The organism is Streptomyces sp. bgisy159 (assembly GCF_057707805.1).
Genome location: NZ_JBYIQX010000007.1, coordinates 1 through 112628, shown reverse-complemented (window position 1 = coordinate 112628; position 112628 = coordinate 1). Strand labels below are relative to the sequence as shown.

Genomic DNA, 112628 nt, shown 5'->3' with positions numbered 1-112628 from the left:
ACGAGGACGACCGCGCCGAGCGCCCCCTCGAACAGGCCGTTCCACAGGAACCAGAAGCGCTCCTGTCCGGGGGTGCCGAACAGGTAGAGCACGATCTTGTCCGTGATGCGGATGCGCCCGAAGTCCATGGCCACGGTGGTGGCGGTCTTGGTGTCCGAACCGTAGTTGTCGTCGACGCCGAGGCCCGCCTGGGTCATGGTCTCCTCGGTGGTCAGCGGCTTGATCTCGCTGACCGAGCCGACCATGGTCGTCTTGCCGACGCCGAAGCCGCCCACGATGACGATCTTCGCCGCGGCCTCGGTGGTGTGCGGCAGGTGGTCCTCGACCCGTGGGCCGGGGAGCGTGTCAGAGCCTTTGAAGTCCATGCATCACCGCTTCGAGAAGGGACCGGTCGGGGAGCTGCTGCCGCACGATCGGCGCACGCGCCTGGACCAGCCCGGCCGCCAGCATGTCGGTGAGCAGCACGGTCACCACGCTGAACGGCAGGCTGAGGTAGGCCGAGATCTCGGCCACGGACAAGGGGGCGGCGCACAGCCGCAGCACCGCCGTCTGTTCCGGGGTCGCGGAGGAGGGCAGGTCGGCGCGGGCCACGATCAGCGTGACGAGGTCGACGGGAACGCGCTCCCCTTCACCCGAAATGACGAAAAGGCGCTCGGGGTTCTTGCCGTCACCCTCCTCCGGCGGTCGGCTCTCCTCGGTGGGGGGCGGCGGCGGGGGCGCAGGCGGTAGTAGGGGGGCTGGTGCCTGCTTGGCGGGGACTCGCCGTCGGCGTTGCGGAGGCGTCATACGGTCTGCCCGGTGTGGCGCGGCGGACTGGTCAGGTGTGAGCCGATGCGGACGACGAGGTCCCGCATCATGGCGCTCATGTGGCCGGGCTCGCAGCGCACGTCGGCGAGGACGGCGAGGTAGGCGTTGGCGCCGGCCGCCATGAGGTAGAAGTAGCCGCCGTTCATCTCGATGACGACGAGCTTCATGTCGCCGTCGGTGGTGGGGATCTCCTGGGCGACCGCCTGTGCGAGGCTCTGCAGTCCGGCACAGGCCGCGGCGACCCGGTCGGCGGCGTCCGGGTCACCGGCGTAGCGGGCGATGCGCAGTCCGTCGGCCGACAGCACCACGATCATCTCGATGCCCGGGACTCCGTCGTAGAGCTCCCTGAGCAGCCAGTCGAAGTTGGCGCGCTGCTGGATCACGTGAGGTCCCCCTCGTCGTCGGCCTCGGTGCGGGCCTTGTCCTTGTCTTCGATCAGGTGCAGGTACTTGGTGGGATTGCGGGTGAAGTCGGTCGGGTCCTCGGCGGGGTTGTCCTTCTTCAGGCCCTCCCAGAAGGCCTCGACCCACAGTCCGGGCGCCCGCTCCTCCTGCTCCGGCCGGGGCTCCGGCTCGGCACGCTGCTCCTGCCGCTTGGCGGCCTCGTCCCACATGTCCTCCTCGCCGCGCTTGGCGCGCTCCTGGGCGGCGTACGCCTCCCGGTAGCGGTCGGCGATCGAGACGGTGGCCTTGCTGCGTCGCTGCGGCAGCCCCTCCGGGGTCCACTCGGTGACCACGGGGACGTCGTCGTCCATGTTCACGTCGAGGGGGATCCTCGGGTTGGTGGGCCGGCGCTTCTTGGGCTTGCGCTGCGGGATGTCGGTGTCGGGCGGCAGCGTCTGGGTGGGCAGCGAGGCCGCCCCGATGCCGTGGGCGTAGATCGAGGTGGGACCGGCGGTGAGCATCTCGGTCGGGACGACCAGGACGGCGCGCACGCCGCCGTAGGCGGACTGGCGCAGCGCGACCTGCATGTTGAACGCCGTGCACAGCCGGCCGACGACGGCGAGGCCGAGGCGCGGGGTGTCGTTGATGTCCTGCATGTCGACGCCCTGCATGGCGTCCTCGATCATGCCCTCGACCTTGGCGCGGGTCTCCTCGCTGAGGCTGACGCCGGCGTCCTCGATCTCGATGGCGACGCCGGTCTGCACCTCGACGGCGTTGACGTGGACCTTGCTGGCCGGCGGCGAGTAGCGGGTGGCGTTGTCGAGGAGTTCGGCGCAGGCGTGGATCACCGGCTCGACGGAGATGCCGCGGATGTTGACCTTGGCGATGGAGTCCAGGTTGATCCGGCGGTACTCCAGGATGCGCGACATGGCGCCGCGCAGCACGCTGTACAGCGGCACCGGCGCGGGCCACTGGCGGCTGGGCCGGCCGCCGCCGAGGACGCCGATGGAGTCGGCGAGACGGCCGATCAGGGCGGTGCCGTGGTCGATGCGCAAGAGGTCGTCGAAGACCTCGGGGTTGCGCCCGTGGTCCTCCTCCATCTCCCGCAGCTCCTTGTTCTGCTGGTGGACGATGGCCTGGATACGGCGCGCCACGCTGACGAAGGAGCGCTGGGAGGAGTCACGCAGGTCCTGCTCGTGGTCGATGACCTTCATCAGGGCGCGCAACATGGCGACCTGGGAGTCGTCGAGTTCACGGAACTGGGCGTCGGTCCGCGCGATCTCCCGGATCACGTCCTCGGGGGACGCCCCGTTGCGCAGCGGGGGGACACACGCGGGCACGTAGACGTCCGCGATGCGCCGGTTGCGGGCGGTGTAGCCGGCGAGGCGGCCCTCCAGCTGGGCGAGACGCTGCTCCTTCTCGGCGCACTGCCGGCGCATCCGGCGTCCTCGGCGCACCGCTCCGGTCACCGTGGCCAGCACCACGGCGGTGGCCACGGCGCCGCAGACACCTACGGCGAGCCGGGTGGCCACCGGCACCAGGGCGGTGGCCGCCCCGGTCGCCGCGGCCATCAGTATCGCCGGCGGCAACAGCACGCGCGCGTAGGGAAGTTCACGGCGACCGCGTGGGGACTGAACACTCACCATGTGGGCCCTCTGTCGGGTTCGGTTCGCATCTTCTGTATGGGGGAACACTCAGGACATTGGATGGACTACGGGGAACAAACGCACGAATAACCTCAACTCGGTGCGCTGCGGGCGAGCTTAGTCCGACCGGATCATCGCTGTGTCATATTCAGCAACCGCCTGAAAGCCACCTCGCGCCTGCAGTACCCTCGGAAGCATTTGCACGCAGCGATCTCGTTCGAAGACAGAGAGTGATGACGTACGGGCGTACGAAAGGGGCGCGGGAAGAGTCCCGCGCCCCTGATCGTGCTCCTGTGCCTCAGCCCACCGACGAGTACGCCACCACGCCGCGCAGCAGCCCGTCGACGGCCTTGCGCGCGGCCCTGGGCACGGTGGAGCCCTCGGCGGGCGCCGCGGCCTGGATCTGCCCGAGGACGTCGATGACCTGCTTGCACCACCGGACGAAGTCACCCGCCGGCATCTCCGCCTCGCGCAGCACCTCGTCCAGCCCCTTGCCGGAGGCCCACATGTACGCCGCCCAGGCGAAGCCCAGATCGGGTTCGCGCTGGCCGACGCCCTCGGTCTGGCTGATGCGGAAGTCCTCCTCCAGAGCGTCCAGCCGGCCCCAGATCCGCACCATCTCGCCGAGCGCCGCCTTCGCCTTGCCGGACGGCAGCTTCGGGGCGAGCGCGTCGTCCGCGGCCCGCGCCTCGAAGACCAACGCCGAGACGCACGCGGCCAGTTCGGCAGGGGCGAGGTCCTCCCAGACTCCGGCCCGCAGGCACTCGCTGGCCAGCAGGTCCAGCTCGCCGTAGAGCCGGGCGAGCCGCTTGCCGTGCTCGGTGACCTCGTCGCCGCGCAGGTAGTCCAGTTCGGTCAGCAGCGCCACGATCCGGTCGAAGGTCCGCGCGATGGTGTTCGTCCGGCCTTCGATACGGCGCTCCAGCTGGGAGGTGTCCCGCAGCAGCCGGTAGTAGCGTTCGGCCCACCGGGCGTGGTCCTCGCGGTCGTTGCACCCGTGGCAGGGGTGGGCCCGCAGTGCCTTGCGCAGCCGGGCGATCTCCCGGTCGTCGGCCGCCTCGGCACGCCGCTTGCGGTGCCGCTCGGGCGCGATGTGCCCGGCCTTGGTGCGCAGCGCGGAGGCGAGGTCGCGGCGGGACTGCGGCGAGCGCGGGTTGAAGGACTTGGGGATCCGCATCCGCTCCAGCGGCTCCACGGGGACCGGGAAGTCGATCGACGCCAGCCGCTTGACCTGACGCTCGGCGGTGAGCACCAGCGGGCGCGGCCCGTCATGGTGCTCGAAGCCGCGGTGGCCGTTGACCCGCCCGGCGGGCAGGCCCGGGTCCAGGACCAGCGCCAGCCCCGCGTACTTGCCGGTCGGCACATGGATGACATCGCCCGGCTTGAGCCGCTCCAGGGCGACCGCGGCCTCCGCCCGGCGCTGCGCCGCGCCCTGCCGGGCCAGCTCGGTCTCCCGGTCCTTCAGCTCGCGCCGCAGCCGCGCGTACTCCTCGAAGTCGCCGAGGTGGCAGGTCATGGACTCCTTGTAGCCCTCCAGCCCCTCCTCGTTGCGCTGCACCTGCCGGGAGATCCCGACCACCGAGCGGTCGGCCTGGAACTGGGCGAAGGAGGTCTCCAGCAGCTCGCGCGAGCGGTGCCGCCCGAACTGCTCGACCAGATTGACCGCCATGTTGTACGACGGCTTGAAGCTGGACCGCAGCGGGTACGTGCGCGTGCCGGCGAGACCGGCCAGGTGGTCGGGGTTCATGCCGCGCTGCCACAGCACCACCGCATGGCCCTCCACGTCGATGCCCCGGCGGCCGGCCCGGCCCGTCAGCTGGGTGTACTCGCCCGGGGTGATGTCGGCGTGCTGCTCGCCGTTCCACTTGACGAGCTTCTCCAGGACCACCGAGCGGGCGGGCATGTTGATGCCCAGCGCCAGTGTCTCCGTGGCGAACACGGCCTTGACCAGGCCGCGGACGAACAGCTCCTCGACGACCTCCTTGAACGTCGGCAGCATGCCCGCGTGATGGGCGGCGATACCGCGCTCCAGGCCCTCCAGCCACTCGTAGTACCCGAGGACGTGCAGGTCCTCGGCGGGGATGGCGGCGGTGCGCTCCTCGACGAGCGCGCGGACCCGCTCCCGGGCCTCCTCGTCGTTGAGCCGCAGTCCGGCGTACAGACACTGCTGGACGGCGGCCTCGCAGGCGGCGCGGCTGAAGATGAAGGTGATGGCGGGCAGCAGACCCTCGGAGTCGAGCCGCTCGATGACCTCGGGGCGGCCCGGCGTCCACGCCCGCGAACGCTGCCGGCGCTCGCGCTCGCGGTCGGCCTCGCGCATGGACCGGCCGCGTCTGCGGTCCTGGTACGAGGGGCGGCTGGCCTCCATGCGGGCCAGCCGGGCCAGGTCGGGGTTGACCGCCCGTCGGTGGCCCTCCCCCTCCTCGAACAGGTCGTACATCCGCCGCCCGGCCAGGACGTGCTGGAACAACGGGACCGGGCGGTGCTCGGAGACGATCACCTCCGTGTCACCGCGCACGGTGTCCAGCCAGTCGCCGAACTCCTCGGCGTTGGACACGGTCGCCGACAGGGAGACGAGGGTGACCGACTCGGGGAGGTGGATGATCACCTCCTCCCACACGGCGCCGCGGAACCGGTCGGAGAGGTAGTGGACCTCGTCCATGACCACGTACCCCAGCCCGATCAGGGTCTGCGAACCGGCGTAGAGCATGTTGCGCAGCACCTCGGTGGTCATCACGACCACCGGGGCGTCGGAGTTGACGCTGTTGTCACCGGTGAGCAGGCCGACCTTCGCCGCTCCGTAACGGCGGCACAGGTCGGCGTACTTCTGGTTGGACAGCGCCTTGATCGGCGTGGTGTAGAAGCACTTCTTGCCCTGCAGCAGGGCGAGGTGGACGGCGAACTCGCCCACGATCGTCTTGCCCGAGCCGGTGGGCGCGGCCACCAGGACGCCCTTGCCCGCCTCGAGCGCCTGGCACGCCTCGATCTGGAAGGGGTCGAGGCCGAAGTCGTACATCTCGCGGAACGACGCGAGCGCGGTGGCCTGCTCGGCAGCGCGCCTGCGCGCAGCCGCGTACCGCTCGGCCGGTGAGAGGTCCTGTGTCATCGTGCTTTCGAGCGTACCGGGCCGCACTGACAACAGGACGATCATTATCCCGATCCATCCCGTACGAACCCGGGATCCACGCAGCTCAGCGACGTGCGGCAGCCAGGGCTCGGAGAACCGGGGGCACCTGCGTCCCGGAGCCGCGGTGCACGGTGCGGGACCCGCCCGGCCGAGTGCGGGCCCCGCACCTCACGGACCGATGACCCGAGCAGCGCCGGGCACGCAGCGGGCGGTCAGCGGAAGCGCGCCCAGCGGCTCCCCGTCGGCGTACCCCGTGATGCCGGGCGCCTCGATCTCCACCTGCGCGGCCCGGTACACGGTGACCTTGGGGTGTTCGACGTGGGTGCCGCGGTAGACGCGCGGGAAGACGCGCAGCAGTGTCGCGCGCGAGCAGTCTCCGACCACGGTGACGTCGAACAGCCCGTCGGTGGGATCGGCGCCGGGGCAGATGCGCATACCTCCGCCGTACGAGGAGCCGTTGCCGATCGCTACCAGTGTGGCCTCGATCTCGCGCACCTCGCCGCCGTCCAGCCGGATGCGGTACGCGAAGGGCCGGAACGCGGCCAGCTCGGCGAGCATCGCCAGGTCGTACTTGGTCCGCCCGGCGGGCCGACGCATGCGGTTGCCCCGGTCGTTGACGCGGGAGTCGAAGCCGGAGGCCAGGACGGTGCCGAACCAGCGGTCGCCGACCCGGCCGAGGTCGATGTCCCGGACGCGGGAGCCCTTGAGCGCGTCGGCGACCGCCCGGCCGGCGGCGGCCGGGTCGCGCACCGGGAGACCGAGGGCGCGGGCGAAGTCGTTGCCGGTGCCCACGGCGACCACTCCGAGCGGGGTGCGGGTGCCGGCCACGGCCTGCAGGGCGAGGTTGACCAGTCCGTCGCCGCCGACGGCGACCAGGGCGCCGGTGCCGTCGGCGACGGCGTCCCGCGCGCGGGCCAGGGCGTCGGGGGCGTCCACGCCGACCACCGTGCGCACGCGGTGGCCGGCGTCCCGGAGAGCGCAAGCGGCCGGCCGCGCCGCGTCGGCGCCCCGGCCGCGGCCCGCGGTGGGGTTGACGAAGAGGGTGATCTCGCTGGTCACGGGAGTGACCCTAAGAGTTCCCCGACGTCCCTCAGGTCACGTCGTCATAACCGTTGACCCGGTCCGTGCTCGACTGCTCGGGCAGGGAGCGGCTGGTGGTGACCGCCTCGACCTCGCCGATGTCCTCGGGGGTCAGGTCCAGCTCGGAGGCCTCGTCGTCGGCGGGTCCCAGGGCGTCGCGGCGGCGCCGGCGCCGGTCGTTCAGCAGCGAGAAGGCGACCGCGCCGAAGTACAGCACCCAGATCGGGCCGGCGAGCGCCAGCATCGAGATCGGGTCGGTGCTGGGCGTGGCGACGGCGGCGAAGACGGTGATGCCGATGATCATCGCGCGCCACCAGCCGAGCATCCGCTTGCCGGTGATGACGCCGGTGAGGTTGAGCATGACCAGCAGCAGGGGCAGCTCGAAGGAGAGGCCGAAGACGACGACCATGCGCGTCACGAGCTGGAGCAGGTCGTCGAGCGGCAGCAGGTTGTCGACGCCCGCGGGGGTGAACTCGATCAGCACGCTCGCGGTGGTCGGCAGGACGCGGTAGGCGAAGTAGGCGCCGCCGAGGAAGAGCGGCACACCGGTGCCGACGAACGCGTGGGCGTACTTCTTCTCGTGCTTGTGCAGACCGGGGGCGACGAACGCCCACAGCTGGTAGAGCCAGACCGGGGAGGCGAACACGACGCCGGCCATCAGCGACACCTGGAGGGCCAGCGTGAACGGCGTGAGAAGGCCGTTGATGGTGATCCGGGCGCACTGGTCCTCGCCCGAACTCTTCGCGAGCTCCTCGAAGCTCTTCGCACAGCCGACCGAGTCCAGGATCGGCTGGGTGAGGAAATTGATGATGTCCTTGTAGAAGAAGGCCGCGACGATCGTGACCAGGACGATGGCCAGCAGCGCCTTCGCGAGCCGGTTGCGGAGCTCACGGAGGTGTTCCGCGAGGGGCATCCGCCCCTCGGGATCCTTCTCCTTGTTGCGGGCAGGCTTCAGCAACCCACGTTCCCATCTCGTGCGGCGGGCCGGAGGTCACCGGCCCTGCGTCAGCGCTTGGTGGTGTCCGTCGGCTCGGTGACCGGCCGGGAGCTGGTCACGTCGCCGGGGGCGGCCTGGATGGTGCGCTGCGCGGGGGTGTCCTCGCCGGGGTTCGGGGGGCCGGCCGGGGCGGAGGAGGAGTTGCCGCCCTCGTCCTTCATCGCCTTGGCCTCGCTCTTCAGGATGCGCGCGGACTTGCCGAGGGAGCGGGCCATGTCCGGAAGCTTCTTCGCGCCGAACAGCAAGATGATGACGACGAGGATGAGAATGATCTCGGGAGCACCGAGCTTTCCGAACATAAGTCTTTACCTTCTCACCGAGGCGGCTGGGTGGGGGCGCTGTCCGAGCGGTCGGACATGCGTCCGAACGATCGTGTTGTCAGCGATCGTAACGCTCCGGGGTGAACGTGAGGCAATCCCCGTGCGTACTCCCGTCAGCGGCCCGGGCCTCGTTCTCCGGGCCGCGATCAGCAGCGTACCTGTCGCGCGCACCCGCCCGGGAGGGCGAAAGTCACCCAAATCGCTTTCCGGACAGGACTCACAGGGCTCTCTTACCGCGCGGCTCAGAGCGAGTCCGCCGCGCGCGCCGTGCTCACCGCCGCCCGCTCCAGATCGTCCGCCGCCCGGTTGATGCGCCGGGCGGACTCCGTGACCTGGAGGGCCAGCCGCCGCGCCTCCAGGAACACCCGCACGGCGAGCACCCCGAGGACGGCGAGTCCCACAAAACCCATGGCTACCGCGAACATCGCCCAGAACATGACGTCGAGCCTAGACCCTGCGCCGCAGGCCCTCGTGCCGGCCCGGCTCAGACGGTGGACCGCAGCCGCAGGGTCCGCACGCCGCCCCGCGTGAGCAGCTCCACGATCCGCTCCCCCGCCGGCTTGCGCACGGCCACGCCGCACTCCGGGCAGGTGAAGGAGTAGAAGGTGGTACGGCTCGTGGCACCGATGGCCAGCCGCAGCGCACTCGCCGCGAGCTCGAAGCGGCCCCGGCAGTCCGGGCAGCCGGCACGGAACACCACCGGGGCCACACTGCGCATCCCCGCGAACGCGGAGGCCACCGAGATACCCCGCCCACCGGACCTCGCCGACTCGCTCACAACCCCAGCTCCTGTCCCTCGAACCGTCCGACCGGCCCGGCCGGCGAAGCCGGCGCCGTACCGGGCCCCGTCCCCGCGTCCGCGGTCGTCCCGGTGCCGGCCGGGTCGAACGCGGGGCCGCCGCCGCTGCTGCCCAGCGACGGCCGCGCCGACGTGCCGTCGTAGGCGGCGAGCGCCTCGCGGGCCGCCCGGCGGGCGCTTTCGGCGAGCTCGCGCGGGGCGACGATCCGCCCGTCGCGGCCGAGCCGCAGCGCCAGCCGTCTGAGCGAGGCCGGGTCGGGTGTGCGCAGGCTGATCCGCAGCCCGCCGTCCGGCAGCTCCTCGGCGCTGTCGTGGGGGTAGTACTCGGCGACCCACCGGCCACCGGGCCCCACCTCCACGACGACCTCCGGGTCCTCGGCGGCCGGCTGCACCAGGCCCTCCGACAGGTCCCGCAGCTCCACCTCCGGCGGGGCGGACGGCTCGTCGAGGATCTTGATCTCGGCGACCCGGTCCAGCCGGAAGGTACGGCGCGCCTCGGAGCGGCGGCACCAGGCCTCCACATAGGTGTGCCCGACGCTGACCAGGCGGATGGGGTCGATCTCGCGCTCGGTGACCTCGTCCCGGGCGGGCGAGTAGTAGCGGATCCACAGGCGCCGCCGCTCGGAGATGGCGCGGTCGACATCGGCGAAGACGCCGCCCTCCGACTCGAAGGTCACCGACAGCCGGGAACTGGCGCCCGCCGCCTCGCCGGCCGCCGTCTCCACCTTCGCGGTGGCGCGCAGCAGGGCCTGCCGGTCGCTCTCGCGCAGCCCCGGCAGCGTGGCCACCGCCCGCGCCGCCACCAGCAACGCGGTCGCCTCGTCGGCGGCCAGCCTCAGCGGCTCGGCGGCCTCCGCCCCCAGCGCGGCCGGGTTGTGCCACCAGATGCGCTCACCGTCGGTGTCGATGTCGAGCAGATCACCGCCACGGAAACTGGTGCCGCACATGGGCAGCACGTCGAGGTCCGAGACCAGCTCGTCCTCGGTGATCCCGAAAGCGCGCGCGACATCCTCGATCCGTGCGCCGGGCCGCTCCCTGAGGTACGTCACCAGGGACAGCATCCGCCGCGTCTGGTCGATCGCGTTCGCCGGCCTGACCGGTTTGCCTGCCACTGTCTCGCTCCGCTCCCCCTCAGCCGTTGGCCACGGCACTCAGCCGGTCCACGACGTCCGCCCGCAACTCCGCGGGCTCCAGGACCACCACGTCCGGCCCGAACTCCACCAGCCAGGCATCCAGCCCGTGTCCGTACGGGATGTCCAACTCGTCCCAGCCGTCGCCGAGTTCCCGGACGACGGTGGCTTTCGCCCGAAGGGGGTAACCGGCACCGGCGCGCAGCCGGATCCGCGCGCTGCGGTCCGCGGTCTCGCCCGCCCAGCTCGCCACGGTCTCACGGACGGTGACGACATCGGGGACCGGCACGGTGAAGCGGCCGCCGCGCGAGCGGACCTTGCCGGTGATCCGGGACAGCCGGAACACCCGCTCGGCGCCACGGTCACGGTCGAAGCCCGCCAGATACCAGTGGCCCCGCCAGCACTCCAGGGCCCACGGCTCTACGTGCCGGGGCTCCGGGTGCGCGGCGTTGGCCTTGCGGTAGTCGAAGACGACCGGCCGACGGTCCCGGCAGGCGAGCATCAGCGGTTCGAACGCCACCTCGTGCACGGGAATCCGCGGCTCCAGCGCACCGTGCGCGCCGTACGGGTCGACGTCCTCGGGCAGACCGGCGGCGCGCAGCTTCTGCAGGGCACCGGAGGCGGCCCCGGCGAGCCGGGCCTGCTGCCACACCTTGGCGGCCAGGCCCAGGGCGGCGGCCTCCTCGGCGTCCAGGGTGATCGGCGGAAGGCGGTTGCTGTCCCGGCGGGCGAGATAGCCGACCTCACCGTCGATGCTCTCCACCGTCTCGATGACCAGGCCGAGCTCGCGCAGATCGTCCTTGTCCCGCTCGAACATGCGGTTGAAGGAGTCGTCCCCGGAAACCCCACGGTCGGACCCGGAGGCCGCACCCTTTCCGGGCCCGGAGGCGGCACCTCTGCCCGGCCCGAAGGCCGCGCCTCTCCCCGGCCCGAAGGCCGCGCCTCTCCCCGGCCCGAAGGCCGCGCCTCTCCCCGGCCCGAAGGCCTCGACGTATGCCTCGATGGATTCGCGCAGCTCCCGCTTGCTGAGAGGCCGGCGCGTCCCGAGCAGGCACAGCGCCAGGTTCATCAGCCGCTCGGCCTTGGCAATGGCCATCGACGCCCTTCGCCTTCCCTATGGTGCTTACGAACGATGACCGTACCGTCCCGAAGTCACGCGGCAAAAGCCGAGGGCCCATGCCCGGACAGGCATGGACCCCAGATGATCGACTCCGGTCGGCTACAGCTCAGACGCCGAGCAGGTCGACCACGAAGATCAGGGTCTCACCCGGCTTGATCGCCGGGGTGGGGCTCTGGTTGCCGTAGGCGAGGTGCGCCGGGATGGTCAGCTGGCGGCGGCCGCCGACCTTCATGCCCTGCACACCCTGGTCCCAGCCCTTGATGACGCGGCCGCCACCGAGCGGGAAGCGGAACGGAGTACCGCGGTTCCAGCTGGCGTCGAACTCCTCGCCCGTGCTGAAAGCGACACCCACGTAGTGGACGGTGACGGTCTGGCCCGCCTTCGCCACCTCGCCGTCGCCCTCCCAGATGTCCTTGATCTCGAGGTCCGCCGGAGGCTGGCCGCCGGGGAAGTCGATCTCGGGCTTGTCGATGCTCACGTGTCTAGCTCCTGCTTGTTGTCGGAAAGGCAACACGCACAGTCTTGCATCCCGGCCCCGTCACAGCTTCGCGAGGATGTCCACGGTGAACACCATCGTGGAGTCCTTCTCGATACCGCTGCCGCTCGGCGGGTTGTCTCCGTACCCGAGCTCCGGCGGGATCACGATGAGGACCCGGCTGCCGACCTTCTTGCCGGTCAGGCCCTGTGCCCATCCCTTGACGACCTCACCGAGCCCGAACGAGGCCAGCGTGTCGCGGGCGTAGCTGGAGTCGAACTCCTTGCCGGTGTCCCAGACCACGCCCTTGTACTGCACCAGGGCGCTGCTGTCGGCGGTCAGCTCCTCGCCGTCACCCTCCAGGACGTACGTCGCCACCAGCTTCTTCGGCGGGTCGGTCTTGGGGATCTCGATGGACGGCGCCTTGCCGTCGGTGTTGGTGCCGGCCTTGGGCAGCTGGGGGTCGTCCTGGGCCACCTTCTCGCCCTTGGCCGAGCTGTTGGTGGGGAACGTGTCCTTCACGTCGACCACGAACACCAGCGTGTCGGTGCCCTTGATGCCCGCCTGCTCGTTGCCGGTGGGGCCGTAGCCCCAGGTCGGCGGGACCGCCATCTCGACGCGGCTGCCCGCCTTCTTCCCCGCCAGCGCGTACCGCCAGCCGTCGATGATGCTGCCCTCGGCCAGCTGGATCGCCAGGCGGGCGTCGCGGTCGTAGGAGTTGTCGAAGACCTTGCCGCTGTCCCAGATCTGACCGAGGTAGTTCGCGACGACGAAGTCCTTCTCGGCGATCGTGCGGCCGCCGCCCGCGATCAGGGTCTTCACCGCGAGCTGATCGGACGGCTGCCCGCTGCCCTTGGCGACCGTCGGCTTCTCGTCGAACTTCGTGCCCGCCGTGACCGCCGGCAGCGGCCCGTCGACGATCTTCGGTGAGGGCGCCGCCGACGTCGCCGCAGCGGAGGGCGACGCGCTCTCGCTCCCCGTGCCGGAGTCGGACTTCTCGTCACCGCATCCGGCGAGCGTGGCCAGTCCTACGGGAACGGCAGCGAGGAGGAGGGAGCGTCGGCGCACGGTGGGGGCCTCGTAATCGGTCGATCTTGCAGATGGGAGTGCGCGCAACTCTACGGCGTGAGAAGGGCGCCGTACGGAGAACGTACGGCGCCCGTGTTGCGTTCCGGGACTCGGTGCCCGTTCCGCCGAACGGCTGGTCTCACATGCCCGCGATGAGCTTCTCCACCCGGTCGTCCACCGAACGGAACGGGTCCTTGCACAACACGGTCCGCTGTGCCTGGTCATTCAGTTTGAGGTGGACCCAGTCGACGGTGAAGTCGCGGCGCTGTTCCTGGGCCCTGCGGATGAAGTCGCCGCGCAGCCGGGCCCGAGTGGTCTGCGGCGGCACGGACTTGCCCTCGAAGATCTTCAAGTCGTCGCAGACCCGGGCCGCTTGCCCCTTCTTCTCCAGCAGGTAGTACAGGCCACGACGCCGGTGGATGTCGTGGTAGGCGAGGTCTATCTGCGCCACCCGCGGATGCGACATGGTCATGTTGTGCTTGGCGCGGTAGCGCTCGAGCAGCTTGTACTTGATCACCCAGTCGATCTCGGTGCCGACGCGGTCCAGGTCCTCCGTCTCGATCGCGTCCAGAGTGCGGCCCCACAGCTCCAGCACCCGCTCGACGGTGCCGGTGCGGATGCCGCGGCGCTCGCAGAAGTCCACGGCCTTCTCGTAGTACTCGCGCTGCACCTCCAGCGCGGAGGCCTCGCGGCCGCTCGCCAGCCGCACCTTGCGCCGCCCGGTGATGTCGTGGCTGACCTCGCGGATCGCGCGGATCGGGTTCTCCAGGGTGAGGTCGCGCATCACCGTGCCCGCCTCGATCATGCGCAGCACCAGGTCGGTCGCGCCGACCTTGAGCAGCATGGTCGTCTCGGACATGTTGGAGTCACCGACGATGACGTGCAGCCGCCGGTAGCGCTCGGCGTCCGCGTGCGGCTCGTCGCGGGTGTTGATGATGGGGCGCGAGCGGGTCGTCGCCGAGGAGACGCCCTCCCAGATGTGCTCGGCCCGCTGGCTGACGCAGTAGACGGCCCCGCGCGGCGTCTGCAGCACCTTGCCCGCACCGCACAGCAGCTGCCGTGTCACCAGGAACGGGATCAGGATGTCCGCGAGCCGTGAGAACTCCCCGTGCCGGGCCACCAGGTAGTTCTCGTGGCAGCCGTAGGAGTTGCCCGCCGAGTCGGTGTTGTTCTTGAAAAGGTAGACGTCGCCCGCGATCCCCTCCTCGTGCAGGCGGCGTTCCGCGTCGACCAGGAGCCCTTCGAGAATGCGCTCGCCGGCCTTGTCGTGGGTGACCAGTTCGATCACGTTGTCACATTCGGGTGTCGCGTATTCCGGGTGCGAGCCGACGTCCAGATAGAGACGGGCTCCGTTCCGCAGAAACACATTGCTGCTGCGGCCCCATGACACGACACGGCGGAAGAGGTACCGCGCCACCTCGTCAGGCGACAGACGGCGCTGTCCCCTGAACGTGCACGTGACGCCGTACTCGTTCTCCAGCCCGAAAATGCGGCGGTCCATGAGTGAACATTACGCCCGATCCCCGGAACTGAAACGGGGTTCGACGGCTCGGTTTGGATCATTTTCCGATGAAGACGCAACAACCGTGTGTGCGACGGGCGCTGCCATTACCCGCCCCGTGGCCAGCAGAACCAGCAGCGACACGCCGCCCGCGACACTCGGAACCGCGAAACCCCACTGCGCCCCGCCCGCCTCCACGACCGGCCCCGTCAGCCCCGTCCCCACCGACGCGCCGACCGTGAAGGTCGTCACCAGCCAGGAGAACGCCTCGGTGACCGTGCCGGCCGGCGCGTGCCGGTCCACGATGACGAACGCGCAGGCGATGGCCGGCGCGAGGAACACGCCGGCGAGCGCGGTCAGCGCCACCATGGCCGGCGCGCCCGGCATCAGCGTCAGCGGCACGTAACACACCGCCAGGAAGGCCACCAGGAACCGCAGTCGCCGCTCCGGCACCCCCGGCCAGGACCGCGCCCCGTACACCAGCCCGCCGGCCAGCGCGCCCAGGCCGAGGGCCGCCATCAGCCAGCCGTAGACCGCGTCCCCGCCGTGGTCGTCCGCGTACGGCACGGAGGCGACCGTGATCGAACCGAGCGCCATGCCCACGAACAGGAAGGCGCCGAGCAGCGCGAGCAGGCCCGGTGAGCGCAGCGCGCCGAGCCAGTGCGCCTCGCGCGGGGCGGAGCGCCACGCGCGCGACGGAGGCGACACCACCACGGTCAGCGCGCCGAGCACGCCGAGCGCGTTGAGCACCAGCAGCGCGGCCTGCGCCGACCACAGCGACACACACAGCGTCACCAGCAGCGGGCCGACGGTGAACATCACCTCCTGGGCCACCGCGTCCATGGCGTACGCCGTGTGCACCTGGTCCTCGCGGCGCAGCACGGACGGCCACAACGCCCGCAGACCGCCCTCCAGCGGGGGCGTGAACAGGCCGGCGGCCGCGACGGCCGCATGGGCGACGAGCAGCGGCTGCGGCCCCGTGAACGCGAAGACGGCCATCGCGAGCGCCGAGGCCAGCGCGGCGGGCAGTTGGACGCGCGGCTGGCCGCGCAGATCGACCAGTCGCCCGAGCAACGGCTGCCCGACGGCGTTGGCGACGCCGTACACCGCCGCGAGCGCTCCGGCGAGGCTGTAGCTGCCGCCCTCCGCGCGCACGAAGAGCACGATCGCGATGGCGGCCGTGGCGTTCGGCAGTCGGCCCACCAGAGTGCCGGTGAGCAGCCGTGCCGCGTGCGGCGCCTTGAGGATCTCCAGGTAGCCAGCGGCCATGGCCTTGCCTCCATCGGCTCGCCGGGGCTCTCGCCCACCCCGGAGTTTTACGTATAACGTCCACCGTCATACGTACCATGGCCGCTGTTCACCAGTCCAGACGCGCGCCGTCCGGTGCATCCCTTCTCCGCGCACCACCAGGACACCCGCGACCCACACGAAAGAGCAGGCCCCCGGTGCCACCAGGCAGCACCCGCCCCACCAGCCGTGATGTCGCACAGGCCGCCGGAGTCTCCCAGGCCGCCGTCTCCCTGGTCCTCGGCGACAAGTGGCGCGGCCGGGTCTCCCGGACCACCGCGGAACGCGTGCGCGAAGCCGCCCGGGAACTCGGCTACCGGCCGAACCTGGCCGCGCGCAACCTGCGCCTGGGCCGCACCCGCACCGTCCTGCTGGTGGTACCCGCGCTGACCACAGAGTTCTTCGCCGGCGTCTACACCGGCGCCGCCCGTGTCGCCGCCGACCACGGCTTCGGCGTCGTCCTCTACCCCTCACCCGAGGGCATCGGCCCCGCCCGCGACCCCTTCGCCTCCGCCCCGGCCGCCCTCGACGGCGTCATCGCCTCCTCCATGGCCGCCGACGCCCTCACCGCCATCCGCGGCGACCAGCTCCCCCTGGTCATGCTCGACAGCGATCCCGCCGGCAGCCTCGGCGCGGCCACCGTCAACCTCGACATCACCGACGGCGTCCGCCGGACCGCCGAACACCTGCTGGACCTCGGCCACCGCCGCTTCCTCCACGTGGCGGCCGACATCCCCTCCTGGACCTTCGAGGTGCGCGCGCGGGAACTCGCCGCCCGCCTCGCCGCGGTCCCGGGCACCACACTGCGCACCGCCCGCACCCCGATGAGCATCGACGGCGCCTTGTCCGCCGCGGAGGCCGCCCTCACCACCACCGGCCCCCTGCCCACCGCGGTCGTCTGCGACGACGACAAGCTGGCCGCGGGCGTCTACAAGGCCGTACGCCGACGCGGACTGCGCATCCCCGACGACATCTCCGTGACCGGGGTCGACGACATCGCTCTGGCCGCCGCCCTCGACCCCGAACTGACCACCGTCCGCCTGGACGCCGAGCTGTTCGGGGAACGCGGCATGCACGCCCTCCTGGCGGTCCTGGACGGCCGTACGCCGGACGCCGGGGACATCCCCGTCGACCTGGTCGTCCGAGGCTCCACCGGGGCGCCCAGAGCCTCCTGAGACGCTTCGTGCCCCAGCCGCAGAGACGGCCGGGGCACGACGGATGGAAGCGGACGGAAACGGTCGGGCGGCGGCGCCCCCTCCGGCCGGCCTCAGTCCTCCCCGGAGCCCTCCTCCTCGGAATCCTCCGCCTCGGACGCCGCGCCGCCGGACTCCAGCAGCCGCGACAGCCGCGCGCCGACGATCCGCTTGAACTTGCGCTTCTGCGGCCGCGTGCGGTCCAGCACCGCCACCTCCAGGCGCTCGGCGGGGATCTCCCGCTGCGTGCCGTTGGTGTCGCGCGAGAGTGCCTGCACCGCCAGCTTCAGGGCCTCGGCCAATGTCATGCCGTCCCGGTGCCGCTGGTCCAGATAGCCGCTGATCTGCTCGGCGTTGCCACCGACCGCCACCGAGCCGTGCTCGTCGACGATCGAACCGTCGTGCGGCAGCCGGTAGATCTGGTCGCCCTCCGGGGTCTCCCCCACCTCGGCCACCACCAGCTCCACCTCGTACGGCTTCTCCGCCGCCGAGGAGAAGATCGTGCCCAGCGTCTGGGCGTACACGTTGGCCAGGCCGCGAGCCGTGACATCGTCGCGGTCATAGGTGTAACCACGCAGGTCGGCGTAGCGGACACCGCCGATGCGGAGGTTCTCGTACTCGTTGTACTTGCCGGCGGCGGCGAAGCCGATCCGGTCGTAGATCTCGCTGAACTTGTGCAGCGCGCGGGACGGGTTCTCGCCGACGAACACGATGCCGTCGGCGTACTGCAGCACGACCAGGCTGCGGCCACGGGCGATGCCCTTGCGCGCGTACTCCGCGCGGTCGGCCATCGCCTGCTGGGGTGAGACATAGAACGGCGTCGACACCGGTTATCCGTCCCTTTCTGTGGAAGTCACTGGATCACCTTGCAACAGGGGCGGCCGGCTACAGCAGGGCGGCCCGCGGACCGTCCGGCTGCTCCAGCCGGCGCTCCAGCACCGAGCGGGCGATCTCGGAGGCCTCCTCTTCGGTGAGCCGGCGGAAACCGTCCTCGGTGATCACGGTGACGATCGGGTAGATCCGGCGCGCGACGTCGGGACCACCGGTCGCCGAGTCGTCGTCGGCCGCGTCGTACAGCGCCTGCACCACGAGCGTGGTGGCCTCGGACTCGCTCAGGTCGCCGCGGAACAGCTTCTTCATGGCGCCCCGGGCGAAGATCGAACCCGAGCCGGTGGCCGCGTAGCCATGCTCCTCCGACCGGCCGCCCGTCACGTCGTACGAGAAGATCCGCCCCTTGGCGCGGTCCACGTCGTACCCGGCGAACAGCGGCACGACGGCCAGGCCCTGCATCGCCATGCCCAGGTTGGACCGGATCATGGTCGACAGACGGTTCGCCTTGCCCTCCAGGGACAGCTGGGCGCCCTCGACCTTCTCGAAGTGCTCCAGCTCCAGCTGGAACAGCTTGACCATCTCGACGGCCAGGCCGGCGGTTCCGGCGATACCGACGGCGGAGTACTCATCGGCGGGGAACACCTTCTCGATGTCCCGCTGCGCGATCACGTTCCCCATGGTCGCCCGCCGGTCACCGGCCAGGACGACGCCCCCCGGGAAGGTCACCGCCACGATCGTCGTCCCGTGCGGCGCCTCGATCACCCCCTGCGTGGGCGGCAGCTGCCGGTTGCCGGGCAGCAGCTCCGGCTGGTGCTCCGACAGGAAGTCCATGAAGGACGAGGACCCAGGCGTCAGGAAGGCAGCTGGTAGACGCCCGGTGCTACGAGTGTTGGCTTCCACGCGATTCCTTCCAAGTATGCGGCGGCCCGGCGGGCGGCGTCGGGGTCGTCCCCCAACTTGCCGATGGCCGAATTGCAGTTGAAGCACATTACGCCACGGACCCTACCCGTCTCGTGGCAGTGATCCACATGAACGGCCGGGGCTCTCAGACAGATCACACAGAGCCCCTTCTGAGCGGCGACCATCTCGTCGCGCTGGGCTTCGGTGAGGCCGTACTGACGCTCCAAGTGGCCCGCTCGGCCCTCTGCGGCTCGGCAGGCCTTGCAGCGCGTCGACAGCCCGTCCGAGGCGGTCGCGTTGCGGTGCCACTCGCTCCACGGCCTGACCTCGCCGCACTTGAGAGTGACGCTTCCGGTGATAGTCCGACGCGCAATCCCGGCAGTGTTGCTGCAGACCATCCAGATTGGACCGCCTGCGGTGGAAGGCTGCGCGCGGCTTGTACTCACCACACCGCACACAGCACTTCAGGCCTTCTTCGCTTGCCAACTCAAGCGCCCCCGTTACCTTCCATTCGAAGGCTACTCGCCGCCTTTTTGAACGAAACTTCGAACGAAGTCCTCGGCGTTCTCCTCCAAGACGTCATCGATCTCGTCCAGGACGGAGTCCACGTCGTCGCTCAGCTTCTCCTGCCGCTCCTTGAGGTCCTCCGAAGCCTGCGCGTCCTGCGCCTGCTCCTCGACCTCCTCGGTGGAGCGCGTCGCCTTCTGCTGGCCGCCGCCGGTGTCCTTGGTCGCCATAACCCTCACCCCGCTCAGTTAGCCCGACATGGTCGACAGGTCGGCTTTCCTGCCGATCGGTGATGATCAGACCCTACAAGCCCGGTCTGACATCGGCCCCACGGTTGCTGCAACGCGTGGGGTTCCTCTCCATGATTCCCGGGCACGAGGGTTTCCACCCTGCGCGCCCGGACCGGCCGCGTACCCGTTCAGCCTCCCGACAGCACCCTGACCAGGTCTTCTGCCGTACGGCACCGGTCGAGGAGCGCTTTGACGTGATTTCGCGTTCCGCGAAGCGGTTCGAGGGTTGGAACGCGCTGGAGCGAGTCGCGGCCGGGGAGGTCGAAGATCACGGAGTCCCAGGAGGCCGCGGCCACGTCGTCGGCGTACTGCTCCAGGCAGCGGCCCCGGAAGTAGGCGCGGGTGTCCTCGGGCGGCGTGGTCTTGGCCCGCTCGACGTCCTCCTCGTCCAGCAGGCGCTTCATCCTGCCGCGTGCGGCGAGCCGGTTGTACAGGCCCTTCTCCGGCCGTACGTCGGCGTACTGGAGGTCTACGAGGTGCAGGCGCGCGGCGTCCCAGTCGAGTTCGTCGCGGCGCCGGTAGCCCTCCATGAGCTCTCGTTTGGCGACCCAGTCGAGTTCGCCGGCGAGGCTCATGGGGTCGTTCTCCAGGCGGGTCAGGGTGTCCTCCCAGCGCGCCAGGACGTCCTTGGTCTGGTCGTCGGCGTCGGCTCCGTAGCGCTCCTCCACGTACTTGCGGGAGAGCTCGAAGTACTCCATCTGCAGTTGCACCGCGGTGAGTGTGCGGCCGCTGCGGAGGGTGACCAGGCGCTTGAGGGAGGGGTCGTGGGAGACCTGGTGCAGGGTGCGCACGGGCTGTTCCACGGCCAGGTCGACGGCGATGAAGCCGTCCTCGATCATGGCCAGGACCAGGGAGGTCGTGCCCAGCTTGAGGTAGGTGGAGATCTCCGACAGGTTGGCGTCGCCGATGATCACGTGCAGGCGGCGGTACTTCTCCGCGTCGGCGTGGGGTTCGTCGCGGGTGTTGATGATCGGCCGTTTGAGGGTGGTCTCCAGGCCGACCTCGACCTCGAAGTAGTCGGCGCGCTGGCTGAGCTGGAAGCCGTGTTCGTGGCCGTCCTGCCCGATGCCGACGCGACCGGCGCCCGCGAAGACCTGGCGGGAGACGAAGAAGGGCGTCAGGTGGCGCACGATGTCCGAGAAGGCGGTCTCCCGCTTCATCAAATAGTTCTCGTGCGTGCCGTAGGAGGCGCCCTTGTTGTCGGTGTTGTTCTTGTAGAGGTGGATGGGCTGGGCGCCCGGGAGCGCGGCGGCCCGCTCGGCGGCCTCGGCCATGATCCGCTCGCCGGCCTTGTCCCAGAGGACGGCGTCGCGGGGGTTGGTGACCTCCGGGGCGCTGTACTCGGGGTGTGCGTGGTCGACGTAGAGGCGTGCCCCGTTGGTCAGGATGACGTTGGCGAGGCCGATGTCCTCGTCGGTGAGCTGACTGGCGTCGGCGGCCTCTCGGGCCAGGTCGAAGCCCCGGGCGTCCCGTAGCGGGTTCTCCTCCTCGAAGTCCCAGCGGGCCCGGCGGGCCCGGTGCATCGCCGCCGCGTAGGCGTTGACGATCTGGGACGAGGTGAGCATGGCATTGGCGTTGGGGTGGCCGGGGACGGAGATCCCGTACTCCGTCTCGATGCCCATTACTCGCCGTACGGTCATGCGGCCCTCCTTGCCCGGCGGCACCCTCGGTCGTGGGCGCCGCTCACGTACCGCTCGTGCTCGAGCGGCAGTGCGGTGCCCGTCCCCGCACTGCGCGACCCGGCGGTACGAAAGAGCCTAGAACGCCTTTGCGCTGGTGGGGAGATCATTTGCGTCATTGCGTCGGTCGCCCTTGGTCCGGTCGTGGCCGGAAAAACAGTCGGCTGCGGGTACCCGCTGAGGGCACCCGCAGCCGCCCGTGTCCTACAGGTACTGTCCGGTATTGGCCACCGTGTCGATGGAGCGTCCGGTGTCCGCGCCCTGCTTTCCGGTGATCAGGGTGCGGATGTAGACGATCCGCTCGCCCTTCTTTCCGGAGATCCGGGCCCAGTCGTCCGGGTTGGTGGTGTTGGGCAGGTCCTCGTTCTCCTTGAACTCGTCCACGCATGCCTGGAGGAGGTGGGAGACGCGGAGGCCCTTCTGGTTCTTCTCCAGGAAGTCCTTGATCGCCATTTTCTTGGCGCGGCCCACGATGTTCTCGATCATGGCGCCGGAATTGAAGTCCTTGAAGTAGAGGACTTCCTTGTCGCCGTTGGCGTAGGTGACCTCCAGGAAGCGGTTCTCCTCGGATTCGGCGTACATCTGTTCCACTGCGGTCTGGATCATGCCCTGGACCGTGGATCCCTTGTCGCCGGCGTGCTCGGCGACGTCGTCGGAGTGGAGCGGGAGGCGCTCGGTGAGGTACTTGCCGAAGATGTCCTTGGCGGCCTCGGCGTCCGGGCGCTCGATCTTGATCTTGACGTCGAGGCGGCCGGGGCGCAGGATCGCGGGGTCGATCATGTCCTCGCGGTTGGAGGCGCCGATCACGACCACGTTCTGCAGGCCCTCGACACCGTCGATCTCGGCGAGCAGCTGGGGGACGATGGTGTTCTCCACGTCCGAGCTGACGCCGGAGCCTCGGGTGCGGAAGAGGGACTCCATCTCGTCGAAGAAGACGATCACGGGGGTGCCCTCGCTGGCCTTCTCGCGGGCTCGCTGGAAGACCAGGCGGATCTGGCGCTCGGTTTCGCCGACGTACTTGTTGAGGAGCTCGGGCCCCTTGATGTTGAGGAAGAAGCTCTTGCCGGCGGCCTGGCCGGTGACCTCGGCGACCTTCTTGGCCAGCGAGTTGGCGACCGCCTTGGCGATGAGCGTCTTGCCGCATCCGGGGGGACCGTAGAGCAGGACGCCCTTGGGCGGGCGCAGTTCGTGCTCCTTGAACAGGTCGGGGTAGAGGTAGGGGAGCTCGACGGCGTCGCGGATCATCTCGATCTGGTTGCCCAGACCGCCGATCTGCTCGTAGCCGATGTCGGGCACCTCTTCGAGGACGAGTTCCTCGACCTCGCTCTTGGGGACGACCTCGTAGACGTAGCCGGAGCGGGGTTCGAGCAGCAGGGCGTCGCCGGCGCGGATGGTGACGTCGAGCAGGGGCTCGGCGAGCCGGACCACCCGTTCCTCGTCGGTGTGCCCGAGTACCAGGGCTCGCTCGCCGTCCTCGAGGATCTCCTTGAGGGTGACGATGTCCCCGACGCGCTCGAACTTCATGGCTTCGACCACGTTGAGCGCTTCGTTGAGCATGACTTCCTGGCCGCGGCGCAGGTCGTCGAGGTCGACGCTGGGGCTGACGTTCACCCGCAGTTTGCGGCCGCCGGTGAAGATGTCGGCGGTGCCGTCCTCGTTCGCCTGCAGGAAGACACCGAAGCCGGCCGGTGGCTGGGCGAGCCGGTCGACTTCCTCCTTGAGGGCCACGATCTGGTCGCGGGCCTCGCGGAGCGTGTTGGCGAGTCGCTCGTTCTGGGCGGACACGCCGGCCAGGTTGGTCTGCAGCTCGACGATCCGCTCTTCGAGAATCCTCGTGTGTCGCGGAGAGTCGGCGAGCTTGCGTCGCAGGACGGCGATCTCCTGCTCGAGATAGGCGATCTGCCCGGCCGGGTCGTCGGACCCGCGTCCCGGGCGGATGCCGCGGTTCATGTCGTCGTCGTGGGCTGCCACGGTCCTCACCTCCTCCAAGGGGAGCTGGACGCTTCCAGACCCTACCTGGGTGGGTGTCGATTGAAACCCCTAGATCACAAAGACTGTCGGGGTGTGTCCGATCTTCACCCTTGCGCTCTCCCTCACGCCAGGGGAATACCCACCGAACATGGTGGGGAAGCGGCCGAGGGTAGGGTCGAAGTGTTCAACACCCGTCAGAGCCTGCTTCGTTCCCGTGGGGCTCGACCGTAAACGGCAGGAGACATGAGCGTGCAGCAGGAGACCGGGGCCGGCGGTGAGGCGCTGGAGGTCTGGATCGATCAGGATCTCTGTACCGGTGACGGTATCTGCGCCCAGTACGCGCCGGAGGTGTTCGAGCTGGACATCGACGGTCTGGCGTACGTGAAGGGCGCCGACGACGAGCTTCTGCAGGACAGGGGGGCGACGACGCCGGTGCCGCTGCCGCTGCTGACGGACGTGGTGGACTCGGCGCGGGAGTGTCCGGGCGACTGCATCCATGTGCGGCGGGTTTCGGACAGGGTCGAGGTGTACGGCCCCGACGCCGGGTGACGGGACGGGCACGCTCGGTGACGCTTGTCTGATTTCTCACACCCTGTCTCGTTCGTCACATTCGCCGTTCACCGCATTCGCCGAGCTTCAGACGGCGTGGGTGCCCGCGGGGGTCGAGCGGACGAACGTGCCGTGCTGCCACCGCCACTGGACGGTGTCCTCGGTGTCCGGGCAGCAACTGGGCACGTCGGCCGACGAGTAGCCGAGGAGGGTGGCCCGGACGGCTCCGTCGGTGACGGAGAGTTCCGTGACGGTGGAGCGGTCCCCGGGGTCCACGAGGGTGGCGACCACGCGCGCGTGGACGGCGCCGTCCCCCCGGGTGAGCACGTACACGCCGTCGGGTGGGGTGCCCATGGGTGCGTCGCAGTGGACGACGGCGACCGTCTCGGGGCGGCCGTCGCCGTCGAGGTCGCCGGAGGCGGTGCGCATCACCAGGGCCTGGACCGGGCCGCACTCGACGGGGAAGTCGACTCCGGTGGTGGCGGGGGCGGCGGCGGGGGCGGGCGCCGACTTGGTGTGCGGGGCGTTCGACTGGGCGGCGCGGGCGGGGTCGGGCTGCAGGACCGAGGAGAGGGCCACCACGCCGGCGACCGCGGCCGCGGTCGCGACCCAGTGGATGGGCCGGGCGTGGGTGTGCGCCAGTTCCGGGACGACGGAGTGCTGCACTAGGCGTGTCTCCTGTGAGGGCGGTGCCGGTGGTGGGGGTGGCCAGCATGGTGCCACACGTCACAGGTCGTGGGAACGCCGGGGGTGCCAGGTCGGGCCGGGAACGCGGGGGTTCGGTCGGGTGCCCGGTGCGGCGTCGGGCGGTGTGCCGCGGCTGCGCGGGCGGGCGGTCAACGCTTCGACGCCGTGGCCGAGTTCCGCGGGGGTCCGGGAACTCGGCCACGGCGTCGTGTCGTTGCCGTGGTGTGCGGTGGGTGGGGGCGCGTCAGCGGCCCATGCCACCGTCGGCGTTGGGGCCGGAGTAGTCCTCGCCGTAGGCGCCCTTGGCGGGGCGGCGCCGGCGCATGGGCGGCTCGACTCCGTCGGCGAGGCGGCGGGCGGTGAGGAGGAAGCCGGTGTGGCCGATCATCCGGTGGTCGGGGCGGACGGCCAGGCCCTCGATGTGCCAGTTGCGGATCATGGTCTCCCAGGCGGTCGGCTCGTTGAAGCAGCCGATCTCGCGGATGGACTCCACGGTCCGGGCGAGCTGGGTGGTGGTGGCGACGTAGCAGCACACGATGCCGCCGGGGACGAGCGCCTTGGAGACGGCCTCCAGGCACTCCCAGGGGGCGAGCATGTCGAGGATGACGCGGTCGACGTCGGTGTCGGAGAGGTTGTCCTGGAGGTCGCCGACGGTGAGCTGCCAGGCGGGGTGGGGGCCGCCGAAGTAGCGCTCGACGTTCTGCCGGGCGATGTCGGCGAAGTCCTCGCGGCGCTCGTAGGAGTGCAGCATGCCCTGGTCGCCGATGGCGCGCAGCAGGAAGCTGCTGAGCGAGCCGGAGCCGACGCCGGCCTCGACGACGCGGGCGCCGGGGAAGATGTCGGCGAAGGCGAGGATCTGCCCCGCGTCCTTCGGGTAGACGACGGCTGCCCCGCGGGGCATGGACAGGACGTAGTCGGGGAGCAGGGGGCGCAGCGCGAGGTAGGCGACGTTCCCGGTGGTGCGGACAACGCTGCCCTCGGGAGCGCCGATCAGTTCGTCGTGCGGGAAGGAACCCTTGTGGGTGTGGAAGTTCTTCCCGGCCTCGAGCGTGAACGTGTAGTGGCGGCCCTTGGGGTCGGTCAGCTGTACCTGGTCCCCGACCTTGAAGGGCCCGCGCCTGCGGGCGGCACCGGTCGGTTCGGACATGTGACCAGAGTACCGGGGTTTGCGGGGGTGGCCGACCACGCGCGGGGTCAGCTGGGGCGGGCCATGGCCTTGACGAAGGCCCGCTCGACGTCGGCGGCGGACAGGACGCCGTAGATCTCGCCGGTCTCCTCGACGACCAGGTACTCGGTGGCGGGGGTGGCGCGCAGGGCGTCCAGGAGGTCTTCGCCCGCGAGTTCGGCGGAGACGCGCATGCCGTCGGTGAGGTCCGCCGCGAGACCGCTGACGGCGACCCAGGGCCGCCGGTGTTCCGGTACGCCGACGATGGCGGCCTCGCGGACGAGGGAGACGGGTTCGCCCTGGGCGTCGACGACGACCAGGGCGCGTGCGCCGGCGTCGTTGGCGCGGCGCAGGGCCTCGGAGAGGGGGGTGTGGGTCCCGACCGGTACGGCGCGGCGGGTGAGGTTGCGGGCGCGCAGTTCGGGGAGGTGTTCGCGCAGGCGGGCCATGCGCAGGCTGTTGCCGGCGCCGGTCCAGATGATCGCGGCGAGGATGGCGGCGAGCAGGGCGTCGGTGACGGTGTCCATGCCGACGCTGTCCTCGGCCGGGGAGCCGAGGGCGCCGGACTGGGTGAGCAGCGGCAGGCCGATCAGGACGGAGACGGCGAGCGCGCGGCCGACCCAGGCTGCGGCGACGGTGCCGCTCATGGGCCTGCCGGTGATCTTCCAGACGACGGCGCGGAGCATCCGGCCGCCGTCCAGGGGCAGGCCGGGGAGCAGGTTGAAGACCGCCACGATGAGATTGGAGATCATCAGGCCGGCGAGCAGTACGCCGGGGACGGTGCCGGGTTCCACGGGGCGCAGGGCGAGGTAGAAGAGGCCGGCCAGCAGGAGGGAGAACAGGGGGCCGACGAAGGCGAGCACGAACTCGCGTCCCGGGGTCTCGGCCTCCTTCTCGATCTCGGAGACGCCGCCGAAGAACTGCAGCTGGATGCGGCGGACGGGGAGCTTGAAGCGGAGGGCGGCGATCGTGTGCGCGAGTTCGTGGACGAGGACGGAGGCGTAGAACGCGACCGCGAAGAAGAGCGAGACCAGGTAGCGGGCGGCGCCGAGTTCCGGCAGCACCCGGTCGAGCTGGCCGCCGAAGACCCAGGTGATCAGCGCGGCGACGAGGAACCAGCTGGGGGCCACGTACACGGGGACGCCGAAGGGCCGTCCCATGAGCAGCCCGCCGCGCGGTTCGGGGGCCCGCTGCGGGGGCCGCGGTCTGGCCGCCGTCGCCTCGTCGCCGGCGCCGTGGGGGCGCGCGGGGGTGTGTGCGGGCGTGTGGGCGAGGGTCCGGTGGTGGTCGCCGGTGCGCTGGTGGTCGCCGGGGGCGGGGGCGGTGCCCGGGGCGGTGGGGCCGTCCGGTGACGGGTGGTCCGCGGGGGCCGGCGGCGGGTGAGGTGGGTCGGCGGGCCGCGGGGCGTCGGCGGCTGCGGTGTCGGGGTCGGAGGGGGAGTCGGCCGTGTCCGGATCGTGCTCACGGGGGGCGTCGGGGCCGGAGGCGTGGTCCTCGGTCGGCCGGGGTCCGGGCGTGGTGGGACCGGACCCGGTCGTCGTGTCCGCCGGCGGCTGCTGGGTGGGGCGCTCGTCCGCCGGGGGCTGGCCGGGTGTGCCGGTCGGCTGAGCCGCGGGCTCTGTGGGATGCCCGGTCGCCGGCTGTTCGTCGGCCCGGCGTGGCCGCCCGCTCCCGCCGCTTTCCACCACGGTGTCCCCTCGTTCGAAGCAACTCCCGCTCCTGCCGGGCGGAAGGGTCTTTGACCGATGGTATGCGGCGCTCGGGCGGTGTTCCGCCCGGCACCCCCCGTGTCTCACCGGCCGCCGCCCCGGTCGTGGCCCGTGGCCGGGTCACTGTCAGTGGCGACCCGTATGGTCTGTGGCATGGAGAGCAGCAGCGAGGAGATGACCGCGCCGGCCCCGGAGACGGTGCCGGGGTCCGGCGGGACGGCGGTGGACCCCGGCTCGGCGGGCGCCGTCGGCACCGCGACCGCGGCCGGTGCCGAGGCCGGCGCCGACGCGGTCAACGGGACCACCACCGACGCCGACGCCGACGCCGGCACCGGCACCGACGGCCTCCCCGTCTCCCCCGGGCCCTCCCCGTCGGGCGGTGCCCCGGCGATACGGCCCGCCTCGCTGTCCCCCTCCCGTGCCAGTGACTTCATGCAGTGCCCGCTGCTGTACCGGTTCCGGGTGATCGACCGGCTGCCGGAGAAGCCGAGCCCGGCGGCGACCAGGGGCACGCTGGTGCACGCGGTGCTGGAGCGGCTGTTCGACGCTCCGCCGGCCGAGCGGACCGTGCCGCGCGCCAGGTCGCTGGTTCCGGCGCAGTGGGACCGGCTGCGGGAGACCCGGCCGGAGGTGAGGGAGCTGTTCGCCGACGATCCGGACGGCGAGCGGCTGGCGACCTGGCTGAGCGAGGCGGAGCGGCTCGTGGAGCGCTGGTTCTCGCTGGAGGACCCGACGCGGCTGGAGCCGGCCGAGCGGGAGCTGTTCGTCGAGGCGGAGCTGGAGTCGGGGCTGACGCTGCGCGGCATCATCGACCGGGTGGACGTGGCGCCGACCGGCGAGGTCCGGATCGTCGACTACAAGACCGGAAAGGCGCCCCGGCCCGAGTACGCCGAGGGCGCCCTGTTCCAGATGAAGTTCTACGCGCTCGTCGTGTGGCGGCTGAAGCGGGTCGTCCCGCGCCGGCTGCAACTGGTCTACCTGGGCAGCGGTGACGTGCTGACGTACGACCCGGTGCCGGCGGACCTGCGGCAGGTGGAGCGCAAGTTGCTCGCGCTGTGGGACGCGATCCGGCTGGCGACGGAGACCGGGGACTGGCGGCCGCGCCCGACGAAGCTGTGCGGCTGGTGCGACCACCAGGCGCACTGCCCGGAGTTCGGCGGCACTCCCCCGCCGTATCCGCCGGCGTCGAGGGCGGCCGGGTCCGCGGAGGGTGCGCAGGGCAGAATGGGGCCGGACTAGCGAAGGAGACTTACGTGGCCATCCGTGTCCTACTGGTCGACGACCAGCCGCTGTTGCGCACCGGCTTCCGGATGATCCTGGAGGCCGAGCAGGACATCGCGGTCGTCGGCGAGGCCGGGGACGGCCTCCAGGCCCTGGACCAGGTGCGGGCCCTGCAGCCCGATGTGGTGCTGATGGACATCCGCATGCCGCGGATGGACGGGGTGGAGGCGACCCGGCAGATCACCGGCCCGGGCCGGGACGGCCCGGCGAAGGTGCTGGTGCTGACCACCTTCGACCTCGACGAGTACGTGGTGGAGGCGCTGCGCGCCGGTGCCAGCGGTTTCCTGCTGAAGGACGCGCCGGCCCATGAGCTGGTGCAGGCGATCCGGGTCGTGGCGGCCGGGGAGGCGTTGCTGGCGCCGAGCATCACGCGCCGGCTGCTGGACAAGTACGCCACGCATCTGCCGTCGGGTGAGGAGCCCGTGCCGGACACCCTGCACACGCTGACCGAGCGTGAGGTCGAGGTGCTGAAGCTGGTGGCCCGGGGCCTGTCGAACGCCGAGATCGCCGCGGACCTGTTCGTCAGTGAGACGACCGTGAAGACGCATGTGGGGCATGTGCTGACCAAGCTGGGTCTGCGTGACCGGGTGCAGGCGGCGGTGTACGCCTACGAGAGCGGGCTGGTGCGCCCCGGGGCGCAGTAGCGGCCGCCGGCCGGCCTCCGCACGGCGCGGGGCGCCCTCCCCTGAGGGTGGGCGCCCCGCGGACCGGCCGGGGGTGGCGTGGCTCAGATCTTCTTGAGCTCCCAGAAGCGGAACACCGTGGAGGCGTCCAGGCAGTACTCGAGGCCGCGGACGCCGTCCCGGACGACGGCGTACTGCTTGGCCTGCCAGATGGGCAGCACGGGCAGTTGCTCGGCCACGATGTTCTGCAGCTCGGCGAAGTCCTTGTCGGTGGAGGCGCGGTTGCTCTGGGCGGCGGTGCGCGGGATGAGCGTGTCGGTGATGGTGCGGTTGCTGTAGTTGTTGCTCAGCACGTTGCCCTCGCCGAAGAAGGGTGCGGTGAAGTTGTCCGCGTCCGGGTAGTCCGGGACCCAGCCCTTGACGTACACGCCGTACTTGCCGTCGGCGATGTCCTTCTCGTACTGGTCGTAGGCGACGGACTGCACGTCGGCGGCGAACAGTCCGCTGGCGTTGAGCTGGGCGGCGATCGCCTTCAGCGCCTGGTCGGTGGCGGGGCCGTAGCGGGACGGCGTGGACCACAGGGTGAGCTTCACCTTCTCGGTGATGCCCTCGTCCTCCAGTGCGGCGGCGGCCTTGGCCTTCGACGGGGTGTCGCCGTAGCGGTCGAAGAAGGCGGTGTTGTGGCCCGCGATGCCCGCCGGGATGATCGAGTAGAGGGGCTCGGCGGTGTCCTCGTAGACGTCCTTGATGAGGGCGCCGCGGTCGATGAGGTGGGCGACGGCCTTGCGGACGCCGAGCTTGCCGGCGACCGGGTCGTCCATGTTGAAGACGAGGTGCTGGACCTCGGCGCTGCTGCCCTCGACGACCTCGATGCCCGAAGCGCCGCCGTCCTTCTCCAGGTCGGCGATGTCCCCGGCCGTCAGGCCTCGGTAGGCGATGTCGACGTGGTTGTCCTGGACGGCGTCCTTCAGGGCGGTCTGGTCGCCGTGGAAGAACTTCAGGGTGACGCCGGAGTTCTCCACCTGGGCGCTGCCCTTGTAGTGGTCGTTGACGGTGAAGACGGCCTCGTCGTCGCCGAAGGAGTCGAGCTTGTAGGGGCCGGAGCCGACGGCCTTGCCGTCCTTGCGCAGGCCGTCGGCCTCGTACTCCCGGTGGTCGACGATGGCGCCGGCGCCGGAGGCGATCTTGCTGGGGAAGGTGGCGTCGGGCACCTTCAGGCGGAAGACGACGGTCTTGGCGTCCGGGGTCTCGACCTTGTCCAGCATCGGGAACATGATCGCGGGGCCGTTCTCGTCATTGATCTTCAGCATGCGATCGAAGGAGAACTTGACGTCCTCGGAGGTGAGGTCGTCGCCGTTGCTGAACTTGAGGCCGTCCTTGAGGGTGCACCGGTAGACGGTGGCGCCGGAGTCCGCGAAGGAGCACTCGCGAGCGGCGTCGGGCTCCGGTTCGGTGCCGCCCTTGGGGAAGCTGAGCAGCGACTGGAAGACGTTGTTGAACAACAGCCACGAGCCGGGGTCGTACCCGGAGGCGGGGTCGGTGGCGAGGACGTCGTCGGACATCCCCATCACCAGGGTGCCCGCGTTGCCGGAAGTCCCGGTCTCCGTGCCGCATCCGGTCAGCAGGCCGGAGGCCAGCCCCGCCACGATCGGCAGGACCGGCCACTGGTTGCGCATGTTCACGTGCTTGTGCCTTGTCGTCGGTTCTCGTGATCCCGGGGCCGTCTCCCGGGCGCCGGGGGCCGGGCCCGAGGGCCCGGAAGGTAGCGTCAGCCGCTCACACCGCGGCCGAGCTCCCAGAGCTGGAGCGTCGAGGAGGAATTCAACGCGTAGGCGGTGCCGGTGACGGTGTCCCGGGCGGCGACGTAGTCCTTGCCCTGCCACAGCGGGAGGACCGGGACGTCCTCGGCGACGATGTCCTGAATCTCCGTCAGGCTCTTCTCGGCGGCCAGCCGGTCGGCCTCGCGACGGGACTCGGGGATCAGCGTGTCGATGATCTCGCGGTTGGCGTACGGCGACTTCAGGAAGTTGTTCCTGCCGAGGAACGGTGCGAGGAAGTTGTCCGCGTCGGGGAAGTCGGGGAACCAGCCCATGCCGTAGGCGGCGTACTCGCCCTTGCGCTGGGCCGGGACGAACTTCGACCAGGGGGTGCCCTGGACGGTGACGTCGAACAGGCCGGTCCCGTTCAGCTGTCGGCGCAGTTCCTCGAACTCCTGCTTGGTGCCCGAACCGTAGTGGTCGGTGGTGTAGTGCAGGGTCAGCTTGACCGGGGTGTCGACGTCCGCCTTCTTCAGCAGCGACTTGGCCTTGCGGACGCTGGGGTCGCCGTACTTGTTGAAGAAGGAGTTGGAGTGTCCGGTGACCGAGGCGGGGACCAGCGAGTAGAGCGGTTCGGCCTGGGTGCCGTAGACCTTGGAGACCAGCTTGGTGCGGTCGATGACCTGGGCCATGGCCTGGCGGACGGCCTTGGTGCCGACGGTCGGCGCGTCGGTGTCGAAGGCGAGGTAGCGGATGCTGAGGCCGGGCACGTCGACCAGGTCGATGTCGTTGTCGGTGGACGCGCCGGTGACCATGGTGCGGATCTGGTCGGGCGTCATGGTGCGCGCCATCAGGTCGATGTCGCCCTGGTCGAGAGCCTCGCCCATGGCGCCGGCGTCCGCGAAGGAGACCAGCTCGACCTTGCTGTTGTTCACCTTCAGCGCACCCTGGTAGTGGGGGTTCTTGGTGAAGACCGCCTTGGTCATCTCCTCGCCGTCGACCTCGGCCCTGAGCATGTAGGGGCCGGAGCCGTCCACGGCGAACCCGTCGCGCAGCTTGTCCTTGGCGTAGTCGTCGGGGTTGACGATGCCCGCGACCGGGGTGGACAGCTTGTAGGGGAAGGTGGCGTCGGCGGTGTTGAGGTGGAAGATGACCTCGCGGTCGCCCTTGGTCTCGACGGTGTCGATGGTGTTCAGCAGTTCGGCGACCTCGGAGTCCGCCTTGATGGCGAGCGTGCGGTCGATGGAGAACTTCACGTCCTCGGCGGTGATGGGGTCGCCGTCGGAGAACTGCAGGCCCTTCCGCAGTGTGCAGGCGTAGCGCTCGTTGCCGGTGTCGGTGAAGGAGCAGCTTTCCGCGGCCTCGGGGACGGGCTGGCCGTCGCCCTTGGGCTGGATCATCAGGGTCTGCACGGTCTGGCGCAGGACGTTCCAGGTGTTGACGTCGTAGGCGTAGGCCGGGTCCAGCGGTGCGGGGACGTCGTCGGTAGCGGTGAACCGGTCGGTGGTGCCGACCACGATGGCGTCGCCGCCACCGCTGCCGCCGTCGGACCCGCCGCAGGCGGCGAGTACGGGCGCGAGCAGACCGAGGACGGCCGGCAGCACCAGGGTTTTGCGGTTCATGCTCGTGATTCTCCAGAGCGTCGGTCCGTGTATCCGGCACGCAGGGGTGGCGCGGCCGGTCACGGGGGCAGTGCGATGTTCTCGCGACGAGATTAGTGCGCGCCGGCAGGGGGTTTCGTACGCCCGAGAGTTGAGTGCCCATCACGCAGTGGAACCGGCTGCGGACGGTCCGAAAACCCGACAGCGGAAGGATTCGTGCAGGCATCCATGAATCGGGACACAAGGGTGCGCCGATCACCCCCGAACGGGGGTGGACAGGGCACTGACAGCCACTCCGGGCGTCTGCGGGGAGTGGTGAACGTCACATTCCGTGACGGGGGTGCGAGGGATGGAATTCGGCCGTGGGTGACGCGGGGAATTCCCCTGGCGGGACGGCGCCGAATTCCGCTCCTAAGGGGGATGCGGTCCCTCGCTAACGGGGGTGCACGCTGGGTGAACGCCTATCGCATTTCCGTCATCAGGTCGCGCAGAAATGTCACGTCGACCTGTTCCAGGGAGGTCACGACGGTGCGGCGGGTGGCCGGGGTGATGGGCGCCACGGAGGGTACGGCCACCACGTGGCAGCCGGCGGCCTCGGCGGCGGCGACGCCGGTCGCGGTGTCCTCGATGACGGCGCATCTGGCCGGATCCACTCCCAGCCCGGAGGCGGCCAGCAGGTAGGGGTCGGGGTGCGGCTTGGTGCGCGAGACCTCGTCGCCGGCGACGGTGAGGGTGAAGTGGTGGGCGCCGATCGAGGTGAGCACGCGGTCGATGATGCGCCGGTGCGAGGCGGACACCAGGGCCGTGGGCATCTGGTGCTCGGCGAGTTCGGCGAGCAGCCGGGCGGCGCCCGGCATCAGGGGCAGGGTGCGTCCGATGCGGTGCTCGAAGCCCTCGTTGAGCAGGACGCTGAGTTCGGCGAGGGTGACGTCGGCGCCGGTCGCCTCGATGAGGAAGCCCGCGCTGCGGCTCATGGGGCCGCCGACCACGACATGGCGCCAGGATTCGTCCAGGGTGTGGCCGAGTCCGGCGAAGACCTCGACTTCGACGTCCCACCAGAAGCCCTCGGTGTCCACCAGGGTGCCGTCCATGTCGAGGAAAACGGCCTGCAGGGCCGAGCCTTCGGCCGTGCGGGTTCCGAGTGCGGGGACCGTGCTGGTCATCCACGTACCTCCTTGGGGGACGAGCAGGCCGGTTGCACCATTCCACGAAGGGGGCAACCGGCCTGCGGTGGACCGACCAGTGTACGACTCGCGCGTCCGAAGCGCCTCGTTTGAAATCTCCGCCGGGGGGGGCACCCGGCGGATGGCGCCGGGGGCTCCTTCAGCGTGCGTTGAAGTACTTGGCCTCGGGGTGGTGGATCACGATGGCGTCCGTGGACTGCTCGGGGTGGAGCTGGAACTCCTCCGAGAGGTGGACGCCGATCCGTTCGGGCTGGAGGAGTTCGGCGATCTTGGCGCGGTCCTCCAGGTCGGGGCAGGCGCCGTAGCCCAGGGAGAAGCGGGCGCCGCGGTACTTCAGTTCGAACATGGCCTCGATCTCGGTGGGGTCCTCGCCAGCGAAGCCCAGCTCCGAACGCACCCGCGCGTGCCAGTACTCGGCCAGCGCCTCCGCCAGTTGCACGGACAGGCCGTGCAGTTCGAGGTAGTCCCGGTAGGCGTCGGACTCGAACAGCCGGGCGGTCTCCTCGCCGATCCGGGAGCCCACGGTGACGACCTGGAGGCCCACGACGTCCCTCTCCCCGGACTCCTCCGGGCGGAAGAAGTCGGCCAGGCACAGCCTGCGGCCTCGGCGCTGGCGCGGGAAGGTGAAGCGGGTGCGCTCGTTGCCGGCGTCGTCCAGGATGATCAGGTCGTCGTCCTTGGACACGCAGGGGAAGTAGCCGTAGACCACGGCCGCTTCGAGGAGGTTGTCGGTCTGCAGCCGGTCCAGCAGGCCGCGCAGGCGGGGGCGGCCCTCGGTCTCGACCAGTTCCTCGTACGTGGGCCCCTCACCGGTGCGGGCCTGCTTCAGGCCCCACTGGCCCTTGAACAGGGCGCCCTCGTCGAGCCAGCCGGCGTACTCCTTGAGCGGGATGCCCTTGTGGATCCGGGTGCCCCAGAACGGTGGGGCGGGCACCGGGTTGTCGGTGGCGACGTCGGAGCGGACGTGGCCCTCCTGAGGGCGCTCCTCGACCTGGACGGCGGCGGCGCTCCTGACCCGGCGCTGCCGCAGCTCGGGAAGCGCGGCGCCGGGCACGCCCCGCTTGACGCCGATGAGGGCGTCCATCAGGCGCAGGCCCTCGAAGGCGTCGCGGGCGTAGCGGACCTCGCCCTGGTAGATCTCGTGCAGGTCCTGCTCGACGTAGGCCCGGGTGAGGGCGGCGCCGCCGAGGATGACCGGGAAGCGGGCGGCGAGGCCGCGGGCGTTCAGCTCCTCCAGGTTCTCCTTCATGATCACTGTGGACTTCACCAGGAGCCCGGACATGCCGATCACGTCGGCCCGGTGCTCCTCGGCGGCGTCCAGGATCGCGGAGACCGGCTGCTTGATACCGAGGTTGACGACGTTGTAGCCGTTGTTGGACAGGATGATGTCGACGAGGTTCTTGCCGATGTCGTGGACGTCGCCGCGCACGGTCGCCAGGACGATCGTGCCCTTGCCCGCGTCCTCGCCGTCGTCGCTCTTCTCCATGTGGGGTTCGAGGTGGGCGACGGCCGCCTTCATGACCTCGGCGGACTGCAGGACGAACGGCAGCTGCATCTGGCCGGAGCCGAACAGCTCGCCGACGACCTTCATGCCGTCCAGCAGGGTCTCGTTGACGATGTCCAGGGCGGGCCGCTCCCGCAGGGCCTCGTCGAGGTCGGCCTCCAGGCCGTTGCGCTCGCCGTCGATGATGCGGCGCTTGAGGCGCTCCTCCAGGGGCAGCGCGGCCAGTTCCTCGGCCTTGCCGGCCTTGAGCGACTTCGCCGTGGCCCCCTCGAAGAGCTGCATGAGCTTCTGGAGCGGGTCGTAGCCCTCGGCGCGGCGGTCGTGGATCAGGTCCAGGGCGGTGCGGACCTGCTCCTCGTCGAACCGGGCGATGGGAAGGATCTTCGAGGCGTGGACGATGGCGGAGTCCAGGCCGGCCTTGACGCACTCGTCGAGGAAGACGGAGTTCAGCAGGATGCGCGCGGCCGGGTTGAGGCCGAAGGAGATGTTGGACAGTCCCAGGGTGGTCTGCACGTCGGGGTGGCGGCGCTTGAGTTCTCGGATCGCCTCGATGGTGGCGATGCCGTCCCCGCGGGACTCCTCCTGGCCTGTGCAGATGGTGAAGGTCAGGCAGTCGATGAGGATGTCCGACTCGTGGATGCCCCAGTTGCCGGTCAGGTCCGCGATCAGCCGTTCGGCGATCTCCACCTTCTTCTCGGCGGTGCGGGCCTGGCCCTCCTCGTCGATGGTCAGGGCGATCAGCGCGGCGCCGTGCTCCTGGGCGAGCCTGGTGACCTTGGCGAACCGGGACTCGGGGCCGTCGCCGTCCTCGTAGTTCACCGAGTTGATCACCGCGCGGCCGCCGAGCTTCTCCAGGCCGGCACGGATGACGTCGACCTCGGTGGAGTCCAGCACGATCGGCAGGGTGGAGGCGGTGGCCAGGCGCCCGGCCAGTTCCTCCATGTCGGCGACGCCGTCGCGGCCGACGTAGTCCACGCACAGGTCGAGCATGTGCGCGCCCTCGCGGATCTGCTCGCGGGCGATCTCCACGCAGTCGTCCCAGCGGCCCTCCAGCATGGCCTCGCGGAACTTCTTGGAGCCGTTGGCGTTGGTGCGCTCGCCGATCGCGAGGTAGGAGGTGTCCTGGCGGAACGGGACGGTCTGGTAGAGGGAGGCGGCGCCCGGCTCGGGCTGGGGGCTGCGCTCGGCCGGGGCCAGGCGGTGGGCCCGCTCGACGACCTGGCGCAGGTGCTCAGGGGTGGTGCCGCAGCAGCCGCCGATCAGGGAGAGGCCGTAGTCCTTGACGAAGTTCTCCTGGGCGTCCGCCAGACCCTCGGGGCCGAGCGGGAAGTGCGCGCCGTCCTTGGTGAGGACGGGCAGGCCGGCGTTCGGCATGCACAGCAGCGGGATCCTCGAGTGGCGGGCGAGGTAGCGCAGGTGCTCGCTCATCTCGGCGGGGCCGGTGGAACAGTTCAGGCCGATCATGTCGACGCCGAGCGGTTCCAGCGCGGTGAGCGCGGCACCGATCTCGGAGCCGAGCAGCATGGTGCCGGTGGTCTCGAACGCCATGGAGACCAGCAGCGGGACGTCGACGCCGGTGGCGTCCATGGCGCGGCGGGCACCGAGGATGGAGGCCTTGGTCTGCAGCAGGTCCTGGGTGGTCTCCACGATCAGGGCGTCGGCCCCGCCGGCGAGCAGGCCCTCGGCGTTCTGCTGGAAGCCGTCGCGGATCGTGGCGTACGGGACGTGGCCGAGCGTGGGCAGCTTGGTGCCGGGGCCGATGGAGCCCAGCACCCAGCGCTGCCGCCCGTCGCGCGCGGTGTAGGCGTCGGCGGTCTCGCGGGCGACGCGGGCGCCGGCCTCGGAGAGCTCGTGGACGCGGTCGGCGATGTCGTACTCGGCCATGGCCGCGTGGTTGGCGCCGAAGGTGTTGGTCTCGACGCAGTCCACACCGGCGTCGAAGTACGCCTCGTGGACGGAGCGCACGATGTCGGGCCGCGTGAGGTTGAGGATCTCGTTGCAGCCTTCGAGCTGCTCGAAGTCCTCGAGCGTGGGCTCCTGGGCCTGGAGCATCGTGCCCATGGCTCCGTCGGCCACGACCACACGGGTGGCAAGGGCCTCACGGAGCGCGGACACACGGGTCCGGCTGTCGGCGGAAGGGGTCAGCGGCACAGAGGCCATGAAAGGGCTCCCTCGGGTGCGACGGCTGTCGGCTTTGCGGTCCCCCGGAACGCGCGCGGACCGCGGCCCCGGGGAAGGGCACGCCGTCAGAGTAGCCGGGACCGAGGGCTTATGGTCAGGGCGTCCACGGGCCGGACGGGCGGCGCGGGGACCGCCGGGGCCGACCGGGTCGGCCGAAACGCATCGCCGGACCATTAGCGGGAGGTCGGCATGGACCGGTAGTGTTCGGCATTGCCGAACGATGACTCCACGGACTCACGTGGGACACGGACGGCCGGACGGGTCGAGGGGACGGAGGCAGGGGAGCGATGGCACGGAACATCCAGTCGCTCGAAAGGGCGGCCGCGATGCTGCGGCTGCTCGCGGGCGGCGAGCGACGGCTCGGCCTGTCGGACATCGCCTCGTCGCTGGGCCTGGCCAAGGGGACCGCGCACGGCATTCTGCGCACCCTGCAGCAGGAGGGCTTCGTCGAGCAAGACGAACCCTCCGGGCGCTACCAGCTGGGGGCGGAACTGCTGCGGCTGGGCACCACCTACCTCGACGTGCACGAACTCCGCGCGCGGGCCCTGGTGTGGACGGACGACCTGGCCCGGGCCAGCGGGGAGAGCGTCCACCTGGGGGTGCTGCACCAGCAGGGGGTGCTGGTGGTGCACCACGTCTTCCGCCCCGACGACAGCCGCCAGGTACTGGAGATCGGGGCCATGCAGCCGCTGCACTCCACGGCCCTGGGCAAGGTGCTGTCGGCCTACGACCCCGTGGCGCACAGCGAGGCCCTGGAGGCCGACCGCAAGGCCTTCACGGACCGGACGGTGTCCGACCTGGACGACTTCGAGCAGATCCTCGACCTCACCCGCGCGCGCGGGTGGGCCGCCGACGTGGAGGAGACCTGGGAGGGCGTGGCGTCCGTCGCCGCCCCCATCCACGACCGCCGGCGCATGCCGGTGGGGGCGGTCGGCATCACCGGCGCCGTGGAGCGGGTGTGCCGCGACGGTGAGCTGCGGCCGGAGCTGATAGCGGCGGTACGGGACTGCGCCCGCGCGGTGTCGCGGGACCTCGGTGCCGGGCGGTTCTAGACCCCCCTGCCCCTTTCTCCGGCCCGCTCCCCCGCCGCCCCGCCCTCCGCCACCCTCTCCCGTCCCTTCCGGCCTCCTCCGGCCTCCTCCGGCCCACACCGGGGCGCCCTACGGCGCCCCGGTTTTGCGTTGCCCGCTTGGTCATTTGGGGCGAATCTGTACACATCCCCAGCCGACCCACTGGCAGATCAATAACCCGCATCGATCAGTAACGATCAGGTTTTCGATAACAGAACTCTTGACGCACGTGTGACGCCGCGACAAGACTCCCGTCCATCGGTCGGCATTGTCGAACACCTACCGGCAATACGCGCTAGAGTGTGACAACGCCAAGGGCCGGCATCGCTCTCACCCCCGAGGGCGCCAGACCCCCGGAGGGACCCGGGGTTCGGTTACCCCTGGACGAAGGACAAAGGAGTCGCGGGTGTCCAGCTCCGACATCTTCATCGGCGAGACCATCGGTACCGCCATACTCATCCTGCTCGGCGGCGGCGTCGTCGCCGCTGTCGTACTCAAGGCCTCCAAGGCACGAAACGCCGGTTGGCTCGCCATCACCCTCGGGTGGGGCTTCGCGGTCATGACGGCCGTCTACATCTCGGCGCCCCTGTCCGGCGCCCACCTCAACCCGGCCGTGACGCTCGGCATCGCGATCAAGGACGGCGAGTGGAGCAACGTCCCCACCTACCTGGGCGGACAGCTGCTCGGCGCCATGATCGGCGCGACCCTCGTCTGGCTCGCCTACTACGGCCAGTTCCACGCACACCTGACCGACAAGGAGATCGTCGGCGGTCCGGGTGCGCAGGACACCAGGGCCAAGGCCGTCGAGGCCCAGGAGGAGGGCGCCGGCCCGGTCCTGGGTGTCTTCTCCACCGGCCCCGAGATCCGCAACGTGGCACAGAACCTGGCCACCGAGATCATCGGTACCTTCGTGCTCGTGCTCGCGGTCCTCACCCAGGGCCTGAACGACCAGGGCAACGGCCTGGGCACCCTGGGCGCCCTGATCACCGCTTTCGTGGTCGTCGGCATCGGCCTCTCGCTCGGCGGTCCGACCGGCTACGCCATCAACCCGGCGCGTGACCTCGGCCCGCGCATCGTCCACGCCCTCCTGCCCCTGCCCAACAAGGGCGGCTCCGACTGGGCCTACGCATGGATCCCGGTGGTCGGTCCGCTGATCGGCGGCGCCATCGCGGCAGGCATCTACAACGTCGCTTTCGCCTGAAGCAGCCGCTTTTAGCCCTGAGCACCAGTAGAAACAGTCCCCCCGACCACGGAACCCAGGAGCACACAGTGACCGACGCCCACGCCGGTATCTCCTCCCACGGGCACGGCCCGTTCATCGCAGCCATCGACCAGGGCACCACCTCCAGCCGCTGCATCGTCTTCGACCGGGACGGCCGCATCGTCTCCGTCGACCAGAAGGAGCACGAGCAGATCTTCCCGAAGCCGGGCTGGGTCGAGCACGACGCCAACGAGATCTGGGCCAACGTCCAGGAGGTCGTCGCCGGAGCCGTCGCCAAGGCCGGCATCACCCGCGACGACATCAAGGCCATCGGCATCACCAACCAGCGCGAGACCACGCTGCTGTGGGACAAGAACACCGGTGAGCCCGTCCACAACGCCCTCGTCTGGCAGGACACCCGCACCGACGCCCTCTGCAAGGAGCTCGGCCGCAACGTCGGCCAGGACCGCTTCCGCCGCGAGACCGGCCTGCCGCTGGCCTCCTACTTCGCCGGCCCCAAGGCGCGCTGGCTGCTGGACAACGTCGAGGGCCTGCGCGAGCGCGCCGAGGCCGGCGACATCCTCTTCGGCACCATGGACACCTGGGTCATCTGGAACCTGACCGGCGGTGTCAACGGCGGCAAGCACTACACCGACGTCACCAACGCCTCCCGCACCCTGATGATGAACCTCCACACGCTGGAGTGGGACGACAAGATCTGCGAGTCCATCGGCGTGCCGATGGCGATGCTGCCCGAGATCCGTTCCTCCGCCGAGGTCTACGGCGAGATCACCGGCGGCAAGCTGGGCGACCTGCTCGGCGGCATCCCGGTCGCCTCCGCGCTCGGCGACCAGCAGGCCGCGCTGTTCGGCCAGACCTGCTTCGCCGAGGGTGAGGCCAAGTCGACGTACGGCACCGGCACGTTCATGCTGATGAACACCGGTGAGAAGATCATCAACTCGTACAGCGGCCTGCTGACCACGGTCGGGTACCGCATCGGGGACCAGGCGCCGGTCTACGCCCTGGAGGGCTCGATCGCCGTCACCGGTTCGCTGGTGCAGTGGATGCGCGACCAGATGGGCCTGATCTCCACCGCCGCCGAGATCGAGACGCTCGCGCTCTCCGTCGAGGACAACGGCGGCGCCTACTTCGTGCCGGCCTTCTCCGGCCTGTTCGCGCCGTACTGGCGTCCGGACGCGCGCGGTGTGATCGCCGGCCTGACCCGGTACGTCACCAAGGCGCACCTCGCGCGCGCCGTACTGGAGGCCACCGCCTGGCAGACCCGGGAGATCTCCGACGCCATGACGAAGGACTCCGGCGTCGAGCTCGCCGCACTGAAGGTCGACGGCGGCATGACCTCCAACAACCTGCTGATGCAGACGCTCTCCGACGTCCTGGACGCGCCCGTGGTGCGCCCGATGGTCGCCGAGACCACCTGCCTCGGCGCCGCCTACGCCGCCGGTCTCGCCGTCGGCTTCTGGACCAGCACCGACGACCTGCGCGCCAACTGGCGGCGGGCCGCCGAGTGGACCCCCCGCATGGACGCGGACACCCGCGACCGTGAGTACAAGAGTTGGCTCAAGGCCGTCGAGCGGACCATGGGCTGGCTCGAGGACGACGAGAGCTGACGACAGCCTACGAACGCTCTTCTAGGCGAGCTCTGATGAGGAGTACAAACCCGACATGACCAGTCAGTCCACCCTGCAGTCCATACCTGCCCTGGGCACGCGCCCGGCCTCCGGCTCCCTGCCGAGCCGCGCCGAGACCCGGGAGCGGCTCTCCAAGGCGTCGTACGACCTTCTCGTCATCGGCGGCGGCATCCTGGGCATCTCCACCGCCTGGCACGCCGCGCAGTCCGGTCTCAGGGTGGCACTGGTCGACGCCGGCGACTTCGCCGGCGCCACCTCCTCCGCCTCCTCGAAGCTGCTCCACGGCGGTCTGCGCTACCTGCAGACCGGCGCGGTGAAGCTGGTGGCGGAGAACCACTTCGAGCGCCGTGCGGTCTCCCGCCAGGTGGCCCCCCACCTGGCGAACCCGCTCACCTTCTACCTCCCGGTGTACAAGGGCGGGCCGCACGGCGCGGCGAAGCTCGGGGCGGGCGTCTTCGCCTACTCCGCGCTCTCCGCCTTCGGTGACGGGGTGGGCCACCTGCTCTCCCCCGCGAAGGCGGCGCAGGACGTGCCCGAGCTGCGCACCGACAACCTCAAGGCCGTCGCCGTCTACGGCGACGACCAGATGAACGACGCGCGCATGGCGCTGATGACGGTCCGTGCGGCCGTCGACGCCGGTGCCGCCGTCCTCAACCACGCCGAGGTCACCGGGCTGCGCTTCACCCGCGGCCGGGTGACGGGCGCCGAGCTCCGGGACCGCCTGTCCGGCGACGAGTTCGGCGTCGACGCGCGGCTGGTGCTCAACGCCACCGGCCCCTGGGTCGACCACCTGCGGCGCATGGAGGACCCGAACGCCGCGCCGTCGATCCGGCTGTCGAAGGGCGCCCACCTGGTCCTGAAGCGGACCGCCCCGTGGCGGGCCGCGCTGGCCACGCCGATCGACAAGTACCGCATCACCTTCGCCCTCCCCTGGGAGGACATGCTGCTGCTCGGCACCACGGACGAGGAGTACGAGGGCGACCCGGCCGAGGTCGCGGTCAACGACAAGGACATCGCCCAGATCCTGGACGAGGCCGCCTTCTCCATCCGCGACCAGCAACTGGACCGCGACCTGATCACCTACGCGTTCGCCGGTCTGCGGGTGCTGCCGGGCGGCCCCGGCGACACGGCGAAGGCCAAGCGCGAGACGGTGGTCACCGAGGGGCGGGGCGGCATGCTGTCCGTCGCGGGCGGCAAGTGGACCACCTTCCGGCACATCGGCCGTACGGTGATGCAGAAGCTGGAGTCGCTGCCGGGCCACCCGCTCGGCGACGACTTCGAGCCGATCTCCTCGCTGCCGAAGAAGCTGCCGCTGCCCGGTGTCGCCAACCCGCGCGCGGTCGCCCACCGGCTGCTGGTCGACAACCCGGCGCCGGGCCCGCGGATGGCGGCCGACACCGCGAAGCACCTGGCGACCCACTACGGCTCGCTGGCCTTCGACATCGCGCGCCTGGCGAACGAGCACCCCGAGCTGAGCGAGCGCGTCCACCCCGACGCGCCCGAGATCTGGGCGCAGGTCGTCTACGCCCGCGACCACGAGTGGGCCGAGACGGCGGACGACGTGCTGCGCCGCCGTACGACGCTGACGATCCGGGGTCTGGCCACGGACGAGGTCCGTGCGAAGGTCCAGGACCTGCTCGACAAGAAGTGACGGCGCCTGCCGGCCCACCTCCCTGACCGGGGCCGGCATCGCGAAGGGGGCGGCTCCCCGCCGGCGGAGCCGCCCCCTTGGCACGCCCGGGGCCGTGCCCGCGGCCTGGAACGGCGACGTGGTCGCCGCACGGCCCGTCCCTGCAGCCTCCATAATGACCTGATACATCCGATGTCTGAGTCAGCGGGAGGCCCGTCATGGCAGTCACCGACGAGGCGATCGAGAAGATCAAGGGCATGATCGTCTCCGGCGCGCTGCGCCCCGGCGACCGGCTCCCCAAGGAGAGCGAGCTCGCCGCCGACCTGGGCCTGTCCCGCAACTCCCTGCGTGAGGCCGTACGGGCTCTGTCGCTCATCCGCATCCTGGACGTGCGCCAGGGCGACGGGACGTACGTGACCAGCCTGGACCCCCAGCTGCTGCTGGAGGCGCTGAGCTTCGTCGTGGACTTCCACCGCGACGACACCGTGCTGGAGTTCCTGGCGGTGCGCCGCATCCTGGAGCCGGCCGCCACCGCCATGGCGGCCCTGCGGGTCAGCGAGCGGCAGCTGGACGCCCTGGACGCCCGGCTGGACCGGCTCGGCGAGCGGCCGTCCGTGGAGGAACTGGTCTCCGCCGACCTGGAGTTCCACCGGGACATCGTGCGCGGCGCCGGCAACTCGGTGCTCTGTTCGCTGCTCGACGGTCTGTCCGGCCCCACCACGCGGGCCCGGATCTGGCGGGGTCTCACCCAGCGGGACGCGGTCGCCCGCACTCTGAGCGAGCACCGCGCGATCCTGGCCGCCCTGCGTGACCGGGACGCGGAGGCGGCGCGCTCCTGGGCGACCGTGCACATCGCGAGCGTGGAGCGGTGGCTGCGCGGCTCGCTGGGAGCGGCACCGTGATCGTCGGGGTGTCCGGGGGTGGCGAGCGGGGCAGTGATCCGTTCACTCCCCCGCGCAAGGGGGATGCGGGCGCCCCCGCGCCACGCCGTAAGGTTGGGTGGTCAAGCGAGGGCACGTCGGAAGGAGGCGCTGGGTGATCGAGCTGGAGGGGGTTCCCGAGCTGATCGACCCAGTCATGGTGGCCGCGTTCGAGGGCTGGAACGATGCCGGCGACGCCGCCTCCACCGCGGTCGCGCACCTGGAGCGGGAGTGGAAGGGCGAGGTGTTCGCCGCGCTCGACGCCGAGGACTACTACGACTTCCAGGTCAACCGGCCCACGGTGTGGATGGACGCCGGAGTACGCAAGATCACCTGGCCGACGACGCGGTTGTCGGTGGTGCGGGTCGGCGGCGACAAGCCGCGCGACCTGGTGCTCGTCCGCGGGATCGAACCGTCGATGCGCTGGCGTTCGTTCTGCAACGAGCTGCTGGGCTTCGCGCACGAGCTGGGCGTGGAGCTGGTGGTGGTCCTGGGCGCCCTGCTCGGCGACACCCCGCACACACGTCCGGTGCCGATCAGCGGCACCACGTCCGACGCGGACCTGGCCCGCCGCATGGACCTGGAGGAGACCAAGTACGAGGGCCCCACGGGCATCGTCGGCGTCCTCCAGGAGGCCTGCACCCATGCCGGCGTGCCGGCCGTCAGTCTCTGGGCGGCCGTGCCGCACTACGTCTCGCAGCCGCCCAACCCCAAGGCCACGCTGGCGCTGCTCAACCGGCTGGAGGACCTGATCGACGTGCGCATCCCCCTGGGCGAGCTGCCCGAGGACGCGCGCGCCTGGCAGGTCGGCGTGGACCAGCTGGCCGCGGAGGACAGCGAGGTCGCCGAGTACGTGCAGACGCTGGAGGAGGCCCGGGACACCGCGGAGCTGCCGGAGGCCTCGGGCGAGGCCATCGCCCGGGAGTTCGAGCGGTACCTGCGGCGCCGGGACGGCGGCGGCCCGCCCGGCGGCCACGCCACGGCCGACGGCGAGGGCACCTCGTACCTGCGGGACACCCCCGGCGAGCGGAGCCGGCCGCCGAAACCGCCCAAGCCGAGCGGCGAGGACGAGGATTCGTCGGAGGACTGAGCAGGAGGGGCGCGCTTCCCGGGTCGGGAGGCGCGCCCCTCGCTGTGGGTCCGGCGTCGCTACAGCGCCACGCCCAGGAGAGCGTCGACGGCGCGTGAGACCACGCCGGGCGCGCTGATGTCGGTACCGCCCCGCTCCTCCTGGAGGGCGACCCAGCGGTCCACGGCGGCGAGGGCGGCCGGGGCGTCGAGGTCGTCGGCCAGGGCCTCGCGGATCTCCTCCACGAGGGCGTCGGCGGACGGGCCGTCGGGCCGCGACACGGCGGCGCGCCAGCGCCCGAGTCGGGCGACCGCGTCGGCCAGCACCTGGTCGGTCCACTCCCAGTCGGCCCGGTAGTGGTGGGCGAGCAGGGTCAGCCGGACGGCGGCGGGGTCGACGCCGTCGCGGCGCAGCGTGGAGACGAAGACGAGGTTGCCCTTGGACTTGGACATCTTCGCGCCGTGCAGGGCGACCATCCCGGCGTGCACGTAGGCCTTGGCCATGGGGAACGCGCCGGTGAGGACCTGGGCGTGCGAGGCGCCCATCTCGTGGTGCGGGAAGGCGAGGTCGGAGCCGCCGCCCTGGACGTCGAAGCCCATGCCGAGGTGGTCCAGCGCGATGGCGACGCACTCGATGTGCCAGCCGGGCCGGCCGGGGCCGAGAGAGGCGCCGTCCCAGCTGGGCTCGCCGGGCCGGGCGGCCATCCACAGCATCGGGTCCACCGGGTTCTTCTTGCCGGGCCGGTCGGGGTCGCCGCCGCGCTCGGCGGACAGCAGGCGCATGGCGGCGGCGTCGAGTCCGGAGACCCTGCCGAAGTTCGGGTCGGACTCGACGGAGAAGTAGATGTCCCCTTCGAGTTCGTAGGCGGCACCGAGATCGCGCAGTCGTTCGACGAGCGGCACGATGCCGGGTATCGCCTCGACGGCGCCGACGTAGTGCTGGGGCGGGAGCATCCGCAGAGCGGTCATGTCCTCGCGGAAGAGGGCGGTCTCCTTCTCGGCGAGGGCCACCCAGTCGAGGTCGTCGCGCCGGGCGCGTTCCAGCAGCGGGTCGTCGACGTCGGTGACGTTCTGGACGTAGTGAACCTGCCGCTTGGTGTCGAGCCACACGCGCTGCACGAGGTCGAACGCGTTGTACGTCGCCGCGTGCCCCATGTGGGTGGCGTCGTACGGGGTGATGCCGCACACGTAGATGCGGGCGACCGGACCGGGGTCGAGAGTGACCAGGCCGCCGGTCGCGGTGTCGTGGATCCTCAGGTCGCGGCCCTGACCGGGCAGGGCGGGGACCTCGGAAGCGGGCCAGGCATGCATGTCATGAGCCTAACCGGACCGGAGTTCGGTATACGAACCGGAGTGGGCCGAGTTGGCCGGGAAGGCCCTCTTGCGGGTTTCCGGGTGGTGTGCGGTCCACTCGCCGGCCGGACGGGCGGTGGGCCCCTCAGACCGGCGGCCAGGGGATGGCGGGCCACTCACCGCTCGGCTCCGGATGGGTCCCGGTGGTGAGCAGCGCGTCGACACGCGCGCGTGTGGCGTCGGTCTCGGCGGCGGTGATCAGGGGGGCCAGGGCCGCCGTCAGCTCCCCGCCGGGCTCCAGGGCCTCCCTGAGGCCCCTGAGGACCGTCAGGGCCTCCGCGGTCAGGGGCTCCCCCGCCCAGCCCCACAGCAGGGTGCGCAGCTTGTTCTCGACGTTGAAGGTGACGCCGTGGTCGATGCCGTAGAGCCGCCCGTCACCGGCGGGCAGCAGATGGCCGCCCTTGCGGTCGGCGTTGTTGATCACCGCGTCGAGGACGGCGAGCCGCCGCAGCCGTTCGTCGTCGGCGTGCACCAGCAGCGCGGTGCGGCCCTCCCCGACCTCGGCGAACCCGACCGCCTTCCAGCCCGGCGCGGGCTCCTCGCCGTCGACGAGGGCCAGCAGCTCGCCGCCGGGCTCGGCGTCGATCCACAGCTGGCACATGCCCTCGCCGTACGGGCCGTCGCGCAGCACGGTGGGCGGCACCAGGCCCCAGCCGGTCGCCTCGGAGACCGCGTGGGCGGCGGCCTCACGGCCGGCCAGCGTGCCGTCGGGAAAGTCCCACAGCGGCCGCTCGCCGGCGACCGGCTTGTAGACGCAGGCGGCCTCGCGGCCCTCGTACGCCACCGTGCAGTACAGGGCCGCGTTGGAGGCTTCCCGGATGCGCCCGCGCACGGTGAGCACGCCCTCGGCGAGCAGTCGCGCGGCGCTCACGCGCCGCGGCGGTATCCGTTCTGGCGCGGACATACGTGTCCTTCCGGGTCGAGCGGCAGACTGCACAGCGGGCACGGCGGCCGGCCGGCGTTGACGACGTCGAGGGCGCGTTTGGCGAAGGCCCTGGCCTGGGCGCCGGTGAGGCGGACCCGCAGCATCGGCGGGCCGTTCTCCTCGTCCTGCAGCAGCCGCTCCTCGGCCGCGGCGAGGTCCTCCTCGGTCTCGACGTCGAGCTCCACGAGGGCCTGCGCCTCGACGATCATGCGCTGTTCCTCGCCGTCCCAGGCGAGGGCCATGGTGCCGACCCGGAACTCCTCCTCGATCGGGGTGTCGAGGGGAGCGGTGTCGGTGATCTCCGAGGGGGCCACGGCGGGCACGGAGGCACTGCCCCCGCTGCGCCGCACGACCTCGTCCAAAAGCTCTTCCATGCGCTCCGCGAGCGCGGCGACCTGGGTCTTCTCCAACGCCACGCTGGTCACTCGGGGACCGGCCGTGGCCTGGAGGAAGAAGGTACGGCGCCCGGGCAGTCCGACCGTACCGGCCACGAAGCGGTCCGGGGGGTCGTAGAGGAACACCTGACGGGACACGTCCTGTCTCCATGGGATTCGTGGGTGCGTGCGGGGTTGGTGCGGCCGTCCATGCGGGCACGCGCGGGTGCGGACCGCTTCACCCTACTGCGGGACGATCACGGTGCGCCCGCGCCGCCCCCGACCGTGGCGTCCTCGGCGGGCGGCTCCTCGCGCGGCGCGAGGGAGGCGAAGTCGCCGGTGTCGCCCAGCCGCAGCAGAAAGGGGCGGGTCCGGGTGTAACGGATCGCTGTGATGGAACACGGTTCCACTGACACCCGCTGGAAGAGGTCGAGATGCAGTCCGAGCGCGTCCGCCACGAGCGACTTGATGATGTCGCCGTGCGAACACATCAGATAGACGGCGTCGGGGCCGTGGTCACGCTCCACGCGCGCGTTCCACTCACGCACCGCCTCGGCGGCGCGGGTCTGCATGGCCCGCATGGACTCGCCGCCGGGGAACGCGGCAGCGGACGGGTGCGCCTGGACGACCTGCATGAGCGGTTCGTCGTTCAGCTCGGCGAGTTTGCGGCCGCTCCAGTCGCCGTAGTCGCACTCGGTGATCCCCTCCTCGGTGTGCGGGCGCAGTGCCGGACGGGCGTCGAGGAGGGGCCCGATGGTCTCCCGGCAGCGCTGCAGGGGGCTGGTGACGACCTCGGCCAGAGGCAGGGCGGCGAGCCGTCCGGGCAGCGCGGCGGCCTGGGCGGCGCCGCGTTCGTCGAGGGCGACGCCGGGCGTACGGCCGGCGAGCACGCCCGAGGTGTTGGCGGTGGACCGGCCGTGCCGGACCAGGATCAGCGTGGGCATGCCGCCCAGGGTAGGCACACTCCCGGGTGCGGAGGCGGCCGGTCGGCGGGACAATTCGCTCCGTGATCGTCGACTGTGCCCTCTACCGCGAAGGACACCGCGCCGAGGCGGCCGGGGACCTCTCGGCCGCGCTGGCGGCGGCCCGGGCCACCGGCGGCTTCGTGTGGATCGGCCTGCACGAGCCGACGGAGCCGGAGTTCGACCGGGTCACCGAGGAGTTCGCGCTGCACCCGCTGGCCGTCGAGGACGCCCTCAAGGCGCACCAGCGGCCGAAGCTGGAGGTCTACGAGGACTCGCTGTTCCTGGTGCTCAAGCCGGTCGTGTACGAGCCGCACAGCGACACCGTGTCCTCCGGCGAGGTCATGGTGTTCCTCGGTGACTCCTTCGTGGTCACCGTCCGGCACGGAGAGGGGGCGCCGCTGGCCGCCGTGCGGCGCCGGCTGGAGGCCGACCCCGACATGCTCGCCGAGGGGCCCACGGCCGTGCTGTACGCGATCAGCGACGCCGTGGTCGACCACTACCTGGAGGTGGCGCGCGAGCTGCAGACCGACCTGGAGGAGCTGGAGGCGGAGGTGTTCTCCCCGGAGGTGGGCGGGTCGCGGAACACCGCCTCGCGGATCTACGGCTTCAAGCGGCAGGTCCTGGAGTTCCGCCGGGCGACCGGCCCGCTGGGGATGCCGCTGACGCGGCTGGCGGGCGGCGGGGGCCTCGGCGGTGCGGTGCCGTACGTGCGGGACACGGCGCGACCCTTCTTCCGGGACGTGCACGACCACCTGAACCGGGTCAACGACTCGGTGGAGGGCCTGGACCGGCTGGTCTCCGACGTGCTCTCGGCGCATCTGGCGCAGACCGGCGTACGGCAGAACGACGACATGCGGAAGATCTCCGCGTGGGCGGCCATGGCCGCGGTGCCCACGATGCTGGCCGGCGTCTACGGCATGAACTTCGAGCACATGCCGGAGCTGCGCTGGCCCTGGTCGTACCCGGCGCTGATCGCGCTGATGGCCGCCCTGGAGGTGCTGCTGTACCGGACCTTCAAGAGCCGGGGCTGGCTGTAGAGCCGGGGCCGGCCGTAGGTCAGACGAACTTGGCGGCCGGTGCCACAGGGCGGCCGAGCGGGTCGCGGCGCTCGGGCATCTCCAGGGACACCATGCGCCGCCAGCCCGCGAAGCGCTCCCACGCGTACACGGCGCGGACGCCGGCCGCGAGCACCGCCGACTTGGCCCGGGGCCAGCCGAGGAGGCGGCCCATGTGAGCGGTGACGGCGAGGCTGACGTCCCGGTAGACGCGGATCTCGGCGAGCGCGCACGCGCGCAGGGCGCCCTGGACGGCGCGGCCGTGCCCGGCGTGCGCGAGGCGCAGCAGTTCCTCGTGGCAGTAGGCGAGGTGGTTGTCCTCGTCGGCGGAGATCATGCGCACCGCGCGGCCGATGTCGGGGTGGTCGGCGAAGTGCTTGCGCAGCAGTTCCATCTGCTCCGAGGCGCGCTGTTCGGTGACCCTGCTGTGAGCGAGGTAGGTGACGATGTCCTGGACGGTGAGCGGGTGGTCGGCCCTGAGCCTCTCGTGCGCGAGGCCGATGCCCGCCCGTTCCAGGAGCATGGTGTAGTCGGTGTCGGGCGGGACCGGGACGGGTTCGAGACCGCGCTTCTTCAGCAGTGCGTTGAAGATGCGCCCGTGCTTTTCCTCGTCGGCGCCGTGGCGGGCGATCCTGGGGGCGAGGTCGCGCTCGTCCGGCGGGACGAGGGCGGCGATCCGGGCGTTCTCCCAGCCGCCCTGGGCCTCACCGCCGGCGGCGATCGAGCAGAACAGCGCGAAGGACTCGTCGTGGTCGAGGATCTCCTGGAACAGGCTCTTGGCCGACAGCATGGTGGGCACCTCTCTGCGTTCCGCAGGCTTCCGCGAAGACCGAGTCAAATGCGGCGGGGCGGGCCCTGCAACAGCAGGGTGCCGGCGGCTGGGCCGAAAGAAGGACGTGCCGGGTGCCGTCGGGGCGTAACCGGGCTCGCCCGGGCGCGTTGTTCCCGGTGACGGCCGTGGCGGGGAAGACCCCCGAGCCCCCACCACGGCCGCAGTGACCTTCCTCCCCGCTACGCCAGTCCGGCGCGCTCCAGCGCCGTCACGCCCGCGCGCAGGGAGGCGAGCCGCTCGTCGAGCGTGAAGCCGGCGGGGGCGAGGGTGAGGGTGGTGACGCCGGCCGCGGCGTAGGCGGCCATCCGGTCGGCGATCCGGTCGACCGAGCCCAGCAGCGTGGTGGCGTCGATCAGGTCGTGCGGTACGGCGGCGGCGGCGCCCTCCTTGTCGCCGGACAGGTACTTCTCCTGGATGTCGGCGGCGGCCTTCTCGTAGCCCATGCGACGGGCGAGCTGGTTGTAGAAGTTCTGCTTGAAACTGCCCATGCCGCCGACGTAGAGGGCGGTGTAGGGCCGGAAGGTGTCGGCGAGCCGCGCCACGTCCTGGTCGTCGCCGACGGCGAGCGGGAGCGTCGGGCAGACGTCGAAGCCTTCCATCGTCAGGCCCGCCTTCTCCCGGCCGGCCCGCAGGTGCTTCAGGGCGGTGTCCTCCAGGTGCTCGGCAGACGGGAAGATCAGCAGGGCTCCGTCGGCGATCTCGCCGGTCTGCTCCAGGTTCTTCGGGCCGATCGCGGCGATGTACAGCGGAATGTGCTCGCGCTGCGGGTGCACGGTGAGCTTGATCGGCTTGCCCGGCCCGCCCGGCAGGGGCAGCGTCCAGTGCTCGCCCTCGTGGGACAGGCGCTCGCGGGCCATGGCCTTGCGGACGATCTCGACGTACTCGCGGGTGCGGGACAGCGGCTTGTCGAACTTGACGCCGTACCACCCCTCGGAGACCTGCGGCCCGGAGACGCCGAGGCCGAGGCGGAAGCGGCCGCCGGAGAGGGAGTCGAGGGTCGCCGCCGTCATCGCGGTCATGGCGGGCTGGCGGGCGGGGATCTGGAAGATGGCCGAGCCGACGTCGATCCGCTCGGTCTGGGCGGCGACCCAGCTGAGCACGGTGGCCGCGTCCGAGCCGTAGGCCTCGGCGGCCCAGCAGACGGCGTACCCGAGGCGGTCGGCCTCCTGGGCGACGGCGAGGTTGTCCGCGTCCATCCCGGCACCCCAGTAGCCGAGGTTGATCCCTAGCTGCATGGCCGATTCCCCTTACTGATCAGTAACGACGCTGTCGTTCCGCACCCTAGCGCGGGCGGCTCCCGGGGACCGGCCCGGTGCGCCGCAGCGGGGCCCACCGGGCGGGAATTCCGTTGTCCACAGGCAACCCACGGCGCATATCTGGCCAGTAATCTCGGCGTTCATGGAGCAGAGGCATCTCGGCCGGACCGGCCTGCGCGTGTCCCGCATCGGGCTCGGCACCCTCACCTGGGGCCGGGACACCGACGAGCATGACGCCGCGGACCTGTTGAAGACCTTCTGGGAGGCCGGCGGCACCCTCGTCGACACGGCGGACGTGTACGGCGACGGGGAGGCCGAGTATCTGCTCGGGCGGCTGATCGACGGGCTGGTTCCGCGCCGGGAGGTGGTCATCGCCACCAAGGCGGGCAGCGTGCCCGACCCGGACCGCCGCGTCGACGGCTCCCGCGGGCATCTCCTCGCGGCCCTGGACGCCTCGCTGGACCGGCTGGGCACGGACCACGTCGACGTGTGGCACGTGCATGCCTTCGATCCGCACACCCCGTTGGAGGAGACCCTCCAGGCGCTGGACATAGCGGTCGCGAGCGGCCGCGCGCGCTACGCCGGCGTGTCCGGCTTCTGCGGCTGGCAGCTCGCCAAGGCGGGCACCTGGCAGCTGGCCGCGCCGGGGGCGCGGACCCGGCTGGCCAGTACGCAGATGGAGTACTCGCTGCTGCAGCGCGGCGTGGAGCGCGAGGTGCTGCCGGCCGCGCGGGACCTCGGGATCGGGCTGCTGCCGTCCTCCCCGCTGGGCCGGGGCGTGCTCACCGGGAAGTACCGGGGCGACGCCCTGCCGCCCGACTCGCGGGGCGCCTCGGAGCACTTCGCGCCGTTCGTGGAGCCGTATCTGGACGACACCGCGAGCCGGATCGTGGACGCGGTGACGACCGCGGCGGACGGGCTCGCGGTCACCCCGCTGCAGGTCGCGCTCGCCTGGGTGCGGGACCGGCCCGGAGTGACCGCCCCGGTCGTCGGCGCGCGCAACGCGCAGCAGCTCACGGCGGCTTTGTCAGTGGAGGCGCTTAGTCTTCCTGACGAGATCTGCCGGGCGCTCGACGATGTGTCGGCGCCCGTGCACCGCTATCCCGATCACGACTGGAGCACGCTGTGAGCACGGAACCGGAGACCACGCGGGACACGGAGCCGGAGGCCCCGGGGCTGCCGGAACCCGCGACCGGCGGCGGCGACAGGGCTCCGAGGGACACGTCCGACGCGTCGGACTCGGCGGACTCGCCGGACGCAGCGGACCCGCCGGAGGAGCCCGGCGCGGCGGGGACAGCCGGCGCGGCGGGCGCCGGGTCGGCCGCGGGGGACGGCGGCGCGGCGCAGCTCTCCGAGGCGGAGGCCGAACTCGCCGCCCAGCGGCTGGAGCGGGAACGCATCGAGCGGCGCAAGGCCGAGAAGGCGGGGCCCATCGCGAGCGGGACCGCACTGAGCGGGACGGCCGCCGATCTGCTCGCGGCCGTGCGGGCCGTGGAGAGCGGGGCGAAACCGCCGAGCACCGTGTTCGCCGAGCCACAGCCCGCGCCGCGCCGCCCCGCCCCCGCGCCGGAGCCGGCACGGCGCCCGCAGCCGGTGGCCGCCGGAGCCGCGGCCGCCCCCGCGCCCGCCGCGCAGACCGTCGCCGCGGTACGGGCGGTGCTGGCGTCCGGCGGAGCACCCGAGGCACTGGCCCCGCAGGTCGCCGCCGCGCTCGGTGATGGCGCCGACGACGCGCTGCGGTCGGACCCCTGGCAGTTGCTGCGGGTCGCCGGTGTGCGGCCCGAACAGGCCGACGGGTTCGCGCGGGCCCTGCTCGGCGCGGAGTGCCGCCCGGACGACGAGCGCAGGGGCCGCGCGGTGACGGTGTGGCTGCTGGAGCAGGCGGCCCTCGCCGGGCACACCGCGCTGGAGCTGCCCGCGCTGACCGCCGCGCTGGGCCGGCAGGGCGTTCCGGACGCCGACGCGGCCGTACAGAGCACCCTTGCGGAGGGCGAGGCGCTGGTCTTCCAGGACGCGCTGGACGAACCCGGTACGCCGACCGCACCCGCCCCGCGGCCGTCCGAGGGCTCCGAGCGGCCCGGGGACCGCGAACGGACCCCCGTCGGCGGAGGAGACGGAGGCGACGCGGGCTACGAGGGCGACACGGACCACGAGGACGGCGAGGACGGCGAGGCCCGCCCGGTCCGGGTGCTGGTCGGTCTGGAGCGGTACGCGCTCGCGGAGGAGAGCCTCGCCGACGGCCTGACCCGGATCGCCAACTCGCTCAGCGAGGAGGACACCGCCCGGTGGGAGCGGGCGGCGTCCGACGCGTCCGGCAGCGCGGCGGAGCTGATCCGGGCCGTCGCCGGACACGGCCTCGTGCTGCACACCGGCGGCGAGGCGGCGCGTGCCGAACCGGCCGCGCTGGTCGCCGCGGCCCGTTCCCTGGGCCTGCGCGCGGTCGCGGCCTGCCACACCCCGGACGGCGCGCGGCGGCTCACGGATCTGCTCGACGGGGCCGAGGACGGCACCGTCGTCACCGTGCACGACCTGCTCTCCGGAGCCGAGGGACCCGGCCGGGACGCCGACGGGGCGCTGGCCGTGGACCTCCTGGTGGTGCTGGACGCGCCCCAGCTGGACGTGGAGGGCGCGGCCGTGATCGCGGAGTCGCTGCCGGACGGGGCCCGGCTGGTGTTCAGCGGGGACCCGGCGCTGCTGTGGTCGGCCGGTCCGGGCCGGGTGTTCGCCGATCTGCTCACCGCGCGCGCGTGCCCGCAGATCGCCTCCCGCACCCCCGACCCGGGGCCGGTCGGTGAACTGGTCTCCGGGATCGGCGTCGGTGAGCTGAACCAGGTGGCGGCTCCCGGCAAGGAGATCGTGATCGTGCCGGTGCGGGACGCCGGTGAGGCCGTGCACCGGACGGTGCAGCTCGTTGCCGACTCGGTGCCCCGGGCCCTCGGGGTGCCACCGGAGCAGACGGTGGTGATCACGCCGGGCCACGGAGGCGCGGCGGGCACCCGGGCGCTCAACGCCGCGCTGAAAGAACGGCTGAATCCCGGCCCCGGCCGGTTCGCCGGCTTCGACCCCGGCGACCGGATCGCCTACTCCCCCGCGCCGGGCCGTACGGTCCCGGGTCAGGTCGTGGGGGCCGACGCGGAGGGACTGCGCCTGACGTGCGCGGGGACCTCCGTCGTCGTACCGAAGGAGCGGGTGGAGCAGTCCGTGCGGCACGGGTGGGCGCTGACCGCGCACCAGGCGGTCGGCGGCCGCTGGCCGGCGGCCGTTGTGGTGCTGCCCGGCGATGCGGCCCCGTTGCTGTCCCGCCCCTGGGTGTACACGGCCTTCGGCCGCGCCGAACGCCATCTGTCCGTCGTGCACGGTGTCGAGCAGGCCCTTGCCGCGGCGGTCGCCGGAGTTGCGGCCAAGCCCCGCACCACCCGCCTGCCGGCCCTTCTGCGCACCCAGCCCTGAGAGAAAGACCGGGAGCGCCCCTTCCGGGGCGCCCCTCGCGCCTACGGCTCCTCGACGTCCGCCACGTCCTCGCCGTCCACGGCGTCCTCGTCGTCCAGGGCGTCGCCGTCGTCCTCGGTGTCCGCCTCGTCCCCGTCCTCGTCGTCGAGGGCCCGCTCCAGCCCGTCGTCCGCGTCGTCGAACACCGCGCTGACGTCGAACCGGCAGATCACGCGCTGCGGATCGAGCTGTTCGAAGGGCGTCTCCAGCCACTCGCCGGGCTCGGCGGCCTCCTCCGCGGCGAGCACCCAGAGAGTGGAGTCGCCCTCCTCCAGGCCGAACTCCTTGTGCCGGGAGGCGATCTCGTCCGGCTCGTACTCGCCGAAGAGCACCCCCAGCGCCCCGGGCACGGTGTCCGTGTCCGCGCCGTCCTCGTCGTCCGCCGCCTCCACGCGCTGCGCCTGGGCCAGCAGGCGCTGCGGTTCGCCCACGGTGTAGTCGCGGCGGATCAGGACGCTCAGCGCACTCGGTTCCTCGGGCCCCGCGTAGGGCGGCAGCGCGTCCTCCGCCGCGGGGATCTCGAAGGGCGTGACCTCGTCGTACCGGTCGTAGAGGAGCTCGTCGTACACCTCGGCGGCCGCGGCCAGCTCGTTGAACGCCTCGTAGACGGCCGGGTCGTCCTCGCCCGACCGGCGTTCGACCGCGGCCAGGTGGCGGTCGAGCGCGGTCTTGACCGCCTCGGCGGCGGCGCGTACCTCGGCAGCGGTGGGCTGCGCAGCATCAGACATAGTGCAGACGCTATCCGTACCGGGGGCCGGCCCGCACAATAGATGCGATGCCGGAATACGAATTTGTCGACGTGTTCGTACCGCGCGGGGTCTCCCGCAAGGAGGCGACACGTCTGCTGACGGACCATGCGGAGTACGGACACTGGGAGTTGCACCGTCTGAGCCTGCTGCGCGACGGCAGCCGCAAGGTGCGGTTGCGCCGGCGGATCATCCGCCAGGTGCGCGCCACGTGGTGAGCCGAGACGGGAGCGGGGCCCGGCCGAAGTGGCCGGACCCCGCTTCGTCGTGTGCCGTGCTACACGGACTGGCGGGCCCGGCGGTAGAGGATCGTGCCCGCGAGCAGTGCGCCCGCGCCGGCGGGCAGGACGAGCCCCAGCGGGACGTCGCCGCCGGTGTGCGCGAGCTGCTCCGGACCGGTCTCCCGAGCCGCGGAGGAGGCACCGGTGGGCGTCAGATGCCGGGGGGCGGGGGCGTCGGCCTGGACCGGCTCGCCCTGGCTGCCGACTCCGCCGGGGGCGTCGTGACCGCCCGGGGTGCCGGGCTGGTGCTTCGAGCCGCCCGGCGGCGTGCCGTGGTGGACGCCCGGGCCGCTCTCGCAGTCGTTGCCGAACGCCCCGTTGCCGACGCCGACCACGTTCACGCTGTTGCCGCACACGTTCACCGGCACGTCGATCGGGGCCTGGACGTGGTTTCCGGAGCCGATGCCGGGGGAACCGCCGGTGTGTCCGCCCGCCTGCGCGCCCCCGGAGCCGCCGTGCGCCCCGGAGCCGCCGTGCGTGCCTGAGCCGCCGTGCGTGCCTGAGCCGCCGTGCGTGCCTGAGCCGCCCTGCTCACTCTGGCTGCCGGAGCCGCTGCCGGAGCTGCCGGATCCGCTGCCGCCGGTGCCGGTGTGCGCCGAGCCGGTGTTGGCGCACGAGTTGCCGACCGCCGGGTTGAGGATGCCGACGACGTCCACGGTGTTCCCGCAGACGTTGACCGGGGCGTTCACCGGCGCCTGCACGGTGTTGCCGGAGAGCACGCCGGGGGAATCCGAGGTGGCCCCCATGGCACCGGAATCGGCCTGGGCGTATCCGCCTGCGGCGGCGATCACCCCCGTGGCCGCCGCCATCGTCATAAGGCCTTTCCGGGTGACCTGTCGCATATGCTGAATCCCTGCTTCCGTCCGTCCTCGACACTCACGGAAATGTTCGTGACATCAGTTTCTGAAAAACCGGCGGCCCCGGAGCGCATGGCGCACGCCCCGGGGCCGCCGATGTGGACGACCCCCTCAGCGGGCGTACGTCACTGGTTGACGCAGGTGTTGCCGAAGGCGGGGTTCAGCAGCCCGATCACGGAGACCGTGTTGCCGCAGACGTTCACCGGGATGTGCACGGGCACCTGAACGACGTTGCCGGAGGCGACGCCCGGGGAGTGCACGGCGGCACCCTGAGCACCCGCGTCGGCAACGGCCAGGCCCGCGCCCGCGAGAACCAGCCCACCAGTGGCAGCCGCAGCAGCGACGACCTTCTTGATCATTATTCCTCCTTGTTGGCAATGCGATCCCAAGCAGCGGACCACGTCACCAGTAACGAGGAGGGGATATTGGGGCTACGAGCCCATGGTCGCATTCACTCTCCCCAGTCATTTTCCGTACACGCGACCGAATAACTGAAGTCCCTTTCCCGAGGGAGAATTCAGACCGGCGGGCGGTTCAGGAGGCGTCGATGAAGCGGTCGAGCACCCGTACGCCGAACCGGAGTCCGTCCACCGGCACCCGCTCGTCGACACCGTGGAACATGCCGGCGAAGTCCAGCTCCGGCGGCAGCTTCAGCGGGGCGAAGCCGAACCCGCGGATGCCGAGGTCGTCGAAGGACTTGGCGTCGGTGCCGCCCGAGAGCATGTACGGGACGGCCTTCGCGGTGGGGTCCTCGGCGAGCAGCGCGGACTGCATGGCGTCGACCAGCGCGCCGTCGAAGGAGGTCTCCAGCGCCTTGTCGGAGTGCACGTCCTCGCGGCTGACCCGGGGGCCGAGGAGGCGGTCCAGGTCGGCGAGGAACTCCTCCTCGTGGCCGGGCAGGAACCGCCCGTCGAGGTGGGCCGTGGCCTCGCCGGGGATGACGTTGACCTTGTAACCGGCGCCGAGCTGGGTGGGGTTGGCGGTGTTGCTGAGGGTCGCGCCGATGAGCTTGGCGATGCCGCCCAGCCGGGCGAGGGTGGACTCCATGTCCTCCGGGTCCAGTTCGGTGCCGAGGGCGTCGCCGAGCTCGTCCAGGAAGGCCCGGGTGGTCTTGGTGACGCGCACCGGGAAGGTGTGCCGGCCGACCCGGGCGACCGCCTCCGACAGCTCGGTGATGGCGTTGTCCCGGTGGATCATCGAGCCGTGCCCGGCGGTGCCGGCGACGGTCAGCTTCATCCAGTGCATGCCCTTCTCGGCCGTCTGGATGAGGTAGAGCCGTCGCTGCTCGCTCACCGTGAAGGAGAAGCCGCCGACCTCGCTGATGGCCTCGGTGACGCCCTCGAAGAGGTCCGGGTGGTGGTCGACGAGGTGCCGGGCGCCGTAGGTGCCGCCCGCCTCCTCGTCGGCGAGGAAGGCGAGCACGATGTCGCGCGGGGGCCGGCGGCCGCTGCGCAGCCGGTCGCGTACGACGGCGAGGGTCATGGCGTCCATGTCCTTCATGTCGACGGCGCCGCGTCCCCACACGCAGCCGTCGGCGACCTCGCCGGAGAAGGGGTGGTGGGTCCAGTCGACGGCGTTCGCCGGTACGACGTCGAGGTGGCCGTGGATGAGCAGCGCGGGCCGGGACGGGTCCTCGCCCTCGATGCGGGCCACCGTGGAGGCCCGGCCCGGATGGGATTCGAAGATCTCCGGTTCCAGGCCGACCTCGGCGAGCTTCCCGGCGACGTACTCGGCCGCCGCGCGCTCGCCGGGCCCCGAGTGGTCGCCGTAGTTGCTGGTGTCGAACTGGATCAGCTCGCGGCACAGGTCCACGACCTCGTCCTCGCCGGTGACGCCCCTGGCCGAGTCGGTCTCGCTCACGCTGCTTCCTCCCGCTGTCGCTGCTGGTGGTTCCCTTCATCCTCCCTCCCCCGCCCCCGGCCGGGCACGCCCCCGGGGGCAGCCCGTGATCGGGCACCTCCGAAAGCCTGGTAATGTTTACCTCGTCGCCGCGGGTGAGACCCCGACGACAGACACCTTGTCCGGGTGGCGGAATGGCAGACGCGCTAGCTTGAGGTGCTAGTGCCCTTTATCGGGCGTGGGGGTTCAAGTCCCCCCTCGGACACTTGAACGGCGAGGGCCGCGACGCGAGTCGCGGCCCTCGCTCGTTGTCGTCCCCGGCGAGGTGGGGCAGCGCGGGGCGGCACAATGGTGGCCATGGCCCGTCGCACCGCTCGTCCCGCCCGTCCTCCGCGTTCCGCTCCCCCCGCGAGTCCGGCCGCGTGCCCGTGCGGATCGGCCGAGCCGTACGACGCGTGCTGCGGCCGGCTCCACCGCGGGGAGGCCGCCGCGCCGACGGCGGAGCGGCTGATGCGGTCGCGGTACAGCGCGTTCGTGTGCGGCGATGCGGACTACCTGCTGCGGACCTGGCACCCGCGGACCCGGCCGGCGCGGCTGGAGCTGGATCCGGGGACCCGCTGGACGGGGCTGGAGATCCTGGCGACCGCGGACGGCACGGCGTTCCACACCACCGGGACCGTGGAGTTCCGGGCGTCACACCGGGGCGGTGCGCTGCGCGAGCGCAGCCGGTTCGAGCGGGTGGACGGGGCCTGGGTGTACGTCGACGGGGAGTTCCCCGAGGCCGGGGACGTCCCCGGCAGGTGAAACCCGCGGTGAGATCCGCGCCGCAGCCGGCGCCGGGCGTGCGGGTGCCGCAGGGCGCGCTACGGGGCCAGGATGTCCAGTTCCTGGAGTGCGCCCACCGTGATCTCCCGGGTCAGCTGTTCGGCGCGGGCCGCGTCGCCCTCACGGACGGCGGCGGCGACCTGCACGTGCAGGGTGACGGCGGCCGGATCGGGGTCCTCGAACATCACCTCGTGCTGTGTACGGCCGGTCAGCACCTCCGCGACGACATCGCCGAGCCGGGCGAACATCTCGTTGCCGGAGGCGGCGAGGACGACCCGGTGGAACGCCACGTCGTGGAGCAGATAGCCCTCCAGGCGGTGGCCGCGCGAGTGGGCCACCATGCCGAGCGCCGCCGCGGTCAGCTCGGCACACTGCTCGGCCGTGGCGTGCCGGGCGGCCAGACCTGCCGCCACCGGTTCGACGGCCGAGCGCAGCACGGTGAGCGAACGCAGCTGCCGGGGGCGGTCGGCGCCGGCCAGCCGCCAGCGGATGACCTGCGGGTCGTACACGTTCCACTCGTTCTGCGGGAGCACCGTCACGCCCACCCGGCGCCGCGACTCGACGAGGTGCATGGACTCCAGTACCCGGACCGCCTCGCGCATCACCGAGCGTGAGACGTCGAAACGCTGGGCGAGTTCATCGGTGCGCAGAACGCTGCCCGGCGGGTACTCGCCCGCGGTGATCGCGGGGCCGAGGGTGTCGAGTACATGGCCGTGCAGACCTCGGCCCGGTGTGGTCATGCACACAGAGTACGGGGTACGTCACGGGCTCAAAAAGTCAGACTTATTTGAAGCTGACTCTTGAATTCGTCGTACCTATGGGTTTCAGTACAGGGCGACGCCGGACGGCCCGGCGTCGATGGCGAGGAAGACAGCGAGGCAGCATGCTTACCCCTCACGTCGTCGTGGTGATGGGCGTCTCCGGCACGGGCAAGACCACGATCGGTCCGCTGGTCGCCGCCCGGCTCGGTGTTCCCTACGCCGAGGGAGACGCGTTCCATCCGCCGGCCAACATCGCCAAGATGTCGGACGGTGTCCCCCTCGGCGACGAGGACCGGTGGCCCTGGCTGGACGCCATCGGGGCCTGGGCACACAGCCGCTCGGGGCTGGGCGGCGTGGTCAGCTGCTCCGCGCTGAAGCGGTCGTACCGCGACCGGCTGCGGGCCGCCGCCCCCGACGTGCTGTTCCTGCACCTCACGGGCGACCGGGAGCTGATCGCGGGCCGGATGGGGCAGCGGCGGGGGCACTTCATGCCGACCGCGCTGCTGGACTCCCAGTTCGCCACGCTCCAGCCGCTCGCGGCGGACGAGGCGGGCGTGTCCGTCGACGTCGGCGGCAGCCCCGAGGAGATCGCCGACCGGGCCGTCCGGGCCCTGGACCGGCTCCCCGACACCGCCGTGTAGTACCCGCGGGCGCCCCACCACCGAGAAGTACCTGCCGGCACCTCCACCGCCGCGCAGTGGACCTCCCCTGCCCGCATCCCCGTAAACCCGTAGCCCTGTACTCCGTACCTGCAAGGGAACCCCGTGACCAGACTCAGAGTCGAGATGCTGGCAGCGGACACCGTCGAGCCGATCACCTCGGCCGGCCATGCCCGGCTGGGCGTCGCCGTGCTGGCCGGCATCGCCGTCATCGTCCTGCTCATCACCAAGTTCAAGCTCCACGCCTTCCTGTCGCTCACCATCGGCTCGCTCGCGCTGGGCGCGTTCGCCGGTGCGCCACTGGACAAGGCGATATCCAGCTTCACCGCCGGGCTCGGCGCCACGGTGGCCGGCGTGGGCGTGCTGATCGCCCTGGGCGCGATCCTCGGCAAGCTGCTCGCGGACTCGGGCGGCGCCGACCAGATCGTCGACACGATCCTGGCCAAGGCGGGTGGCCGGGCCATGCCGTGGGCGATGGTGCTGATCGCCTCGGTGATCGGGCTGCCGCTGTTCTTCGAGGTCGGCGTGGTACTGCTGATCCCCGTCGTGCTGATGGTCGCCCGGCGCGGCAACTACTCGCTCATGCGGATCGGGATTCCGGCCCTGGCCGGTCTGTCCGTGATGCACGGCCTGGTGCCGCCGCACCCCGGCCCCCTGGTCGCCATCGACGCGGTCGGGGCCGACCTGGGGGTGACCCTGGCGCTGGGTGTCCTGGTCGCCGTCCCGACGGTCGTCGTCGCCGGTCCGCTGTTCTCCCGCTACGCGGCCCGTTGGGTGGACGTGCCGGCGCCGGACGGGCTGGTCCCGCAGCGCGCGTCGGAGGATCTGGCGCGGCGCCCCGGCTTCGGCGCCACGCTGGCGACGATCCTGCTGCCGGTCGTGCTGATGCTGTCCAAGGCACTGGTCGACATCGTCGTGGACGACCCGGAGCACACCGTGCAGCGCGTCTTCGACGTGGTCGGCTCACCGCTGATCGCCCTGCTCGCGGCCGTGATCGTCGGCATCTTCACGCTCGGCAGGCCGGCCGGGTTCTCCAGGGAGCGGATCTCCGGCCTGGTCGACAAGGGGCTCGCGCCGATCGCGGGCATCCTGCTGATCGTCGGCGCGGGCGGCGGCTTCAAGCAGACCCTGATCGACTGCGGGGTGGGCCGGATGGTCCTGGACATCTCCGAGGACTGGTCGATCCCGGCGCTGCTGCTGGCCTGGCTGATCGCCGTGGTCATCCGGCTGGCCACCGGCTCCGCGACCGTGGCGACCGTGTCGGCGGCCGGTCTGGTGGCGCCGCTTGCCGCCGACATGTCGACCACCCACGCGGCCCTGCTGGTCCTCGCCATCGGCGCCGGCTCGCTCTTCTTCAGCCATGTCAACGACGCCGGGTTCTGGCTGGTCAAGGAGTACTTCGGGGTCAGTGTCGGGCAGAACCTGAAGACCTGGTCCGCGATGGAGACGATCATCTCGGTGGTCGCGGGCGGCCTCGTCCTGCTGCTCTCGCTGATCATCTAGCCGGAGGTCCGGGGACACGACGAGGAGGGCCCGCCCGCGCCGGGAAGCGCGGGCGGGCCCTGGTCCGTCCCGGGTTCACCGGCGCCAGAGGGGGTGCTCCCGCTCGGCCCAGGCCGGGCTGACCGAGCCGGTGCGCATACCGCGGCGGGCCTCGGGGTCGCCGAGGGCCATGCCGACGTGGCCGGCGAGGACGATGCCGATGGTCAGGGCCAGCCAGTCGTGGACGAAGGTCGCGCTGGTGCGCCACTGCACCGGGGTGAGGTGGGTGAACCACATCAGCAGCCCGGTGCCGAGCATCACGAGCGTGGCCCCGGCGATCCAGGAGGCGTAGATCTTCTGACCGGCGTTGAACTTGTCCGCCGGGCGGGACTCGCGTCGCCGGTCCCGGCGCAGCGCCGCCCGCAGCCAGAGCCGGTCGTGCGCGCCGAAGCGGTTCAGCCGGCCGAGGTCGGCGCGGAAGGCCCGGGAGGCGAGGCCGGCCAGGACGGGCACGGGCAGGGCGAGCCCGGCCCACTCGTGGACGCGCACCACCAGGGCACGGCGGCCGACGAGTTCGGCGAGCTGCGGAAGGTAGAGGCAGGCGGCGCTGGCCACGCACACGCCCATCAGCAGGGCGGTGGCACGGTGGATCCAGCGTTCGGCGCGGCTGAAGCGCCGCACGCGGGTGGTGGCCGCCGGGGCCGGATCAAGTCGTAGGGTCATCGTCCCGTCCGTTCGACCGGCCGACCCAGGCGTCGACGTCGTAGCCGCGCTTCTCCCAGTAGCCGGGGCGCACGTCCTCTGTGACGGTGATGCCGGAGAGCCACTTGGCGGACTTGTAGAAGTACATCGGGGCCACGTAGAGGCGGACCGGGCCGCCGTGGTTGTGGCCGAGGTCCTCGTCCTGCATGCGCAGGGCGACGAGGACGTCGGCGCGGCGGGCCTGGTCGAGGGTGAGGCTCTCGGAGTAGGCGCCGTCGAAGCAGGTGAAGCGGACCGCGCCGGCGTCGGCGCGCACGCCGGCCGCGTCCAGCAGCGCCGACAGCCGCACCCCCTCGAAGGGGGTCTGGGGGACCCGCCAGCCGGTGACGCACTGGACGTCCTTGACCAGGCGGGTCTGCGGGAGCGCCTTGAGGTCGGCGAGGGTGTAGGAGCGGGGGTGGTCGACCAGGCCGTCGACGGTGAGGCGGTAGTCGGTGGCGCTCCTGTGCGGGACCGAGGAGGTCACCGAGTAGTAGCGGAAGCCACCGCCGTTGGGGAGCAGGCCGGTCAGGCCGGTGGGGTCCTTCTGGGCGGCGTTGCCGAGCAGGGTCTCCATGCCGCGCTGCAGCGGGGGCGCGGCGGCGACGCCGAGCGCGCCCAGGGCGAGGGTGCCGAGGAAGACGCGTCGGCCGACCGGCGCGCCGCGGCCCTGCGGTGGTGGTTCCTGGTTCACCCGTCCATTCGAGCACCCGGCCGCCGGGCCGGGCCAGGGGCGGGGGCCGGCCGTCAGAATTCCGTCATCACTCGGGAGGGGCTCCGGTCAGCAACGGCCGGGGCCCCGCCGTCACTCGGGTGACGGCCTCGGCCGCCGGCCGCGGCCGGCCTCGGTCCGGCCCGGCTCCGGGGGACTCGTGCTGTCCCGCCGCTCCGGTGAACGTGTCACGACCGGCCCACGGCCACCCGGAGTCCGCTTCTGCCGAGTGCCGCCGCCCGCGCGGTCCGGAACGCGGCGCGCGGATCGCGGTCCGGGTAGGCCCACGGTACGGCGGTGGCGTGGTCGCCGATCCGGTGGAAGAGCGCGGCGGCCTCGGCCCCCTGGCCCTCGCAGACCTTGGCGTGGGCGAGGAAGTTCAGGTCGAGCAGCCGGCGCGGATGGTCGTCGCGCTCCCACTCCAGCCACCAGTCGAAGGCGGCCTTCAGCACGTCCCGGGCCCGGTCGTCCGACCAGTGTCCGGAGGCGAACGGGTCGTCGGGCGCGAAGCCGTGGACGGCCAGGACTCGGTAGCGCTCGGCGTGCGCCACCACCGGCAGGAGGGCGAGCGGCGAGTCGGCGGGTGCGCGCTCGGCGGCCCAGGCGGCGAACTCGTGGACCTCGTGCAGCGGGTCCGGGCCGGCGGCGGCGCGGCGCTCGGCGAGCCGGGCGACCAGCAGGTGGTGGGCCTGGTGGTGGTCGGGACAGCGGTCCCGGACCTCCTCGAACAGCCGGATCGCCGCCGGGCCGCCCTCGCTCTCCAGCATCAGCAGGCCGAGCCAGGGGGTGGGGTCGGCGGGTGCGCGACTCGCGGCGTCCCGGCAGGCGGCGCGGGCCCGGTCGGGGTGCTCCCGGCCGCGCAGCGCCCGGTGGACCAGGGCGAGGGCGAGCAGGGCGAGGGCGTCGGGGGAGCCGGGGTCGGCGAGCAGCCAGTCGCGGGCCCACGGGGCGGCGTAGGGGTCGGCCGCGAGGACGGTGAGCCGGTGGCCGCGGCGGTCCCAGTCGTCGCCGGTGCGGGCGAGCAGGGAGCGGGCGGCGCGGCGGCGGCCCTGGGTGAGCGCGGCCCGGGCGGCGCGCAGTTCCGCGTCGTCCAGGGCGGGGTCGAGCAGGGGCGGGGGTGAAGGCACCGCAAGGTTCCTCGTCAACGGTACGGTTTCGGCGTGCGATCGGCCGATGACGCACAGCAAAGCCCTAGCCGACGTTCAGCGTCAAGTGCCACTGGACCATGACAACCGTCAACTGGACTTTTGACGGCTGAAGTTGACCGGCCCGGCCGTGCCGGGTGCCGCGCGGGGGGTACGCGTGCGGCGCCGGTGTGGCGCACGCCATGGCGAGGGCGGGCCGGGCCGCCCACGATGGCGCGAGACGTTCCCTCCCGGGGGCGCACCCGGAGCGGCGGGGGCGCGGGGCGGCTACAGTCGGCCCCTACGCACCCGCCGTCCGGTCGGATGATCGAGGTATCCAGCGTGTCGGTTCTGGTTCTTGTTCTCGCCGTGAGCGCCGCGTGCTGCCTGGGGTTCGGATTCGTGCTCCAGCAGAGCGCCGCGCAGGAGGCGCCCCTGGGGGACTTCCTCTCGCCCCGGCTGCTGCTCGACCTGATGCGGGTGCCGCGCTGGCTGGGCGGCATCGCCCTGATGGCGGCCGGCATGGCGCTGGGCGCGCTCGCGCTCGGCCTCGGTGAGGTCTCCCTGGTGGAACCGCTCCTGGCGACGAACCTGCTGTTCGCGCTGGTGCTGTCGCGGCGCCGCACCGGACAGCCGCTGGGCCGGCAGGGCTGGGTGGGTCTGGCGCTGCTGGCCGGCGGGGTCGGCGCGTTCATCGTGGCGGGCGAGCCGCGCGGCGGCAGCGCGAGCGCCGGTGGGCTCCGGCAGTGGCTGATCATCGGGGTGATGCTGGGGCTGGCGCTGCTGCTGACGACCTGCGCCAAGCGCTCGCGGCTCGCCGCCGGGCCGGTGCTGCTGGCGCTGGCGGCCGGGCTGGTGTACGGCGTGCAGGACGCGCTGACCCGGGTGAGCGGGGAGCGTTTCGGTCACGGCGGCATGCTGGAGCTGCTGGCAGGCTGGCAGCCGTACGCGGTGCTGGCGCTGGGGGTGACCGGGCTGGTCCTGGTGCAGAGCGCGTTCGAGACGGCCCCGCTGCGGATGTCCCTGCCCGCGCTGACCGCCGCCCAGCCGCTGGCCGGGATCGTCTGCGGGGTGGGCTTCCTCGGCGACCGGCTGCGCACCGGCGCGGGCGCGCTGGCCTGGGAGGCGGCGGGGCTGGCGGGGGTCGTCGTGGGCATCGTGCTGCTCGGGCTGCACCCGGCGATGCCGTGCGGACCGGTGCCGCGGGGCGAGATGGCCGCCGTACGGGTGCGCTGACACCGACGAGGACCCCTCCCGGACGGCTTCCCGGTACGGCCGGCGCTGCGATGGGCGGGCGGACGGGGCGACGGTCACGAGGGCCGGCGCAGTGACGGGCGGGCGGCGCGCGAACGGGCGGGGTGGCGGTGCCGCATACGGGCAGGGCGGCGGGCACGGCGGCGGACGGGCCGGCCCATGACGCCGAGGCGTCCCCCGCGGGCTGGTTGGATGGGCGGTATGAGCGCCGCTGAGGAGATCCTGGACATCGTCGACGAGCAGGACCGGGTCGTGGACCGGGTGCCGCGCGGGCGGGCGTACGCCGAAGGCCTGCGTCACCGCTGTGTGTTCATCGAGGCGCGGGACGCCGAGGGGCGGATCTTCGTCCACCGCCGCACGCCGACGAAGCTGGTGTTCCCCTCGCTGTACGACATGTTCGTCGGCGGGGTCGTCGGCGCCGGCGAGTCCTACGACGACGCGGCGCTGCGCGAGGCCGAGGAGGAACTCGGCGTCACCGGTCTGCCGCGGCCGGCCTTCCTGTTCAAGTTCCTCTACGACGACGGGGCCGGCCGGAGCTGGTGGTCGGCCGTCTACGAGGTGCGCTGCGAGCTGCCGGTCCGGCCGCAGGCGGAGGAGGTCGCCTGGCACGACTTCCTGCCGGAGGCGGAGGTCGAGCGGCTGTTGCCGCGGTGGGAGTGGGTGCCGGACGGGCTGGCCGCCCACGACCGGCTCAGGGAGTTCCGGTCCGCCCGGTAGTGTCCTGGGCGTGATCGAGTTCGTACGGAACGTCCGGCTGTGGTTCGCTCCGGATCGGGTGCGGCAGGAGGGCAGCACTCCCGACTACCGGTTCTCGCTGGCGAACGAGCGCACCTTCCTGGCGTGGCTGCGCACCGCGATGGCCCTGGTCGGCGGGGGGTTCGCGGTGGACCAGTTCCTGCCCGACCTGCGCTGGGGCTGGCGGGTCGGACTGGCGCTCGCGCTGCTCGGGGCCGGAGTGCTGTGCGCGTTGCGCGCGGTGAACCACTGGATGCGCTGCGAGCGGGCGATGCGCCGGGGCGAGGACCTGCCCGTGTCGAGGTTCCCGGCCCTGCTGGGCACGGTGGTGGCGGTGGTGGCCGTCGCCATGGTGATCGTGGTGCTCGTCGGGTGGGAGGGGTGAGCGGCGCGCGCGATCCGGGGCTGCAACCGGAGCGGACGCGCCTGGCGTGGCGGCGTACGACGCTGGCCGGCACCGTCGTCACGGTGCTGGCGGTGCGGACGGCGCTGCACGGGGGGCTGTCGCCGGCCGCTCTCGCCGTGTGCGCGGTGTGCTGCGCGCTGTGGCTGGGGTTCCTGGTGGTCGCGCAGCGCCGCATCCGGGTGCTGGACACCGCGGCGCGGCCCGCCGCGCTGTCGGCCGGACAGGCCCGCGCCGCCGTCCTGTGCACGGTGGCGATGGCCCTCTGCGCCACCGCGCTGCTCTTCTAGGGCTGCCGGTGCGCGCCTTCCGGGTTCTCTGTGCGGGCCCTCCAGGTTCTCTGTGCGCGTCTTCCGGGTTCCGGTGCGCGTGTTCCAGGGTGCCGGTGCGCGTGTTCCACGGTTTCCGGTGGGCGGGTCCTCAGCCGGTGGGCTGCTCCGTCTCCGCGGGGACGGTGACGACGATCTTGCCCCGGGTGCGGCCCTCCTGGTTGAGCCGGTGGGCGTCGGCCGCGCGCTCCAGCGGGAAGGTCTGCGCGACGTGCACGGAGACGACGCCCGCTTCGGCTAGTTCCACCAGCCGGGCGAGGTCGTCGGCGTCGGGGCGCACCCAGCAGTAGCTGCCGCCGTAGCCGACGACGTCGCCGTCCGCGATGGAGGCGAGGCGGCCCTCCGAGGTGAGGAGCTGCGCCGAGACGCGCAGGGCCTCGCCGCCGACGGTGTCGAAGGCCGCGTCGACCCCTTCGGGGGCGAGCCCGCGCACCCGGTCGGCGAGTCCGTCGCCGTAGGTCACCGGCTCACCGCCCAGGGACCGGACGAAGTCGTGGTTGGGCTCGCTCGCCGTGCCGATGACCCGGCAGCCGAAGTGCCGGGCGAGCTGGACGGCGAGGGAGCCGACGCCGCCGGCCGCCGCGTGCACCAGGACGGTCTCGCCCCGCTTGACCCGCAGGGCCCCGGTGAGCACCTGGTAGGCGGTGAGGCCGACCAGCGGCAGTCCGGCGGCCTCCTCGAAGGAGAGGTTGCGCGGCTTGCGCGCCAGGGTGCGCACCGGCGCGGCGACGTACTCGGCGAAGGTGCCCCGGCAGAGGAAGTCCTCCCGGACGTAGCCGACGACCTCGTCGCCGGCCTCGAACTCCGTGACGGAGACGCCGGGCCGCACCACGACCCCGGAGACGTCCCAGCCGGGGACGACGGGGAAGACCGCCTCCAGCATGCCGTCCAGGTAGCCCTCGCGGGCCTTCCAGTCGACGGGATTGACCGCCGCGGCCCGGACCTTCACCAGGACGCCGTCGGGGCCGACCTTGGGGTCCCGCACCTCGCCGTACTCCAGTACCTCGGGGCCGCCGTACCGGCTGTAGCTGATCGCCTTCATGCCCTCGACCCTCCGGGGTACTCAGGCATCACGCAAGACGGAACGCGGGGATGTGCTCCGTTCGACCCAGCGCCCCCGCGGGCTTCACGGAAGGTGAACGCCCATGACCACGACGCACCTGGAACACTCCGCGCACACGCACACCCACGGCCCCGGCTGCGGGCACCCGGCCGTGCCGCACGGCGACCACGTCGACTACGCGCACGACGGCCACCTGCACCGGGAGCACGCCGGTCACTGGGACGAGTGCGAGCCGGGCGGGCACACCGCCCACGCGGAGCACGCGCACCGGCACGGCGAGGACTGCGGACACCCGCACGTGCCGCACGGCGACCACGTGGACTACCTGCACGACGGCCACCGGCACGCCGCGCACGAAGGCCACTGGGACGACCACTAGACCGCCCGGCGAACCCGGCCGACGGCTCCCCGTTCCCCCGCGGGGAGCCGTCGGCCTATCGTGGCCCACGTCACGTTGCTCCTGGAGGCTGGACTACATACCGACCGGTCGGCATCATGAGTCGGGTCATTCACGCGCCCGTACCACGCGCCCGTAGGAGGAGCGACGCATGAGCCCCGCCGACCACCCGCCCGGACTCGACCCCGACCGGCTGCGCGCCCTGCTCGACCGCGAGCGGCCCGGCCTGGTCCGCGGTCCCCTCACCGGCCGGCTGATCGAGGGCGGGCGGTCCAACCTCACCTACGCGGTCACCGACGGCACCTCCCGCTGGGTGGTGCGGCGGCCCCCGCTCGGCCACGTGCTGGCCACCGCGCACGACATGCGGCGCGAGCACCGGGTGATCAGCGCCCTGCACCGCACCGACGTACCGGTCCCGGCCCCGGTCCTGCTGTGCGAGGACGAGGAGGTGCTGGGCGCGCCCTTCTACGTCATGGAGTTCGTCGAGGGCACCCCGTACCGCACCGCCGGCCAGCTGGCCCCGCTCGGCCCCGAGCGCACCCGCAGCGCCGTGCTGTCCCTCGTCGACACCCTCGTGGAGCTGCACGCGGTGGACCCGGAGGCGGTCGGTCTCGGCGACTTCGGCCGGCCCGAGGGGTTCCTGGACCGCCAGCTGCGCCGCTGGGGCAAGCAGCTCGACGCCTCCCGCAGCCGCGACCTGGCCGGCATCGACGAACTCCACGCGGCCCTGGGCCGGGACCTGCCGGGCTCCCCCGCGCCCACGGTGGTCCACGGCGACTACCGGCTGGACAACGTGCTCATCGGCGCCGACGACCGCATCACGGCGATCCTCGACTGGGAGATGTCCACGCTCGGCGACCCGCTGACCGACCTCGGGCTGCTGGTGATGTACAGCATGCCGCTGGAGCTGCCGGACTCCCCCATCTCCACGACCGCCTCGGCCGCCGGGCATCCGGCGCCGGCCGAGCTGATCGAACGGTACGCCGCACGCTCGGGGCGCGACGTGTCCGCCGTCTCCTGGTACACGGCGTTCGCCTGGTTCAAGCTCGCCGTGATCCTGGAGGGCATCCACTACCGGTACACGCTGGGACAGACGGTCGGCCGCGGCTTCGACCGCATCGGCGAACTCGTCCCGGTCTTCATCGAGCACGGACTGACCACTCTTCAGGAAGGCTGACCGGCCATGGATTTCGCGTTCGACGCCCGCACCGAGGAACTGCGGGGCAAGCTGCTCGCCTTCATGGACGAGTACGTTCACCCGGCGGAGGCGGTGGCGCGGGAGCAGCGCGCGGCGCTGGCCTCGCCGTGGGACACGCCGGCCGTGGTGGAGGAGCTGAAGGCCGAGGCGCGCCGCCAGGGCCTGTGGAACCTCTTCCTGCCCGACGAGGAGTACGGCGCCGGGCTGACCAACCTCCAGTACGCGCCGCTGGCCGAGATCACCGGCCGCTCCCCGCAGCTGGCGCCGACGGCGCTGAACTGCTCGGCGCCGGACACCGGCAACATGGAGGTACTGGCGCAGTTCGGCGACGAGGCGCAGAAAAAGCAGTGGCTCCAGCCGCTGCTCGCCGGTGAGATCCGCTCGGCGTTCGCGATGACCGAGCCGGAGGTGGCCTCCTCGGACGCCACCAACATCACCACGCTCATCGAGCGGGACGGCGACGAGTACGTCATCACCGGACGCAAGTGGTACATCTCCGGTGCCATGGACCCGAACTGCGCGGTCTTCATCGTGATGGGCAAGACGGACCCCGACGGCCCCGACATCCGCCGCCAGCAGTCCATGGTCCTGGTCCCCCGCGACACGCCCGGCGTGACCGTGGAGCGCGCCATGCAGGTGTTCGGCTACGAGGACCACTACCACGGCGGTCACGCCGAGGTCGTCTTCGACCACGCGCGCGTGCCGGTCACCCACCTCGTCGGCGAGGAGGGCGGCGGGTTCGCCATCGCCCAGGCGCGGCTGGGCCCCGGCCGGATCCACCACTGCATGCGGCTGATCGGCATGGCGGAGCGGGCGATCGAGGAGATGTGCCGGCGGGCCGTCTCGCGCGTCGCGTTCGGCAAGGCGCTGGCCCAGCAGGGCGTGGTCCACAACTGGATCGCGGACGCCCGGGTCACCGTGGAGCAGCTGCGGCTGCTGGTGCTGAAGACCGCCTGGATGATGGACACCGTCGGCAACCGGGGCGCGCACACGGAGATCCAGGCCATCAAGATCGCCACACCGCGCGCGGTCGTCGACATCATCGACCGGGCGATCCAGTTGCACGGTGCGGGCGGTCTCAGCCAGGACTTCCCGCTGGCCGAGCTGTACGCGGCGGCCCGCACCCTGATGATCGCCGACGGCCCCGACGAGGTGCACCAGCGCTCGCTGGCCCGGCGGGAGCTGAAGAAGTACCGGTGAGGCCCGGGGCGGCACCGGGCGGTCGGCCGCCCGGTGCCGCCCGGTGTTGCCCCAAGCGTCCGCCCGGGCCGGCGCGGTGGTGCCGTAAACCCGTGCGGCAGGGGCGCGGGCGGGCTACCGCGCTGGTTGCAGGCGCATCTCCACCCCGGGTCAACCGCACGGTTGACGTCCACGACCGCCCCCGGGCCCTAGGTTCCAAGGCGTGGCCCGGTCCACGGGCCGCACCGGAATCCGGCCGCGGTGTGCCGGCAGGACCCGACGGGGGAACTCGCGCCGCGGCCCAGGGGAGGAATCGTCATGCAGGCAGCCACGCAGACCCACCGCACGACCCGCACACCGGTGATCCGCACGCCGCGGGCCCGGACCCGGCTGGCGGCGCTGGCCCTGGTCACGGCGGCCGTCGGCACGGCGGGGGCCGTCGCCGCGCCGGGCGCCTCCGCGGCGGACGCCCCGTCCGCCACGTCGTCGGCCGCCTCGGTGAGCGCCGCGGCAGCCGCCGCTTCGGGGCGCGCCGACCGCACCCTGTGGACCAGCAACGGCGCGGGCAGCATCGCCGTCCACTGGGACTGGAAGCGCAGCGCGGACGGCCGGACGTACTACGGCAGCTTCTGGGGGACGTTCTACGACCACAAGAAGGACGGCAAGTACGTGCTGCTGCAGGCCAAGTGGAAGGGGCGGGGCTGGACCACCATCCGCTCGGCCGCGTACGGCGGCACCTTCAAGGGCGACTACAGCAAGCTCTCCGGCCTGAACTTCCGGGCGTGCCTCCAGGGCGGCCACTGCGGCGCCGCGGCCTGGTGACCGGGGCCGCCGCCTCCTGAGGACGCCGGGTGCGCTGAGGGCGCTACGGGCGCAGCGCCCTCAGCAGCAGGTCGGCGAGGTGGTCGGCGACCTGCTGCGGGCTGAGCGGGCCGTCGGGGCGGTACCAGGTGGACAGGTGGTGGACCGAGCCGAAGTGGTAGTCCACGACGAGGTCGGCGGGCGTGGCCGTGGAGAACACGCCGGCCTGCTGGCCCTCCTCGATCAGCGCGCGGAAGCGTTCGTGGTAGCGCCGCCGCTCCGCGCGCACCTGCTTGTTCTTCTCCGGGCTGAGGTGGTGCATGGACCGGAAGAAGATCGACGCGTCGTCGAGGTTGTCGATGGTGGTCACCACGACGTCCGCCGCCGCGTCACGCAGCCGCTTCTCCACCGGCTCGTCCGCGCCGGCGAACGCGTCCAGGCGCTCCTGCTGGACGCGCAGCACGCGCGCGTACACCTCGTGCAGCAGGTCGTCCTTGGAGCCGAAGTAGTGGTACAGCGCCCCCTTGGTGACGCCGGCCGCCTCGACGATCTCCTGCACCGAGGTGCGGTCGTAGCCCTGCTCGGCGAAGAGCCGGGTGGCGGCGGCCAGCAGCCGCTGCGGTACGGGCGTCCCGCCGCCGTCCGTCGTCCTTGGCACTGCCGCCACCTGCCTTCCGAGATCTCACTGGCTGTCGTGCGCGCGGGAACGCAGTTCCCGTCGGAGGATCTTGCCACTCGCCGTCTTGGGCAAGTCGGGCAGGATCTCCACCTGCCGCGGATATTTGTAGGCGGCCAGTCTCTCCTTGCAGTGGGCGGCGAGCGCGTCGGGGTCCGCCTCGGCGCCCGGACGCAGGCTGACGTAGGCCTTGACCGTCTCCCCGCGGTACCCGTCGGGCACGCCGACCACGGCCGCCTCGCGGACCGCCGGGTGCGTGTGGAGGACGTCCTCCACCTCGCGGGGCCACACCTTGAAGCCGGAGGCGTTGATCATGTCCTTCTTGCGGTCGACGACGTAGAGCCAGCCCTGCTCGTCCATGAAGCCGATGTCACCGGTGCGCAGCTCGCCGCCGGGGAACGTCTCGGCGGTGGCGTCGGGCCGCCGCCAGTACCCGGGGACGACCTGCGGCCCGCGCACGACGATCTCGCCCTGCTCACCGAACGGGACCTCCTCGCCGCGGTCGTCGACGATCCGTACGACCGTGTCGGCACCCGGCACACCCACGGCGAGGGTGCCGGAGGCGGGGTCGACGGGCGCCTCCAGCTGGGGCGGCACGGACGCGCAGGGGGCCGTGCACTCGGTGAGGCCGTAGCCGTTGCGGAGGTAGGGCCCGAAGCCCGCCCGGAACTTCTCCACCAGGGCGGGCGGCAGCGGGGCGCCGCCCGAGGAGATGTTCACGAAGGAGGCGAAGTGGTCCGGGGTGGCGGCGGGGTGAGCGGCAAGGGCCATGAAGGCGGTGGACGGGCCGACGGTGTAGTGCGGCCGGTGCTCGGCGAACGCGTCGAGGACGACGCCGGGCTCGAAGCGGTAGGTCAGGACCAGGGTGCCCGCGCCGTTCAGGCAGGCACCGAACTGGCAGACCATGCCGGTGATGTGGAACAGGGGCGCGAGGGCGTGGTAGACGGGCGCCTCGGGCAGCGGCAGTCCGGTGCACTGCCGCTCGGCGTTGACCATGATGTTGCCGTGCGTGTTGGTGGCTCCCTTGGGGGTGCCGCTGGTGCCGGAGGTGTAGCTGATCAGCGCGATGTCGCCGGGGGCAGGCTCGCGCCCCGGCGGCGGCTCGTGCCCGGCCCGGGCGACGGCGGTGAGGTCGTCGGCGTCGTCGGCCGCGGGCAGCCGCTCGAAGGTGAGCACCCGGGCGTCGCCCCGGGTCTGGAAGTCCAGCTCGCAGCCGGTGAGCACGATCCGCACGGGCGAGTCGGCGGCCGTCTCGCGCAGGTACCCGGCCCAGGCCCGGTCGGAGCAGATCAGCGCGGCCACGTCGCCGTCGCGCAGGACGTGGGCGACCTCACCGGACTTGTACATCGGGTTCACGGGCACGACGATCGCGCCCGCCTTCCAGGCGCCGAGCACCGCCAGCACGAACAGCGGGGAGTTCTGCAGCAGGACGGCCACCCGGTCGCCGCGCCGCAGCCCACGCGCGGCCAGGTACCCGGCCACGGAGTCACTGAGTTCGTCGACCTCGCGGTAGCCGAGCCGGCCGTCGAAGTAGGCGAGGAAGGTGCGCTCGGGGCTCTCGGCGACGGCCCGGCGCAGCGCGTGCACCAGGGAGTCGGCGGGGTCGACGGGGGCGCGCTGGGCGTCGTCGAGCAGCGCCAGCCAGGGCCGGTCCGCGTAGCGGAGCGTGGTCACCGCTCGGCCTCCCACTTCTGCTGGATGTGGTTCATGCCGGTCAGCCAGCGGTCGGGTTCGGCGGCCCGGGCGCGGTAGTACCCGGCGACCTCCGGGTGCGGCAGGATCAGGAAGCGGTCCTCTTCGATGCCCTCGAACAGCGCGTCGGCCACGGCCTGCGGAGCGATCGCGGTCGGCTTGAGCACCAGGTCGCCGGCGGTACCGGTGGCGTCCAGCATGTCGGTGCGCACGCCCTGCGGGCAGATGGCGTGCACCTTGACCCCGCGGTGCCGGTAGGTGAGGGACAGCCACTCGGCGAAGGCGTACGCGCCGTGCTTGGTGACGCTGTACGGGGCGGCGCCGATCATCGTCAGCAGGCCGGCGGCGGACACGGTGGACACGAACCGGCCGCCGCCGCGCTCCAGCCAGTCCGGCAGCAGCGCCTGGGCGGCCCGGACGTGCGCCATGACGTTGACGTCCCAGGCGAGCGCCCACACCGCGGGGTCGGCGGCCTCGGTGCCGCCGGAGGCGACGCCCGCGTTGGCGCAGTAGACGTCGACGCGGCCGCCGAGGGCGTCGCGGGCGGCGTCGACCACGGCGGAGGCGTCGCCGGGCAGGGCGATGCCTCCGATCTCGCCGGCGACGGCCTCGGCGCGCCCGGCATCCAGGTCGTTGACGACCACCCGGGCCCCTTCGGCGGCGAAACGGCGGGCCAGCGCGGCCCCTATCCCCCCTCCCGCCCCGGTGACGACGACATGGGCACCCCGCACGGCTTCCACCATCGGTCTCCTTCGACACGACGCGACACGGCTCCGTCCAGCGGACAGACTAACCAGTCGGTATGTAATGAGGGAAGAGTTCGCCCTACGGGAGCTCTGGCCATCTCCGACCGCCCGCAGGACCATGCGCGACATGGTGGACCCGCCGATGAGTGTGACCCCGTACTGGGAGCTGACGTTCGACGCGGACGGCGACGTGGACCGGCGGCAGCGGGACCGGCTGTCGGCCGAGGCGGTGCGGCGCCGGGTCGAGGACGTGATCGTCTTCTGCCACGGCTGGAACAACGACCGCTCCCTCGCCACCCGGCTCTACGACCGTTTCTTCGCCCTGGTGCCGCCGCTGGCCCCGGCGGCGCGGATCGGCTACGTGGGGGTGATCTGGCCGTCGATGCGCTTCCCCGACGAGCCGGTCCCCGACTTCCCGAGGTCGTCGGCGGAGAAGGACACGGCCCGGGCCCTGATCGCGGCCTTCCCGGACCGGGCCGCCGTGGTGGAGCAGCTGCTGCGCACACTGGAGCAGCGACCGCCGGACGTGGACCTGAGCGGGTTCGGGCGGCTGGTCCGGCTGCTGGTGGACGCCGTACCGCCGGACCCGCGGGCGCCGTACGCCGCGGACACCGTTCCCGGCGAGGAGCCCGGGATGTTCTCGGACCCGGTGGCGGCCTGCTCCTGGTTCGCGCGGGCGTCGGCCGAGGGGTTCTCCGTCCCCAACCCGTGGGACGGCGCGAAGGAGTTGCTGCGGCAGGCGGCGTACCACGCGATGAAGCGCCGCGCCGGCACGGTCGGGGAGCGCGGGCTCGGCCCGGTGATCGGACGGTTGGCGCGCGCGGCGCCAGGGGTGCGGGTGCACCTCGTCGGGCACAGCTTCGGCGCCCGGCTGGTGTCGTTCGCGCTACGCGGACCGGCCACGGACGTCCGGGCGGTGAAGTCGGTGACCCTGCTGCAAGGAGCCTTCTCGCACTACGCGTTCGCCCCGCGGCTGCCGCACGACAACCGCGGGGCGGGGGTGCTGCGGGATGTGCAGCGGCGGGTGGACGGCCCGGTGGTGTGCTGCCACTCCCGGCACGACACGGCGCTGGGGACCTTCTACCCGCTGGCCTCGCGGATGGCGGGCGACGACCGGAGCGCGACCGCCGGACCCGGGATCGAGGGGCCCGGCATCGGCGGACCCGCGATCGCCGGACCCGGCTTCGACGGACCCGGCATCGGCGGGGTGCTCGGTGCCCGGTGGGGTGCGCTCGGGTACGGGGGTGTCCGGGCGGTGCCGGGCACCCCCGGCCTGACGCTCGCCGAGGCGCTGCGCGGTCCGCTGCCCGCGGCGGGGTGCGTGAACGTGGATGCCGCGTCGGTGGTGCGGCGCGGCGGGCCGCCGTCCGGGGCGCACAGCGACATCGTGCACCCCGAACTGGCGCGGCTGGTGCTGGCGGCGGGCCGGATCGGCTGAGGCCCGCCGCGGGGGCGGTCACCGGTGCGAGGTGAACTCCACCACCTGCTGGTAGGTGGGCCGGTTCTGCCAGCTGATGCCGTGGTGCTTGATGCCGCCCAGGGTGCGCTGGACGATCGAGTCGGCGCACCACTGGTCGCCGGCCGCGCACTGGGCGTCGCCCGGGTAGACCTGGGCGGCGGTCCGGCCGGCGGCCTCCTTCAGGGTGGTGATCAGGGTGTCCCGGCAGGCGGTGAGGGAGCCGTTGCCGCAGTAGGTCCGCGCCAGCGGCCCCTGGACCCGCTCGCCGAGCACGGCCCGGATGTCCTTGTCGACATAGCTCCACCAGCCGTACTGGAAGGAGCTGCCCGCGTGCGAGCCGGTGGGTCCGTGGCCGGCCGACGGGGACTCGTCGATCGGCAGGTTGCGGGTGAAGGCGGTGTACAGGTCGCTGCCGAGGCCGGGTTCGAACTCGGCCTTCACCAGGAGCGGCCACCAGGCGTCCAGAAGCCGGATCGCGTCGGCGTGGGCGTACTTCTTCGAGCCGGCCGAGGTCTCGGTGCGCAGTGCGCCCGCGGTGAGCCAGGTCCTCAGCGCGCTCACGGCGTTCGCCGCTGCGGGGTCGGTGACCGGGGCGCTGTCGATCACCTTGAGCAGATCCGGCAGGACGTCCTCGGCGCGCAGGTCGGCCAGGGCCGCCTCCGCCATCGCCTTGGTCAGGGAGGCGCGGGTCACTCCGCCGGCCCGCACCAGCCGCTGCACCCGGTCCTCCAGCAGATTCCCGCGGTGCACCGAGCCGTTGCCCCAGGGCGCGGCGGTGTAGTCCTCGGCCTGCTTGTTGTTCCAGGAGATGTAGTACGCCTGGTCGACGGAGTGGGGGTGCTGCGAAGGCGGGGTGTACGCGGCCGTGTTGGTGGCCGGGTCCCAGTCGCGCCATTCGTGGGCGGGCGTGGCCCACACCGGGAACTCGGCGTCGACGCCGCTCGCGCGCACCGGGTTGTCGCCGCTGTTGTAGTACGCGGTGTGCTCAGCGTCGGCGTAGAACCAGTTGAAGGTGTAGTTGATGTGCTGCGTCGCGCGCTGGAAGCTCTCCGGGCCGGTGACGTAGTCGGGGTCGTTCAGCATCTGGAAGCCGATGATCGAGTCGGCCTCGTGCAGGTAGGAGGAGCGCAGGGTGGTGTAGGCGACCTTCTTGCCACCGACGGTGGCGCGGTGGGTGACGGGGCCGTAGGCGGTGCGCCAGGCCCGCATGGTGTAGGAGCCGGCCGCCGTGCCGTCGGCCACGGTGGGCTTCCAGGCGTTCTTCCGTTCGACGAGCTCCATGGCGGTGCAGGTGCCGCGGTACAGGTAGTGGTGGTCGTCCTGGCAGAGCTCGACGGCGTACGTGTCGATGATGTCCTGGCCGGAGGTGGTGGCGCTCCACGCGTAGTCCTGGCCGCGGCCGAGCTCGACGTACATGCTCAGACCGGCGAAGGAGGCGCCGCGGGCGCTGATGCCGGGGCCCTGGAGCTCCTGCAGGAGGAGCAGCTGCGGGGCGAAGTAGCCGGTCTGCGGCCCGAAGACGGCGACGGGGTGGCCGCTCGCGGTGTGTGCGCCGGAGACGACCAGGGCGTTGGACATGCCGCGCCGGGCGGAACCGAGGACGCTCGCGGTGGCCTTGGCGGAGGCGGTGGCCGCGCCGGCGGCCGCCGCGCCGCCGGTGCGGTCGTACACCAGCGGCTCCTCGACCACGGACCCGGCGTCGGGGAGCGCGATGCCCTGCGGGTTCTCGGGCCGGGTGGCGTAGGGGAAGCTGCCGTCGTGGACGGTGAGGACCGCCTCGGGGTCGTTGCGCTCGCGGAAGGACTCCCAGAGCCGGGTGCCCTCCACGACGCCGTACCGCTGCTGCGCGGCGAGCAGGGAGAGGGCGTTGTTCACCTCTCCGCCGCCTCCGGAGCCGAAGAGCGCGCCGATGACCGAGCCGAGCGCCACCATGTCGGTGATCTTGAAGTGTTCGATGGTGCCGGCGTTGGTGATCGAGTCCTTGTGCCCGGTGAGGACGTACTCGCCGGGGAAGTAGCGGCCCTTGTCGGAGGCGTCGATGTAGGCGTTGATGCCGTCGAGGTAGGCGCGCGCGTCGGCGAGGGCGAGCTGCCCGCGGGCGCCGTTGCGGGCGACCGCGTTGTCGATCTGGGCCTGCAGTTCGGCCTCGGTGTAGGGGGCGTTGCGCCAGAACTGCTGTTCAAGGCCCTGGTTGGCGGGGTCGCCGCCGGCGAAGGAGGTGAGCTGTCCGCGGCCCACGTGCCGGAAGACGTCCATCAGCCAGAGCCGGTCCTGCGCGGCGGCGTACCCGGCGCCGAACTCGGTGCCGTAGCGGGTGGTTCCGGTGATGTGCGGCACACCGGTCTTCTTGTCGCGCACGATCGTGACGTCGGTGCGGCCGGCCGGCTTCACGGTGGAGGCGACCTGGTCGGCGGGGACGCCGAACGAGGCGTCGTTGAAGAAGGTGTCGAGGGTGGCGTCGGTGAGCGCCGGATAGCCCTTGGCCAGGCCGGCGTAGGGGCCGAGCTGGTCCTCGGCGTGCTCGGGCTGGGTACCGAAGACCTGGTTGAGCAGGATCTGGGCGAGGGTGGCGTTGCCGTTCTGACCGGGCGGCAGGATGTCGGAGCAACGGCCGCCGCAGTGGTCGGCGACCGCCGCGGGGCCGGTGGCCGCGGGCTCGGCGGCCGACGCCGAGGGGGCGAGCGGCGACAGCAGCCCGGCGACGAGGACGCATAGCGAGGCGGTCTTCAGGAACCCGGGGAATCCGCCGGGAGTTCTCAGTCTGTCGAGCGCGGTGCGGGGAGTTCGCCGAGGCATGGGCAGCTCCTAGCGAGGTGGGGGTGGCCGGAAGGTTACCGCCGGTATCCCCGGGATTGAAGATGAGCATGCGTCACTTTTTTCAAGTCGGCGTCGGCACAGGGAGATCGGATGGAGCCGAATCGGCTGTCGATACGTCTATTCGGCGACGCCGCGCGACGACCTGTGCGGTGACGCCGAAGTGACCGAAGTGCAGGTGCAGATGTGACGGAGGTGCAAGGCGATGGCCGGTTTCCGGAGTCTGGCGAGACAGGTGCGCGACCCTCGGTGCGATCTCGCACTGCGGCGGTACTCCCTGCGCAAGTGCCTTGAGCGGTTCGCCCCCTACGGGCACCGGGCGACCTGGGACCACCTGTGCTCCCGGGCCGGTTTCGGCCCCGAGGACCGCTCCCCCGACCCAGCGCGGCTCGTGGCCGCGTTGGACGAACTGGAGGAGGCCCGCGCGGTGTGGCTGGCCTATGAGGCGGAGTTCGCCGAGCGGCGCAGGAAGGAGAAGCACGACGGGCTGCGCAGGCCGGGCAGTATCGACGACTGGCACCGGCTGACCTGGGGCGGTTTCGGCGTGGCGTGGTGCGACGACCCGCGGCTGCACCCTCGCGAGCCGCTGGCCGAGGTGCTGCGCCGGCTGATCGCCGCGCTGGAGCGCGCGCCGGGCGCGGCCTGCCCGGTGTGCGGCGGCGCGCGGCTGCGGTGGACCTACGGGCTGGACCACGAGCCGTCGTCGGGGCCGGTCTGCACGGACTGCGGGATCCTGGTCCCGCGACCCGTCCTCACCCCCGAGGCGCTGGAGTCCGCCCGGCGCGCGCGGCTGCTGGTGTCGGCCTGACGGGCCGGCGGTCCGGTGGCCCGGGCAAGGCCACGGCCCGGCCGCGCGTCCGACGGGGTGCGCCGGGGGTGCGCCGGGGATGTCGCGCCCCCGCACACCCGACGGCCGGCGCCCGCAGCGGGACCGGCCGCCGACCCTAACAGCCGGAAATCCGCTCGCTCCACCCTTTTGCCGTCCGCAGAGTGGGAGGCGATGAGACCCGTCGAACGGCCTTGAGCCGTCACCGAGTTGAGCTGGAGAACCGCATGTCGACGCTGCGCGTCACCGCCGAGGTGCTGACCGTGCACGAGCATCCGAACGCCGATGCCCTGGAACTGGCCCAGGTGGGCCTGTACCGGGCGGTCGTGGCGAAGGGTGCCTACCGCACCGGCGATGTGGCCGTGTACATCCCCGAGCAGTCCGTGCTCCCGGCGGACCTGATCGAGGAGCTGGGGCTGACCGGACGACTGGCGGGCGGCAACGCGGACCGGGTGAAGGCGGTGCGCCTGCGGGGCGAGCTGTCGCAGGGCATCGTCTGCCGGCCCGAGGCGCTGGCGGACGTCGATCTGACGCGCGCGGCGGCGCAGGGCACGGACTTCGCGGAGAGGCTGGGCATCACCAAGTGGGTGCCGCCGATCCCGCCGACCATGAACGGCGACGTGGAGTCCGCGCCGGATCTGCTGCCCTGGGTCGACATCGAGAACATCCAGCGGTACCCGGACATCTTCGCGCCCGGCGAGCCGGTGGTGCTCACGGAGAAGCTGCACGGCTCGGCCTGCCTGCTGACCTATGTGACCGACGAGGACCGCGTGTACGTCTCCTCCAAGGGCTTCGGGTCCAAGTCCCTGGCGCTGCGGGAGGATCCGCGCAACCTGTACTGGCGGGCCGTACGCGGCCACCGGGTCGCCGAGGCCGCGGCCCGGCTGGCCCGCCGGCTGGGCGCCCGGCGGGTCGGCGTCTTCGGGGAGGTCTACGGGGCGGGTGTCCAGGACCTGACGTACGGGGCGGACGGGCGGCGGGACACGCTCGGGTACGCGGTGTTCGACGTGTCCGCGGAGATCGGCGGACAGGTGCGGTGGCTCGATCCGGCGCAGGTGCTGGAGGGCGAGCTGCCGCTGGTGCCACGGCTTTTCGAGGGGCCCTACGACAGTGAGCTGACCCTGGCGTACGCGAGCGGGCGGGAGACCGTGTCCGGGCGGGAGCTGCATCTGCGGGAGGGCGTGGTGATCCGGCCCGCGGTGGAGCGCCGCAGCGCGGTGACCGGGGGCCGGGCCATCGCCAAGGCGGTGAGCCCCGCCTATCTGACACGGAAGGGCGGCACGGAGTTCGAGTGACCGGCGGCCGGGGGGGACGGGGGCTACCCGCGCCCCTCCGGCATCAGCCGGGAGCCCACCCGGCGGGCGCCGGACTCGTCGTCCGGGTTGGACAGCACACAGCTGCTCAGCGACAGACATCCGCAGCCGATGCAGTCGGTGAGGTGGTCCCGGAGCCGGTTGAGCCGGTTGATCCGGTCGTCCAGTTCGGACCGCCAGCGCTCGGACAGGCGGGCCCAGTCCTCGCGCGTCGGGGTGCGCTCCTCGGGGAGTTCGGCCAGGGCCTCGCGGATCGTGGCGAGCGGGATGCCGACGCGCTGGGCGGCCCGGACGAAGGCGACCCGGCGCAGGGTGTCGCGGGTGTAGCGCCGTTGGTTGCCCGGGGTGCGGCGGCTGCTGATCAGTCCCTTGGACTCGTAGAAGTGCAGGGCGGAGACGGCGGCCCCGCTGCGCGCGGACAGCTGGCCGACCGTGAGCTCGTGGATCTTCTCGGGTATCTGGGGCACCCCTCGAAGCCTACCCATCCGGTCCCGGAGCCGCCGTTGACACCGCCCCTCCGCACCACCATGCTAAGCAGTCGCTTAGAGTTGTGGGCGGAGCAGTCCGCGTGACGCGAGAGGCCGGGACAACATGGCAGAGCCGAGGATCTTCACCTCCGTCGACGACCTGCGGTCGGCGGTGGGCGAGCAGCTGGGGTACACCGACTGGGTGGAGGTCGACCAGAAGCGCATCGACCTGTTCGCGGAGGCCACCGGCGACCACCAGTGGATCCACGTGGACCCGGAGAAGGCCGCCGCCGGACCGTTCGGGACCACGATCGCGCACGGCTATCTGACCCTGTCGCTGCTGCCGCTCTTCGGCCCCCAGCTGATCTCGGTGGAGGGCGTCAAGATGGGCGTCAACTACGGCACCAACAAGGTGCGGTTCCCCGCCCCGGTGCCGGTCGGCTCCCGGCTGCGCGCCACGGCGACCGTCACCGGTGTCGAGGACGTGACGGGCGGTGTCCAGGTCACGGTGGCCTTCACCGTCGAGCGGGAGGGCGGCGACAAGCCGGTCTGCGTGGCGGAGTCGGTGTCGCGGTACTACCTGTAGGTCCGCACCGCCCGCGGGTGGCACGGACCACGCGTCCGGTACCCGCGGGCCCGGGCCGGCCGGCGCTCGCGGGCCGGCCCGGCCGACGGCTACTTCCCGGCACCGACCATACGCAGGACGAGGTCGGCGTAGAGCGCGCCGACCTCCTCCGGGGTGCGCGGGCCGTCCACGTTGAACCAGCGGGCCACGTCGATGCAGAGCGACAGCACGGCGAGCGTGGTGCCCCGCACGTCCGGCACGTCGAACTCGCCGCTCGCGACGCCGTCCTCGATGATCCCCCGGATCTCCGCGTTCACCTGGCGGCGCAGACCGACGATCTCGGCGCGGGCGTCGGGTCCGAGGGAGTCCAGCTCGTACTGCACGACCCGCGCGGTGGTGCGGCCACCGGCGTGCCAGCGGACGAAGGAGCTGACCGCGTCGGCGAGCCGCTCGGTCGGGCTGCCCTCGCGCCGGGCGGCGGTCCGCAGGATCTCCAGCGCCTTCTCGTGGCCGATCCGGCTGATGCGGTGAAGGAGCTCTTCCTTGGTCTTGTAGTGGATGTAGAGGGCGGCCGGGCTCATCCCGGCACGGCCGGCGATGTCCCGGGTCGTGGTGGCGTGGTACCCGCGCTCGGCGAAGGCCTCCACGGCGGCGACCAGCAGCCGCCGGGCCGCGTCCGGCGTGACCTCGCCCCAGCCCTGCGACTCGCCGCCGCCGGTCTCCTCCGCCGCACTCATCGCTTCCTCGCCCCGTTCCTCGTCGCCGACACAGGGGCACCACCATACCGCCGAAGGTGAGCGGGCGCTTAGCGAGCTGCCGCCCGGGCGTCGTCCGGGTGCCGCCTCACAGTTTCTCGAACGGGTCGTGCTCGGCCAGCAGCTTCTCCAGCCGCGCCTGGTCGACCCGGCTGACGATCTGCCCGGCCTCCTGCCGGTCCCGCACCACCTTCGCCAGGGTGAACGCGGAGGTCACCAGGTACAGGACGGCGATCGCCAGGAAGGCGCGCACCCAGGCGTCGGCGCTCAGCCGGTAGATGCCGATGGCGGTGGCCGCCATGGCGACCGAGAAGGAGGCCACCGCCTGACCGTAGAACGCGACCGTGCTCTGCTGCTTGACCGGTGTGTCACTCATGCGCCCCAGCATCGGCGGGCGTGGCCGACGCCACATCCGCCGGGATACTCAGGAGGGTACTCAGAACGCCGAGACCCCGGTCAGCGCCCGCCCGATGACCAGCTTCTGGATCTGGCTGGTGCCCTCGTAGAGGGTCATCACGCGGGCGTCGCGCAGCAGTTTGCCCGCCGGGTACTCGTCGATGTAGCCGTAGCCGCCGAACACCTGGAGCGCGTTGTTGGCGGCACGCACGGCCGCCTCCGAGGCGAACAGCTTGGCCTTGGAGGACTCCACCGCGAAGGGCTGCCCGCGGTCGATCAGGTCGGCGACGCGCCAGGTCAGCAGGCGGGCCGCGTCCACGTCGACGGCGATGTCGCTGAGCAGCTCCTGGACGAGCTGGTGGCGGGCGATCGCCTTGCCGAACTGCTCCCGTTCGCCCGCGTAGCGCACGGCGGCGTCCAGGGCGGCCTGCGCTATGCCCACGCAGCCCGCGGCCACCGACATCCGGCCCTTGGCCAGCGCCGACATGGCGACGGCGAAGCCCCGGCCCTCCTCGCCGAGGACCGCCGAGGCCGGCACGCGGACGTCCTGGAGCACCAGCTCGGCCGTCGCCTGGCCACGCAGGCCGAGCTTGCCGTGCACGGTGCGGCGGGTCAGGCCGGGGGTGTCGGCGGGGACGAGGAACGCGGTGACGCCCTGGTGGCCGGGGGCGTCGGTGGAGCGGGCGAACAGCAGCACGACGTCGGCCCAGGTGCCGTTGGTGATGAACATCTTGCTGCCGTTGACGACGTACTCGTCGCCGTCGCGCACCGCCCGGGTGGCCAGGTTCCCGGCGTCGGAGCCGGTGCCGGGCTCGGTGAGGCCGAAGCAGCCGACCAGGTCGCCCGCGGTGAGCCCCGGCAGCCAGCGCCGCTTCTGCGCCTCGCTCCCCCAGGCGGCGATCGTCTTGGCGACCAGCCCGAGGGAGACCGACACGATCCCGCGCACCGACGAGTCCCCCCGGCCCAGCTCCTCGGTGACCAGGCAGTACGCGAGGTGGTCGCCGCCGGAGCCGCCGTACTCCTCGTCGATCGTCAGCCCGAGGAAGCCGACCCCGCCGAGCTTCTTCACGATCGAGCGGTCGACCTCCTCGGCCCGGTCCCAGTCGACCACGTGGGGAGTGATCTCACCCTCGACGAAGTCCCGGGCGAGCTGCCGCACGGCGGTCTGCTCCTCGCTGAGCTCCAGGTTCACCAGGGATCACCCCACAGATCGCGGCCCTTGAAAGCCGTACCTTTAAATTAGCACTGCTAGTTTCCAGTCGCAGCCCTACTATGTGCGCCATGGCCCGACCGCGCAAGCCCCTCCTGAGCACCGACCTGATCGTCGGGGCGGCACGTGAACTCGTGGACGCGGAGGGCCTGGCGGCGGTCTCCACCCGCCGGCTCGCCGCCGAGCTGGGGGTGAGCGGGCCGTCCCTGTACAACCACTTCCGCACCAAGGACGAGATCCTGGAGGCGGTCGCCGACTCGGTCAGCGCCCAGGTCGACCTGTCGATGTTCGACCACGCCGGCCGGGACTGGCGGACCGCGCTGCACGACTGGGCCGTCTCCTACCGGGCCGCGCTGCGCGACCACCCGAACATCGTGCCGGTCCTCGCCCGCGGCCCCGGCCGCCGGCCCGCCGCGCTGCGGCTCGCCGACGCGGTCTACGGCGCGATGGTCCGGGCCGGCTGGCCGCCCGCGCAGGCCACCTCGATCGGCGCGCTGATGCGGTACTTCGTCATGGGCTCCGCGCTGGGCTCCTTCGCCGGGGGCTTCGTCGACGACGCCGGCGCCTACGACCCGGCCGACTACCCGCACCTCGGGCAGGCCCACCTCCTCGCCGAACAGCAGGAGAAGATCGACGAGCGTGCCTTCGAGGCCGGGCTGACCGCCCTGCTGGACGGCCTGGCGCAGCAGTACGAACAGCTCGCCCGGTCCGGATGACCGGCCGGCGACGGCGCGGACGCTCACGTCGGGGAGAGCCGGCGGCACCCGCACCGGCAGGACCGGGGACCGTTCGGCGAACACCGAAGCGTCCCTGACGGATGCTGGACGCCATGACCACCAGGGACCCCCGGGCCGGCCGGCTGGCCGCCCTCGCCGGGCTCGTCGCCGACGAGACCCGGGCCGTGTGCCTGCTCGCGCTGCTCGACGGGCGGGCCTGGACCGCCGGTGAGCTGGCCCGCCACGCGGGCGTCGCCGCCTCCACGCTCAGCGAGCACCTGGGCCGGCTGGTCGCCGGCGGGCTGCTCACCGAGGAGCGGCAGGGACGCCACCGGTACGTCCGGCTGGCCGACGCCCGCGCGGCCCATCTCGTGGAGGACCTGGCGGCCCTCGTGGCCCCCGATCCCGCCCTGCGGCCCCGCACCCTGCGGGCGGCGAGCACCGACGCGGCGCTGGTCCGCGGCCGCACCTGCTACGACCACCTCGCCGGACGCCTCGGCATCACGCTCACCGACGCCCTGACCGCGCGCGAACTGCTCAGCCAGGACACCGGGTTCGCGCTGACGGACGCCGGGGTGCGGTGGTTCGGCGCGGCCGGCATCCCGATCCACCGTTCGACCCGCCGGCCGCTCGCCCGGGCCTGCCTGGACTGGACCGAACGCCGGCCCCATCTGGCAGGCGTCGCGGGCGCCGCCCTGTGCCGGCACGCGCTGGACTCCGGCTGGTGCGAACGGGTCGGCTCCGGGCGGGCCGTGCGGGTCACGGCGAGCGGCGAGCGCGCCCTGTCCGCCCTGCTGGGCATCGAGCCGTCGGCGCTGCGCTGACCCGCACGTCGACGTCCGGTTCCCGCGAGCCCTCGAGCCGTCTCCCTCCCATCCTCTGGAGCATGATGAGCACTGCGCCTGGTACGGACCGCAACACGGACCGACGCACGGACCGCCGCGGGGGCCTGGCCGCGGCCGGTGCGGCCGGCGTCACCGTCGTCCTGTGGGCTTCCGCCTTCGTCTCGATCCGCAGCGCCGGCGAGGTGTACTCGCCGGGCGCGCTGGCCCTCGGCCGTCTGCTCGCCGGGGTCCTGGTGCTCGGCGTCCTCTGCCTCGTCCGGCGGGAGGGGTGGCCGCCGAGGTCGGCATGGCGCGGCATCGGGCTGTCCGGGCTGCTGTGGTTCGGGGGCTACATGGTCGTGCTGAACTGGGGCGAGCGGCAGGTGGACGCCGGGACGGCGGCCCTGGTGGTGAACGTGGGCCCGCTGCTGGTGGCCCTGCTCGCCGCACGGCTGCTCGGGGACGCGATGCCGCCCCGGCTGATGGCGGGCATGGCGGTGTCGTTCGCGGGCGCGGTGACCGTCGGGCTGTCCATGTCGGGCGGAAGCGGCTCGTCCGGCCTAGGGGTCGCACTGTGCCTGCTCGCCGCCGTCTGCTACGCGGCCGGGGTGGTCGCGCAGAAGCCCGCCCTCGGTACGGCGAGCGTGCTGCAGGTGACGACGTTCGGGTGCCTGGTCGGAACGGTCGCCTGCCTGCCGTTCGCGGGACAACTGGTGCGGGAGGCGGCCGACGCGCCGCTGTCCGCGACGCTCAACATGGTGTACCTCGGGGTGTTCCCGACCGCGCTGGCCTTCACGACCTGGGCGTACGCGCTGGCCCGGACGACGGCCGGCCGGATGGGGGCGACCACGTACGCGGTGCCCGCGCTGGTCGTGCTGATGTCGTGGCTGGCGCTCGGCGAGGTGCCGGCACCGCCGGCGCTGCTGGGCGGGGCGCTCTGCCTCGCCGGAGTCGCGGTCTCGCGCTCCCGGCCCAGTCCGGCCGCCCCCGTCACCCCCACCCCGTCGGACGACACGCGGCCGGAGCGGGTGGGGTGAGACGGCGGCGGCGCCGGGGGAACGCCCCCGGCCGACGGGCGCCGGCGTACGGCGGCCCGGGTCACGTGCCGGGCGACGCGTGGCAGCGCCCGGGCAGGCACGTGGGGCCGTAAGTACGGGAGGATGCCGGGGGTGCGGGTACGCCCCGGGGGGCGAGGGGTGCCGGGCAGAGGGTGTCCGGGGGTCAGAACACGACCAGCGCTCGGCCGCCCTTGCCGGCCAGCATGTTCCCGAAGGCCGCCGGTATGCCGTCGAGACCGATCCGCTCGGTGACCAGGGCGCCCAGGTCGAGCCGGCCCGCGCGGACGTGCTCGGCCAGTACCGGCAGGTCGGCGGCCGGGTCGGCGTTGCCGTAGACACAGCCGGACAGGGTACGGCCCCAGTGGAAGATCTCCAGCGCGTTGAAGGTGACCTGCTGGTCCTTGCCGCCGATGCCGACGACCGTCGTGCGGCCGCCCCGGCGGGTGGACTCCCAGGCCGTGCGGATGGTGACCGCGCGGCCCACGCACTCCACGGCGACGTCGACGCCCTGCTTCCCGGTGAGGCCGCGTATCTCGCGGGCGGTGTTCGCGGAGGCGACGAGGTAGTCGGTGGCGCCCGCGCGCCGGGCCAGCTCCTCCTTCGCCGGGGAGACGTCGACCGCGACGATCCGTGAGGCGCCCGCGATCCGGGCCGCCTGGAGGGCGGCGAGGCCCACACCGCCGACCCCGAAGACGGCGACCGTCTCGTCCGCGCGGACCCGGGCGGAGTGGTGGACCGCGCCGTACCCGGTGAGGACAGCGCAGCCGAGCAGGGCGGCGTCGGTGAGCGGGATGCCCGGCGGGAGGGGCAGCAGGCACGACACCGGTACGACGGTCTCCTCGGCGAACGCGGCCACGTTCAGGCCGGGATGGAGGTCGGTCCCGTTGACCGTACGGGCGTACACCGCGGCGGAGCCGCTCAGGGCGTCGGCGCACAGCCAGATCTCGCCGAGCCCGCAGGCGTGGCAACGGCCGCAGGCGGGAGCCCAGTTGAGCACGACCTCGGCGCCGGGCGCGACCTCGGTGACCCCGTCGCCCACGGCCACGACCGTGCCCGCGCCCTCGTGACCGAGGACCGCCGGGAGGGGCACCCGCATGGTGCCGTCGGCCAGGGACAGGTCGGAGTGGCAGACTCCCGCGGCGGCGAGGCGGACGCGCACCTGGCCGGGGCCCGGGTCGGGCAGGTCGACGGCGGTGATCTCCAGGGGCGCCCCGATGGCGGGCACGACGGCGGCACGTACGGCCATGAGTGAGGAACTCCTCTAGAACTGGAGGGACTTGGTCTGCAGGTACTCGGTCAGCCCGTGGGCGCCGAGTTCCCGGCCGACGCCCGACTGCTTGTATCCGCCGAAGGGCGCGAGGGGGTTGAAGCGGCCCCCGTTGATGTCGACCTGTCCGGTGTCCATGCGGCGGGCGAAGGCGACCGCCTCGGCCTCGTCGCCCGCCCAGACGGCGCCCGCGAGGCCGTAGACGGTGCCGTTGGCGATGCGCAGGGCGTCCTCCTCGTCGTCGTAGCGCAGGACGGACAGGACCGGGCCGAAGATCTCCTCCTGGGCGACCGTCATCTCGGGGGTCACGTCGGCGAGGATGGTGGGGCTGACGAAGTAGCCCCGCTCACGCGGGGGTTCGGTGGAGCCGGCCACCAGGCGGGCGCCCTCAGCGACGCCCTTCTCGATGTAGCCGAGCACGCGGGCCTGCTGCTTCGCGTTGACGAGGGGGCCGATGCGGTCGCCGTACTTGGCGGCGGCGGTGCGCGCCAGCTCGACGGCCTCGTCGTACCGGTCGCGGTGGACCAGCATGCGGGTCCAGGCGCTGCAGGTCTGGCCGGAGTTGGACATCACGTTGGCCACGCCGACGTTGACGGCGCGCGCGAGATCGGCGCTCGGGAGGATGACGTTGGCTGACTTGCCGCCGAGTTCGAGGGCCACCTTCTTGACGGCCGCGCCCGCGGTCGCGCCGATCACACGGCCCACGGCGGTGGAGCCGGTGAAGGAGACCAGGTCGACGCCCGGGTGCTCGGCGAGTGCCTGGCCGGCGACCGGCCCGCGGCCGGTGACGAGGTTGAGCACACCGGCCGGGAGCCCGGCCTCGTGCGCCGCCTCGGCGAAGAGCTGGGCGACCAGCGGGGTGTCCTCGGCGGGCTTGACGACGATCGTGCAGCCGGCGGCGAGAGCCGGGGCGGCCTTGGCGACGATCTGGTGGAGCGGGTAGTTCCACGGGGTGATGGCGGCGACCACGCCGATCGGCTCGTGGAGGACGGTGGAGTTGCCGACCGTCTCCTCAAAGCCGTGGCTCGCCGCGAGTTCGGCGTAGGAGCCGGCGACCGCGATCGGCACGGCCGCGTGGACCGCACGGGAGAAGCCGATCGGGGAACCGAGTTCGGCGGTGACGGTCTCGGCGATCTCCTCCTGGCGGGCCGCCAGGGCGTCCCGCAGCGCCGTCAGCCGGGCGGCCCGCTCGGCGGGCGCGGTCGCCGCCCAGCCCGGCAGGGCGGTCCGGGCCGCGCGTACGGCCGCGTCCACGTCGTCCGGCCCGGCCGCCGGGACCCGGGCGACGACCTGCTCGTCCACCGGGTCGACGACGTCGATCAGGTCCCGGCTCAGGGCCGGGCGCCATGCGCCGTCGAGATAGATGCCGTCGTGTGCCTTCATCGCGTGCCTGCGTCCCTTCGCACGACCTCGTCCGTCCGCCACCCAAACTAGCGCTGTTAGTTTTCTGGCACCAGAGGTGATCCGCCACAGCCGCGGGGGCGTGGCGGCGCGGGGAGGGCGGGCCGTGCGGGGGGCCTGGGGACGGTCACGGCGGGCGGACCGCCGTGAGGTGGGCGTAGACGACGATGTTGCCGAGGTAGCCCTTGCGGCGGTCGTAGTCGCCGCCGCAGGTGATGAGGCGGAGTTCGGGGCGGCCCCGGTCGCCGTAGACCTCCTCGTTGGGGAAGTGCGCCTTCTCGTAGGACTTGACCGCGTCGACGGTGTAGACGGCGGTCCGCCGGTCGGCGCGCCGCACCTCGACGACGCGACCGCGCTTCAGCTCGGTCAGCCCGGCGAAGACCGCCGGCCCCCGGTCGGTGTCGAGATGGCCGACGGCGACGGCGGTCCCCCGCAGGCCGGGTGCCGGACCGCCCTCGTACCAGCCGACGAGGTTGGAGTCGTCGTCGGGCGGCGCGGGCAGCCGCCGGTCGCTGCCGAGGCGCAGGCCCATGACCGGGGCGTCGATGTCGAGGTAGGGCACGACGAGGCGGGTGGCGCGGGACGGCGGCAGGGGGCGGGGGGTGCGGGGCCGGACGGCCGGGGTGCGGCTCGCGGCGCCGGGCCGCTGCCGTGCGCCGGGCTCGGCGGCCGGGGCTGCTCCGGTGGCCGGGGCCGTTCGCCGGGCACCCTCGCCCGCCCGGGCGCCGGGAGCCGGGGAGCCGCGGCCGGTCGCCGGCCGGCCGGTCGCCCCGCCCGGTGTCGCGTCCGGCGTCGCGCCCACCGGCCGGGGCTCCCCCGCGCCGTGGAGGCCGGTCCCGCCGCCCCGGAACGCTCCGGCGGCCCCCGTGCCGCCGCCGGGCCGTCCGGCGGCGGCAGGGTCGGCGGGTGCCCCGGGGGCGGCCGGGGGGACACCCGGGGAGCCCGGGGAGGCAGCGACCGCCGCTCCCCCGGGCTCCTCGCCCTGGGACCACCACGTGCCGCCCGCCACCAGGGAGGCGGTCACCACGGCCGTCCGGGTCAGCCGGTAGGCGCGGGTCCGAGGCCAGGGCCTGCGGGTCCGTCCTCGGATGGGCCTGCCGGCCTGCCTACGCGGAACCATGCGGACGGCGGCGGAGCCGCAGCCAGACCGCCCCGGCGACCGCGGCGAGCCCGACCCCCGCGGCGCCGGCGACCGGCGTGAACGCCTCCTCCTTCGCGAGGCCGCCCCCGCCGGCGGGCGGACCGCCGTTGGGCCTGCCGCAGTCGACGCGGAACACCTTCTGCTTGGCGGCCCCCTGCTGGCCCTGGAAGGTCCAGGTGAGCTTGTACATGCCGTCGGGCAGCTGCGGCAGGACCCGCCCGGTGTGCCCGGTGCCGATCGTCAGCACGATGGCGCCCTCACGGGTCTCCCCGTTCGCCACCGGGGGCTGGGGTGCGATGGACCACTGGGCCCGCTGCACCGTGTCGAAGTTGAAGGCCGCGAGGTAGAACTCGCAGACCTTCGGATCGTTCCGCTGGTCGAGGTAGTCCGTCTCCGCGGAGTGGATCTTGACATCGCCGTTGTCGCCCGGGGCCGCGACGGCCGTCGGGGCCCCGGCCAGGACGCCGCCCGTGACGGCGAGGACCGCGAGCGGGGCCGCGGCGCGGCAGGGACATGGTGGGCATGCACACTCCTCCGAGTCAGACGATTTTCATACAAATCGTTCGTGTTCTGACTCTTTGTCACACATCGCCCGGCCGGTGCGGGAGAAGCGCCCAGGAGTGCCCCTACGGGCCGTCAGTTTCCCTCGTACGACCCCGTGGCGGCCGGTGTCGCGGTCAGCTCGACGGGCACTCCGTTGAGGACCGCGTTGCCGGACAGCGGGTCGAGCGCGCGGCCGTCGAGGAGCTGGTTGACGTTGACGCCGGGCTCGGTCGCGGCGTGGCGCAGCCGGGTGCCGGGCCGGTCGTGGCCCCAGCCGTGCGGGAGGCTCACCACTCCGGGCCGGACGGTGTCCGTGACCTCGGCCGGGGCGGTCACCTCCCCGCCGGCGCCCCGCACCCGTACCGGAGCGCCGTCGCGCACGCCGAGCCGTTCGGCGTCGGCCGGGTGGATGTGCAGGGTGCAGCGGTTGGAACCGCCGGTCAGGGCGGGGATGTTGTGCAGCCAGCTGTTGTTGGAGCGCAGATGGCGGCGGCCGACCAGGAGCAGCTCGGCGGGCGGGGCGTCGAGCGCTCGCCGTAGCCGCGGCAGGTCGTCGGCGATCGGCGCCGGCAGCAGCTCGACCCTGCCGCTGGGGGTCTTCAGGGGCTGCGGCAGCCGGGGGCGCAGGGGTCCGAGGTCGATCCCGTGCGGGTGGGCGAGCAGCCGCTCCAGGCTCAGCCCGTCGGGCCGTGCGCCGAAGCCGTCGCCGTAGGGGCCGAGGCGCAGCATCATGTCCAGCCGGCGCTCGGGACCGGTGTCGCCGGTGAGCTGGGCGGCCAGGTCCTCGGGGGCCCGGCCGTGCACGGGTGAGTGCTCGTCGCGGACGGCCTTGCCGAGGGTCTGTTCGACGACCAGCGCGTCCACGGCGGTCGGGTCGGCCCCGTGCATGCCGGTGGCGGCGAGGGTGAGCCGGGCGAGTATCTCGGTCTCGGCCATCCTGCCGGGCTCCAGCGGGACGGCGGGTCGGGTGTAGCGGACCTGGTTGCGGATGGCGAGGGTGTTGAAGGCGAAGTCGTGGTGCGGGCTCTGGGCCGGCGGGGGCGGCGGCAGGACGACGTCGGCGTGGCGGGAGGTCTCGTTGAGGTAGGGGTCGACGCTGACCATGAAGTCCAGGGAGTCCAGCGCCTTGTCGAGCCGGTCGCCGTCGGGTGCGGACAGCACCGGGTTGGCGGCGACCACGACGAGGGCACGGATCGGCTCGCCCTCCTCGGTGGCGGTGTCGATCTCCTCCGCGAGCGCGGACAGCGGCAGCTCGCCCTTCGCCTCGGGGTGCCGGCCGACCCGGGAGTGCCAGCGGCCCAGCCGGAAGCCGCGGCCCGGTCCGGCGGGACGGGGTGTGCGGTCGGTGGCCGCCTGCGGGAAGAGGGCACCGCCGGGGCGGTCGAGGTTGCCGGTGAGGATGTTGAGCACGTCGACGAGCCAGCTGGCGAGGGTGCCGTGGGCGACGGTGCAGCTGCCGATGCGGCCGTAGACGGCGGCCGTGGGGGCGGCGGCCAGTTCGCGGGCGAGGATGCGGATCAGCGGTGCCTCGACGTCGCAGGCGACGGCCACCGCCTCGGGGGTGAAGTCCCGCAGGGCGTGCCGGAGTTCGTCGAGCCCGTGCAGGTGCGGGGCCAGCTCGCCCGGGTCGGCCAGGTCCTCCTCGAACAGGGCGTGGGCCATCGCCGCGAGCAGCAGGGCGTCGGTGCCGGGGCGGATCGCGAGGTGCCGGTCGGCGAGCGCGGCGGTGCGGGTGCGGCGCGGGTCGACGACGGTGAGGGTGCCACCGCGGGCACGCAGCGCCTTGAGCCGGCCGGGGAAGTCGGGCGCGGTGCACAGACTCCCGTTGGACTCCAGGGGGTTCGCGCCGATGAGGAGGAGGTGGTCGGTGCGGTCCAGGTCGGGTACGGGGATGGCGTTGGCGTCGCCGTAGAGCAGCCCGCTGGAGACGTGCTTGGGCATCTGGTCGACCGTGGAGGCGGTGAAGAGGCTGCGGGTGCCGAGGCCGGCGATCAGGACCGGCGGGTAGAGGGCGCCGGCCATGGTGTGCACGTTGGGGTTGCCGAGCACGATGCCCACGGAGTGCGGTCCGTGCCGCTCGACGACGGGCCGGATCCGGGCGGCGACCGCGTCGAAGGCCTCCTGCCAGCTGACCTCGCGCAACTCGCCGTCGACGCGGAGCAGCGGGGCCCGCAGCCGGTCGGGGTCGCCGTCGACGGCCGCGAAGGAGGCGCCCTTGGGGCAGATGAACCCCTTGCTGAACACGTCCTCGCGGTCACCGCGGGCCCCGGTGACGGTGGTTCCCTCGATGGTCAGGGTCAGCCCGCAGGTGGCCTCGCACAGGGGGCAGATACGCAGGGCGGTGCGGGACACGGGTCCTCCCGGTGGGCGCGGCGGTGACGCTCGTACGAGGGGCGAGCATACCGACCGGTAGGAACGTTGGGGAGGGTCCGGCACCGACGGTCGTCGGCGGTCGGCCGCGCCGGGCGGCGTCCGTCGCCGGCCCGCGCGGCCGGCGACCGGTTTGCGCGAGCGGCATCCGGTTTCCGCGAGCGGCGTCCGGCGTCCGGCGTCCGGCTCAGTCCAGGACTCGCGCCAGGTAGGCCCGCAGCAGCGCCCGCATCTCCGCGATGACCTTCTCGTCGCCCTGCGGGTCCACCCGGAAGGCCAGGTGGACCAGGGTGTCGGCGGTCTCCACGGCGACCAGGAAGGTGCGGCGGAGGTCGTCGTCGGGGTGGAGCCCCAGATGGCCGGCGAGGAGGGCGGTGAGGCGGTCGGCGACGCGGGTGTTGGGCTCGGACTGCCGGGTGCCGATCGGAATCTGGTTGCCGAAGTCGACCAGGGCGAAGCCGGGGGCGGTGCGCTTCATCGCCAGGTACTCGTCGACGACGGCGTCCATGACCGCCCGCCAGTCGCCCGACCGGGCCTTCGCCAGCCGTTCGGTGACCCGCTCCGACCAGCGCTCCAGGTTGCGCTGCGCGAGGGCGTCGGCCATCTGCCGCTTGTTGCCGAAGAAGCGGTAGACCGAGCCGATGGGGACGCCGGCGCGCTGGGCGACGGCCCGGGTGCTCAGCGCGTCGTAGCCGACCTCGTCGAGCAGGTCGGCGCAGGCGTCGAGGATCCTGCTCAGCCGTTCGGCGCTGCGCCGCTGCACGGGGGCGCGCCGGAGCGGAGTCGCTTGGGGCACGGCGTTCATGATGCCTTTCGGTCCGGATCCGGTGATGCTCCCCCTGCTGTACGGGTGCCGGCGGCCGGGGCACTCAACGCGGAGGGGGTGGCGGCGGGCGACGTCCCCGGCTCGGAGGCCGTGATGTCCGCGGTGGTCTCGATCGGTTTGCCGTCGACCGCCCAGACCGTGCCGTCGTCGGCGTACAGGCGCACGGTGACGTGGTGGGTGCCCTTGGACAGCGAGCCGGCCGGGATCCGGTGGTCGGGGGTGCGCAGGTCGGCGAGGGGCCGCTCGTCGACGAAGAGCCGGGCGATGCCGTGCCCGGCGGTCGCCTCGGCGGCGGTGCCCGCCGGGGAGAGGGTGAAGCGGTGCAGATCCAGCCGGACCGCCCAGCTGCCGTCGGCGGCGTCCGAGGTGACCTCGGCCTCGACCTCGGGAGCCCTCTTGCCGTCCACCTCCCGGTAGTGCCGCCCCTCCTCGTCGGTCTCGTCGAGCAGCTTGCCCACGGGGGCGACGGACGGGCTCTCCGGGCCTCCGCGGGCGTCGCCGGAGCCGCAGCCCGCGGATCCGGCCAGCACCAGAACACAGACCGCGACCGCGGCAGGGAATCCACGCGTCCACGACATGCGGGGAGCGTAGAACACGGGTCCGACACAGGGATCCCCCCGGGGTCGGGTTCCGGACGGCGGTGATCGTTCTTCCGAACGACGGGCGTCCATGTCTTGCGTCCGGGAAAACGCAATCCTACGGTGTCACATAGGAATAAGAGCGAGGGAGCGACGATGATCGATGGGGGCACCGCCCGCGTGAGCGGGTCCGAGCACGAGGGAGCGCGGAAGGCCACCGAGGAACCGGCCTATCTCCACGGCTTCGGCAACGAGCACAGTTCGCAGGCCGTGCCCGGCGCCCTGCCCGAGGGCCGCAACTCCCCGCAGCGCGCCCCGCTCGGGCTGTACGCGGAACAGCTGAGCGGTACCGCCTTCACCGAGCCGCGCGCCCACAACCGCCGCTCCTGGCTGTACCGCATCCGCCCGTCGGCCGCGCACCCGGCGTTCACCCGCGTCGGCAACGGCGGCCTGCGCACGGCGCCCTTCGCCGAGACCGTGCCCGACCCCAACCGGCTGCGCTGGAACCCGCTGCCGCAGCCGCCCGCGGGCACGGACTTCCTGGCCGGCCTGTGGACCCTCGGCGGCAACGGCGACGCCACCCAGCGGACCGGCGTCGCCGTGCACCTCTACCACGCCACCGCATCGATGGACCGGGTGTTCGGCAACGCCGACGGCGAGCTGCTGATCGTGCCCGAGCAGGGCGGGCTGCTGCTGCGCACCGAGTTCGGCCTGCTGCGCGCCGAGCCGGGCGAGGTGGCGCTGATCCCGCGCGGGGTCCGCTTCCGCGTGGAGCTGACGGACACCGCGCGGGACGGCGGGCGGGGCCCGGCCGCGCGCGGCTACGTCTGCGAGAACTACGGCGCCCCGTTCCGCCTGCCCGACCTCGGCCCGATCGGGGCCAACGGCCTGGCGAACCCGCGGGACTTCCGGGCACCGGTCGCGGTGTTCGAGGACGTCGAGGGCCCGGTGGAGGTGGTCAGCAAGTACTGCGGCAACCTCTGGCGGGCCGAGTACGACCACTCCCCGCTCGACGTGGTCGCCTGGCACGGCAACCTCGTGCCGTACGTGTACGACCTGCGCCGCTTCAACGTCATCGGCTCCATCTCGTACGACCACCCGGACCCGTCGATCTTCACGGTGCTGACCTCGCCGTCCGACACCCCGGGCCTGGCCGGCGTGGACTTCGTGGTCTTCGCGCCGCGCTGGCTGGTGGGCGAGGACACCTTCCGGCCGCCGTACTTCCACCGGAACGTGATGAGCGAGTACATGGGCCTGATCGAGGGCGCCTACGACGCCAAGGCCGAAGGCTTCGTGCCCGGCGGCGGCTCACTGCACAACATGATGTCGGCGCACGGACCCGACCGGGAGACGTTCGACCGGGCCAGCGCCGCCGAGCTGCGGCCGCAGAAGGTCGACGACGGGCTGGCGTTCATGTTCGAGACCCGCTGGCCGATCACCCTGACCGAGCAGGCGGCGGCCGCGGACCACCTCCAGCAGGGGTACGACGACGTGTGGCGCGGCCTGGAGCGTCATTTCCGTCCCTTGCGCTGAAAGATTCCCTCCAGGTACGGATGGCCCGTGACCTCCTTCGCCCCGGACTCCGTCGTCCTGAACCGCAAGCTGCCGCTGTGGTACCAGGTGTCCCAGTCGCTGCGCGCCTCGATACTGGGCCGCTCGCCCCACGACCCGCTGCGGCTGCCCACCGAGGAGCAGCTGGCGGGGCACTACGGCGTGAGCGTGCTGACCATGCGGCAGGCGCTGAAGGAGCTGGAGGACGAGGGGCTGATCACCCGCCACCGCCGGCGGGGCACGTTCATCGAGCCGGACGCCCGCCGTGGCGCCCCCGTACGGCTGCTCGGCTCGGTGGACGCGATCGTGGCCCAGCAGTCCGGCATGACGACCGAACTGCTGGACCACGGCCGCGCCGCCGTGCCGGGCGAACTCGCCGAGCACTTCCCGGACCTGGCCGAGGTGACGGCGTACCACCGGCTGCGCGGCGACGAGCGCACCGGTGAGCCGACCAACCACGCCCGCAACTGGGTGCGGCCCGAACTGGCCGACGCCATCGACCCCGACGACCTGGTGCGCTGGCCGATGACCAAGGTGCTGCGCGACGTGGTCGGGGCGGACATCAGCCGGATCACGGACACGGTGGAGGCGAGGCTGGCCGATCCGGAGACGGCCCGGCTGCTCGCGGTGCCGCTGCTGAGCCCGATCCTGCACTACACGGGGGTCACCTACGACGGGCAGGGGCGGGTGCTGGACGTGGTGGTCATCCACTACCGCGGGGACCGGTTCTCGTTCACGGTGACGCTGGAGGCGTAGCGGGTGGGTGCCGGGGCGCTCGGTACGATGCCCGGCGTGACGCACGACGACGCTCCGCCGCTGGCGGACCTCATGCCGTGGTCCGTCGCAGCGCCGCGGCTCGGCCGGGACTGGCCGGCGGCGCCCGACGCGGGCTCGCTGAGGGCCCGCTGGGACGCGCTGATGAAGGCCGCGGGGCCGGACCGGGAGGCGCTGTTCCGGCCCAGCCGGGCCCGTACGACGCGGTCGGCGGTCGGGCAGCTGCCGGGGCGGTCCGGAGGGACCGAGCGGCTGGAGCGGGCCGACGGCCCGTGTCCGGAGCCGGTGCGGGTGCTGCGGGCCCCCTTCGACGAGCAGTGGCTGATTCCCGACCACCGGCTGATCGACGCGGCCCGGCCCGAGCTGTGGCGGGTGGCGGACGAGCACCAGGTGTTCCTGGTGGAGACGGCCGACGCCGTGTACGCGACGTCCTGCCTGCCGCTGCTCCGCCCGGCCCGGGTCCGGCCGCTGTTCCGCCGCCCGGGCGGCGCCGAGCCCAATCTGGCGCCGGGCCTGCTGGAACATCTCGCGGCGCGGCTGGGGCACTCCCCCGCCCCCGTCGACGTCCTCGCCTGGATCCTCGCCGCCGCCCGTCCCGATCTGACCGTGCCGCTGACCGGGGACCCCGGGCTGTGGACGCGCGGGGTAGCGCTCGGGCACCGCGCGTTGTGGCTGATGCGGCGCACCGGGGAGCGCCCCAAGCTGCCCGGCGGCCGCCGCCCGTACGTCCGCGCGCCGCTGCCCGCCCGGCCGGTGTCCCTGCGCTACGACCGGGACGAGGAGAGTCTGTACCTGGACGGGGGCCGGATCTCCCCGGTCCCGCCGGAGGCGTGGGACTTCGAGGCGGGCGGGCTACGGGTCCTGGAGCAGTGGTTCGCGGCCCGTACGGACGCGGCCGAGCCCGGCACCCTGGCCGCGATCCGCCCGGCGGCCTGGCCGCAGACCTGGACGTCGGAGCTGCTGGAGCTGATCACGGTGCTGGCGCTGCTGGCGGAGGTGCGGCGGTCGCAGGCCCTGCCGGAGCCGGCGGAACCCGTCACGGCGGGTGGCCTGCGGGCTGCGGGGGTGCTGCCGCCGCCGGACCGCTCCCGCCGCCCGGCGTCGGTGCTGGACCATCAGGAGGAAGGCCCCGAGGGGCAGTTCACCCTGCTCTGACGAACGCGTCGAGCACCCGGTGCAACGCCGTCTCGAACACGGCCTCCATGCCGATCGGCCCCGGGTCCTCCGCGAACGCCGCCGCCATCCTGGGACAGGCCCCACTGGCGACCTGACCACCCAGGTAGGCGATCCGCACGGCCTGCTCCTCCTCGGCCGGTCGGCCCGTCCGTTCGGGGCGGGACCAGATCACCGGACACTCCGTACCTTTGCTCGGTGAGGGTCTGGAGAAGCGTTTCGGTGAGGTGCGCGTGCCGGACCTGGCGGTCCCCCGGTCGCCGGTTCGCCGGCGTGGTGCGCGGTCCTGCCGGCGGTGTGCGTTCCGCTCGCCGTGCGGCGGTACGCGCGATGAGCTGCTGACAAACCACCCGGCCGGAGGTGATGATCCACCTCATGCGTGGACTTCCCCTGCCCCTGGAGGGCATCACCGTCGTCGCCGTCGAACAGGCCGTCGCGGCCCCCTTCGCCACCCGGCAGCTCGCCGATCTCGGCGCCCGGGTCGTCAAGGTGGAGCGGATCGACGGCGGCGACTTCGCCCGCGGCTACGACACCGCGGCCGGCGGGCTGGCCTCGCACTTCGTGTGGTGCAACCGCGGCAAGGAGTCCATCGCCCTGGATCTGAAGGACCCGCGCGGCCTGGACGTCGTACGGCGGCTGGTCGCGGACGCGGACGTGTTCGTGCAGAACCTGGCGCAGGGCGCGGCGGCCCGGCTGGGCCTGGACGCGGCCACGCTGTGCGCGGCGCACCCGCGGCTGGTCGCCGTGGACATCTCCGGCTACGGGACGGGCGGGCCGTACGCGGACAAGCGGGCCTACGACATGCTCGTGCAGTGCGAGGCGGGGCTGGTGTCGGTGACCGGGACACCGGAGCAGCCGGTGAAGGCGGGAATCCCGGCGGCGGACATCGCGGCGGCCATGTACGCCTTCTCGGGGGTGCTGGCCGCGCTGGTGCGGCGGGGGACGACCGGGCGGGGTGGGCCGGTGGAGATCTCCATGCTGGAGGCGCTGACCGAGTGGCTGGGGCATCCGCTGCACCACACGATGCACGGCGGCAGCGCCCCGGTGCGCACCGGGCTCGCGCACGCGGTGATCGCCCCGTACGACGCCTATCCGACGGCGGACGGGGGCCGGGTGCTGCTGTCGGTGCAGAACGACCGGGAGTGGCGGCGGCTGGCGGAACGGGTGATCGGGCGGCCGGAGCTGGGGGCGGATCCGGCGTTCGCGACGAACGCGGCGCGGGTGGCGCACCGCGGGCGCACGGACGAGCTGGTGGGTGCCGCGCTGGCGCGCCTCGGGGCCGACGAGGCACTGGAACTGCTGGAGGAGGCGGGCATCGCCTGTGCCCGGCTGCGGGATCTGACCGAGGTGGCGGACCATCCGCAGCTGGCGGCCCGCCATCGGTGGCGGGAGGTGGGGACGCCGGTGGGGCCGCTGCGGGCGCTGCTGCCGCCGATCACCTTGCCGGGTGGGGCGCAGCCGCGCATGGACGCCGTACCCGCGCTCGGAGAGCACACCGGGGCGCTGCTGCGCGCCGTGGGGATGACGGACGACGAGATCGCAGCGCTGCGCCGGGACGGTGTGGCCGCCTGAGCGCGGGCCGTCGGTGGCTCAGTGCCGGTGGCCGCCGAAGAGGGAGCGGCGCAGTCGGCGCAGGGGGGCGAACAGCGACACGCGTCCGACCCGGGTGCCCCGGTCGCTGGGCCGGCGCGCGGCGTCCCGGGTGGTCAGCTCCCGCATCAGGGAGGTCGCCTCGACGGTCTCCCGCTGCGGTATGGCGGGGCCCGCGAGCACCGAGAGGTGGCGGTCGAGACGCGAACTGGTCGCGCTGCTCCCGCAGGTGATCGCAGGGACCCTCGCCCTGCTGCGCACTGTTATCTGTTCCATGTCACTCCCCACCCGTACGAGTCCACCCGGCCCGGGCAGGTTAACCCTATCGCCCCGTCGAGGCACTCGTGTATCGCGGTCACAGGATTCACCTTCCCCGTAAGGGGGTTGACGACCCGTCCGCGATTACTCTCCGAATCCAACCGATTCCAGGGCGAGTTGGACAATGGGCTGAGTGGTGGGCTGAGCCGACCCGCCGTCGGGTTCGACGGTCACAGCGAGTGATGTCGCCGCCTTGTCAAGGCCGGTGGCGACCAAGGGCGTGTCGCCGTCGAGGAGCCCCAGGGAGCGTGGTGGCGCACCGGGGCGCATCAACCACAGCTGGTGCGCCTTGCCGTTCGGGGGGTCGCCGTAGCCGCGCAAGGTGACGACCGCTTCCCGGGTGGAAGCGGAGGCGATTACTCCGATACTGCGGCCCTCGGCGTCCCGGCCGGTGCCCGCCCGGACGTCCGGAGCTGCGAGAACGTGGGCGATCTCACGTGCCCGGTCCCGTTCGGCGGCCAGCTGGTCCTGGGTCCGGCCCGCTTGCACGGCGAACAGTGCGGCGACGACCAGCGCCGCCGCCGCGGTCACGGTGGCGAACGGCACGAAGAGCGGACGGCGCCGACGGGGCGCACGGGAGCGCGCGGGCGGCGGCGGGGTGCCCCAGACGTGCGGCGGAAGCCGCTGCGTGCGCGCCTGCCCCGGCGCGGCCTGCTCCTGCGGGGTGGCGCGCACCGCGGCCAGCACCCGGTCGCGCAGCTCGGGCGGCGGCGGCACGGCCGCCGACCAGGCGAGGCGGACGGCGTCCTCGGACAGCGCCCGCACCTCGGCGGCGCAGCGGTCGCAGGAGCGCAGATGCCGCTCGAAGCGGTGCCGCTCCGCGGGGTCGAGGGCGTCCAGGGCGTAGGGCGCGGCCAGCGAGTGCGGATCCTCGCGGCGCAGCCGGGCGAACAGGCTCATGCGGCCCCTCCGAGACAGTCACGCAGCCGGGTGAGTCCGTCGCGCATCCGCGTCTTGACGGTGCCCAGCGGCAGTCGCAGCCGCTCGGCCACCTCGCGGTAGGTGTAGCCGTCGTAGTAGGCGAGGGTGACCGACTGGCGCTGCAGCGCCGTCAGCCGGCCGAGGCAGCGGCGCACCCACTCCCGTTCCAGGCCCGCCTCCACCTCCTCCGCGACCTGGTCGAAGGCGGGGTGGTGGGCACGCCGCGCCTCGCGCTCCTCGCGCTCTCCGGCGGCCCGCGCGCTGCGCACCCGGTCGACGGCCCGGCGGTGGGCGAGGGTGAGGATCCACGACAGGGCGCTGCCCCGGTCCGGGTCGTAGCGGCCGGCGGTGCGCCAGCACTCCAGCAGCACCTCCTGGGCCACCTCCTCCGACTGCGACGGGTCGCGCACCACCCGGCGCACCAGCCCGAACACCGGCCCGGCGACCATGCCGTACAACCGCTCGAACGCCCTGTGGTCGCCCCCCGCGACGAGCACCAGGAGCTCGTCCGCCTCCATGCGGCCCCCCCATCTCCGATCACCTGTCCGCGGACACACCTCCGGGGGAAGTACGGATGAGCGGCGCCGAAACGCGGGTCCGGAGCGGGAAAGATTTTTTTTCGTGCGGACCCATCCGATCGGGTGGTCCGCTCCGTATATCCGTCCGTCAGGCAAGTTGGCACTGAGGACGGACGGCATGACACCAAACTCCAGGACCGGCGCACAGCGCGGAGGCACGGCCAGGCGCCGGAGCGTCGCGACCCTGATCTGCGGGGCGCTGGCCGCCGGAGGGCTCGCGGCCGCCGGCGTGGCCACGCTGGAACCGGGGGCGGCGCACGCCTCCAGCCACCGGGAGGCCCCGCTGATATCGGGAGCCCCGCAGTACGACAACACCGACGTGTACGCGTTCGTGAGCCCGGACAAGCCGGACACGACGACGATCATCGCGAACTGGATCCCGTTCGAGGAGCCGGCCGGCGGACCGAACTTCTTCACGTTCGCCGAGGACGCGCAGTACGACCTGCACGTCGACAACAACGGCGACGCCCGGGACGACCTGCTGTTCCGGTACACGTTCAAGACGCACACGAAGAACAAGAAGACGTTCCTCTACAACACCGGTGCCGTCGAGAGCCTCGACGACCCCGACCTCAACGTGACGCAGACGTACGACCTGGAACTGGTCAAGCTGCGCCACGGCAAGGCGGTCCACCGGACCAAGCTCGCCGACGACGTCCCCGTGGCGCCGTCCAACGTGGGCAAGGCGTCCATGCCGCACTACGCCAAGCTGCGCGAGCAGGCGGTGTACAAACTCCCGGGCGGCGCGCAGACCTTCGCCGGGCAGGCCGACGACCCGTTCTTCCTCGACCTGCGCGTCTTCGACCTGCTGTACGGCGGGAACCTCTCCGAGGTCGGCAACGACACCCTCAAGGGCTACAACGTCAACTCCATCGCCCTTCAGGTCCCCAACGACCTGATCACGGAGTCCAAGGACCAGCCGGTCGTGGGCATCTGGTCCACGACCCAGCGCCGCACCGCCCAGGGCCACTACGCGCAGGTCTCGCGGCTGGGCAACCCGCTGGTCAACGAGGTCGTCAACCCGATCAAGGACAAGGACCGGTTCAACGCGTCCGACCCGAAGGACGACGCGCAGTTCCTCAAGAACGTCACCAACCCCGAACTGCCCAAGCTCATCGAGGCGATCTACAAGATCAAGGCGCCGGCCGAGCCGCGCAACGACCTCGTCGACGTGTTCCTCAAGGGCGTGAGCGGGCTGAACCAGCCGCCGCGCGTCACGCCGTCGGAGCAGCTGCGGCTGAACACCTCGATCAAGCCGGCCATGCACCCCAAGCGGCTGGGCGTCCTCGACGGCGACAACGCGGGCTTCCCCAACGGCCGCCGGCTCACCGACGACGTGATCGACGCCTCGCTGCAGGTCGTCGAGGGCGAACTGGTGGGTGCGAAGAACGACCTGGGTGACGCCGTCGACAAGAACGACAAGGAGTTCGAGAAGTACTTCCCGTACGTCGCCCTGCCCACCGAGGGATCCCGCGGTCCGCTCGGCAAGGGTGTCTCCGGCGGCAACGACGTCCGCAGCCAGCTCGGCGACGCGCTCGCCCCCGGCGGTACGGCCGGCGGCGGCACCGACACCGCGCTGGTCGCCGGGTCGGCGGGCGCCGGGGCCATCGGCGTGCTGCTGATCGGCGGCGGGCTGATGTGGTGGCGGCGGATGCGGGGGCGGGCGTACTAGGCGCTCCTCCCGGGCGCCCCGCCGACCCGGCGCCCCCGGCGGTGTGCGGCGAAGCCGTACACCGCCCCCTTCCCACCTGACCGACGAAGGAGAGACCCCGTGCCCCCGCACCCGAACGACGACCGCCCAGGCAGCGGCACCCCGCCGGCGACGCGCGTGAGCGCCTCCGGACCGCGCCGGTACGGGCGACTCGGTCTGTGCGCGGGCCTGTTGGCCGTCGCGCTCACCGCCGGCGCGATCGCGGTGGGCGCCACGCGGGACGACGGGCGGGCGGCGGCGCCGGTGGCGGCCGCCGTCGATCCGGGGCTGCTCGGCGGGGGCGACCTGGACGCCGGGGTCCGCTCACTGCAGGCCCACCTGCGGACCCAGCCGAAGGACCACGCCGCCTGGGCCACCCTCGCCCTCGCCTACGTGGAGCAGGCCCGCACCCAGGGCGACCCCTCCCGCTACCCCCTCGCCGAGCGGGCCGCGCGCCGCTCGCTCGACCTGCGCCCGGGCAACGACCAGGCCCTGTCCGCGCAGGCCGCGCTCGCCGCCGCCCGCCACCACTTCGCGGACGCGCTGGCGTACGCCGACCGGGCACTGAAGGAGAACCCGTACAGCGAGCGTGCGCTGTGCTCCCGTATCGACGCCCTGGTCGAACTGGGCCGCTACGACGAGGCGTCGACGGCGGCCGGGACCGCGGACGCCCGCCGCCCCGGCGTCCCCGTGTTCACGCGCTACGCCTACGTCCACGAGCTGCGCGGCGACCTCACCACCGCCCGCCGCGTCCTCACCCAGGCCCTCGGCGCGGCGACCGCCCCGGGCGACATCGCCTACGTCGCCACCCAGCTCGGCCACCTCTCCTGGCAGCAGGGCGAGTACACGGCCGCGCTGGACCTGTATGCCCGTGCGCTGGCCGCGGACGACACCTATCTCCCCGCCCTGGAGGGCCGGGCCCGCGCCCAGGCCGCCCACGGCGATCGGGACGCCGCCGTCAAGGGGCTGGAGGCGGTCGTGGCGCGTGCCCCGCTGCCCGGCCCCCTGGTCGCGCTCGGCGAGCTGTACGAGGCCCGCGGCCGGGCCGGCGACCGGGAACGGGCCGAGCAGCAGTACGCCCTCGTCGACGCCTGGACCGCACTCGCCCGGGCCGGCGGCGTCGACGCCGACCTGGACACCGCCCTGGCCGCCGCCGACCACGGCGACCGCGCGGCGGCCCTGCGCGCGGCCCGCGCCGAGTGGTCCCGTCGGCAGACCGTGCACACCGCCGACGCCCTCGCCTGGGCGCTGCACGTCAACGGCCACAGCGCCGAAGCGCTCCCCCACGCCCGGCGGGCCGTCGCCACCGGCTACCGCAACGCCCTCTTCCTGTACCACCTCGGCATGATCGAGGCCGCCACCGGACACCCCGAGGACGCCCGCGCCCACCTCTCGGCCGCGCTGGACCTCAACCCGGGCTTCTCCCCCCTGGGCGCCCGCACCGCCCGCAGCACGCTGCGGACCCTGGAGACGACGACGGACCGGGAGGCCCACCGGTGAACCTCCGCCGCCCGCTCGCCGCCGGCACGGCCGCGCTCACGGCCGGGTGCGCGCTCGCCCTGCTGCCCGCCGCCCCCGCGAGCGCGCATCCCCTCGGCAACTTCACCGTCAACCACTACGACGGTCTGGTGGCCGCCCCCGGCCGGCTGCGCGTCGACCACGTCGAGGACCTCGCCGAGATCCCGGCGACCCAGGCCCGGCCCGACATCGAACGGCTCGGCGGGCTCACCGCCTGGGCACGGGAGCGCTGCGCAGCGGCCGCCGCCGGCAGCCGCCTCACCGTCGACGGCGGCACCGTCGCACTGACGGTCACCGCGGCCCGGGCCGCCGTACGCCCGGGACAGGCCGGCCTGGACACCGTGCGCGTGGAGTGCGCCCTCGGCGCACCGCTGCCCACCGGTGACACCGTCACCGTCGAGTTCCGCAGCGCGAGCGACTCCGCCGGCCCCGGCTGGCGGGAGATCACCGCGCGCGGCGACCGCATGACGCTCACCGGCACGGATGTGCCGGGCACCTCGGTCTCCCGTGAACTCACCACCTATCCGGAGGAGTTGCTCTCCTCCCCCGCCGACACCACGACGGCCTCCCTGCGGGTGCGCCCCGGCGGCCCGGCGCTGGCCGACGAGGACCGGGACGCGCCCGCCGCGTCCGTCCTGCCCCGCGGCGCCGACCGGTGGACCCGGGCCCTGGACCACCTCGTCGCCCGCCAGGACCTCACCGTCGGCTTCGCCGCCCTGGCCCTGCTCCTCGCGGTGGGGCTCGGCGCGCTGCACGCGCTGGCGCCGGGCCACGGCAAGACCCTGATGGCCGCGACCGCCGCCGCCCGGGGCGGCAGGGCCCGCCTCAGGGACGTCCTGCCCCTGGCCGCCTCGGTGACCGTGACCCACACCCTCGGTGTGGTGGCCCTCGGCCTGCTGGTCACCGCCGGCTCCGCCGCCGCTCCCTCGGTGATCGCCTGGCTGGGCCTGGCCAGCGGTGCCCTGGTGATGCTGGCGGGCACCACCCTCGTCCGACGGGCCTGGCGCGCCCGGCACCCGGCGCACGACCACCACCACGCGCCCGTGAAGACCCCCGAGCGCCGCCTGGCCACCGTGGGCGCCCCGGCCCCGGACCACGAATCGCACCCGCACCCGCACGGCCACGACCACGACCACGACGGTCACGGCCATCACCATCACCACGAGCACCACCACGATCACACCCACACCCACACCCACACCCACGGTGGTGTCACCCACTCGCACCCGGTCGCGCCCACCCTGCGCGGCACCCTGCTGCTCGGGTTCGCGGGCGGGATGGTGCCCAGTCCGTCGGCCGTCGTGGTGCTGGTGGGCGCGGCCGCGCTCGGGCACGCCTGGTTCGGGCTGCTGCTGGTCGTGGCGTACGGCGCCGGACTGGCCCTGACGCTCACCGCGGCCGGGTTCGCCGTGGTCCGGCTGGGGGCCGGGGTGACCCGGGTCCTGGACCGGCGCCCGCGCTGGACCGCGCACCCGGTCGTCACCTCCGTACGCCGGGCGGCGCCCCTGTGGTCGGCGCTGGTCGTCGTGGTGATCGGCGCAGGACTGGTGCTCAAGGGGGCGGCATCCGTAGTCGGCTGAGCTACTTTGGGGAGATATCGCGCGGAGTGCGAAGAGGGGGCGGCCGTGTCCGAGGAACCGGGCAGTGAGCGTCTGATCGCGGGCCGGTACCGCCTGCTGTCCCCGCTCGGCCAGGGCGGTATGGGCACCGTGTGGCGGGCCCGGGACGAGGTGCTGCACCGCGAGGTCGCCGTGAAGGAGGTCCGCGCGCCCGCCGGGCTGCCGACGGCGGAGGTCGAGCGGATGTACGCGCGGCTGGAGCGGGAGGCGTGGGCTGCGGCCCGGGTGTCGCACCGCAACGTGGTGACGGTGTACGACGTGGCGGCGCAGGACGGCCGGCCCTGGATCGTGATGGAACTGGTCCGCGGGATCTCGCTGGCCGAACTGCTGGACGCCGAGGGGCCGGTGGAGCCGCGGCGCGCCGCGCACATCGGCGCGGAGGTGCTGGCCGCGCTGCGCGCCGCGCACGACGCCGGCGTGCTGCACCGGGACGTGAAGCCGGCCAACGTACTGCTGGCGAACGACGGCCGGGTGGTGCTCACCGACTTCGGCATCGCCCGCGTCGAGGGCAGTTCGGAGCTGACGATGACCGGGGAGGTCATCGGCTCCCCGGAGTTCCTGGCGCCGGAGCGGGCGCTCGGGCGGCGGCCGGGCCCCGAGTCGGACCTGTGGTCGCTGGGCGTGCTGCTGTACGCGGCCGTGGAGGGCAACTCGCCGTTCCGTCAGGACACTCCGCTCAGCACGCTGCGCGCGATCGTCGACGAGGAGCTGCCGCCGGCGCGCCGGGCCGGCCCGCTGACACCCGTGATCGAGGGGCTGCTGCGCAAGGACCCCGCCGACCGGCTCGCGGCCGGCCCGGCCGAGCAGGACCTGCGGATCGTGGCGGCCGGGGGCGTCGCGTCCGGTACCGGCACCGTGCGCGCGGCACCGCCTGCCGCGCCGACGGCGCCGTACCCGCATCCGCCGACGCACACCACCGGGCCGCTGCGGGGCGAGCCCCCGCCCCGTCCGGGTTCCGGCACCGGTACCCGGCCGTCGCCGGTGACGGCCACCGCCCCGCGCCGCGACCGGCGTACCGCCGCCGTGCTCCTCGCGGGCGCGCTGCTGCTGGCCCTGGCGGTGACGGGCCTGACGTACGGCCTGCTCGGCCGGGACGGGGGCGGGGGGAACGAGGCGGGCGGTGACGGCGGCCCGAGCGCGGAGGTGACTGCGTCGGCGCCGGGGGACCCGACGACCGCGACCACCCCGGCCGGTGACGAGAGCTCGGGGGAACCCGGCCCGTCGCCGAGCACCGGCTCGTCGGAACCGGCGCCGCCGCCGCAGTCCGTGTCGGTCACCGTCACCGGCACGCACGCCGACTACGCGGGCGCGTGTCCGCCGCCCGACGAGCGGGCGCCCGCCTTCACGGCGGTGTTCACGGTGGGCCGGCTGCCGGCGGAGGTCAGCTACCGCTGGGTGACCGGGGACGGGAAGGTGATGGACCCCGGCTGGAAGACGCTGCGTTTCCCCGAGGGCGGCGGCCGGACCCGGCAGGACCGGGTGATCGTGACGACGTACGCCGAGAGCGGGACGTACCGTTCCACGCTCGGGGTGGAGGTGCGCGAGCCGGTGACGGCGAGGTCGGACGCGGTGCCGTTCTCGGTCACCTGTGAGAAGGAGACCCCGACGGGCGGGGCCTCCTCTTCTCCTTCCGGCTCGCCCGGCTCCTAGGACGGAACACCTGGGCCTGTCGCAGGCCTGGTCGCCGGCCTAGTCGTTGGCGTTGAGCACCGGCAGGTAGCCGCCCGACTGCCCGGCGGCGGTCGGGTGGTAGGAGTCGCCGATGTTCAGCCAGTTGAGGCTGTGCAGCCAGGAACTGCCGGAGCAGATCTCGTGGCCGGTGAAGGTCGGGCGGACGTCGCCCCAGGCGAAGCCGTGGGCGGAGGCCCGCCGGGCGACGGCGGCGTCCAGGTAGTCCGCCGCTTCGTTGATGGCCCTGCGCTTGGTTTCGGACAGGCCGATGCAGAACGTGCCGAGCTTGTAGAAGCGGGGGTAACCCAGGACGACCACACGGGCGTTGGGCGCCCTGTCCCGGATCGCGGTGTACACGCTGTCGAGCTTGCCGGGCAGCGTGGAGTCGACGTAGGCCTTGGCGGTGTTGATGCGGGCGACGCAGGTACTGTCGGAGCTGGTCACACAGGTGGTCATGACGTCGGCGAAGCCGGCGTCGTTACCGCCGATGCTGATGGAGACGAGGCCGGTGGACGAGGAGAGGCCGCCGAGCTGGTTCGCCAGAACATCACCCGTTCGGGCACCCGAGCAGGCGGCGAACGTGAAGGACGAGGGGGAGTGGGCGGCGTTCCACAGGTAGGGATACGCCTTCGTGCTGCGCTTGCAGTCGCCGCTGGAGCTGATGTAACTGCCCGCGCCGACGCCTGAGGAGTAGGAGTCTCCGAGGGCCACATAGCCCCCGCTTGCAGCGAGTTGGGACGCCTGCGCCGTGACGGCACCGGTGAGGGCGGTGCCGACGGCGAGGAGGACTGAGCTGACGAATGCCGCGATTCGGGAACGTCTCATGGAACCTCCCTTAGCAGGATCTCTGCCACAACCGTCGTAGCAACTACGCGTGTTGACGGGAAGTGTCCATGCCAAAACTGATGGGGGTTCCGGTGCGGGTTCTTGACGCGTTTTCGGACAATCCGGGAACCATGACGGGACGAGCCGTAGTGTAACGGTCAAATGAACGAAAAGGTGAGGGTCACCCCGGCTCTTGCCATACAGGCGCAATCGTCAATACCGTCATACATCTCACCCGCATCGGTCCGTCAGCACACGGCTCAAGGGGAGGGCTCGAGAGCCACGACGGCTCCCGGCGCGGGGCGCGGTAGGGGGGTGCCGTGCTCGGTGACCGCACAGGTGATGACCGAGCCGTGCCGCGCGACCGGCGGCCGATTGCTGAAAGCCGGTCAGTTCTGCCAACTCACCCGGGGTCCGTGCGGACGGCGTCGCCGTGCCCGCGGGCCGGACGGGTGGGAAACCCCCCTTTCGAACCGGACGTGGATCCGGGCCGCCCAGGGGCGGGCGGCCCACCGGACGAGAGGGACCACTTTCATGAGTTCCGTTCTGCAGCCGGCGACATCGACCCAGGACCACCGGGACCAGGAGCACCCGGATCCGTCGACCGCCGGAAAGTACCGGCCCGTCTCCTCTCACCTGGCGATCGCACCGCCGGTGAGCGTCGTGATCCCCGCCATGAACGAGGCGGAGAACCTCCCGTACGTCTTCAAGAGCCTGCCGGACTGGATCCACGAAGTGGTCCTGGTCGACGGCAACTCCACCGACGACACCGTCGACGTCGCCCGGCGGCTCAGGCCCGGCGTCCGGATCGTCGGGCAGCAGGGCAAGGGCAAGGGGGACGCCCTGATCACCGGGTTCGAGGCGTGCACCGGTGACATCATCGTGATGGTCGACGCCGACGGCTCGGCCGACGGCAACGAGATCGTGTCGTACGTCTCCGCGCTCGTCTCCGGCGCCGACTTCGCCAAGGGCTCCCGCTTCGCCAACGGCGGCGGCACCGACGACATGACCTTCGTCCGATGGCTGGGCAACCGGGTGCTGTGCGCCCTCGTCAACCGCAAGTTCGGCGCCCGCTACACCGACCTGTGCTACGGCTACAACGCCTTCTGGCGGCACTGCCTGGACAAGATCGACCTCGACTGCACCGGCTTCGAGGTCGAGACCCTGATGAACATCCGGGTCGTCAAGGCGGGCCTGAAGGTCCAGGAGATCCCCAGCCACGAGTACCTGCGCATCCACGGCGTCAGCAATCTGCGCGCCGTGCGCGACGGACTGCGGGTGCTGCGGGTCATCCTCGGGGAGCGGTCCAACCGGCGGGCACTGCGCCGCCGTCCGGGTCACTCCCCGCTGCTCGACCCGGCACGGGGAGAGGCGCGTTGATCCCGGTCGACATCTCCGTGGTGATCTGCGTGTACACCGAGGACCGCTGGGCGGACATCCTCGCCGCGGTGGCCTCGGTGCGCGCGCAGAGCCACCCGCCGCTGGAGACTGTGCTGGTCGTCGACCACAACCCGGCGCTGCTGGACCGGCTGGAGCGCGCGTACCGGGGGGCGGGCGCGGTGCGGGTGCTGCCGAACGCGGGCCCGCGCGGGCTGTCGGCCGGCCGCAACACCGGGGTCGCGGCCTCGCGTGGCGAGGTGATCGCCTTCCTCGACGACGACGCCGTCGCCGAGAGGGACTGGCTGCGCCGCTTCGCCGACCCCTACAGCGACCCGCGGGTGCTGGCCGTCGGCGGAAGGGCGCAGCCCGTCTGGTCCACCGGGAAGCGGCCCGTGTGGTTCCCGGAGGAGTTCGACTGGGTGGTCGGCTGCTCCTACCGGGGGCTGCCGCCCGGCCGGGTACGGGTGCGCAACATCCTCGGCGGCAACGCCTCGTTCCGGCGCACGGCGTTCGACCTGGTGGGCGGCTTCGCCACCGGCATCGGACGGGACGGCGACAAGCGTCCGCTGGGCGGCGAGGAGACGGAACTGTGCATCCGGCTCGGCAGGGCGAGACCCGACGCCGTCCTCCTCGTCGACGACAGGGCGGTGATCCACCACAAGGTGCCCGAGGGACGCGAGCGCTTCCGGTACTTCCGCACGCGCACCTACGCCGAGGGCCTGTCCAAGGCGCTCGTCGCGCGCAGCGTCGGCGCCGGCAAGGGCCTGGAGTCCGAACGCCGTTACACCACCCGGGTACTGCCCGCGGGCGTGGCCCGCGGGCTGCGCGACGCCGCCCTCGCCCGGCGCGGGG

The 112628-nt window shown here is 72.5% G+C and carries 104 protein-coding genes, 1 tRNA gene and 3 pseudogenes (1 of these 108 running past the window's edge); 44 read left to right on the top strand and 64 right to left on the bottom strand.

The features are described from left to right. From AC3ET3_RS09880 to AC3ET3_RS09805, 16 genes are all read right to left on the bottom strand, one after another. On the bottom strand, nt 1–365 hold the 5' portion of the coding sequence (locus AC3ET3_RS09880) for a GTP-binding protein (RefSeq protein ID WP_432134526.1). Its footprint begins 256 nt before the window's first position; only the first 365 of its 621 coding nucleotides appear in the window; it begins with the start codon at nt 363–365; its stop codon lies beyond the left edge, outside the window. Further along, nucleotides 346–786: a DUF742 domain-containing protein gene (locus AC3ET3_RS09875; protein ID WP_432134527.1), complete on the bottom strand. Its 441-nt coding sequence runs from the start codon at nt 784–786 to the stop codon at nt 346–348. Before AC3ET3_RS09875 ends, AC3ET3_RS09880 begins: the two co-directional genes overlap by 20 nt. Then, on the bottom strand, nt 783–1190 hold the full coding sequence (locus AC3ET3_RS09870) for a roadblock/LC7 domain-containing protein (RefSeq protein WP_432134528.1): 408 nt from the start codon (nt 1188–1190) through the stop codon (nt 783–785). The genes AC3ET3_RS09875 and AC3ET3_RS09870 overlap by 4 nt, the downstream gene beginning before the upstream one ends. Then, the gene (locus AC3ET3_RS09865) at nt 1187–2836 is read right to left on the bottom strand and encodes an ATP-binding protein (RefSeq protein WP_432134529.1); all 1650 of its coding nucleotides are present in this window, start codon (nt 2834–2836) and stop codon (nt 1187–1189) included. The genes AC3ET3_RS09870 and AC3ET3_RS09865 overlap by 4 nt, the downstream gene beginning before the upstream one ends. A 298-nt stretch (nt 2837–3134) precedes the next feature. Continuing rightward, entirely contained in the window at nt 3135–5987 is a 2853-nt protein-coding gene (locus AC3ET3_RS09860) for a DEAD/DEAH box helicase (RefSeq protein WP_432134530.1), read from the bottom strand. A 144-nt stretch (nt 5988–6131) separates the two neighbouring features. Next, on the bottom strand, nt 6132–7022 hold the full coding sequence (locus AC3ET3_RS09855) for a diacylglycerol kinase (protein WP_432155691.1): 891 nt from the start codon (nt 7020–7022) through the stop codon (nt 6132–6134). Between the two features lie 31 nt (nt 7023–7053). Beyond that, complete coding sequence (gene tatC / locus AC3ET3_RS09850) at nt 7054–8001, bottom strand: twin-arginine translocase subunit TatC (RefSeq protein ID WP_432134532.1); 948 nt, start codon at nt 7999–8001, stop codon at nt 7054–7056. 47 nt (nt 8002–8048) lie between these two features. Then, a complete protein-coding gene (tatA, locus tag AC3ET3_RS09845; protein WP_432134533.1) occupies nt 8049–8339 on the bottom strand; it encodes a Sec-independent protein translocase subunit TatA in 291 nt (96 codons plus the stop codon). Between the two features lie 263 nt (nt 8340–8602). Then, nucleotides 8603–8797: a hypothetical protein gene (locus tag AC3ET3_RS09840; RefSeq protein ID WP_432134534.1), complete on the bottom strand. Its 195-nt coding sequence runs from the start codon at nt 8795–8797 to the stop codon at nt 8603–8605. Nucleotides 8798–8844: 47 nt separating this feature from the next. Further along, the gene (locus AC3ET3_RS09835; RefSeq protein WP_432134535.1) at nt 8845–9138 is read right to left on the bottom strand and encodes a hypothetical protein; all 294 of its coding nucleotides are present in this window, start codon (nt 9136–9138) and stop codon (nt 8845–8847) included. Next, on the bottom strand, nt 9135–10271 hold the full coding sequence (locus AC3ET3_RS09830) for a helix-turn-helix transcriptional regulator (RefSeq protein ID WP_432134536.1): 1137 nt from the start codon (nt 10269–10271) through the stop codon (nt 9135–9137). Before AC3ET3_RS09830 ends, AC3ET3_RS09835 begins: the two co-directional genes overlap by 4 nt. A gap of 19 nt (nt 10272–10290) precedes the next feature. Continuing rightward, entirely contained in the window at nt 10291–11385 is a 1095-nt protein-coding gene (locus tag AC3ET3_RS09825) for a helix-turn-helix transcriptional regulator (RefSeq protein WP_435611981.1), read from the bottom strand. 130 nt (nt 11386–11515) lie between these two features. After that, the gene (locus AC3ET3_RS09820; protein WP_432134538.1) at nt 11516–11887 is read right to left on the bottom strand and encodes an FKBP-type peptidyl-prolyl cis-trans isomerase; all 372 of its coding nucleotides are present in this window, start codon (nt 11885–11887) and stop codon (nt 11516–11518) included. Between the two features lie 60 nt (nt 11888–11947). Then, nucleotides 11948–12952 (bottom strand): FKBP-type peptidyl-prolyl cis-trans isomerase, encoded by a 1005-nt coding sequence (locus AC3ET3_RS09815; protein ID WP_432134539.1) that lies wholly within the window; start codon nt 12950–12952, stop codon nt 11948–11950. Nucleotides 12953–13091: 139 nt separating this feature from the next. Then, a complete protein-coding gene (gene pafA / locus AC3ET3_RS09810; RefSeq protein ID WP_432134540.1) occupies nt 13092–14453 on the bottom strand; it encodes a Pup--protein ligase in 1362 nt (453 codons plus the stop codon). Between the two features lie 9 nt (nt 14454–14462). Beyond that, complete coding sequence (locus AC3ET3_RS09805; RefSeq protein WP_435611980.1) at nt 14463–15722, bottom strand: MFS transporter; 1260 nt, start codon at nt 15720–15722, stop codon at nt 14463–14465. Between the two features lie 176 nt (nt 15723–15898). On the opposite strand from AC3ET3_RS09805, the gene AC3ET3_RS09800 reads away from it, so the two are divergent. Then, nucleotides 15899–16915 (top strand): LacI family DNA-binding transcriptional regulator, encoded by a 1017-nt coding sequence (locus AC3ET3_RS09800; protein ID WP_432134542.1) that lies wholly within the window; start codon nt 15899–15901, stop codon nt 16913–16915. Between the two features lie 92 nt (nt 16916–17007). Here AC3ET3_RS09800 and prcA read toward each other — a convergent pair whose 3' ends face one another. The 6 genes and pseudogenes from prcA to arc form a co-directional block, all read right to left on the bottom strand. Next, nucleotides 17008–17760 carry a proteasome subunit alpha gene (gene prcA / locus AC3ET3_RS09795; RefSeq protein ID WP_435611979.1) on the bottom strand — a complete coding sequence of 251 codons (753 nt, stop codon included), beginning with the start codon at nt 17758–17760 and terminating at the stop codon, nt 17008–17010. Nucleotides 17761–17818: 58 nt separating this feature from the next. Next, nucleotides 17819–18664 (bottom strand): proteasome subunit beta, encoded by an 846-nt coding sequence (prcB, locus tag AC3ET3_RS09790; protein WP_432134544.1) that lies wholly within the window; start codon nt 18662–18664, stop codon nt 17819–17821. Next, a pseudogene (locus tag AC3ET3_RS09785) lies at nt 18616–19150 on the bottom strand (endonuclease VII domain-containing protein). The gene prcB and the pseudogene AC3ET3_RS09785 overlap by 49 nt, the downstream one beginning before the upstream one ends. A 32-nt stretch (nt 19151–19182) precedes the next feature. Continuing rightward, complete coding sequence (locus AC3ET3_RS09780) at nt 19183–19401, bottom strand: ubiquitin-like protein Pup (protein WP_011027899.1); 219 nt, start codon at nt 19399–19401, stop codon at nt 19183–19185. Nucleotides 19402–19589: 188 nt separating this feature from the next. Then, entirely contained in the window at nt 19590–21101 is a 1512-nt protein-coding gene (gene dop, locus AC3ET3_RS09775; RefSeq protein WP_432134546.1) for a depupylase/deamidase Dop, read from the bottom strand. Nucleotides 21102–21344: 243 nt separating this feature from the next. After that, entirely contained in the window at nt 21345–23111 is a 1767-nt protein-coding gene (gene arc / locus AC3ET3_RS09770) for a proteasome ATPase (protein ID WP_432134547.1), read from the bottom strand. Between the two features lie 243 nt (nt 23112–23354). On the opposite strand from arc, the gene AC3ET3_RS09765 reads away from it, so the two are divergent. Further along, nucleotides 23355–23660: a ferredoxin gene (locus tag AC3ET3_RS09765; RefSeq protein WP_432134548.1), complete on the top strand. Its 306-nt coding sequence runs from the start codon at nt 23355–23357 to the stop codon at nt 23658–23660. An 87-nt stretch (nt 23661–23747) separates the two neighbouring features. Here the strand turns inward: AC3ET3_RS09765 and AC3ET3_RS09760 are convergent, their stop codons facing one another. The 3 genes from AC3ET3_RS09760 to AC3ET3_RS09750 form a co-directional block, all read right to left on the bottom strand. Next, nucleotides 23748–24326 (bottom strand): hypothetical protein, encoded by a 579-nt coding sequence (locus tag AC3ET3_RS09760; protein WP_432134549.1) that lies wholly within the window; start codon nt 24324–24326, stop codon nt 23748–23750. 265 nt (nt 24327–24591) lie between these two features. Continuing rightward, on the bottom strand, nt 24592–25494 hold the full coding sequence (locus AC3ET3_RS09755) for a tRNA (adenine-N1)-methyltransferase (protein ID WP_110627054.1): 903 nt from the start codon (nt 25492–25494) through the stop codon (nt 24592–24594). A gap of 47 nt (nt 25495–25541) precedes the next feature. After that, nucleotides 25542–27200 carry a site-2 protease family protein gene (locus tag AC3ET3_RS09750; RefSeq protein ID WP_435611978.1) on the bottom strand — a complete coding sequence of 553 codons (1659 nt, stop codon included), beginning with the start codon at nt 27198–27200 and terminating at the stop codon, nt 25542–25544. A gap of 174 nt (nt 27201–27374) precedes the next feature. Between AC3ET3_RS09750 and AC3ET3_RS09745 the strand changes: the two genes are divergently transcribed. Next, on the top strand, nt 27375–28460 hold the full coding sequence (locus AC3ET3_RS09745; RefSeq protein ID WP_435611977.1) for a RecB family exonuclease: 1086 nt from the start codon (nt 27375–27377) through the stop codon (nt 28458–28460). A gap of 14 nt (nt 28461–28474) precedes the next feature. Beyond that, nucleotides 28475–29146, top strand: coding sequence for a response regulator (locus tag AC3ET3_RS09740; RefSeq protein ID WP_432134552.1), 672 nt, complete (start codon nt 28475–28477; stop codon nt 29144–29146). A gap of 83 nt (nt 29147–29229) precedes the next feature. Here the strand turns inward: AC3ET3_RS09740 and AC3ET3_RS09735 are convergent, their stop codons facing one another. The 4 genes from AC3ET3_RS09735 to metH form a co-directional block, all read right to left on the bottom strand. Further along, nucleotides 29230–30807 (bottom strand): ABC transporter substrate-binding protein, encoded by a 1578-nt coding sequence (locus tag AC3ET3_RS09735; protein WP_432134553.1) that lies wholly within the window; start codon nt 30805–30807, stop codon nt 29230–29232. An 86-nt stretch (nt 30808–30893) separates the two neighbouring features. Next, nucleotides 30894–32504 (bottom strand): ABC transporter substrate-binding protein, encoded by a 1611-nt coding sequence (locus tag AC3ET3_RS09730; protein ID WP_432134554.1) that lies wholly within the window; start codon nt 32502–32504, stop codon nt 30894–30896. Nucleotides 32505–32944: 440 nt separating this feature from the next. Then, on the bottom strand, nt 32945–33646 hold the full coding sequence (locus tag AC3ET3_RS09725; RefSeq protein WP_432134555.1) for an HAD family hydrolase: 702 nt from the start codon (nt 33644–33646) through the stop codon (nt 32945–32947). A gap of 160 nt (nt 33647–33806) precedes the next feature. Beyond that, nucleotides 33807–37331 (bottom strand): methionine synthase, encoded by a 3525-nt coding sequence (gene metH / locus AC3ET3_RS09720; RefSeq protein WP_435611976.1) that lies wholly within the window; start codon nt 37329–37331, stop codon nt 33807–33809. A 308-nt stretch (nt 37332–37639) separates the two neighbouring features. Between metH and AC3ET3_RS09715 the strand changes: the two genes are divergently transcribed. The 6 genes from AC3ET3_RS09715 to AC3ET3_RS09690 all read left to right on the top strand — a co-directional run bounded on the left by AC3ET3_RS09715 (nt 37640) and on the right by AC3ET3_RS09690 (nt 44912). After that, nucleotides 37640–38404, top strand: a complete 765-nt coding sequence (locus AC3ET3_RS09715; protein ID WP_432134557.1) for an IclR family transcriptional regulator — start codon at nt 37640–37642, stop codon at nt 38402–38404. 424 nt (nt 38405–38828) lie between these two features. Continuing rightward, a complete protein-coding gene (locus AC3ET3_RS09710; protein WP_432134558.1) occupies nt 38829–39623 on the top strand; it encodes an MIP/aquaporin family protein in 795 nt (264 codons plus the stop codon). 89 nt (nt 39624–39712) lie between these two features. Beyond that, the gene (gene glpK, locus AC3ET3_RS09705) at nt 39713–41251 is read left to right on the top strand and encodes a glycerol kinase GlpK (protein ID WP_432134633.1); all 1539 of its coding nucleotides are present in this window, start codon (nt 39713–39715) and stop codon (nt 41249–41251) included. Nucleotides 41252–41306: 55 nt separating this feature from the next. Then, nucleotides 41307–42923 (top strand): glycerol-3-phosphate dehydrogenase/oxidase, encoded by a 1617-nt coding sequence (locus tag AC3ET3_RS09700; protein ID WP_432134559.1) that lies wholly within the window; start codon nt 41307–41309, stop codon nt 42921–42923. Nucleotides 42924–43120: 197 nt separating this feature from the next. Beyond that, entirely contained in the window at nt 43121–43804 is a 684-nt protein-coding gene (locus AC3ET3_RS09695; RefSeq protein WP_432134560.1) for a FadR/GntR family transcriptional regulator, read from the top strand. Nucleotides 43805–43937: 133 nt separating this feature from the next. Further along, nucleotides 43938–44912: a PAC2 family protein gene (locus AC3ET3_RS09690; protein ID WP_432134561.1), complete on the top strand. Its 975-nt coding sequence runs from the start codon at nt 43938–43940 to the stop codon at nt 44910–44912. 59 nt (nt 44913–44971) lie between these two features. On the opposite strand, the gene mshC is transcribed toward AC3ET3_RS09690, so the two are convergent. From mshC to AC3ET3_RS09670, 4 genes are all read right to left on the bottom strand, one after another. Next, the gene (gene mshC / locus AC3ET3_RS09685; protein ID WP_432134562.1) at nt 44972–46201 is read right to left on the bottom strand and encodes a cysteine--1-D-myo-inosityl 2-amino-2-deoxy-alpha-D-glucopyranoside ligase; all 1230 of its coding nucleotides are present in this window, start codon (nt 46199–46201) and stop codon (nt 44972–44974) included. A gap of 127 nt (nt 46202–46328) precedes the next feature. Then, on the bottom strand, nt 46329–47147 hold the full coding sequence (locus AC3ET3_RS09680) for an SCO1664 family protein (protein WP_435611975.1): 819 nt from the start codon (nt 47145–47147) through the stop codon (nt 46329–46331). Next, nucleotides 47111–47701, bottom strand: a complete 591-nt coding sequence (locus AC3ET3_RS09675) for a DUF3090 domain-containing protein (protein WP_432134564.1) — start codon at nt 47699–47701, stop codon at nt 47111–47113. The genes AC3ET3_RS09680 and AC3ET3_RS09675 overlap by 37 nt, the downstream gene beginning before the upstream one ends. Nucleotides 47702–47799: 98 nt before the next feature. Further along, the gene (locus tag AC3ET3_RS09670; RefSeq protein WP_432134565.1) at nt 47800–48486 is read right to left on the bottom strand and encodes a histidine phosphatase family protein; all 687 of its coding nucleotides are present in this window, start codon (nt 48484–48486) and stop codon (nt 47800–47802) included. A 62-nt stretch (nt 48487–48548) separates the two neighbouring features. On the opposite strand from AC3ET3_RS09670, the gene AC3ET3_RS09665 reads away from it, so the two are divergent. Beyond that, nucleotides 48549–49544: a magnesium and cobalt transport protein CorA gene (locus tag AC3ET3_RS09665; RefSeq protein ID WP_432134566.1), complete on the top strand. Its 996-nt coding sequence runs from the start codon at nt 48549–48551 to the stop codon at nt 49542–49544. 19 nt (nt 49545–49563) lie between these two features. On the opposite strand, the gene AC3ET3_RS09660 is transcribed toward AC3ET3_RS09665, so the two are convergent. Then, nucleotides 49564–50352: a ferritin-like domain-containing protein gene (locus tag AC3ET3_RS09660; RefSeq protein WP_435611974.1), complete on the bottom strand. Its 789-nt coding sequence runs from the start codon at nt 50350–50352 to the stop codon at nt 49564–49566. Nucleotides 50353–50573: 221 nt separating this feature from the next. Next, the gene (locus AC3ET3_RS09655) at nt 50574–51629 is read right to left on the bottom strand and encodes an LLM class F420-dependent oxidoreductase (protein ID WP_432134568.1); all 1056 of its coding nucleotides are present in this window, start codon (nt 51627–51629) and stop codon (nt 50574–50576) included. Nucleotides 51630–51792: 163 nt separating this feature from the next. On the opposite strand from AC3ET3_RS09655, the gene AC3ET3_RS09650 reads away from it, so the two are divergent. Both AC3ET3_RS09650 and AC3ET3_RS09645 read left to right on the top strand, forming a co-directional pair. Then, nucleotides 51793–52779 (top strand): aldo/keto reductase, encoded by a 987-nt coding sequence (locus AC3ET3_RS09650; protein ID WP_432134569.1) that lies wholly within the window; start codon nt 51793–51795, stop codon nt 52777–52779. After that, the gene (locus AC3ET3_RS09645; RefSeq protein WP_435611973.1) at nt 52776–55100 is read left to right on the top strand and encodes a helix-hairpin-helix domain-containing protein; all 2325 of its coding nucleotides are present in this window, start codon (nt 52776–52778) and stop codon (nt 55098–55100) included. Before AC3ET3_RS09650 ends, AC3ET3_RS09645 begins: the two co-directional genes overlap by 4 nt. 41 nt (nt 55101–55141) lie before the next feature. Here AC3ET3_RS09645 and AC3ET3_RS09640 read toward each other — a convergent pair whose 3' ends face one another. Further along, nucleotides 55142–55867: a hypothetical protein gene (locus AC3ET3_RS09640; protein WP_432134571.1), complete on the bottom strand. Its 726-nt coding sequence runs from the start codon at nt 55865–55867 to the stop codon at nt 55142–55144. 47 nt (nt 55868–55914) lie between these two features. Between AC3ET3_RS09640 and AC3ET3_RS09635 the strand changes: the two genes are divergently transcribed. Then, nucleotides 55915–56103, top strand: a complete 189-nt coding sequence (locus tag AC3ET3_RS09635) for a DUF5703 family protein (RefSeq protein ID WP_432134572.1) — start codon at nt 55915–55917, stop codon at nt 56101–56103. A gap of 59 nt (nt 56104–56162) precedes the next feature. On the opposite strand, the gene AC3ET3_RS09630 is transcribed toward AC3ET3_RS09635, so the two are convergent. From AC3ET3_RS09630 to AC3ET3_RS09620, 3 genes are all read right to left on the bottom strand, one after another. Next, nucleotides 56163–57008, bottom strand: a complete 846-nt coding sequence (locus AC3ET3_RS09630) for a chaplin (protein ID WP_435611972.1) — start codon at nt 57006–57008, stop codon at nt 56163–56165. Between the two features lie 140 nt (nt 57009–57148). After that, on the bottom strand, nt 57149–57382 hold the full coding sequence (gene chpH / locus AC3ET3_RS09625; protein WP_432134574.1) for a chaplin ChpH: 234 nt from the start codon (nt 57380–57382) through the stop codon (nt 57149–57151). A 175-nt stretch (nt 57383–57557) separates the two neighbouring features. After that, nucleotides 57558–58883: a M20/M25/M40 family metallo-hydrolase gene (locus AC3ET3_RS09620; protein WP_432134575.1), complete on the bottom strand. Its 1326-nt coding sequence runs from the start codon at nt 58881–58883 to the stop codon at nt 57558–57560. Nucleotides 58884–59042: 159 nt separating this feature from the next. Here AC3ET3_RS09620 and AC3ET3_RS09615 point away from each other — a divergent pair. Beyond that, a tRNA-Leu gene (locus AC3ET3_RS09615) sits at nt 59043–59127 on the top strand. A gap of 92 nt (nt 59128–59219) precedes the next feature. Further along, complete coding sequence (locus AC3ET3_RS09610) at nt 59220–59666, top strand: YchJ family protein (protein WP_432155678.1); 447 nt, start codon at nt 59220–59222, stop codon at nt 59664–59666. Between the two features lie 59 nt (nt 59667–59725). On the opposite strand, the gene AC3ET3_RS09605 is transcribed toward AC3ET3_RS09610, so the two are convergent. Further along, on the bottom strand, nt 59726–60427 hold the full coding sequence (locus tag AC3ET3_RS09605; protein WP_432134577.1) for a FadR/GntR family transcriptional regulator: 702 nt from the start codon (nt 60425–60427) through the stop codon (nt 59726–59728). A 143-nt stretch (nt 60428–60570) separates the two neighbouring features. Here AC3ET3_RS09605 and AC3ET3_RS09600 point away from each other — a divergent pair, with 143 nt between their 5' ends. Both AC3ET3_RS09600 and AC3ET3_RS09595 read left to right on the top strand, forming a co-directional pair. After that, nucleotides 60571–61089, top strand: coding sequence for a gluconokinase (locus tag AC3ET3_RS09600; RefSeq protein ID WP_432134578.1), 519 nt, complete (start codon nt 60571–60573; stop codon nt 61087–61089). Between the two features lie 123 nt (nt 61090–61212). After that, complete coding sequence (locus tag AC3ET3_RS09595) at nt 61213–62610, top strand: GntP family permease (protein WP_432134579.1); 1398 nt, start codon at nt 61213–61215, stop codon at nt 62608–62610. Nucleotides 62611–62685: 75 nt separating this feature from the next. On the opposite strand, the gene AC3ET3_RS09590 is transcribed toward AC3ET3_RS09595, so the two are convergent. The 3 genes from AC3ET3_RS09590 to AC3ET3_RS09580 all read right to left on the bottom strand — a co-directional run bounded on the left by AC3ET3_RS09590 (nt 62686) and on the right by AC3ET3_RS09580 (nt 65169). Next, a complete protein-coding gene (locus tag AC3ET3_RS09590; RefSeq protein WP_432155676.1) occupies nt 62686–63312 on the bottom strand; it encodes a cytochrome b/b6 domain-containing protein in 627 nt (208 codons plus the stop codon). Further along, nucleotides 63296–64024: a molybdopterin-dependent oxidoreductase gene (locus AC3ET3_RS09585; protein ID WP_432155675.1), complete on the bottom strand. Its 729-nt coding sequence runs from the start codon at nt 64022–64024 to the stop codon at nt 63296–63298. Before AC3ET3_RS09585 ends, AC3ET3_RS09590 begins: the two co-directional genes overlap by 17 nt. A gap of 206 nt (nt 64025–64230) precedes the next feature. Next, nucleotides 64231–65169 (bottom strand): hypothetical protein, encoded by a 939-nt coding sequence (locus AC3ET3_RS09580; protein WP_432134582.1) that lies wholly within the window; start codon nt 65167–65169, stop codon nt 64231–64233. A 339-nt stretch (nt 65170–65508) separates the two neighbouring features. On the opposite strand from AC3ET3_RS09580, the gene AC3ET3_RS09575 reads away from it, so the two are divergent. The 4 genes from AC3ET3_RS09575 (at nt 65509) to AC3ET3_RS09560 (ending at nt 67848) form a co-directional block, all read left to right on the top strand. Then, nucleotides 65509–66402, top strand: a complete 894-nt coding sequence (locus AC3ET3_RS09575) for a DMT family transporter (protein ID WP_432134583.1) — start codon at nt 65509–65511, stop codon at nt 66400–66402. 219 nt (nt 66403–66621) lie between these two features. Further along, on the top strand, nt 66622–67137 hold the full coding sequence (locus AC3ET3_RS09570; RefSeq protein ID WP_432134584.1) for an NUDIX hydrolase: 516 nt from the start codon (nt 66622–66624) through the stop codon (nt 67135–67137). Nucleotides 67138–67147: 10 nt separating this feature from the next. Further along, on the top strand, nt 67148–67540 hold the full coding sequence (locus AC3ET3_RS09565; RefSeq protein ID WP_432134585.1) for a YidH family protein: 393 nt from the start codon (nt 67148–67150) through the stop codon (nt 67538–67540). Continuing rightward, nucleotides 67537–67848 (top strand): DUF202 domain-containing protein, encoded by a 312-nt coding sequence (locus AC3ET3_RS09560; protein WP_432134586.1) that lies wholly within the window; start codon nt 67537–67539, stop codon nt 67846–67848. Before AC3ET3_RS09565 ends, AC3ET3_RS09560 begins: the two co-directional genes overlap by 4 nt. A gap of 130 nt (nt 67849–67978) precedes the next feature. Here the strand turns inward: AC3ET3_RS09560 and AC3ET3_RS09555 are convergent, their stop codons facing one another. Next, the gene (locus AC3ET3_RS09555; protein ID WP_432134587.1) at nt 67979–68929 is read right to left on the bottom strand and encodes an NADP-dependent oxidoreductase; all 951 of its coding nucleotides are present in this window, start codon (nt 68927–68929) and stop codon (nt 67979–67981) included. Between the two features lie 103 nt (nt 68930–69032). On the opposite strand from AC3ET3_RS09555, the gene AC3ET3_RS09550 reads away from it, so the two are divergent. From AC3ET3_RS09550 to AC3ET3_RS09535, 4 genes are all read left to right on the top strand, one after another. Then, nucleotides 69033–69329: a hypothetical protein gene (locus AC3ET3_RS09550; RefSeq protein ID WP_432134588.1), complete on the top strand. Its 297-nt coding sequence runs from the start codon at nt 69033–69035 to the stop codon at nt 69327–69329. 169 nt (nt 69330–69498) lie between these two features. After that, on the top strand, nt 69499–70524 hold the full coding sequence (locus tag AC3ET3_RS09545) for a phosphotransferase family protein (protein WP_432155673.1): 1026 nt from the start codon (nt 69499–69501) through the stop codon (nt 70522–70524). 6 nt (nt 70525–70530) lie between these two features. Next, nucleotides 70531–71745, top strand: a complete 1215-nt coding sequence (locus tag AC3ET3_RS09540; protein ID WP_432134590.1) for an acyl-CoA dehydrogenase family protein — start codon at nt 70531–70533, stop codon at nt 71743–71745. Nucleotides 71746–72042: 297 nt separating this feature from the next. Continuing rightward, the gene (locus AC3ET3_RS09535) at nt 72043–72546 is read left to right on the top strand and encodes a hypothetical protein (protein ID WP_435611971.1); all 504 of its coding nucleotides are present in this window, start codon (nt 72043–72045) and stop codon (nt 72544–72546) included. Between the two features lie 43 nt (nt 72547–72589). Here the strand turns inward: AC3ET3_RS09535 and AC3ET3_RS09530 are convergent, their stop codons facing one another. Genes AC3ET3_RS09530 through AC3ET3_RS09520 form a run of 3 tightly spaced genes read right to left on the bottom strand, consistent with a single transcriptional unit; the run spans nt 72590 to nt 75636 of the window. Next, a complete protein-coding gene (locus AC3ET3_RS09530; RefSeq protein ID WP_432134592.1) occupies nt 72590–73183 on the bottom strand; it encodes a TetR/AcrR family transcriptional regulator in 594 nt (197 codons plus the stop codon). 24 nt (nt 73184–73207) lie between these two features. Then, on the bottom strand, nt 73208–74875 hold the full coding sequence (locus AC3ET3_RS09525; RefSeq protein WP_432134593.1) for a class I adenylate-forming enzyme family protein: 1668 nt from the start codon (nt 74873–74875) through the stop codon (nt 73208–73210). Continuing rightward, entirely contained in the window at nt 74872–75636 is a 765-nt protein-coding gene (locus AC3ET3_RS09520) for an SDR family oxidoreductase (protein ID WP_432134594.1), read from the bottom strand. Before AC3ET3_RS09520 ends, AC3ET3_RS09525 begins: the two co-directional genes overlap by 4 nt. A 130-nt stretch (nt 75637–75766) precedes the next feature. Here AC3ET3_RS09520 and AC3ET3_RS09515 point away from each other — a divergent pair, with 130 nt between their 5' ends. Further along, nucleotides 75767–77077 (top strand): serine-threonine protein kinase, encoded by a 1311-nt coding sequence (locus AC3ET3_RS09515; RefSeq protein ID WP_432134634.1) that lies wholly within the window; start codon nt 75767–75769, stop codon nt 77075–77077. Nucleotides 77078–77095: 18 nt separating this feature from the next. Here the strand turns inward: AC3ET3_RS09515 and AC3ET3_RS09510 are convergent, their stop codons facing one another. Further along, on the bottom strand, nt 77096–79894 hold the full coding sequence (locus tag AC3ET3_RS09510) for a penicillin acylase family protein (RefSeq protein WP_435611970.1): 2799 nt from the start codon (nt 79892–79894) through the stop codon (nt 77096–77098). 223 nt (nt 79895–80117) lie between these two features. Between AC3ET3_RS09510 and AC3ET3_RS09505 the strand changes: the two genes are divergently transcribed. Together AC3ET3_RS09505 and AC3ET3_RS09500 are read left to right on the top strand one after the other, a co-directional pair. After that, nucleotides 80118–80720 (top strand): hypothetical protein, encoded by a 603-nt coding sequence (locus AC3ET3_RS09505; protein WP_432155671.1) that lies wholly within the window; start codon nt 80118–80120, stop codon nt 80718–80720. A gap of 245 nt (nt 80721–80965) precedes the next feature. Next, entirely contained in the window at nt 80966–82033 is a 1068-nt protein-coding gene (locus tag AC3ET3_RS09500) for an RNA ligase (ATP) (RefSeq protein WP_435611969.1), read from the top strand. A 23-nt stretch (nt 82034–82056) separates the two neighbouring features. Here the strand turns inward: AC3ET3_RS09500 and soxR are convergent, their stop codons facing one another. Beyond that, on the bottom strand, nt 82057–82518 hold the full coding sequence (soxR, locus tag AC3ET3_RS09495; protein WP_432134598.1) for a redox-sensitive transcriptional activator SoxR: 462 nt from the start codon (nt 82516–82518) through the stop codon (nt 82057–82059). A gap of 124 nt (nt 82519–82642) precedes the next feature. Between soxR and AC3ET3_RS09490 the strand changes: the two genes are divergently transcribed. Then, a complete protein-coding gene (locus AC3ET3_RS09490; protein WP_435611968.1) occupies nt 82643–83104 on the top strand; it encodes a MaoC family dehydratase in 462 nt (153 codons plus the stop codon). Between the two features lie 89 nt (nt 83105–83193). Here the strand turns inward: AC3ET3_RS09490 and AC3ET3_RS09485 are convergent, their stop codons facing one another. The 3 genes from AC3ET3_RS09485 to AC3ET3_RS09475 form a co-directional block, all read right to left on the bottom strand. Further along, nucleotides 83194–83820: a TetR-type transcription factor C-terminal domain-containing protein gene (locus tag AC3ET3_RS09485; protein ID WP_432134600.1), complete on the bottom strand. Its 627-nt coding sequence runs from the start codon at nt 83818–83820 to the stop codon at nt 83194–83196. Between the two features lie 106 nt (nt 83821–83926). Next, nucleotides 83927–84214 (bottom strand): YiaA/YiaB family inner membrane protein, encoded by a 288-nt coding sequence (locus AC3ET3_RS09480; protein WP_432134601.1) that lies wholly within the window; start codon nt 84212–84214, stop codon nt 83927–83929. 60 nt (nt 84215–84274) lie between these two features. After that, on the bottom strand, nt 84275–85426 hold the full coding sequence (locus tag AC3ET3_RS09475) for an acyl-CoA dehydrogenase family protein (RefSeq protein WP_432155669.1): 1152 nt from the start codon (nt 85424–85426) through the stop codon (nt 84275–84277). An 89-nt stretch (nt 85427–85515) separates the two neighbouring features. Between AC3ET3_RS09475 and AC3ET3_RS09470 the strand changes: the two genes are divergently transcribed. The 3 genes from AC3ET3_RS09470 (at nt 85516) to AC3ET3_RS09460 (ending at nt 88021) form a co-directional block, all read left to right on the top strand. Next, nucleotides 85516–86160 (top strand): TetR/AcrR family transcriptional regulator, encoded by a 645-nt coding sequence (locus tag AC3ET3_RS09470; RefSeq protein ID WP_432134603.1) that lies wholly within the window; start codon nt 85516–85518, stop codon nt 86158–86160. A gap of 101 nt (nt 86161–86261) precedes the next feature. After that, the gene (locus AC3ET3_RS09465) at nt 86262–86984 is read left to right on the top strand and encodes an ArsR/SmtB family transcription factor (RefSeq protein WP_435611967.1); all 723 of its coding nucleotides are present in this window, start codon (nt 86262–86264) and stop codon (nt 86982–86984) included. 65 nt (nt 86985–87049) lie between these two features. Continuing rightward, nucleotides 87050–88021: a DMT family transporter gene (locus tag AC3ET3_RS09460; protein WP_435612007.1), complete on the top strand. Its 972-nt coding sequence runs from the start codon at nt 87050–87052 to the stop codon at nt 88019–88021. Nucleotides 88022–88205: 184 nt separating this feature from the next. Here the strand turns inward: AC3ET3_RS09460 and AC3ET3_RS09455 are convergent, their stop codons facing one another. The 7 genes from AC3ET3_RS09455 to AC3ET3_RS09425 form a co-directional block, all read right to left on the bottom strand. Then, nucleotides 88206–89288, bottom strand: a complete 1083-nt coding sequence (locus AC3ET3_RS09455; RefSeq protein ID WP_435611966.1) for a zinc-binding dehydrogenase — start codon at nt 89286–89288, stop codon at nt 88206–88208. 15 nt (nt 89289–89303) lie between these two features. Then, a complete protein-coding gene (locus AC3ET3_RS09450; RefSeq protein ID WP_435611965.1) occupies nt 89304–90692 on the bottom strand; it encodes an aldehyde dehydrogenase family protein in 1389 nt (462 codons plus the stop codon). Between the two features lie 145 nt (nt 90693–90837). Then, complete coding sequence (locus tag AC3ET3_RS09445) at nt 90838–91737, bottom strand: class F sortase (RefSeq protein WP_432134607.1); 900 nt, start codon at nt 91735–91737, stop codon at nt 90838–90840. Between the two features lie 79 nt (nt 91738–91816). Further along, nucleotides 91817–92170, bottom strand: coding sequence for a hypothetical protein (locus AC3ET3_RS09440; RefSeq protein ID WP_432134608.1), 354 nt, complete (start codon nt 92168–92170; stop codon nt 91817–91819). A gap of 317 nt (nt 92171–92487) precedes the next feature. Beyond that, on the bottom strand, nt 92488–94746 hold the full coding sequence (locus tag AC3ET3_RS09435) for a molybdopterin oxidoreductase family protein (RefSeq protein ID WP_435611964.1): 2259 nt from the start codon (nt 94744–94746) through the stop codon (nt 92488–92490). Between the two features lie 205 nt (nt 94747–94951). Then, nucleotides 94952–95569, bottom strand: coding sequence for a TetR/AcrR family transcriptional regulator (locus AC3ET3_RS09430; protein ID WP_432134610.1), 618 nt, complete (start codon nt 95567–95569; stop codon nt 94952–94954). After that, the gene (locus AC3ET3_RS09425) at nt 95566–96168 is read right to left on the bottom strand and encodes a hypothetical protein (protein ID WP_432134611.1); all 603 of its coding nucleotides are present in this window, start codon (nt 96166–96168) and stop codon (nt 95566–95568) included. Before AC3ET3_RS09425 ends, AC3ET3_RS09430 begins: the two co-directional genes overlap by 4 nt. 156 nt (nt 96169–96324) lie before the next feature. Here AC3ET3_RS09425 and hmgA point away from each other — a divergent pair, with 156 nt between their 5' ends. The 3 genes from hmgA to AC3ET3_RS09410 are packed head-to-tail and all read left to right on the top strand — an operon-like array spanning nt 96325 to nt 99648. Further along, the gene (hmgA, locus tag AC3ET3_RS09420; protein WP_435611963.1) at nt 96325–97701 is read left to right on the top strand and encodes a homogentisate 1,2-dioxygenase; all 1377 of its coding nucleotides are present in this window, start codon (nt 96325–96327) and stop codon (nt 97699–97701) included. Nucleotides 97702–97728: 27 nt separating this feature from the next. Then, nucleotides 97729–98475 (top strand): GntR family transcriptional regulator, encoded by a 747-nt coding sequence (locus AC3ET3_RS09415; RefSeq protein ID WP_435611962.1) that lies wholly within the window; start codon nt 97729–97731, stop codon nt 98473–98475. A 27-nt stretch (nt 98476–98502) separates the two neighbouring features. Then, nucleotides 98503–99648, top strand: coding sequence for a type ISP restriction/modification enzyme (locus AC3ET3_RS09410; RefSeq protein ID WP_435611961.1), 1146 nt, complete (start codon nt 98503–98505; stop codon nt 99646–99648). Here AC3ET3_RS09410 and AC3ET3_RS09405 read toward each other — a convergent pair. Beyond that, nucleotides 99635–99802 (bottom strand): annotated as a pseudogene (locus AC3ET3_RS09405) (TetR/AcrR family transcriptional regulator); the annotation flags it as partial. The gene AC3ET3_RS09410 and the pseudogene AC3ET3_RS09405 sit on opposite strands and share 14 nt — an antisense overlap. A 99-nt stretch (nt 99803–99901) precedes the next feature. On the opposite strand from AC3ET3_RS09405, the pseudogene AC3ET3_RS09400 reads away from it, so the two are divergent. Both AC3ET3_RS09400 and AC3ET3_RS09395 read left to right on the top strand, forming a co-directional pair. After that, nucleotides 99902–100000 (top strand): annotated as a pseudogene (locus AC3ET3_RS09400) (ABC transporter permease); the annotation flags it as partial. A gap of 41 nt (nt 100001–100041) precedes the next feature. Continuing rightward, complete coding sequence (locus AC3ET3_RS09395) at nt 100042–101238, top strand: CaiB/BaiF CoA transferase family protein (RefSeq protein ID WP_432134615.1); 1197 nt, start codon at nt 100042–100044, stop codon at nt 101236–101238. Nucleotides 101239–101256: 18 nt separating this feature from the next. Here the strand turns inward: AC3ET3_RS09395 and AC3ET3_RS09390 are convergent, their stop codons facing one another. From AC3ET3_RS09390 to AC3ET3_RS09380, 3 genes are all read right to left on the bottom strand, one after another. Beyond that, complete coding sequence (locus AC3ET3_RS09390; protein ID WP_432134616.1) at nt 101257–101532, bottom strand: hypothetical protein; 276 nt, start codon at nt 101530–101532, stop codon at nt 101257–101259. Between the two features lie 126 nt (nt 101533–101658). After that, entirely contained in the window at nt 101659–102474 is an 816-nt protein-coding gene (locus tag AC3ET3_RS09385) for an anti-sigma factor (protein ID WP_435611960.1), read from the bottom strand. Then, on the bottom strand, nt 102471–103013 hold the full coding sequence (locus tag AC3ET3_RS09380; protein ID WP_432134618.1) for a sigma-70 family RNA polymerase sigma factor: 543 nt from the start codon (nt 103011–103013) through the stop codon (nt 102471–102473). Before AC3ET3_RS09380 ends, AC3ET3_RS09385 begins: the two co-directional genes overlap by 4 nt. A 178-nt stretch (nt 103014–103191) precedes the next feature. On the opposite strand from AC3ET3_RS09380, the gene AC3ET3_RS09375 reads away from it, so the two are divergent. From AC3ET3_RS09375 to AC3ET3_RS09360, 4 genes are all read left to right on the top strand, one after another. Continuing rightward, complete coding sequence (locus AC3ET3_RS09375; RefSeq protein WP_432134619.1) at nt 103192–104745, top strand: DUF4331 domain-containing protein; 1554 nt, start codon at nt 103192–103194, stop codon at nt 104743–104745. Nucleotides 104746–104844: 99 nt separating this feature from the next. Beyond that, on the top strand, nt 104845–106263 hold the full coding sequence (locus tag AC3ET3_RS09370; RefSeq protein WP_435611959.1) for a tetratricopeptide repeat protein: 1419 nt from the start codon (nt 104845–104847) through the stop codon (nt 106261–106263). Continuing rightward, the gene (locus AC3ET3_RS09365) at nt 106260–107861 is read left to right on the top strand and encodes a HoxN/HupN/NixA family nickel/cobalt transporter (protein WP_432155660.1); all 1602 of its coding nucleotides are present in this window, start codon (nt 106260–106262) and stop codon (nt 107859–107861) included. Before AC3ET3_RS09370 ends, AC3ET3_RS09365 begins: the two co-directional genes overlap by 4 nt. 45 nt (nt 107862–107906) lie before the next feature. Next, nucleotides 107907–109550 carry a serine/threonine-protein kinase gene (locus AC3ET3_RS09360; RefSeq protein WP_432134622.1) on the top strand — a complete coding sequence of 548 codons (1644 nt, stop codon included), beginning with the start codon at nt 107907–107909 and terminating at the stop codon, nt 109548–109550. Nucleotides 109551–109589: 39 nt separating this feature from the next. Here the strand turns inward: AC3ET3_RS09360 and AC3ET3_RS09355 are convergent, their stop codons facing one another. After that, complete coding sequence (locus AC3ET3_RS09355; RefSeq protein WP_432134623.1) at nt 109590–110396, bottom strand: SGNH/GDSL hydrolase family protein; 807 nt, start codon at nt 110394–110396, stop codon at nt 109590–109592. 534 nt (nt 110397–110930) lie between these two features. On the opposite strand from AC3ET3_RS09355, the gene AC3ET3_RS09350 reads away from it, so the two are divergent. Both AC3ET3_RS09350 and AC3ET3_RS09345 read left to right on the top strand, forming a co-directional pair. Beyond that, nucleotides 110931–111776, top strand: a complete 846-nt coding sequence (locus AC3ET3_RS09350; protein WP_432134624.1) for a glycosyltransferase family 2 protein — start codon at nt 110931–110933, stop codon at nt 111774–111776. Beyond that, nucleotides 111773–112628 (top strand): glycosyltransferase family 2 protein (locus tag AC3ET3_RS09345; RefSeq protein ID WP_435611958.1); only part of this gene is annotated, 856 nt, incomplete at its 3' end. The genes AC3ET3_RS09350 and AC3ET3_RS09345, both read left to right, overlap by 4 nt.

What these genes read in the sequence shown, in the direction of transcription:
- AC3ET3_RS09355 (WP_432134623.1), bottom strand. Translation starts at nt 110,396, where the DNA reads ATGAGACGTTCCCGAATCGCGGCATTCGTCAGCTCAGTCCTCCTCGCC.
- AC3ET3_RS09725 (WP_432134555.1), bottom strand. Translation starts at nt 33,646, where the DNA reads ATGACCAGCACGGTCCCCGCACTCGGAACCCGCACGGCCGAAGGCTCG.
- AC3ET3_RS09455 (WP_435611966.1), bottom strand. Translation starts at nt 89,288, where the DNA reads ATGGCCGTACGTGCCGCCGTCGTGCCCGCCATCGGGGCGCCCCTGGAG.
- tatA (WP_432134533.1), bottom strand. Translation starts at nt 8,339, where the DNA reads ATGTTCGGAAAGCTCGGTGCTCCCGAGATCATTCTCATCCTCGTCGTC.
- AC3ET3_RS09680 (WP_435611975.1), bottom strand. Translation starts at nt 47,147, where the DNA reads ATGTCCGCGCCAGAACGGATACCGCCGCGGCGCGTGAGCGCCGCGCGA.
- AC3ET3_RS09745 (WP_435611977.1), top strand. Translation starts at nt 27,375, where the DNA reads ATGGAGAGCAGCAGCGAGGAGATGACCGCGCCGGCCCCGGAGACGGTG.
- AC3ET3_RS09840 (WP_432134534.1), bottom strand. Translation starts at nt 8,797, where the DNA reads ATGTTCTGGGCGATGTTCGCGGTAGCCATGGGTTTTGTGGGACTCGCC.
- AC3ET3_RS09395 (WP_432134615.1), top strand. Translation starts at nt 100,042, where the DNA reads ATGCGTGGACTTCCCCTGCCCCTGGAGGGCATCACCGTCGTCGCCGTC.
- AC3ET3_RS09535 (WP_435611971.1), top strand. Translation starts at nt 72,043, where the DNA reads ATGCAGGCAGCCACGCAGACCCACCGCACGACCCGCACACCGGTGATC.
- AC3ET3_RS09875 (WP_432134527.1), bottom strand. Translation starts at nt 786, where the DNA reads ATGACGCCTCCGCAACGCCGACGGCGAGTCCCCGCCAAGCAGGCACCA.
- AC3ET3_RS09860 (WP_432134530.1), bottom strand. Translation starts at nt 5,987, where the DNA reads ATGATCGTCCTGTTGTCAGTGCGGCCCGGTACGCTCGAAAGCACGATG.
- AC3ET3_RS09600 (WP_432134578.1), top strand. Translation starts at nt 60,571, where the DNA reads ATGCTTACCCCTCACGTCGTCGTGGTGATGGGCGTCTCCGGCACGGGC.
- AC3ET3_RS09515 (WP_432134634.1), top strand. Translation starts at nt 75,767, where the DNA reads ATGGTGGACCCGCCGATGAGTGTGACCCCGTACTGGGAGCTGACGTTC.
- AC3ET3_RS09540 (WP_432134590.1), top strand. Translation starts at nt 70,531, where the DNA reads ATGGATTTCGCGTTCGACGCCCGCACCGAGGAACTGCGGGGCAAGCTG.
- dop (WP_432134546.1), bottom strand. Translation starts at nt 21,101, where the DNA reads ATGACCGTACGGCGAGTAATGGGCATCGAGACGGAGTACGGGATCTCC.
- mshC (WP_432134562.1), bottom strand. Translation starts at nt 46,201, where the DNA reads ATGCATGCCTGGCCCGCTTCCGAGGTCCCCGCCCTGCCCGGTCAGGGC.
- AC3ET3_RS09695 (WP_432134560.1), top strand. Translation starts at nt 43,121, where the DNA reads ATGGCAGTCACCGACGAGGCGATCGAGAAGATCAAGGGCATGATCGTC.
- AC3ET3_RS09480 (WP_432134601.1), bottom strand. Translation starts at nt 84,214, where the DNA reads ATGAGTGACACACCGGTCAAGCAGCAGAGCACGGTCGCGTTCTACGGT.
- AC3ET3_RS09660 (WP_435611974.1), bottom strand. Translation starts at nt 50,352, where the DNA reads ATGCTGTCGGCCAAGAGCCTGTTCCAGGAGATCCTCGACCACGACGAG.
- AC3ET3_RS09730 (WP_432134554.1), bottom strand. Translation starts at nt 32,504, where the DNA reads ATGAACCGCAAAACCCTGGTGCTGCCGGCCGTCCTCGGTCTGCTCGCG.
- AC3ET3_RS09500 (WP_435611969.1), top strand. Translation starts at nt 80,966, where the DNA reads ATGTCGACGCTGCGCGTCACCGCCGAGGTGCTGACCGTGCACGAGCAT.
- AC3ET3_RS09485 (WP_432134600.1), bottom strand. Translation starts at nt 83,820, where the DNA reads ATGAGTGCGGCGGAGGAGACCGGCGGCGGCGAGTCGCAGGGCTGGGGC.
- AC3ET3_RS09555 (WP_432134587.1), bottom strand. Translation starts at nt 68,929, where the DNA reads ATGAAGGCGATCAGCTACAGCCGGTACGGCGGCCCCGAGGTACTGGAG.
- AC3ET3_RS09450 (WP_435611965.1), bottom strand. Translation starts at nt 90,692, where the DNA reads ATGAAGGCACACGACGGCATCTATCTCGACGGCGCATGGCGCCCGGCC.
- AC3ET3_RS09430 (WP_432134610.1), bottom strand. Translation starts at nt 95,569, where the DNA reads ATGAACGCCGTGCCCCAAGCGACTCCGCTCCGGCGCGCCCCCGTGCAG.
- AC3ET3_RS09670 (WP_432134565.1), bottom strand. Translation starts at nt 48,486, where the DNA reads ATGCCCACGCTGATCCTGGTCCGGCACGGCCGGTCCACCGCCAACACC.
- AC3ET3_RS09460 (WP_435612007.1), top strand. Translation starts at nt 87,050, where the DNA reads ATGAGCACTGCGCCTGGTACGGACCGCAACACGGACCGACGCACGGAC.
- AC3ET3_RS09590 (WP_432155676.1), bottom strand. Translation starts at nt 63,312, where the DNA reads ATGACCCTACGACTTGATCCGGCCCCGGCGGCCACCACCCGCGTGCGG.
- AC3ET3_RS09465 (WP_435611967.1), top strand. Translation starts at nt 86,262, where the DNA reads ATGCTGGACGCCATGACCACCAGGGACCCCCGGGCCGGCCGGCTGGCC.
- AC3ET3_RS09635 (WP_432134572.1), top strand. Translation starts at nt 55,915, where the DNA reads ATGCCGGAATACGAATTTGTCGACGTGTTCGTACCGCGCGGGGTCTCC.
- AC3ET3_RS09505 (WP_432155671.1), top strand. Translation starts at nt 80,118, where the DNA reads ATGGCCGGTTTCCGGAGTCTGGCGAGACAGGTGCGCGACCCTCGGTGC.
- AC3ET3_RS09805 (WP_435611980.1), bottom strand. Translation starts at nt 15,722, where the DNA reads ATGGCCGCTGGCTACCTGGAGATCCTCAAGGCGCCGCACGCGGCACGG.
- AC3ET3_RS09765 (WP_432134548.1), top strand. Translation starts at nt 23,355, where the DNA reads ATGAGCGTGCAGCAGGAGACCGGGGCCGGCGGTGAGGCGCTGGAGGTC.
- AC3ET3_RS09545 (WP_432155673.1), top strand. Translation starts at nt 69,499, where the DNA reads ATGAGCCCCGCCGACCACCCGCCCGGACTCGACCCCGACCGGCTGCGC.
- AC3ET3_RS09825 (WP_435611981.1), bottom strand. Translation starts at nt 11,385, where the DNA reads ATGGCCATTGCCAAGGCCGAGCGGCTGATGAACCTGGCGCTGTGCCTG.
- AC3ET3_RS09605 (WP_432134577.1), bottom strand. Translation starts at nt 60,427, where the DNA reads ATGACCACACCGGGCCGAGGTCTGCACGGCCATGTACTCGACACCCTC.
- AC3ET3_RS09490 (WP_435611968.1), top strand. Translation starts at nt 82,643, where the DNA reads ATGGCAGAGCCGAGGATCTTCACCTCCGTCGACGACCTGCGGTCGGCG.
- AC3ET3_RS09640 (WP_432134571.1), bottom strand. Translation starts at nt 55,867, where the DNA reads ATGTCTGATGCTGCGCAGCCCACCGCTGCCGAGGTACGCGCCGCCGCC.
- AC3ET3_RS09375 (WP_432134619.1), top strand. Translation starts at nt 103,192, where the DNA reads ATGACACCAAACTCCAGGACCGGCGCACAGCGCGGAGGCACGGCCAGG.
- AC3ET3_RS09610 (WP_432155678.1), top strand. Translation starts at nt 59,220, where the DNA reads ATGGCCCGTCGCACCGCTCGTCCCGCCCGTCCTCCGCGTTCCGCTCCC.
- AC3ET3_RS09410 (WP_435611961.1), top strand. Translation starts at nt 98,503, where the DNA reads ATGCCCGGCGTGACGCACGACGACGCTCCGCCGCTGGCGGACCTCATG.
- AC3ET3_RS09755 (WP_110627054.1), bottom strand. Translation starts at nt 25,494, where the DNA reads ATGTCCGAACCGACCGGTGCCGCCCGCAGGCGCGGGCCCTTCAAGGTC.
- metH (WP_435611976.1), bottom strand. Translation starts at nt 37,331, where the DNA reads ATGGCCTCTGTGCCGCTGACCCCTTCCGCCGACAGCCGGACCCGTGTG.
- AC3ET3_RS09390 (WP_432134616.1), bottom strand. Translation starts at nt 101,532, where the DNA reads ATGGAACAGATAACAGTGCGCAGCAGGGCGAGGGTCCCTGCGATCACC.
- AC3ET3_RS09550 (WP_432134588.1), top strand. Translation starts at nt 69,033, where the DNA reads ATGACCACGACGCACCTGGAACACTCCGCGCACACGCACACCCACGGC.
- pafA (WP_432134540.1), bottom strand. Translation starts at nt 14,453, where the DNA reads ATGGACCGCCGCATTTTCGGGCTGGAGAACGAGTACGGCGTCACGTGC.
- AC3ET3_RS09780 (WP_011027899.1), bottom strand. Translation starts at nt 19,401, where the DNA reads ATGGCGACCAAGGACACCGGCGGCGGCCAGCAGAAGGCGACGCGCTCC.
- AC3ET3_RS09865 (WP_432134529.1), bottom strand. Translation starts at nt 2,836, where the DNA reads ATGGTGAGTGTTCAGTCCCCACGCGGTCGCCGTGAACTTCCCTACGCG.
- hmgA (WP_435611963.1), top strand. Translation starts at nt 96,325, where the DNA reads ATGATCGATGGGGGCACCGCCCGCGTGAGCGGGTCCGAGCACGAGGGA.
- AC3ET3_RS09350 (WP_432134624.1), top strand. Translation starts at nt 110,931, where the DNA reads ATGAGTTCCGTTCTGCAGCCGGCGACATCGACCCAGGACCACCGGGAC.
- AC3ET3_RS09425 (WP_432134611.1), bottom strand. Translation starts at nt 96,168, where the DNA reads ATGTCGTGGACGCGTGGATTCCCTGCCGCGGTCGCGGTCTGTGTTCTG.
- AC3ET3_RS09520 (WP_432134594.1), bottom strand. Translation starts at nt 75,636, where the DNA reads ATGGTGGAAGCCGTGCGGGGTGCCCATGTCGTCGTCACCGGGGCGGGA.
- AC3ET3_RS09650 (WP_432134569.1), top strand. Translation starts at nt 51,793, where the DNA reads ATGGAGCAGAGGCATCTCGGCCGGACCGGCCTGCGCGTGTCCCGCATC.
- AC3ET3_RS09380 (WP_432134618.1), bottom strand. Translation starts at nt 103,013, where the DNA reads ATGGAGGCGGACGAGCTCCTGGTGCTCGTCGCGGGGGGCGACCACAGG.
- AC3ET3_RS09715 (WP_432134557.1), top strand. Translation starts at nt 37,640, where the DNA reads ATGGCACGGAACATCCAGTCGCTCGAAAGGGCGGCCGCGATGCTGCGG.
- AC3ET3_RS09510 (WP_435611970.1), bottom strand. Translation starts at nt 79,894, where the DNA reads ATGCCTCGGCGAACTCCCCGCACCGCGCTCGACAGACTGAGAACTCCC.
- AC3ET3_RS09570 (WP_432134584.1), top strand. Translation starts at nt 66,622, where the DNA reads ATGAGCGCCGCTGAGGAGATCCTGGACATCGTCGACGAGCAGGACCGG.
- AC3ET3_RS09630 (WP_435611972.1), bottom strand. Translation starts at nt 57,008, where the DNA reads ATGCGACAGGTCACCCGGAAAGGCCTTATGACGATGGCGGCGGCCACG.
- AC3ET3_RS09700 (WP_432134559.1), top strand. Translation starts at nt 41,307, where the DNA reads ATGACCAGTCAGTCCACCCTGCAGTCCATACCTGCCCTGGGCACGCGC.
- AC3ET3_RS09470 (WP_432134603.1), top strand. Translation starts at nt 85,516, where the DNA reads ATGGCCCGACCGCGCAAGCCCCTCCTGAGCACCGACCTGATCGTCGGG.
- AC3ET3_RS09655 (WP_432134568.1), bottom strand. Translation starts at nt 51,629, where the DNA reads ATGCAGCTAGGGATCAACCTCGGCTACTGGGGTGCCGGGATGGACGCG.
- AC3ET3_RS09385 (WP_435611960.1), bottom strand. Translation starts at nt 102,474, where the DNA reads ATGAGCCTGTTCGCCCGGCTGCGCCGCGAGGATCCGCACTCGCTGGCC.
- chpH (WP_432134574.1), bottom strand. Translation starts at nt 57,382, where the DNA reads ATGATCAAGAAGGTCGTCGCTGCTGCGGCTGCCACTGGTGGGCTGGTT.